Below are 115,343 nucleotides of genomic sequence, written 5' to 3'. Positions count from 1 at the left end.
CCGGCGCGCTCCAGTTCGTACCGCCGGGAGGGGAAGATCCCGAAGACCCGGGTGCGCTCCGTCCGCAGATAGCCCTCGGATGCCAGCTGGTCGCGCACCCTGTCCATGGAGTAGCGGGACTTGTGGGTGATCCAGCCGTTCCATTTGCGGGGCCGGGACTCCTCGATGAGTTCGAGGAGCCCGTCGAGTGCCGGGTCTCCGGTGCGTGCGCCGAAGACCGGTGTGACGATGCCGTCCACGTCCGAGACGAGTCCGCGCTGGGCCAGCTCCGCGAGCGCGCAGGCCCGCACCGCGTAGTGCAGCTCCGGTGCGCCGGCGATCCTGTTCCGACCGGTGTCCCAGGCCAGCAGGAAGATCCGGGTCGGCAGCGAGAGCGAGCCGTAAGGCATGAGGCCTCCTTGTCCGCGGTCACGATAAATCGTTGACAGTCGCCGGGGCGCACCCTACGGTGTATAGCGGTTCTGTTGTCGCCGATAGGAGTAGGACGTTGCTCGTCTGAGGTCTGGAGTCACCGCGTCACACGGCTCGTCCGTGTGCGTAGCGTGCGACCTCGGCGCATGAGCCGTCCCCCTGACGCAGGGCCCGTTTTTCTGCCCTCGCCTCCTGTGACGACGCTGCTCCCGTCCTGCTGTCGCGCCCCGCGGTGTCCCGAAACGCGTTGCCCCTGACCGCGCTTCATCTCACGCAACCGCGAGGACCACATGTCTACTTACCCCACTTCCATCACGTGCACGTCGCTCGACTTCACCTGGCCGGACGGCACCGGTGTCTTCGACGGGCTCCAGGTGGCCTTCGGCCCCGGCAGGACCGGCCTCATCGGCGTCAACGGGTCAGGAAAGTCAACCCTGTTGAAACTCGTCGCCGGTGAACTCACGCCGAGCGATGGCGCCGTCCACGTCGCGGGTGACATCGGCTATCTGCCGCAGAACGTCGCCCTCGACACCGGTCTGCGCGTCGACGAGGTGCTCGGCATCGCGGCAACTCGCGCCGCCCTGCACGCCATTGAGGCGGGCGACGTGGCCGAGGAGCACTTCGCGGCGGTCGGTGACGACTGGGACGTCGAGGAGCGCGCCGTGGCGACCCTCGATCAGCTCGGCCTCGGCCACATCGGCCTCGACCGCACCACCGGCGAGGTGTCGGGCGGCGAGTCCGTGCTGCTGCGCCTGGCCGCGCTGCTGCTGCGCCGGCCCGACGTGCTGCTGCTCGACGAACCCACCAACAACCTCGACCTGTACGCCCGTCGGCGCCTGTACGCGGCCGTCGATGCCTGGTCGGGGGTCCTGGTGGTGGTCAGCCACGACCGTGAACTCCTCGATCTGGTCGACCAGATCGCCGACCTGCGGGACGGAGAGCTCAAGTGGTACGGAGGCAACTTCTCCGCGTACGAGGAGGCGCTCGCCGCCGAACAGGAAGCGGCGGAGCGCATGGTGCGCGTCGCCGAGTCCGACCTGAAGAAGCAGAAACGCGAACTGGCCGACGCCCAGGTCAAGTTGGCCCGTCGCAAAAGGTACGGCCAGAAGATGTGGGACACCAAGCGCGAGCCGAAGGTCGTCATGGGCGAGCGCAAGCGCCAGGCCCAGGTGTCCGCGGGCAAGCACCGCATCATGCACGAGGAGAAGCTCAGCGAGGCGAAGGAGCGCCTGGACGACGCCGTCGAGGCGGTGCGGGACGACGACGAGATCCGCGTCGACCTGCCGTTCACCGCGGTCCCGCCAGGCCGCACCGTGCTCACCCTGCGCGAGCTGTCCCTGCGCTACGGAGCGCGCGTACAGGGCGAGTTCGAGCTGCGCGGCCCCGAGCGGGTCGCTCTGATCGGCCGCAACGGCGCAGGCAAGACCACGCTCCTGCGGACGATCGCCGGACAGCTGGAGGCCGTGGAGGGTGAGGCATGGGCGCACGTCCCCCTGCGTTTCCTGCCCCAGCGGCTCGACGTGCTCGACGAGGAGCGGACCGTCGCCGAGAACGTGGCACGCTACGCCCCCGACGCCACCAACAACAGGATCCGGGCCCGCCTGGCCCGCTTCCTGTTCAAGGGGGCGCGAGCCGATCAGCGTGCGGCGACCCTGTCGGGCGGCGAGCGGTTCCGTGCGGCGCTCGCCGCGCTGCTGCTCGCGGAGCCCGCGCCGCAGCTCCTGATGCTCGACGAGCCGACGAACAACCTCGACATGGCGAGCGTGAAGCAGCTCGCCACGGCCCTGGAGTCGTACGAGGGGGCGCTGATCGTGGCCAGTCACGACGTGCCGTTCCTGGAGTCGATCGGCATCACACGCTGGCTGCTCCTGGACGGAGAAATCAAGGAAATCAGGACAGAAGCTGTCGGGTATTTTGGCTAGCTTCGCGTGTATGCACCAATACATCACCATCACAGGAGCCCGTGAGAACAACCTCAAGGAGGTGAGCCTGCGCGTTCCCAAGGACCAGCTCACCGTCTTCACCGGCGTATCGGGGTCGGGGAAGTCGTCGGTCGTGTTCGACACGATCGCGGTCGAGTCGCAGCGTCAGCTGAACGAGACCTTCACGTGGTTCGTCCGCAACCGGCTGCCGAAGTACGAGCGGCCGCACGCGGAGACCATCGAGGACCTCTCGCCCGCGATCGTCGTCGACCAACGGCCGATCGGCGGCCACTCCCGGTCGACGGTGGGCACGATGACGGACATCTACTCGGTGATGCGCGTGCTGTTCTCGCGGCACGGCACACCGAGTGCCGGTCCGGCCACCGCGTACTCGTTCAACGACCCGTCGGGCATGTGTCCCCGGTGCCACGGCCTCGGCAAGACCGTGCGGCCCGACTACGACCGCATCCTCGACCCCGCCAAGTCCCTGGCGGACGGCGCGATCCTCTTCCCGCCGTTCGCCGCGGGAACCTGGCAGGGCCAGACGTACACCAACACCCCCGACCTGGACACGCACAAGCCGGTGGGCCGGTTCACCGCGCGGGAGCGGGAGTTCCTCATGCGCGGCGGAAAGCACGGCGGCAAGGTCAACGTCGACAACACCGGCGGCGCGCGCGACATCGACTACGAAGGGCTCGCCGACCGCTTCGAGCGGCTCTACCTCAACCGCGATCTGTCGACGCTCTCCCAGAAGACCCGCGACCTCGTGCAGCGCTTCCTCGTCGAGGGCGAGTGCGACGCCTGCGACGGGGCGCGGCTCAACCAGGCGGCGCTCGCCACCCGTATCGGCGGCATGAACATCGCCGACTGCTCGCGCATGGAGGTCACCGACCTCATCGCGGCCCTGGAGCCGATCGACGACCCGGTGGCGGGACCGATCGCGTCGGCGGCGGTGGCGGCGCTCGAACGGATCGAGGCCATCGGGCTCGGCTACCTCAGCCTCGGCCGCGAGACGTCCACGCTGTCCGGCGGCGAGGGGCAGCGCCTGAAGACCGTGCGGCACCTCGGCTCGAGCCTGACCGGCATGACGTACATCTTCGACGAGCCGAGCGTCGGCCTGCACCCGCGTGACGTGGGGCGGCTCAACGACCTGCTGCTGCGCCTGCGCGACAAGGGGAACACTGTCCTGGTCGTCGAGCACGACCCGGACGTGATCGCCGTCGCCGACCACATCGTCGACATGGGCCCGGCGGCGGGCACGGACGGCGGTCTGGTCGTCTTCGAGGGAACACCGGACGAGCTTCGGCGCGCCGACACCCTCACCGGCCGGCACCTGCGGCGCTCCACCGGCATCAAGGAGAGCCCGCGCGAGGCCATCGGCGGGCGGTGGGTCAAGGGCGCCGATCTGCACAACCTCAAGGACGTCAGCGTGCGCGTGCCGACGGGGGTGCTCACAGCGGTGACGGGCGTCGCGGGCTCGGGCAAGAGCACGCTGGTGTCGGGGGCGTTCGTGGCCGAGCATCCGGACGCCGTGGTCGTGGACCAGTCGAGCATCGGCATCTCGGGCCGCTCGACCCCGGCGACGTACCTCGGGATCATGGATTCGCTGCGCAAGCTGTTCGCGCGCGAGACCGGCAAGGAGGCCGGGCTCTTCAGCTTCAACTCCCATGGCGCGTGCGAGAGTTGCCAGGGGCGCGGGATCATCTACAGCGACCTCGCGTTCATGGATCCGGTGACGACGACCTGCGAGGCGTGCGAGGGGCGCCGCTTCAAGGAAGAGGTGCTCCGGCTGACCGTCGGCGGCAGCTCCATCGCCGATGTGCTCGACATGACGGCCGACGGCGCCCTCGACTTCCTCACCGCGGTCGACGACACGGCCATGCGGCGCAGGCTGCGGGCCCTGCACGACGTGGGGCTCACCTACCTGACGCTCGGACAGCCGCTGAGCACCCTGTCGGGCGGCGAGCGGCAGCGCATCAAGCTCGCCACGCAACTGCACCGCACCGGCACGACGTACGTCCTGGACGAGCCGACGACCGGTCTGCACATGGCGGACGTGGACGGCCTGCTCGCCCTCCTGGACCGCCTCGTCGACGCGGGGAACACCGTGATCGTCGTCGAGCACAACCTCCAGGTCGTCAAGCACGCGGACTGGGTGATCGACCTCGGCCCCGACGGCGGCAAGCACGGCGGCCGGATCGTCTTCGAGGGCACTCCGGAGCAGCTGATCGACGCGGAAGGATCGTTCACCGCCGCGCATCTGCGACGAGACCTGGGCCTGGAGCCCTCGCACGCTGCATGATGGCGGCAGCGCCTTGATCCGGTCCCCGCCGGACCGGGCGCCCCACCACTCCCGCACCTACGGAGACCCAGCCGTGCCCAGCAGGAAAGCGCTGATCCGCCGTCCGAGCCCGCGTCTCGCCGAAGGCCTGGTCACGCACGTCGAGCGCACCCCGGTGGACGCCGGGCTCGCCATCGAACAGTGGGAGGCGTACGCCGACGCGCTGCGGGCGCACGGCTGGGAGACGGTCGAGGTGGAGCCGGCCGACGACTGCCCGGACTCGGTCTTCGTCGAGGACACGGTCGTCGTCTTCCGCAACGTGGCGCTGATCGCCCGGCCCGGCGCCGAGTCCCGGCGGGCGGAGACGGCCGCCGTGGAGGAGGCGGTGGCCCGGCTCGGCGCCTCCGTGAACTGGGTGTGGGAGCCGGGCACGCTGGACGGCGGCGACATCCTCAAAATCGACGACACGATCTACGTAGGGCGTGGCGGGCGCACGAACGCCGCCGGCGTCCGGCAGCTGCGGGCCGTCTTCGAGCCGCTGGGGGCGCGGGTCGTGGCCGTCCCCGTCAGCAAGGTCCTGCATCTGAAGTCGGCGGTGACGGCGCTGTCGGACGGCACGGTCATCGGCCACCCGCCGCTCGTGGACTCCCCTTCGCTCTTCCCGCGCTTCCTGCCCGTACCCGAGGAGTCCGGGGCCCACGTGGTGCTGCTCGGCGGCGCGAAGCTGCTGATGGCAGCGAGCGCGCCGAAGAGCGCGGAGCTGCTCGCGGATCTCGGTTTCGATCCCGTCGTGGTGGATATTCGGGAGTTCGAGAAGCTCGAAGGCTGTGTGACATGCCTCTCAGTGCGTCTCAGGGGGTTGTACGTCTGACCAGTCCTGGGGCGACTGAGGCGAGAGGGGCACATGGGCCCCGCTGTCGCAAGCACTTTACGGAGCGCTTAACCTACGGCAACGTAACCTACGAGACCGTAGGTAGATAGCACCCGCTCGTGCTATCGCGTAACCCCTACGCACGTAATCCGTAAAAAAACTCCCGTCCCCCTGGAGCCCCCGTGACGATCACCTCTCCTCATCTCGGCAGCACGGACGACTGGACCGATGCCCGGTTGCTGTTCGCCCTGGAAGAAGTGGTCGAGAAGGAGCTCAACCGCCACCTGAAGGTGGCGAAGGACTGGATGCCGCACGAGTACGTGCCGTTCTCCGACGCCCGGAACTTCCCCGGCTACTTCGAGGACGGCGAGGCCTGGGAGCCCGAGCAGTCCAAGGTCACCGACATCGGCAAGATCGCCCTCGTCGTCAACCTCCTGACCGAGGACAACCTCCCCAGCTACCACCACGAGATCGCATCCCTCTTCGGCCGCGACGGCGCCTGGGGCACCTGGGTGCACCGCTGGACCGCCGAGGAGGGCCGCCACGGCATCGTGATGCGTGACTACCTCCTGGCTTCGCGTGCCGTGGACCCGGACAAGCTCGAGCAGTTCCGCATGGCGCACATGGCCGAGGGCTTCGAGTCCGACAACCGCCACTCGATGCTGCACTCGGTCGCGTACGTGGCCTTCCAGGAGCTCGCGACCCGCGTCTCGCACCGCAACACCGGCCACCAGTCGGGCGACCCGGTCTGCGACCGCATGCTGGCGCGCATCGCCACCGACGAGAACCTGCACATGGTCTTCTACCGCAACCTCCTGGGCGCGGCCTTCGAGCTCGCCCCCGACCTGACCATGCAGTCCGTGCGCGACGTCGTGGTCAACTTCCGGATGCCCGGACACGGCATGCCCGGCTTCGAGCGGGCCGCCGCGCAGATGGCGATCGGCGAGATCTACAACATGCGCATCCACCACGACGACGTGATCCAGCCCGTCCTGCGCTACCTCAAGGTCTTGGAAATCGACGGGCTCGGCCCCGAGGGTCTCAAGGCGCAGGAGGAGCTCGGTCTGTACATGAACGGGCTCGACACCGAGGCCGCCAAGTTCGACGAGAAGCTTGCTGCTCGCAAGGCGCGGATGGCTGCTCGGGGGAAGTAGGGCACCCTGCCCCTGCGGGGTGATCGGGTGGGTGGGTGGGATAAAACCCACCCACCGGACAGAACGTCACTCGTACGACGTGCAGACAGCCAGCGCCGCGTCCCGTACGTCCGGGACGCCGTGACCCCGCAGGGACACGAGTACATCCCGCCACCGGCCCGCCCAGTCCGTCCGCTCGCCCAGGGCTTCCACCGCCGCCACGGCGAAGAGACCCGACGCGTGGCCGCCGTCCTCGGTGAGGATGCGGGCGACGGGCAGCAGCGGGGCCGTCTCCCCCGCTCGCTCCGAGTCGCCGAGGTACTCCCCCAGCGTGGCGGCGGTCCGCACCGCCAGCGCGGGACGCCCCTCGTGCAGCCGGGCGAGCCGAAACAGGGCCCGAGCCACCTCAGCGGGCTCCGCGTCCAGCGCGACCGCACCGGCCAGCAGCTCAGCGGCCTGCGGCACGAAATCCCCGTACCCGGCAAGAAGCTCGCCCGCGCGGAGTGCAACAGCCCGGTACGCCTCGTCGGCGTCTGCCAGCGTCTGCGCCACGTACTCGATCCGCCGCCGCGCGGGAAGATCCCGGTCCTGCGGCACAGGCGCATCGGAATCCGCCAGCGCCGCCAGCGCCCCGCACAACGCCTCTGCGCCCCGCGGCGCGGTCGCCGCCGCCGCCACGAGCCCCCGCGCGGCCACCTGCCACGTGGACCGCCGGTCGAGATCCGCGACCGCATCCGCGAGGACCGAAGCCGCGTCCGGCGACCACGGGGCCCATCGGGCGAGCGCGGCGAGCGCGAGGGCGGCCGCCTCGTCGTCGTCCGTTCCCACCACCTCGCGCACGAGGCACGCGTACCGCTCCCGGTGTCCCTCCGCCAGGTCGAGGGGCCGCACCCGCAGCACCGCCGTCCGCAGCACCGCCTCGCCCCCTGCGGCGTCCCTCAGCAGCCCCCACACCCGTTCCTCACCGAGCAGCCCGCCCGCGAAGGCGACACACGCCGCCCGTACGTCACGGTGGGCGTCCGGCGCCTCGTAGGCATCGCCGAGCAACGACGCCGCCTCGGGCGCGGGCAGCCGTACGGCGGCGAGACGCGCGGCCTCCTTGCGGCTCGTCACCTTCTTGCCGGGCCCGCACAGGACCTCCCGCAACTGTGCCGCGAGCCGGGACGGTGCGACATGACGTGACGCCTGCGTCGCCGCGTACACCGCGACCCGGGCCCGCTCACCCCCCGCGTGCGCGAGCAGCTCGGGCAGCGTGTCCCCGGGCCGCGAGGTGTGCGCGAGGGCGCCGATGGCCGCCTCCGCGAGCACGATGTCGGGTGATCCGGCCCAGCGGCGGACTAGCTCCTCCCCCGCGCCGGGAACGGCCGCGCCGCGTGCGATCGCCGCGGCGCGATCCCACTGCGGAAGACCCGCGTCACCGGCGGCCCGTTCCAACTGCCGTGCCAGCGCCTCCTGTTGACGTGGCAGCCAGCGGCGGATCTGCTGGGCGTAGGCGGGCACGGTCCAGGCCGCGCCCTTGGTCAGGAACCGCCCGTACGGCGGCGTGCCGGTCAGGAGTTGGTCGAGCAGGTCCGTGCGGCGGGCGCACAGCACGGAGCGGACCGGGGTGAGCACGCCCGTCGACGGATCCTGTGCCAGGACGCGGGCGACGCGTTCATCGCGGGTCGCGGGCGGTTCGAGCCACAGGTCGATCGCCCTCGACACCGTCGCGTTGCTGCCGAACCGGATGGCCTGCCACAGGAGTTCCTGCAGCTCCCTCATCCCAGCGGCGCGTCGGCCGACCGCCCGGGCCAGCGCGAAGGCGAGGCTGTAGTCGGCCTTCTCCGCGCCCGCCTCGATCCAGGGTCGCAGCGCATCGAAGACGTCGTGCTCCTGGCCGCGGCGCAGGGTGCGGTCGAGGCGTCCGAGGTCGGCGCCGCCGGTGTTGCCGGAGATACGGACGAGGGTGCGCAGTGCCCAGTTCACCAACTCCCGCTGCCCGCCCGCCGCGTGTTCGCGCAGTACGGCGACGGCCAGGCGGCTGAGGCCGCCGCGGGTGGCGTGCGAGGAGTCGCGGGCCGCGACGGCGTCGGCGGAGATCCGGTCGAGGAGCGGTTCGGCGTCGACTCCGAAGAGGGCGGGCCGGGTCTCGGCGAGCGCGGTCAGGGCGGCGGACCGCACCGGGTCCTGCTCGTTCGCGAGCCGGGTCATCTCCGCGAGTACGGCGGTGACTTGGGCCCTCTCGCCGGACCGTGCCGCATTGCGGACGAGCAGCGGCCACGCCTCGGCGCGGTCATCGGCGGCGGGGCGCCGGGTCGCTGCCACCAGGCGGTCGCGCACCTCGGCGCAGGGCAGGAAGGACTCGGCGAGCAGCACGGAACTCCAGTGCGCGCCCTGCTCCTTGGCCCGCCCGGCCATCCGCCGCGCCTCTTCGGCGACGGCACTGCGGGGCAGCGCGCCGAGGATGACTCCGTCGACGGTGGCGGACCCCGCGCCGCGCCCTTCTACGGCACGCGCGTGGACGGCGGCGCGCTCCGCGGGCGCGTGGGCGCGCATCAGCCGGGCGAGGTCGTCGGAGTCGTCGGCGATGGTGCGGGCGTAGGTGAGGAGTTCGGGAGCGCCCGAGCGGGCGAGCTTGTGCAGCACGGAGGACGTGAGCGCGCCACTGCGGCGCAGCGGCCACCCCCAGGTCCCGGACAGGATCGTGAGGACGCGCCCCGGTGCCGCGTCAGCCAATACACCCAGATGCGGGCGCAGTTGGACCGGGAAAGCGCTGGGAGAGAACCGTTCCAGCAGGTCGAGCACCCGCACCGGCTCCGCGTCCGTAACGGCGGCGATCCCTGCCGCGTACCGCTGCCACCACGTGTCCCGCAGCGCGTCGGGCAGCGCTGCGAGCTCGCGTACCGCGACATCGAGCAGCACACCCGCGTGCCTCTTCGCCAAGGGCCGCCACCCCCGTACGGCATGGAAGAGCCCCGGCAGCAGCCGCTGCACCACAGGGCCCGAGCAGCCGGGCAGCAGCCTGGCCGCCTCGACGTCACCCCACTGTTGCCGCAGCGGGCCGATGACGCGATCGGCAAGCGCGGTGCGGCCCTCGGCGACGATCGCCCGCAGCAACTGCCGTCGCACCGCTTCGGAAGCGTCGTCGAGCGCTGCCTCGAACGCCGTGTCCGGAACGCCATGGCTCTCCGCGGCCCGCAGCGCGTGCCCCCGCACGAAGGGGTCGGGGTCGGCGAGCCGCGCCCCGGTCCACTCGGCGTCCCTCCCGGCGCAGGCCAGCAGGATGGCGACCCCGCGCTCGTACGGGCCGCCGCTCTCCAGCTCTTCTAGGACGGACCGCAGCGCGCCGCGCCCCGCGAAGTCCCGGGCACTCTCGGCGATCTCCCGCAGCCGTCGCGGGTACGGCAGGGGGTCGAGGTCGGAGAGCAGGTAGCGGGCGGCGGTCTTGTCGGGCTGTGCCATGCGCGGATTCTGCCTGGCGGGACCGGTCGGGGGACAGCGAATTGCCGAGGCCGCGGGATTGCCGACTGCTGAGGGGCGGGGCGGCTGGATTCGAACCAGCGTGTTCCGGTTTTGGAGACCGCCGCGACTGCCTCTGCGCTACGACCCCGCCCTTGGGCAGATCATAGCCGCCGGCTACGTGAAGTTCGGGGCGGGGCACAGCGCCCCGCAAGGGGCGCGGGGAACTGCGCGACCAACCCCCACCGGCCCGCAGGTCAACGCACCGCCCAGCAAGGTCCACCAACTCGGGCGCCCCGCCAGAACCTTCACCACTCCGCCTCCCCGTAGTCCTTGAGGAACACCCCCGAGACCGGCGCACCCGCCTCGCCCCGCACGATGGGGTCGTAGATCCGGGCCGCGCCGTCCACCACGTCGAGGGGCGTGCGGAAGCCCGCGTCGGCGATGCGGTCCTTCTTCGGGGCGGGGTTCTCGTCGGTGATCCAGCCGGTGTCGACGGCGCACATGTGCACGCCCCGCTCGGCGAGTTCGGCCGCGCTGGTGCGCGTGAGCATGTTCAGGGCGGCCTTGGCCATGTTCGTGTGCGGATGCCCGGCCGTCTTGTTGCGGACCGCGAAGCGCCCCTCGACCGCCGTGACGTTGACGATGTACGTGCGGGGGCGCGGCGATGCGAGCAGCAGCGGCAGCAACCGGTCGCAGAGCAGCGCCGGGGCGAGCGCGTTGACCAGCTGGGTCTCCAGGACCTCGGCGGGGTCGAGGTCGCCGAGCCTGGCGGACCAGGAGTTCTCCGGCGATGGATCGCGCAGCAGGCCCGCCTCGTCGGCCGCGTGCAGGGCAGCGGCCTCGGGCAGGACGGCCTCGCCCAGGACGGCCTTGCGCAGGACGAGACCGAGCGCGCCCCGCGTCGCGATGGTGCCCGCGGCCGCCCCCATCGGCCGGAACCCGGGCGCGCCACGGGCCCCGGCGGGCAGCCGCGCCGACTCCCCCGCCGCCAGGGCCGCGTACGACTCGGGCGGCCGGCGGACCGTCTGCGCCGCGTTGTTGACCAGGATGTCCAGCGGCTCACCCTCTCGGCGCAACTCATCGCACAGGCCGATGACTTGGCGTGGGTCCCGCAGGTCGACGGCGAGCACGGTGAGCCGGTCGAGCCACTTCTCGCTGCCGGGCACAGCGCGGAAGCGCCGCTCCGTGTCATGCGGGAAGCGGCTGGTGACCAGGAGTTCGGCGCCGTCGCGCAGCATCATCAGGGCCAGCTGGAAGCCGATCTTCACGCGACCCCCGGTGAGCAGCGCACGGCGCCCGCTCAGATCCGTGGCCAGCGCGCGCCGCGCACGGTTGTCGCCCGCGCAGTCGGGACAGAGCCGGTGGTAGAAGGAGTCGACCTGTCGATACGACGCCTTGCAGACATAGCAGGGCCGGGGCCGCCGGAAGACCCCGGCGGGGCCCGTCGAGGCCTCGCCGACCAGCGGCGCGTCCTCACGGCGGTCGTCGGCCCCGGTGGCGGTGGCGGCCATCACCGCCGCGTCGGCGGCGGAGAGTTCGGCCCCGCGCGCCTTGCGCCTGCGCAGCCGTCCGTCGCGGGCGAAGGACGCGGCGACCTGCTCGGCCCGCAGCCGCACCGGGTCGTCGACCGGAAGCTCGCGGAGCCTGCCGACCACGTCGTGGAAGACCGCGAGGTCCGCCTCGCCGATCACCTCGCTGATCACCTCGCTGATCCCGCCGCTCTCACTCATCCGTCCCGCCCCGCCCGTTCCGCCGGATCGTGGTCCCGGCCGGATCCGGACCAGCGTATCCGCGTAACCACACAAGGCCCGCCGTGCTGAACGGATTTACGGCCGCCCGCCCCGGTGCAACGGTGGGCAGCGGGGGTGGAACCCATGCCACAGATGGCACAGACCCATGAGTGGATGTTCTACGAGGTCATGTGGCGCGGCTGGGCGGGACGGGCCGAGGTGCCCTATCCCGTTCCGTGGTGGGCGCAGGCGGCCTTCCGGCGCTGGAACGACGACTTCGACTCAGGAACGTACGAAACCAAGGAGGCCGCCTTCGCCTCCAATGCCCTGTACCGCTACTGGCACATGGTGGGCGTCAAGGACCACCGTCAGGAGTCCCTGATCGGACAGGCGGGCGAGATCGAGCCGGTCTACGACAAGTACTGCCTGTCCTTCTTCCTCTACTCGCCGTCGACCGGCGCCGTCCACCTGCCGCAGCTGACGGACGCGGGGACCCTCGGCCAGCGCATGGAGGCACCCCATCTGCCAGTGGTCCTGACGACGTTCCGCACCGCTGACGGCACCGAGTTCGTGCAGCGGACCTTCGGGACGGCCGTCGGAGCCCGGCAGCGGGACCTCGTCGTGACCCGCCTGACCGTGGGCAGCGCGACCGGGCAGCCGCGCGACGGCTGGCTGTGCGCGGCCGTCATGCCCGCGGGGCCGAGCGGCTTCCAGCGGCACGACCGCAACGGCCGCCAGATCACCGACCGGCGCCTGACGTTCCTGCGCCATCTGTCCGACGAGGGGCGGGTGGAGACCAACACCGGCTGGGGTCCGGTGTTCGACACGGCTCCCGAGCAGTACGGCGCGTACGGCAACCCGGACTTCACGAACGACCCGGACTCCTATCTGACCCGCAACCCGTTCCACGACCTCGTCACGGGCGGCAAGCTGAACGGCGCCCTCCAGGCGCAGGACCAGATCGCGGGTCTGTGCAGCGCGGCGTTCGCCTGGCCCTACCGGGTAGCGGACGACGAGCTGTTCGAGCTCGACGTACGGCTTCCTGTCGACCTCTACAGCGGGGCGGCCGACCTGGCGGAGATCAAGGCCACTCCTGCCGCGGAACTTGAGGAGGCCAACCGTGTGTTCTGGACGGGCAAGCTGATCGAGCAGGGCGTGCAGCCCCAACTGCCGCAGCCTGTCGCGCATTTGGCCGACCAGTTCCGTCAGTGCCGTTCGCAGCTCCTGATCCTCTCCGACCACGGCGAGATCCATCCGGGCCCGACGGTGTACGACTCCTTCTGGATCCGTGACTCCTCCGTCGAGGCCACGGCGTGCTCACTGGTCGGCGACGCGGCCCTGGCCGAGCGCCAGTTGGGCACGCACTACCCGCTGAAGTTCAACCGCGGCTCGGGCCGCGTCGGGCCGTGCGCCGAGTACGGCTTCTACGGCGGGCCGCACGAGAAGGACGACCGCGAGTGGGACAGCAACGGCCAGGCGCTGTGGGCGATCGGCCGCTTCGACCGGACCCACGGCCGGTCCACCGCGTTCGGCGCGAAGCTCTACACGCCGTACGTCATCGACGCCGCCCGGTGGCTGCGGGACAACCGCGACCAGTACGGCCTGCTGCACAGCGGCTGGAGCGCCGAGCATCTCGGAGAGCGCGACAAGCCGCACTACTGGGACGACCTGTGGGGCATCGCCGGTCTCTACGAGGCCGCGCGGCTCGCGGAGCGGCTCGGCTCCCCCGACGTACCCGAACTCTGGGGTGCCTTCGACGACTTGAAGCGGGCCACGGCGGCCTCGGTGCGCTGGGTCCTGGAGGAGCAGCGCAGGCGCGGCGCCTGGGAGACGTACATCCCGACCGGCCCCGCCGACGTCGGCAGGCTCGACTCGACGATGATCGGCACGGCGGCTTTCTTCCACCCGCTGCGGCTGCACATGGGCAGCAAGCTGGGCGAGGACATCGACCGGGCGGCCCGCTGGACGCTCGACACGATGTACGAGCACTTCGTGACCGGCGGCTACCGGCACGAGGCGGCCTGGAACACCTACGGCCCCTACCTCACGACCCAGTTGGCGCACGCCTATCTGCTGGTCGGCGACACCGAGCGGATGGACGCGCTGCTCGGCTGGATCGTGGGCGCGTCGCTGCCGCGGACCGAGGAGCGGGCGGTGGCGCTCGGCGCGTGGAACGAGCAGCACGCCTTCCCGATCGCCTCCGACTACCGCGAAGTCCCCTCCCGCCCTTGGTACATGGGGGACATCCCGCACGGCTGGGCGGCTGCGGAGTATCTGCTCCTGATCCGCGACATCCTCTTCTTCGAGGCGGACGAGGACCGCGACCCGCACCTCTACATCGCTCCGGGCATTCGCCCCCACTGGGTGCCGGACGGCGCGACGGTGGCCGTCGACGACGCCCCGAACCTGTTCGGCACGCCTTTCGGCTACCGGCTCACCCATGACGCGGGCGGGCGGAAGGTGACCGTGGACATCACGCGGGCGCCGGAGCGGGTGCGGTACGTCTATCCGTGCCGGTTCGGCCCGGTGCGGGCGGCGACGGCGGACGGCCGCGACCTGACGGTGACGGGGGACGACGTGCACATTCCGGCGGGGACGAGGAGGTTCACGGTCACCTACGCCTGAGGAGAGCGCGAGGGTTCACGTGCGTCTGAGGCTGAGCCGCTCCTTCTCCGAGAGGCCGCCCCAGACGCCGAACCGCTCGTCGTGGGCCAGGGCGTACTCGAGACACGCGGGGCGCATCTCGCAGAGCTGGCAGATGTACTTCGCCTCGCGCACCGAGCTGCCCGGTTCGGGGAAGAAGAACTCGGATCCTGTCTGGGCGCACAGGGCCTGCTCCTGCCAGGCGAGTTCAGGCTCGGCTGTCATGTCGATCTGCATGCCGTCGATGCTGGCAGGGCGCCCGAAACAAGGGATCAACGAACGATCAACGCCGTGACGTGCCTTGTTTCAGGCTTCTTCTGCTTACCCGTGAGGAACGTGGCGAAACGTCCGCGGACAACTCTCAGCTCTCAGCTGGTGGCTGTCAGCTCTCAGCCCGTGCTCGGCGCCTCCGGCTGCATCAGCGCGAACCGTGCTCCGGAGGGGTCGGCGAGCTTGGCGAAGCTGCCGACGCCCGCGAGGTCCATGCGCCCCACGCGCACCGTGCCCCCGGACGGCTCGACCTTGGCGAGGACGGCGTCGATGTCGGTCACCTGGAAGTACGGAGTCCAGTACGGCCCGGCCTCGGCTTCCTCCGGGGCGTCGGACAGCGGCCACAGGCCGGCGAACATGTCGTTCTCGGTGCCGCCCGCGGGGTGCACCATCGTGTACGAACCGCCCTCGAAGGCCTGGGTCGTGGAGCCCCAGCCGAACACGGAGCCGTAGAACTCCTGGGCCGCCTTGATGTCCGGGGTGTAGAGCTCCATCCAGCACATGCTGTTCGGTGCGTCGACCAGGTCGAGGCCCTTGTTCGTGCCCGGCTGCCATACGGCGAAGCCCACGCCCTGGGCGTCGCTCAGGACCGCCATGCGGCCGAGGTCGCCGACGTCCATGGCCTCGTACACCGTGCTGCCGCCGGCCTGCTCGACCGCCTTGACCGTCGCGTCGGCGTCCGTCGTCTTGAAGTAGACCGTCCAGGCCGGAGGTGCCTGGTCGGCGGGGACGGTCATGGCACCGGCCACGGTTTTGCCGTCCGCCTGATACATGCCGTATCCACCGAATTCCGCGCCGCCCGACTGGAACTCCCATCCGAAGAGGGCGCGGTAGAAGGCACGGGCGCCTTCCAGATCCGGGGTGCCGAGGTCGACCCACGTCGGGGCGCCCGTGACATAACGGGTATTGAGCATGATCGACTCCTTTGTCGTATCTCTCTTCCGTCCCCCTGAGTCTGACACCCGGCACTGACAGTGCGCGTGTGCTGCCATCTTGTGAAGGAAACAAGATTCTGAGAGCGCTCTCAGTCACAACTCTTGACGGCCGAATTGGCCGACGCGACAGTGGTCGCACCACACGGCCGCCACCCCCCACGGCCGCATGACATCCCCCCACACACATCCCGGGAGACCTTCCGTGATTTCGCGTCGAGTGTTCCTGTCCACTGCCGCCGGTGCTGCCGGAGCCCTCACCTATCCCGTCTGGGGAAGCGCCCTCAGCCCCGGCGCCAAGGCGGCGCCCGCGACCTGTGAACTCGCCCTCCAGAACAAGTCGTTGCCCGGCGAAGTGCGGGCCTACGTCACCGGACACGAGCAGGGCACCGACCGCTGGGTCCTGCTGAAGCCGGACGGGGGTGTCTACCGCCCCGATTCGCCGTCGGCCCCGCAGACGCCGCTGCCGGTCGACTGCGCGATCCCGCTCGGCGCCGCGGGATCGGCGCCCAAGGTCCTGACGCTGCCTCAAATGTTCGGCGCCCGCGTCTACTTCGTACGGGACGACAAGCTGGACTTCTTCCTCAACCCAGGTCCTTCGCTGGTCGAGCCCGCCTTCGCGACCAAGGAGGACCCCAACTACGGGCGCACCTGGTCGTTCTGCGAATTCACCTTCAACAGCACGCAGTTGTACGCCAACATCAGCTACGTGGACCTCGTCACGGCCCTGCCCATCGGCCTGACCCTGGAGGGGGACGCCACGCACACGGTGGCCCCGCTGCCGGACGGCGCCGTCGACAAGATAGCCGCCGACCTCGTCGCCCAGGAGGAGAAGGACGGTCAGCCCTGGGGCGATCTGGTGATCCGCGGGGACGGCGGTGACGTACTCCGGGTCATCTCGCCGCAGAATCTCATGGCCCCGTACTTCGACCGCCCCGATGAGATGCCGTTCCGGGACGTGTGGAACAGCTACATCGACGAGACGTGGGAGAAGTACCGCGGCACCGACCTCAAGATCGATCTACAGGGCGGCCGGGGCGTGTTCACGGGGCGGGTGAGCGGCGACACGCTGACGTTCAACGGCGGGCACACGTTCCCGAAGCCGACGTCGAAGGACATCTTCACCTGCAACCACGGTCCCTTCACCAACAACCCCGGGGACTCCGACGACAAGAAGGGCCTGCTCGCGCGGCTCGCGGCCGGTTTCAACCGGAGCATCATGCTGACGCACGCGGAACAGCCGAACGGTGCGGGCGCCGGGGACTACTACAAGGGTGACGTGACCAACCACTGGGCCCGTGTGGTGCACGCGAACTCGCCCATCGGTTACGCGTTTCCGTACGACGACGTCCGGCCTGACGGAGAGCCTGACGTGTCCGGTGCGGCACACGACGGAAACCCGCGCCGTTTCACGGTGAGCGTCGGCTCCTGACGCCGACGGCCCCGAGCGGGCCCCCGCACACGTACGCCGCCCCGTCGCGCGCTGGTCGCGACGGGGCGGCGTGCCGTACGGCAGGCCTCGCCCGCCGGTCCGGAGGCTTACTTGCAGTTGTTGTTGGCGGCCGGGTTGAGGAGGCCGACGACGTTCAGGGAGTTGCCGCACGCGTTGATCGGGACGTCGAGGGGGACCTGGAGGACGTTGCCGCTGATGATGCCCGGCGAGTTCTGAGCCGCGCCCACGGCGGAGGCGCCGGGGCCGTCGTCGGCGGCGACGGCGGAACCGGCCCCGCCGATGACGGTGACCGCGGCGAACGCCGCTGCTGCCAGGATCGCGCACTTGCGCATGGTGTTACCTCCGGATGAGTGGAAGTGCTGGGACGAGCCTCACCCGGCGGCAGTACGACAAAAACGCGAGTGGACCGTGCGGGGGAACGAGGACACCCGTTCGTGGGACGAGGGAGGCCCTGGGCCCCGGGCGGCGCGGCGGGGCGGGGTCCGGGAGCGGGCCCCTGGGACGGCGGGGACCTCGGCCCACGGGAAAGAGGAAGGGGCCGGAGCGGGAGCACCGGGACGGCGGGACGGCACGCCGGAGCCGTCCTGAGGACGCGACGCGCTGCCTGCCACAGCCGCCCGCAGCTAGCTGAGCCCGCCCGCCCCGGCCCTGCCCAGCAGGATGCCCCCCCAGCGGTCCGGGCCGACAGCCCAGCGCGACCGACGGGCCACCGAGCCGACGAGCCGACGGGCCGCCGAGGGTTGAGTCGCCCGCAGCACGACACCCCGCCCGCAGCGCACAACACACCCGCCCGCCACAACCACCCGCAAGGCACGCCGCCAGTCGCCAGCTGGGTTCGCCCACCCCGGCCCTGCCCAGCAAGGCGGCCCCCAGCGGTCCGGGCCGACAGCCCGGCGCGACCGACGGGCCGCCGAACCGCCGAGGGTTGAGTCGCCTACGCCGACCCCCTCCGCACCAGCTCCGTCGGCAGGACCACGCTCTCCGTCGGCAGCTCGCCGCGTGCCAGGAGCATCCGGGCCATCAGGCGGCCCATCTCCTCGATGTCCTGGCGCACCGTCGTCAGCGGTGGGTCCACCTGTTCGGCCACCGCCAGCATGTCGTCGAAGCCCACCACCGCGACGTCCTCCGGCACCCGCTTCCCCCGCTCCCGGAGCACCCGGAGCGCACCCGACGCCGTCAGGTCGTTGGCGGCGAAGACCGCGTCCACGTCAGGGACGCGGTCCAGGAGTTCGCGCATCGCCCGCTCGCCGCCCGCCGGGGTGAAGTCTCCCTGCGCGACGAACCTGTCCCCCGCCTCCGGCAGGACGTCGCGGAAGCCGTCGAGGCGGTCCACCGCCGACGTCTGGTCGAGCGCGCCGGTGATGTGTGCGATGCGGGTGCGGCCCAGCGAGAGGAGGTGACGGACGGCGTCCCTCGCGCCGCCGCGGTTGTCGCAGTCGACGTACGGAGACGTCACCGTCCCCTCCGGCCACCCCGGGCGGCCGCCGAACACCGTCGGCACCCCCGCGCCCTGGATGATGCCGGGCAGCGGATCGTCCAGGTGCAGGGAGAAGACGAGGGCGCCGTCCACATGGCCGCCCGCCAGATAGCGGCCGACCCGCTCATGGTCGTCCCTTCCCTCCGTGAGCAGCAGCACCAACTGGACGTCCCGTGACGTCAACTCCTTGCTGATTCCCCGTAGTTGCAGGGCGAAGAACGGGTCGGCGAAGACCCGTGTCTCCGGCTCGGCGATCACCACGGCGACCGCGTCGTGGCGGCGGGTCACCAGACTGCGGGCGGCGCGGTTCGGCACGTAGCCGAGCTCTTCGACCGCCTGCCTGACCTTCTCGGCGAGCACCTCGCGTACGCCCGCGTCGCCGTTGACGACGCGGGACACCGTGGCCCGTGAGACTCCGGCCCGTGCGGCCACGGCCTCCAGGGTGGGGCGCGGGGCGGCGCTCGGCGGCTCGGTCACGTGGGCTCCTCGGGGGCAGCTGGCTGGTGTGCGCCGGTCAGGATACGACCGGCGGGCGGGAGCGGGAGATACCCCCCACCCGCGTCACCTCCGCGCGTCCGCCCTGATCAGCTCGGCAGCCTTCTCCGCGAGCGCCACCGTGGGGGCGTGCGTGTGGCCGCGCGTGATCCGCGGCATGACCGAGGCGTCCACCACCCGCAGCGCCGTCACTCCCCGCACCCGCAGCGCCGGATCGGTGACGGAGGCCTCGTCGCTGCCCATCCGGCAGGTGCCGACCGGGTGGTAGAGCGTCTCGGACGCCCCGCGGATCGTCCGGGCGAGCGTCGCGTCGTCGACCGTGCCCGGATGCGGCGCCAGGGGCCCCGATGTGTACGGGGCGAGGGCGCGCCCCGCGAGGAGTTCCTCCGCGCGACGCACTCCGGCGACAAGCGTGCGGATGTCGGCCTCCGCCGTCAGATAACCGGGGTCGATGAGGGGTGCGGAGCCGACTCCCGGGCCCCTCGGCTTGATCCGGCCCTCGCTCTCCGGCTGGAGCAGCACCACGCCGATCGTGATGCCGTGTTCGACCGGCGGGGTCAGCCCGTGATTGATGAAGGGAACGGGGGCGAAGACCAACTCGATGTCGGGCGCCGCCAGTTCGGGCCTCGTCTTGATGAAGGCCACGGCCTCGCCGACGTTCGACGTGAGCGGGCCGCGCCCGCCGAGCAGGAAGCGGCCGACGTTGGCGAGTGAGTCCGCGCCGGTCAGCGTGACGGGCTCCGGGCAGCGCATGGTGACCGCGTAGGCGAGATGGTCCTGGAGGTGGCGGCCCACGCCCGGGGACTCGATACGTGGTTCGATGCCCACCTTCGCGAGGTCGGCCGGATCGCCGACGCCGGAGGCCTGAAGGAGCTGCGGCGAGCCGATGGAGCCCGCGCTGAGGAGCACCTCGCGGCGCGCGATCAGCTTCCCGGGGACCCCGTCGGCGATGACGCCGGCCACGCGCGTCCCGTCGAACTCCAGCCTGCGGACCCGCGCGTCGGTCAGGACGTCCAGATTGCGGCGCCGCCTGGCCGGTTTCAGATAGCCGTCGGCGGCGCTCCACCGGCGCCCGCGGCGCTGGTTGACCGGAGTGAGCGCGAAGCCGCTGTGGTCGGGCTCGTTCAGTTCCGTCAGCTCGCGCAGGCCCGCCTCGCGGCAGGCGTCGAGGAACGCGCCGGTGGTCGGGTTGAGGGCACGCGGCGGAGATATCCAGAGCGGCCCTTCACTTCCGTACACGCTGCCCGCGCCCGCACCGCCGGGCCGCCCGCCGGCCCCGCCCGTCCACCGCTCCGCGCGCCGGAAGTACGGTTCGAGCGCGTCGTAGGACCACTCGGGCCCCGCGGCCTCGCCCCAGGCGTCGTAGTCGTCGCGGTGGCCTCGCACCCACATCATGGCGTTCATCGAGGACGACCCGCCCAGCATGTGGCCGCGCGGCCAGTACAGCTCGCGGCCGTCGAGCGCGGACTGCTTCGCGGTGGAGTAGTCCCAGTCGTAGGGGGTCTTGAACAGCTTCGGGAAGGCCGCCGGGATACGGATCTCAGTCTTGCGGTCGCGTGGCCCCGACTCGACGAGCGCCACCCGCACCTTGGGGTCCTCGGAGAGCCGTGCGGCGAGAACACATCCCGCGGATCCGGCACCGACGATGACGTAGTCGTACACGCTGTCCTTGCTCAACTCGACTCCCTTGAATGGCAGTACACGAGGTAGGGGCACAGGGGACGTTCGGGTGTGGCGCATGGATGAGGCGTACAAGGAGTACACCCATCGTGGACCTCTGGGTAAAGGGATGGCGCGCGGATCGGCCTGTCCTACACGATCTCCACATGACGACCAGAAAGGGCGACCCCGAGCACAGCACCCGGCCGGCCTCGCAGCGCGCTCGAACGGGCCCTCGGCCCGGCCCGCAGGAGACGCCGCTCACCCCGTACGCACGGCTGCCCCGCCGCTTTCACGACCGCCACATCGCGCACAGCACCGTCGACGCCTTCGGGCAGGCCCACTGGCTGCTCACCGCGCGCGAACCGGGCCCCGGGCGTGGCGCGATGAAGCCGTACGACGCGGTGGTCGTCACCGTCGACGCCGACGGCCGCGACCACACCACGGAACTCAGCGCGGTGCGAGCACGCTTCCCGCAGGTCGATGCGCTGCCCGACGGTGGTTTCGTCGTGGCGGACGCGCGCAGCCGCAAGTCCGAGCAGCACGTGCAGATCTTCGACGCGCTCGGGCGTGAGTCATGGGCCTTCCGCGCCGGGGACGCCGTCGAGCATCTCCTGGCCGACCGGGCGGGCCGGTTGTGGGTCGGCTACTTCGACGAAGGGGTGTTCGGCGACGACGAGCTCAGCCATCCGGGCCTCCGGTGCTGGAACGCGAACGGCGAACCGCTGTGGGTGTACGAGGCGTCGAAGGGCACGAGCGAGATCTACGACTGCTACGCCCTCAACGTGACCGACGAAGCCGTCTGGGTCTGCGCCTACGGTGACTTCTCCCTCCTGGAGGTCCGCCCGGGTCGCGCGGTCCGGCAGCGCGCGAACGACCTGGCCGGGGCCCGTGCGCTGGCCGTGCACAAGGGTCGGGCGACCTTCTTCGGCGGATACGGCGACGAGCACGACCGGCTCGTGGACGCCGAGCTCCGGCACGAGGAGGTCCGGCCGTACGCCTCCGGACGGCTCGTCGGACCCGGCGGAGAGCGCCTCGGACCGCGCAGGGCCGTCAGCCGTGGCCCGCGGATCTACGTACAGGAGGATCCGCGCACGGCGTGGACCGTCCTCGACATCAGCACGTGCGGCGCGTGACGCGCCCTCGCCGGATGTCGCCGGTCAGCCGGCCCCGTACGCAAGGCGCTCATCGACCGCCGCCGAACGGGCCGAGCTGCTCCCGACCTCATCGAAGCCATGCGCGACCTCTAGCCGTGATCGTGCCCGGACGCCCCTGACTTGGGCTCACCGGACTTCTTCGCGCTCCCGGCGGCATGATGCGGCTCGTAGTCCGGGATCGTTCCGTCCGCCTTCTTCACCAGGAAGAGGCCCGCCATCCCCATGTCGGAGTGGCTCTGCACATGGCAGTGGTACATCCAGGCGCCCGCCCCCACCCCCTCCCCCGCGATGACCTGGAAGCCGAACGAGTCCCCCGGCCCGGTGATCTTGTCGTCGAGGACCTGGCTCGGGTCGTCGGGGCCGGTGAGCAGGCCGGTGCGGTTGTCCGCCCAGCGGTGACCGTGGACGTGGAACGTGTGGTAGTACTCGCCGTGCGTGATCGAGACGAACTCGACCCGATCACCCACCGTGGCCTCGAAGTTGGGGCTGTCGTGACCCGCCTTGTTGTTGATCGTCATGTCGTTGAAAACGATCGTGAACGTCTTGTCCGGCAGCAGGTCGCCCTTGCGGCGCACGATCAGCGCGCCGTAGAGCCCTTTGCGTACGCCGCCCGTCCCGTGGTCGGTGCCGACGACGTGGTCGTGGTAGTGCCAGTAGCCCGCGGTGCCGGGGCGCCAGGTGCCGTCCTTGCGGCGGCCCGGCGCGTGCGTGCGCCAGGTGTACGTCCGTTTGCCGCCCGGCTCGACGTGGCTCGTGGTGTGTCTGGTGCCGTCGCTGGATATCTCGTAGTCCATGCCGTGGACGTGCAGGCTGGCGTCGACGTCCATGGTGTTCTCGAACTCGATGTGCAGGGTGTCGCCCTCGTTCAGCTCGATGAGGGGGCCGGGGATGGACGCCTTGCCCTTCTCCAGGCCGTAGCCCATCTGCCCGTCCGGCAGCTTCTCGGCGTACATCTTGATGCGGCGCACCTCGCCGCCCGCGGGAGCGGTTTTCGGCCCTTCGGCCGTGCTCGCCTCGGGCGCGGCGGCGAGCGACAACGATGTCACCCCGGCCGTCGCGGCCACGCCGCCCACGAGCATCCGCCGGTTGAAGCTCCGTCGGTCCATGCCGAACTCCCCACTGCGGTACGGAGACTGACGGGGCGCAGGTGGCCCCCGAGACGGCCACACGGTATCGGGGGGATCTTCGTTTATCCACATGCAGGACAAAGTTCGCGGGATTCCGGTCGTATCTCTTGGCGAGTGGCAAAAAGAGGTCTAGCTTCATCCGCGCCTGTTGCTGTGACCGACGAGGGGTGGGTGTACTCATGCGGCTCACACCGCATCAAGAGCCCTTGGCTGTACGAGGGTTGAGCAGAGTCAGACGCAGACCGAACCGCCGGCACAAGAACCACGACCGGAACCGGGTCGGCTCGCGCCGCGCCTGGGCCGCCGCCCTGCTCTCCGGGGCCATGGTCGCCGGCGCGCTCTCCACGCAGGCCGCCACCGCGCGGCCCTATCCCGAACCACCGTTGACAACGATGTCCCTGCCGTCGCCGCCCGGTCAGGCGAACGTGCGCGTCCTCGTCTTCCACGGCTCGGCGGCGGGCGGCGACGAGTCACCGGTCGTGAACGCCGGCATCGAGGCCATCGAGAAGATCGGCCAATCCGGCCCGGCCGCCCAGCGGTTCAGGATCGAGGCGACCGACGACCCTGCGGTCCTCACGAACGAGGCCAAGCTCGGCAAGTTCAACGCGATCGCCTTCCTGACCGGCGGCGGCGACGTCCTCGACCCCGAGCAGGAGGCGGGCCTCGAGGCCTACATGGAGGCGGGCGGCGGTTTCCTCGGCATCCATGACGCGGCCCGCGCCGAGCCGTACTCGTCCTGGTTCACCGGTCTGATCGGCGCGCGCCCTGCCGACTCCAGCCCGACGAACGTGCAGCGCGCCACCGTCGAGGTCGGCGACCGGGAGAATCCGGCCACCAAGGACCTGCCCCTCCAGTGGAAGCGCCCCGACCAGTGGCTGAACTGGACCAAGAACCCGACCGGCGAGGTCCACACCGTGGCCCGCGTGCGCGAGTCGACGTACCAGCCGGGCGAGAGCAAGAACGGCGCCGACCACCCGGTCTCCTGGTGCCGTGACTACGACGGCGGACGTTCCTTCTACACCGGCATGGGCGGCACGGCGGCCTCGTACGACGAGACGGACTTCCGCCAGCACCTGCGCGGCGCACTGCTGTGGGCGACCCGCATCGCGCGCGCCGACTGCAAGGCGACCATCAACGCCAACTACAAGGCGCAGCGCCTGACCCAGGCCAACCAGCCGGGCCAGAACGACCAGATCGGCGAGCCGCACGGCCTGGTCACCGCGCCCGACGGGCGCGTCTTCTACATCGGCCGCGGCGGCGCGGACTCCTCGCAGCCGGTCGTCACCGACTGGAACAACCCGGACATCGGCAAGGGCAAGGGCGAGATCCACGTCTACGACCCCAAGACCAAGAAAGTGACTCTCGCGGGAGCACTCACCGTCTTCGGCAACAAGGGCGGCGGCGATGAGCTGATCAAGGTCGAAGAGGGCCTGCTCGGCATCGAGTTGGACCCCAAGTTCGAGCAGAACGGCTGGGTGTATCTGCATTACACGCCCCACTCGAAGATCAACCGTGAGACGCACATGGCAGAGCGCTACGTCTCGCGCTTCACGCTCGACCAGGCCACGAACAAGCTGGACCTGGCGAGCGAGAAGGTCCTGCTCAAGTGGCCGGTGCAGATCCACAGTTGCTGCCACTCGGGCGGCGGGATGGCCTGGGACTCCAAGGGCAATCTCTACATCGCGACCGGTGACAACAACTCATCGGGCTTCAGCTCCGGTTACTCGGGCAACAACCCGCAGCCCAGCTTCAAGGGCGTCTCCTTCGCCGACGCGCGCCGCACGGCGGGCAACACCAACAACCTCAACGGCAAGATCCTGCGCATCCACCCGGAGGCCGACGGGACGTACACGCTCCCCGACGGCAACCTCTTCACCGGCAAGGAGCCGGACGAGGGCGGCGGCAAGACGCGCGGCGAGATCTATGTGATGGGCGTCAGGAACCCGGCGCGCATCTCCGTCGACAAGAAGACCGACACCCTCTACGCGGGCTGGGTCGGTCCGGACGCCGGTCAGCCGTCGACGACGTGGGGCCCGGCCAAGTACGACACGTTCGCCGCGATCACGCACGCCTCCAACCGCGGCTGGCCGTACTGCATGGGCAACAACCAGCCCTACCGCGACCGGAATCTGCCGGACCCGACGAAGCCGCTCGGCTGGTACGACTGCAAGAACCTCAAGAACGAGTCGCCCAACAACGAGGGCCTGGTGAACATCCCGCCGGCCGAGCCGAACAACATCTGGTACTCGCCGCAGGGCGGCGGCGTCGACTACCCGCGCGACGCGAACGGCGTCCCGAGCTACAAGACGGAGGAGCAGAAGATTCTCCTGCCGTGGCTCAAGGGCGGCGGCCAGGCCACGATGAACGGCCCGGTCTACCGCTTCGACGCGGCCAACTCCAGTGCGGACAAATGGCCTTCGTACTGGGACGGCAAGTGGTTCGTCGGCGACTTCTACGACGGCGACCAGCCCCGGCACGCGGTCCTGACCGACCCGAAGACGGTCGGCAGCGGCGGCCTTCCGGTGCACGCCGAATCCCTGAAGAAGATCATCCCGATCGGCAACGACGGCATCAAGAACCTCATGGACTGGAAGTTCGCCGCCGACGGTTCGCTCTACGTCCTCGACTACGGCCGCGGCTTCTTCACCTCGGACTCCAAGTCGGCGCTGTGGCGCGTCACTTACTCGGGCGGCGAGGCCACACCGGCCGCCAAGGACCTGGCAAGGAGGGCGGGATGACATTGCCCGCGGTACGCAAGCGAAGACTCTGGACGGCGCTTCTCGCGTCGCTCCTGATGGTGCTCGGCCTGACGTCCACGGCGGCGAGCCAGCCCGACAACCCGGGCCGGGCCGCGGCCCAGACCCTGACCTGGACCGCGGGCAACGACATCGACAAATACACCTCCGCTCCCGCCACGGCGGTCGCGGGCGCGACGACGATCGTCTTCGAGAACAGTGAGGCGACCGGCAACAACACCGGCATGCCGCACACGCTGACGTTCGACGTCTCGGACCCCGAGTACAACAACGACGTACCGCTGAACATCCTGGCCAACCCGAACGACGACCAGGGCGGCAAGCACACGGCGGAGGTCACCCTCACACCCGGACGCTACCGCTACCACTGCACCATCCCCGGCCACGGGGCGATGCAGGGCATCCTGGTGGTGACCGAGGGCGGCGGCGAGGACACCACGGCCCCCGAGACCGCCGCGAAGGTCGAGGGGCAGACCAACTCCGATGGTGCGTACGTCGGTTCGGCCACCGTCTCGGTGACGGCGACCGACGCGGGTTCGGGCGTCGACAAGACCGAGTTCGCGGTCGGGGCGGACGGCGCCTGGCAGCCGTACACGGCGCCCGTGGTCGTCGACCAGGTAGGCACCCACAAGATCCGCTATCGCGCGAGCGACAAGGCGGGCAACGTGGCGGCGGAGAAGGCCGTCGACTTCACGGTGGTCCCGCCGCCGACCGACGACAAGACGCCACCGGAGACCTCGGCCACGGTGAGCGGCGAGAAGAACGACAAGGGCGAGTACGTCGGGATGGCGACGGTCACCGTGACGGCGTCCGATACCGGATCCGGCGTCAACAAGATCGAGTACGCGGTCGGTGACGGCGGCGCGTGGACGGCGTACACCGCGCCGGTCATGGTCCACGCGGCGGGCGCGCACAAGATCCGCTACCGCGCGGCCGACAAGGCGGGGAACCAGGCGGCGGAGAAGGCCGTCGAGTTCACCGTGGTCACGCCGCCGGTCGAGGACAAGACGCCGCCGGAGACCACCGCGAAGGTCGAGGGCGACAAGAACTCGGACGGCGCGTACGTCGGCAAGGCGAAGGTGAGCGTCAACGCGACCGACGCCGGCTCCGGGGTCGACAAGGTCGAGTACTCCCTGGACGGAGGCCCGTATCTCGCGTACGCCGCCCCGGTCGTCGTCGACCGCGTGGGCCGGCACACGGTGGCGTACCGCGCGAGCGACAAGGCGGGCAACACCTCGGCGGCCAAGGACGTCTCCTTCACCGTCGCGGAGGGCGGCGGGGTCCCGGCCCCCAACTGCCCCGAGTTCGACGAGCGGTTGACGGTCTTCGTGGGCACGGTCGACACGGGCATCCCGAACCGCGTCACCAACAACCGCTGCCGCATCAACGAGATGATCGAGGACGAGAAGGAGTGGACGTCCCACGCGCTCTTCCTGAAGCACGTCAAGAGCGTCACGGACAAGCTCCTGAGGACCGGTGAGATCGACCAGCGCGAGTACAGCAAGATCAACCGCGCCGCCAAGCAGTCCGGCATCGGTAAGCCGGGCCAGACCGAGGGCTACCGCAAGATCTTCGACGGCACCCAGGACTCCCTGAACAAGTGGGAGCAGGTCGGCGGCGGCAAGTTCGGTCTGAACCCCGACGGTTCGATCACCAGCAGCACCACCGTCCAGGGCATGGGCATGCTGTGGTTCCCGCAGCGCAAGTACGGCGACTTCTCGCTGAAGCTCCAGTGGCGGGACGACGCGCCGGGCAACGGCAACGCCAACGGCGGGGTCTTCGTGCGCTTCCCGCAGGTCCACGACCACCCGGAGGAGTCGCGTCCGGAGTGGGTCGCCATCAAGTACGGGCACGAGGTGCAGGTGCTCGACCGTCCTGACGGCGACATGTACAAGACGGGGTCGATCTACGGCTTCGACCGGGTGGGTCTCGGCGGCGCCGGGGTGACCCCGAAGGGCACGTGGAACGACTACGAGATCAAGGTGGTGGACCAGCATTACTCGATCTACCGCAACGGCGTCCTGATCAACGAGTTCGACAACACAGGCGGCCAGGACTTCACGCCGCCGCGTGGCGACGACCCGGGCACGGACGGACGGCGGTACTCGTCCGGCTATGTGGGGCTTCAGGTCCACGGGGTCACGGATGTGATCTCGTACCGGGACATCAGGATCAAGGAGTTGTAGTCACCGGCTGACCGGTCTGTCTCCGGCCCCCGCACCCCGGCTCGGGATGCGGGGGCCGTCGGCCTTCCCTCGGTGTCAGCCCTCGTGTCAGTCCTCGTGTCGGTCCTCGTGCCTGGCCCGGCTCGGCTGCACCCGCTTCGGCTCGCCCGGCATCTTCGGGTACTCGGGCGGATAGGGCAGGTCGCCGAGGCCGTGGTCCCGCTCGTCGCGGGCGGCGAGTTCGAGGAGAGATTCCAGGGAGAAGGCATGCTCCTCCATGTCCGCGTGCACATCGCCGACCTGCGCGAACCGCTCCGGCATGGTGCCGATGTCGAAGTCCTCCGGCACCGCGTCGTCGACCTCGTCCCAGCGCAGCGGCGCCGACACGGGGGCGTTCGGCCGGGGCCGCACGGAGTAGGCGGAGGCGATGGTGCGGTCACGGGCGGTCTGGTTGTAATCGACGAAGATCTTCGCCCCCCGCTCCTCCTTCCACCACGCGGTCGTGACGGCGTCCGGCATGCGGCGCTCCAGCTCGCGCCCGCAGGCGATCGCGGCCCGCCGCACCCCGGTGAAGTCCCACCGCGGTTCGATCGGCACGAAGACGTGCAGGCCGCGCCCGCCGGACGTCTTGGGCCAGCCCTTCAGCCCGAACTCGTCCAGCAGAGCGCGCAGTTCATGTGCCGCACGCACCGCGTCCGCGTAGTCCGTGCCGGGCTGCGGGTCCAGGTCGATGCGGAGTTCGTCGGGATGGTCGAGGTCGTCGCGCCGTACCGGCCAGGGGTGGAAGGTGAGCGTGTTGAACTGGGCGGCCCAGATGACCGCGGCGACCTCCATGGGGCACATCTCCTCGGCCGTGCGGCCGCTGGGGAAGGCGATGGTGGCCGTGGGGATCCAGTCGGGGTGGTTCTTGGGGACGCGCTTCTGGTAGAAGAACTCGCCGGTGACCCCGTCCGGGAAGCGCTGGAGCGTAGTGGGGCGCTCCCGCAGGGCGCGGACGATCCCGTCGCCGACCGCGAGGAAGTACTGAGCGACGTCCAGCTTGGTGAAGCCCCGCTCCGGAAAGACGACCTTGTCCGCACTGGACAGCCGCACCGTCCGCCCGCCCGCGTCGAGCTCGACCGCTTTACCACCCATGCGGCCACGCTAGGCGCAACGGACGAGAGTCGCATACCGGGCGCAAAGCGGCGTATGGGCACAGAATCGAGCCATGGATCTGAGACGCTAGAGGAACGCCCAGGTCAGGCCCCTTACGGGCACTGGATTAGCAGTCCTGGAGGAGAGACGACGGTCCACCGGACTTGCCTCCGGTGGAGCTCGGCGCTCTTGCGCTGGTTCAGCTCTGGGGTGGCGTGATGGAGGGGCGTCCGCTTGCGCGCCATGCGGGTGCATCCGCGTCCTCGTGGAACTTCAGCAAGTGCTGAACCGCGTAGCGCCCACCAAAACCACCACCTCGCGCAGCAGCAGTTTGAAGAGTATCGACGCCAGTTCGCCGACCAGCTTCAGGCAGTCATGTGAACAGGCTTGTTCAGGGCTGGAGTTGAGGCCAGGCGGAGTGGCCCTGCATGAGTTTGAGAATCAGCCAACTCACCCCGCGACTTCTGTCGCGTTGTGAACATCGAGGTTGAGAATGACTAAGTCCCGAATTTTTAAAGCGACTTGCTCGGCAGCCATGACTGGTGCACTACTGGTTGCAGTTGCACCCGCAGCGTCTGCATCAACTGCCGCGCCGCGCGATGTAAAGCCTGCCGCCGTCGCCGGAATTGACGATGATGGCGCTTACGTGGATCTGGCTTCGCAGGGGTACACCTACGAAGAAGCCGTCGAGGCCTTCAAGGATTCCCCCGTTGTGACCGTGGTACGGGGCGAAATTCCGGAGGGAAAGCCTTCCGAGGTCAGGCCGCGTGGCGTCAGCCTCGGCTGGTACGTCTACGTGAAGCTGAACAAGTCGCAGGCCAGGGCTGTCAACGCTGGGTCTGCAGCCACTGCGGCTGGTCTCATCGGTGCCATCACCGGGGGGATCGGTGGGGCCGTCGCCGCAGGCGTCTATGCCTCAGTGGTATCCATGGGCGCTGATAAGATCAACAAGTGCAAGAAGGGCGTCGAATTCAAGTTCACCTACCTTGCGAAGTTCAAGGGCGCCAAGTGCTACTGAAGGCATAGGAGTTGAGCATGCGCACACCAGCTTCAAAAGGTATGCTCGTTACTGCATTCGCCTTTTTCTTTGTTCTGCTGATCAGTAGCGAATTCATGGCTGATGACGGAAGTGTCGCTCAGTCAGCTCTGCTCTACGCAGCCATCGCAGTGCCAGGCGGCCTGTTGGCCTACTGGGTTGCGACGAGAGGAAGACGCTGACCCTTATCCCGAGGTGGAAATTTCGCTCCGCCTCGGGATGCGGCGTCATTTCGATGTGCTGGTCTTCGTGCACGCTGACTGAACAGGCGGACCCCACGGACCCCACCTAGATTTGAATCATGGATCTGCCGGTGATGCCCCCCGTCAAGCCCATGCTCGCCAAACCCGTGGCGAGGATCCCGCCGGGCATGCAGTACGAGGCCAAGTGGGACGGCTTTCGCGCGATCGTCTTTCGGGACGGCTCCGACCTGGAGATCGGCAGCCGTACGGGCAAGCCGCTGACCCGTTATTTCCCGGAGCTGGCCGCGGCCCTGCTCGACCGGCTGCCCGCCCGGTGCGTCCTGGACGGCGAGATCGTGATCGCCAGGGACGGGCGGCTCGACTTCGACGCCCTCACGGAGCGCATCCACCCGGCAGCCTCCCGGGTGCGCACGCTCGCCGAGCGGACCCCGGCTTCCTTCGTGGTCTTCGACCTCCTCGCCCTGGACGACGAGGCCCTCATCGACACGCCCCTCACGGACCGCCGCACACGGTTGACCGAGGCCCTGGACGGTGTGACGGCCCCGGTCCATCTCGCGCCCGCCACCACGGATCCCGAGCTGGCCCAGGAGTGGTTCGAGCAGTACGAGGGCGCGGGCCTCGACGGTGTCATCGCCAAGCCGCTCGACCTGCGCTACCGGCAGAACGAACGCCTCATGTTCAAGGTCAAGCATGAGCGCACGGCGGACTGCGTGGTCGCGGGCTACCGCTTCCACAAGAGCGGCCCCATCGTCGGATCCCTCCTCCTTGGCCTGTACGACGACTCGGGCACCCTGCAGCACGTCGGCGTCTGCGCGGCGTTCTCCATGGGGCGGCGCGCAGCGCTGGTGGACGAGCTCGAACCGCTGCGGATGGAGTCGGCCGAAGGCCACCCCTGGGCCGCCTGGGCGAACGAGGCCGCGCACGAGGCGTCCCGGATGCCGGGCGCGCCGAGCCGCTGGTCGGGCAAGAAGGATCTGTCCTGGGTGCCATTGAGTCCCGAGCGCGTCTGCGAGGTGGCGTACGACCACATGGAGAACGGGCAGCGCTTCCGGCACACCGCGCGGTTCCGCACCTGGCGACCGGACCGCACCCCTGACAGCTGTACGTTCGCCCAGCTGGAGGAGCCGGTCCGCTACGACCTGGCGGATGTGCTGCGCTGACCGTCGATGCCCCGGTTCCGCGGACCGCCGGGAACACATTCACGCCAATGTTCGCGCCCGCGGCCTCGCGCCGCTTCCACGTCACGGACACCGACCGTAAGCTCCTGCGCCTGATGCAGGTGTTACTTACGGTAAGGGGGTCAGGGCGTGGGGTATTCGGGAGCTACGGGCAGCACGAGACGGACGTTCGTCGCGGGGGCGGCCGCGGCGGGCGGCGTGGCGGCACTGGGGGCGGGAGCGCTTCCGGCGGCTGCCGACGAGCGTGCCCCGCGGGCGGATGCGGCGAAGACTTCCGTGGCCGTGCTCGGCGGCGGCGTCGCGGGCCTGACCGCGGCCCATGAGCTGGCCGAGCGCGGCTTCGCCGTCACGGTCTACGAGCGCAGGGAGCTCGGCGGCAAGGCCCGCAGCATGGACGTACCGAACAGCGCGAAGGGCAACCGGAAGCCGCTGCCCGGCGAGCACGGGTTCCGCTTCATCCCGGGGATCTACCACAACCTCCCGGACACGATGCGCCGCATCCCCTTCCCCGGGAACGCGAACGGCGTCTGGGACAACCTCGCGGCACCGCGCGAGATGTCGTTCGCGCGCACCGGGCGCGAGGACATCCGGATGCCGATCCCGTGGCCGGGCAGCGAGCCGGAGAAGCTCACCCTGGACGACATCGCGCGGGCGCTCACCGCGCTCCTCGACACCGCCTTCAACCTGCCCGCGCACGAGGTCGCGTACTTCGTGAACCGCGCCCTTGTCTTCCTCACCAGCTGCGACGAACGCCGCGACGACACCTGGGAGTCGACGCCCTGGTGGGAGTTCGTGCGCGCCGCGAAGATGTCCAAGGACTACCAGCGCATCCTCGCGATCGGCGTCACCCGCAACATCGTCGCCACCAAGGCCGAGGAGGCGAGCACCCGCACCGTCGGCACGCTCGGCGAGGCCTTCGTCTTCAACGCGCTCGGCCAGGGCGCGGACGGCCCGCCCGACCGCGTCCTGGACGCGCCGACGAACGAGGCGTGGATCGACCCCTGGGTGACCCATCTGAAGTCTCTGGGCGTGGAGTTCAGGATCGGCTGGAACGTGCGCCAACTCGGATTCGCGGGCGGCCGCATCACGAAGGCCGTCATCGAGGACCCCGACGGTGTACGCCGTGACATCACCGCCGACCAGTACGTCCAGGCCATGCCGGTGGAGCACGCGCGCAGGACGTGGAGCGCCGAACTGAAGGCCGCCGACCCGCAGTTGGCGCGCTGCGACCAGCTGGAGACGGACTGGATGACGGGCATCCAGTTCTACCTGACGGAGCGTCCGCCCGTGGTGAAGGGCCACTTCAACCTCATCGACTCGCCGTGGTCGCTCACTGGCATCGCCCAGGCGGGCCACTGGCCGGACCGCGATTTCCCCGCGGACTACGGAGACGGTGTGGCGGTCGAGTGCCTCTCCGTGGACATCTCCGAGTGGGACAAGCCCGGGATCCTCTACGGCAAGACCGCCAAGCAGTGCACGCGCGAGGAGGTCGCCAAGGAAGTGTGGGCGCAGCTCAAGGCCGCGCTCAACGACACCGGCAAGGTGGTCCTGAGCGACAGCAAGCTGCACTCGTGGTTCCTGGACCCGGGCGTCGACGGCCTCGGGACGCCGAACCCGACCAACGAGGACGAGCTGCTCATCCATCCGGTCGGCACCCTCCACAACCGCCCGTCGGCCGCCACGAAGATCCCCAACCTCTGCCTGGCGGGGGACTATGTGGCCGTGCCGATCGATCTCGCGACGATGGAAGGCGCCAACACCTCGGCGCGCCAGGCGGTGAACGCCATCCTGGAGAGGGTCGGCTCGGACGCCGCACGGTGCACGGTGACCTCCCTGTTCCGGGCCCCGGCGATCGAGCTCCTCAAGCGCCACGACCGCACCCGCTACCGGCTCGGTCTGCGCAACGCCCTCGATCTGGGCTGAGGAAGGGAGAGCGGGGGCGGACGGGGTAGGAAGTCCGTATGAGAACGCGGGCAGGGACACGACGCATGACGGTGGCGGCGGTGGCGGCCGTCGCCGCCCTTGCCCTGGCACCTGGCTGCACCCTGAGCAACACGGACGGGAAGGGCCCCGCCACCGGCGACGGAGGGCGCGTACTCGCCGTGAAGATCGACAACGTACGCCCCGCGCGCCCGCAGACGGGCCTGGAAGCGGCGGACGTCGTGTACGCGGAGCAGGTCGAGGCGGGTCTCAGCCGCCTGATGGCGGTGTACGCCGGCCGGTTGCCGCCGGTCATCGGCCCGGTGCGCAGCGCGCGGGAGACGGATCTTGAGCTGCTCCGGCAGTTCGACGATCCGGCTCTCGTGTTCTCCGGGGCGCAGTCGAAGCTCCTCCCGCTGATCTCGGCGGCTCCCCTGCGGCAGCTGTCACCCGGCAAGGCGCCGGGTGACGCCTACTTCCGGGGCGGCGACAAGGTGGCCCCGCACAACCTCTTCGTACGCCCGAAAGCACTGAACGCCGACCTGGGCGAGGGAGGCCTGGAGAGCACGGGCTTCCGCTTCGGCCCGCGCCCGAAGGGCGGCACCCCGGAACGTGAGCAGACGGTCCGCTTCCCTGCGGCGCGGTTCACCTTCACCTGGTCCGCCGGGCAGGAGCGCTGGCTGGTCTCCATGGACGGTGAGCAGGCCCGCACGGCCAACGGCAAGAGGCTGGGCGCCTCGACGGTCGTCGTGCAGTACGTGAAGGTGCGCGAGTCGCGCTTCCACGACCGCTCGGGCAACAACACGCCGTTCACCGAGACCGTCGGCTCGGGGAAGGCGCGGGTCCTGCGGGACGGCCGCGCCTACGAGGCGCGCTGGGAGCGGACCTCCCCGCAGGACGGCACGGAGTTCACGACGGCGGACGGAGGCGGTCAACTGGCGTTCGCGAAGGGCCAGGTGTGGGTGGTGTACGCGAAGGCGTGACTCAGGTCCGGCCGGCGGCGAGGGTGTCCGCGGGATGGCGCAGGCCTTCCGCCGCGTCCGAGACCCGCTGGAGCAGGTCGAAGAACACGCTCTGCTCGTCCGCGGAGAGCGGCCCGAGGAAGACCTGGTTCATCCGCGCCGTCCGCACCGTCAGCTTGCCGTGCGTGCGCTTGCCCTCGTCGGTGAGGTGCAGCAGGTACCGGCGGCCGTCCTGCGGGTCGCGCACCTTGTCGAGCAGCTCACGGCGCATCAGGCGGCTGATGACCTCCGCGATGGTGGAGCGGTCCAGGCCGACCCGCTCGCCGACGGTGCGCTGGTCGAGGCCGGGCTCGGCGACGAGCGCGTTCAGGACGGCGAACTGCGGCGAGGTGATCTCCTCGGACACCATCGTGTTCCACAGCAGGTAGTGCGCCTGCTGCAGACGCCGGGCCAGGTGCCCGGGGTGGGTGGTCAGGTCCACCGCGGCCATGAGTTCCTCCACTGGCTTGTGCCTGCTCGTGCCTGAATTTTTCGTAGGTGCACTGAACACTACTCGCCCTTGACGGCCCAGGGAACGAGTGGCAGCGTAAGTTCAACCTCGTGGAAATAGTCAGTGCCCTGATTAATGGACGGGGCATGCACGGGGCATCGAAGGCCTGGAAGAGATGAGGCTCGACGGATGGACAAGGTGGTGGCCTCGGCCGCCGGCGCGGTGGCCGATGTGGGGGACGGTTCGTCCCTTGCGGTGGGCGGGTTCGGGCTGAGCGGTGTGCCCGGCGTGCTGATCGCGGCGCTGTACGACGCCGGGGTGTCGGGCCTGCGGGTGGTGTCCAACAACTGCGGGGCGATGGAGTCGGGCCTTGCCGTACTGCTCTCGGCGGGCCGGATCGCGCGGGTGACCGGTTCGTACATCGGCGCCAACAAGGAGTTCGCCCGCCAGTATCTGGGTGGTGAGCTGGAGGTGGAGATGATCCCGCAGGGCACACTCGCCGAGCGGCTGCGCGCGGGAGGGTGCGGGATTCCCGCGTTCTACACGCCGGCCGGGGTGGGCACGCAGGTCGCCGACGGCGGACTGCCGTGGCGCTACGACGGCTCGGGCGGGGTCGCGCTCGCCTCGCCGGCCAAGGAGGTGCGGGAGTTCGACGGGCAGGAGTACGTCCTGGAGCGCGGCATCCGGACCGACTTCGCGCTGGTGCGGGCGGCCAAGGGCGACCGGCACGGGAACCTCGTGTTCAACAAGTCGACCCGCAACTTCAACCCCCTGGCCGCGATGGCCGGACGGGTCACGATCGCCGAGGTGGAGGAGCTGGTGGAGCCGGGCGAGATCGACCCCGACGCGGTGCATCTGCCGGGGATCTACGTCCAGCGGGTCGTCGCCCTCACCCCCGAGCAGGCCGCGGACAAGCAGATAGAGCGGCGTACGGTTTCCGCGCCTCCGGCACGAGGGACGGTGAGCGGCTGATGGCATGGACGCGAGAGCAGATGGCCGCCCGTGCCGCGCGCGAGCTGCGCGACGGCCAGTACGTGAACCTGGGCATCGGCCTTCCCACGCTGATCCCCAACTACCTCCCCGAGGGCGTCGAGGTGGTCCTGGAGTCCGAGAACGGCATCCTCGGCGTGGGCCGTTACCCCACGGACGCCGAGGTGGACCCGGATCTGATCAACGCGGGCAAGGAGACGGTCACCGTGCTCCCCGGCGCCTCCTACTTCGACTCCGCGCTGTCCTTCGGGATGATCCGCGGCGGTCACATCGATGTCGCGGTGCTCGGCGCCATGCAGGTCTCCGAGCGCGGGGACCTGGCCAACTGGGCGATCCCCGGCAAGATGATCACGGGGATCGGCGGGGCGATGGACCTGGTGCACGGGGCGCGCACGGTGATCGTGGCGATGACCCACACCGCCAAGGACGGCTCCCCCAAGGTCCTTGAGGAGTGTGCGCTGCCGCTGACCGGCCGGGCGTGCGTGAACCGGATCATCACTGACCTCTGCGTCCTGGAGGTCGTGGAAACCGGCCTGGAACTGGTCGAGTTGGCGCCCGGCGTCACCACGGACGAGGTCGTCACCAAGACCGCCGCCAAGGTCCTCATTCCTGAAGGAACCCCGTCATGAGCCTGCGTGACGTCTACATCGTCGACGCCGTACGCACCCCCGTCGGCAAGTACAAGGGCGCGCTTGCCGGCGTCCGCCCGGACGACCTCGGCGCCCACGCCATCCGCGAACTCCTCGCCCGTACGCCGGACTTGGACCCCGCCCGGATCGGCGACGTCTACTTCGGCAACGCGAACGGCGCGGGCGAGGAGAACCGCAACGTCGGCCGCATGGCCGCCCTGCTCGCCGGACTCCCCGTGACGGTGCCGGGCGTGACCGTCAACCGGCTCTGCGCATCCGGGCTCGAAGCCGTCATCCAGGCCGCGCGCGCCATCGCGCTCGGCGACGTCTCCATCGCCCTGGCCGGCGGGGTCGAGTCGATGACCCGCGCCCCCTACGTGCTGCCGAAGAGCGAGAGCCCGTTCCCCGCCGGGCACACCGAGCTGTACTCCACCACTCTGGGCTGGCGCATGGTCAACCCGAAGATGGAGCCGCAGTGGACGGTCCCGCTCGGCGAGAGCGCCGAACTCATCGCTGACAAGCACGGGATCACGCGCGAGCAGCAGGACGCGTACGCCCTGAACAGCCATCAGAAGGCTGCCGCCGCACAGCAGAAGGGCCTGTTCGACGCGGAGATCACGCCGGTCGCGATCCCTCGGCGCAAGGGTGATCCCGTCCTCTTCGAGCGCGACGAGTGCGTACGCGCCGACGCCTCTCTGGAGGCGATGGCCAAGCTCAAGCCGTCCTTCCGCACCCCGGCCGGCACGGTCACCCCCGGCAATGCGTCGCCGCTCAACGACGGCGCGGCCGCGCTGCTCCTGGTCGACGAGGAGGGTCTGAGGGCGACGGGCCGCGAGCCGCTGGCCCGTGTATCGGCGTCCGCCGTCTCCGCGATCGAGCCGCACTACTTCGGTCTCGCGCCGGTCGAGGCAGTCAACCGCGCCCTCACGAAGGCGGGCAGGTCCTTCGGTGATCTGAGCACGCTTGAGCTGAACGAGGCTTTCGCGGCGCAGGTGTTGGGGTGCGTGGCCGAATGGCCGGGCCTCGACACGGCCGTCCTGAACCCGCAGGGCGGCGCCATCGCGCTCGGCCATCCGCTCGGCGCGTCCGGCGCGCGGCTCGCCGGAACCGTCGCCCACCAGCTCGCCCGGCGCGGCTCGGGCACGGGCGTCGCCACCCTCTGCATCGGCGTCGGCCAGGGTTTGGCCCTGGTCCTCGAACGCTGACCCGCCGTCCCCGCCGTCCCCGGCGTCCCTGGCGCCCCCGCCGTCCCCACACCCTTCCGCAGCACGCCGTACTCACGGAGCCGAGAGACATGCCCCTCACCAAACCCCTGCCCGACGGGCTGAGCCAGCAGGAGATAGACACGGAGGTCGCCAAGGCGCAGGCCGCGGCAGCCGCGCCCGCCGATCACCCGCCCCGCGACTATCCCCCGTACCGCAGCAGTCACTTCCGCCACCCCAAGCAGCCGCTGATCCCGCTGCGTGACCCGGAGGCCGTGGAGCGATACGGTCCCGCGTTCGGCGTCACCGACATCACGGCGCTCGACCGCGACCTGACGCGCCAGCACCTGGGCGAGCCGCTCGGCGAGCGGATCACCGTGTCCGGCCGTGTCCTGGACCGCGAAGGGCGGCCCGTGCGCGGCCAGTTGGTCGAGCTGTGGCAGGCCAACGCGTCCGGCAGGTACGCCCACCAGCTGGACCAGCATCCGGCCCCGCTCGACCCGAACTTCACGGGCTTCGGCCGCTGCCTGACCGACGACGAGGGAACGTACTCCTTCACGACCATCAAGCCGGGTGCGTACCCGTGGCGCAACCACGTCAACGCGTGGCGCCCCGCACACATCCACTTCTCGGTCTTCGGCACGGCGTTCACGCAGCGCCTGGTGACGCAGATGTACTTCCCGGGCGACCCGCTGTTCCCCTACGACCCGGTCCTGCGCTCGGTCACCGACGAGTCGGCGCGCCGACGTCTGGTCTCCGCCTACGACCATGATCTCTCCGCCCCCGAGTGGTCGCTCGGCTACCGCTGGGACATCGTGCTCGACGGCCCCGCCGCGACGCTCTTCGAGGAAGGCGACCACCACTGATGTCGTACGCTCCGACTCCCTCCCAGACGGTCGGCCCCTTCTACGGCTACGCGCTGCCCTTCCCGAGGGGCGGCGAGGTCGCGCCGGCCGGCCATCCGGACACGATCACCGTGCACGGGTACGTGTACGACGGCGCGGGAAACCCCGTACCCGACGCCCTCATCGAGACCTGGCAGCCCGCGCCCGACGGCTCCCGCACGGGCGCGCCGGGATCCCTGCGGCACGACCCGGTCACGGGCGAGGTCATCGGCCGTGACGGCGTCGCGTTCACCGGGTTCGGGCGCGTCCCGACCGACGCGGACGGGCACTGGACGGTCCGTACGCTCCCGCCGGGCGGCGTCTCGTACATCGCTGTCGCGGTCTTCGCGCGCGGTCTGCTCCATCACCTGTATACCCGCGCCTACCTGGTCGACGAGCCCGGCGACCCGCTCCTCAACTCCCTCGACCCGGCGCGGCGTACGACGTTGGTCGCCCACCCCGAGGCGAGCCGCACGTACCGTTTCGACATCCGCCTTCAGGGCGAGGGCGAAACGGCGTTCCTGGAGTTCCAGTGAGTCTTGTTCCAGCGGGTCTTGAAGGTGCCGACGTCGGCCTGCTCGCCCCCGGGCGAGCGGGCTCACCGGCCGAGGCCGCGACGGGCGACACCGCGTTTCTGCAGGCGATGCTGGATGCGGAGGCGGCGCTGACACGGGCCCAGGCCGAGGTGGGTCTGGCCCCGGCGGAGGCGGCGACGGCGGTCACGGCCGCGGCCGATGCCGACCGCTTCGACGTACGAGAGCTGGCTCTCCGCGCTCGTTCCGGCGGCAATCCGGTGATCCCGCTGGTCGCGGACCTGACGGCGGCGGTGCCTGCGGAGGCCGCGCCGTATGTCCACCGGGGAGCGACCAGCCAGGACATCATGGACACGGCGATGATGCTGGTCGCGCGGCGCACGCTGGACCTGATCCTGGCGGATCTGGCCCGCGTGGAGGCGGCGCTGTCCCGCCTCGCGACGGAACACCGGGACACGGTGATGCCGGGCCGCACCCTGACACAGCACGCGGTCCCGACGACGTTCGGCCTCAAGGCCGCGGGCTGGCGGACGCTGGCCCTCGACGCGCGGGACAGAGTGAGGACGGTGCGAGACGCGCTTCCGGCTCAACTGGGGGGTGCTGCGGGGACGTTGGCCGCCTTCGGGGCGTACGCGTCGAACTGCTCGCCGGCGGCTTCGGCGGCAGCGGAGGCGGCGGCCTCGGCGCCGGAGGCGACTTCGCCGGGAGCCGAGGTGGTTTCGGGAGCGGGCAGGGTCGGGGCAGGACTCCTCGGCGCCTATGCCCGCTGCCTGGGGCTGGCCGAACCCGCCCTCCCCTGGCACACCCTCCGCACCCCGGTCGCCGACCTCGCCGGAGTCCTCGCCTTCAGCGCCGGGGCCCTGGGCAAGGCCGCCGTGGACATCCTCACCCTCGGCCGGACGGAGTTGGCCGAAGTCACCGAAGGTGCCGGTGGCGGGTCATCCGCCATGCCCCACAAGGCGAACCCCGTGCGCTCCACCCTCGTCGCGGCCGCAGCCCGCCGCGCCCCCGCCCTGGCGGCGACGCTCCACGCCTCGATGGCCGCCGAGGACGAACGCCCGGCAGGCGCCTGGCACGCGGAGTGGGAGCCCCTGCGCGACCTCCTGCGCACGGTCGGCGGCGCGAGCCACCACGCGGCGGAACTCGCCGAGAACCTCCAGGTCCACCCGGAGGCGATGCGCGAACACCTCGGTCTCACCCACGGGTTGATCGTCTCCGAGCGCCTCACCGCTGAGCTGACGCCCCTCCTGGGCCGGGCCCGCGCGAAGGAACTCCTCACGTCGGCGGCCCGCCGCACCCGCGACGAGGGCAGGACCCTCGCGGAGATCCTCGCCGAAGAGCCCGGTCTGGCGGACGTCGACCTCGCCGAACTCACTGACCCCGCCCACTACACCGGCTCCGCCGGAACCCTCACGGACCGAGCCCTGGAGCGACGATGACCCCCGCGAAGCTGCCGCACCACACCACCGAGGGTGCCCCGACCGCGCCCCCGCTCCTCCTCGGCTCGTCCGTCGGCACCTCCACCGCCCTGTGGGACGCCGTGGCGCCCGAACTCTCCACCACCCACCGGGTCGTACGCTGGGACCTGCCCGGTCACGGCAAGTCCCCCGCCGAGCTGATCGGCCCGGGAGCGACCGTCGCCGACCTGGCCGCCCTCGTCCTCGCGCTCGCCGACTCCCTCGGCATCGACCGCTTCGCGTACGCGGGCGTCTCCCTCGGCGGCGCCGTCGGCCTGCACCTGGCCGCGCACCACCCGGAGCGAGTGGAGAGCCTCGCCGTGATCTGCTCGTCGGCGCACTTCGGCGGCAGTGCACGCTGGGAGGAGCGCGCGGCACTCGTACGCCGCGAGGGCCTCGCCACGCTCGCGGAGAGCGCGCCGGACCGCTGGTTCACCCCCGGGTTCACGGCCCCCGGCCTGGTCGACGACCACCGGACCACCGACCCCGACGCGTACGCCGCGTGCTGCGACGCGCTGGCGGCGTACGACATCAGGGAGACGCTGGCGACGATCACCGCTCCCACGCTCGTCGTCGCGGGCCGCGAGGACCCGGCGACGCCGCCCGCCCACGCACGTGAGATCGCTGACGCGGTGCCGGGCGCCTGGCTCACGGAACTGGCGGGCGCCTCGCACCTCGCGCCGGCCGAGCGCCCGGAGGCCGTCGTCGCCGCACTGCGCACGCACTTCACGGGTACGGCCACGAGCGGGATGGCTGCCCGGCGTTCGGTCCTTGGCGACGCTCACGTGGACCGCGCGCAGGGAAACACCACGCCCTTCACGGCCCGCTTCCAGGACTTCATCTCCCGCTACGCCTGGAGTGAGATCTGGACCGACCCCACCCTCGCGCGCCGCGAACGCAGCATGATCACCATGACCGCCCTGGTCGCGCACGGGCACTACGACGAGCTGGCCATGCACGTCCGGGCGGCCCGCCGCATCGGGCTCACACCCGAGGAGATCGGCGCGGTGCTGCTCCAGACGGCGGTCTACTGCGGTGTGCCCGCCGCCAATTCGGCGTTCGCGGTGGCGCAGCGGGTCCTCGCCGAGGAGTAGCGGCCAACGGGGACCCTTTAGGCTGCTCAGACTGCTGTTGATCAGGGGGATCAGGGGTGCAGGGGAGAGCAGGGGGGCAAGTGGCGATGAACGATGCGTCTGAGGTGTTCCAGCCGTTGCGGGCGGAGGATCCACCGGTGGTGGCCGGATACCGTCTCGCAGCCCGTCTTGGCGCGGGAGGCATGGGCCGCGTCTATCTGTCGCACACGCAGGGCGGCCGGCCGGTGGCGATCAAGGTGGTGCGGCCGGAGCTGGCCGACGACCCGGCCTTCCGGCGGCGGTTCGGGCGGGAGATAAAGGCGGCCCAGCGGGTCCGGGGCGCCTACACGGCCGAGCTGATCGACGCCGACGCGGACGGCGTGCCGCCCTGGCTCGCCACCCTGTACGTGCCAGGCCCCTCCCTGACGGAGGCCGTCGCCCGGCACGGACCGCTGCCGGTGCCCGCTGTGCTGTGGCTGATGGCGGGGGTCGCCGAGGCGCTGCAGGCCATCCACGCCGCCGGAATCGTGCACCGGGACCTGAAGCCGTCGAACGTGCTGCTTGCCGCCGACGGGCCGCGCGTGATCGACTTCGGTATCTCGCTGACCTCCAGCGCCACCTCCGCGTACACAGCCACGGGTGCCACCGTCGGCACACCCCACTTCATGGCCCCGGAGCAGGCGTCCGCGGGTGAGGTCACCCCGGCCACCGACGTCTTCGCGCTCGGCCAGACCGCGGCGTTCGCGGCACTGGGCGAGCCGCTGTACGGGGACGGGCCCTCGGTCGGCGTGCTGTACCGGATCGTGCACTCGGAGCCCGACCTGTCCCTTCTCCCCGCGCAGCTCCGTCCGCTGTTCGCCAAGTGTCTGGCCGCCGATCCGGCGGAGCGGGCCACCCCCGCGGAGATCGTCGAGTGGTGCCGGCAGCGTCTTGGCCGGGAGACCGACGCGGGCGCGGGGTTGGCCGTCTGGCGGGACGTCACGGGGCCGGAGGTCATGGTTCCGGCGCCGGTCCCCCACCCCACCCCGCTGCACACGCTGCCGTTGTTCGCGCCGCCGCGGCAGGGGCCGCCTCAGCCGTCGGGGCCGGACGAGCGGCGGGCCCGCCGAAGACGCAACGCGCTCATCACGGCCATCGTGACGGGGAGTTCGCTGCTGGTGATGGGCCTGACGTGGACGGTCATGGACGCGACGGACCTGCTCCGCCGCGGGGGCACGTCCTCGCAGTCCGGTTCGGAGACGTCCGCACGGGGGTCGGGATCCACGCCGGGGTCCGAGTCGGGGTCCACGTCAGGGTCCACATCGGGATCCGAGGCCGGTGAGAGATCAGCCGCCGGTACGGACTCCGGGACTGGTGAGAAGAACGACGGGTCGTCAGACGGGACGCGCCCCTCCTCGAAGTCCTCCTCGAACGCGTCCACCCCGCCACGAGCCATCGCGTACCCCCAGGAGTGGTTCGACGAGAAGAACTCCGTGAGCCTCAGGGAGCCGGTACGCCGCAAGGACCGCAAGGGCGACATCCGCTTCGTCTGCGGGCAGGACAGGTGTTCGCTGGAGAGCGACAAGAGCGTGATCACCATGTTGTACAGCAAGCCGGGTGCCACCCTCGATTCGTGCCGTCTCGCCCTCAAGGGCGCCGACAGCCACGACCTCCCGCTGGCCGCGGTGGCGGCAGGCAGCGAGATCTGCGTGAAGCACCCCTCCGGAGACATCGCCCTGCTCGTGGTCCAGGTGAAGTCGACCGCGCTGCCGAATGACGGGTTCAGCTTCCTGACCGCGGACATGACGGTCTGGCGGGCGTGACAGACGCCTTGAGACCCTAGGTCGCGCTGCGCTCGCTCGCCTCGCGGTACCGCCGCTCCATCGCGTCGACGTACGCCTCGTCGCCCGGCCGCCCCGCCCGCAGCAGACGCCACCACTGCTCGATGCTCCAACTGGCCGGTTCCGTCGACCCGATGAAGTCCTCGACGAGCGAGAGGAAGCGCACGGGATCGGCGTGAAAGGGGAAGTGCCCGGCCCCCGGGAAGATCTCCAGGCGGCTGCCGGGCATCGCCTCGTGCGCGGTGTACGCGTGGTCGACCGGCAGGACGCCGTCCCGGTCGCCCCAGACCAGGAGCGTGGGCATGCCCTGGGCGAGGTAGCAGCGGTCCAGCATCGTGACCACTTGGCCGCGCCAGTCGACGACGGACCGCAGCGTGCGGATGAACGCGGCCCGCGCCCACACGTCGGGCAGCGCGTCGACCAGGCCCATCAGCTCCGGCGCGTCCTGCCCGAGGCCGGTGTCGAGCAACCGCAGCAGCGCGACGGCCGCCCGCACCGGCAGATCGGCGCCGGGCAGCCCGAGCAGGGAGAGCAGCAGTGCGGCCCCGGGCAGCGAGACACCTCGTAGGACGGGGGTGACCTGCGGGCCTACGCCTCCCGTGCTCACCAGGACGAGCCGGTCGACGCGCTCGGGGAACTGGTAGGCGAACTGCATCGCGACCCCGCCGCCGAACGAGTGCCCGACGAGGGTGACCCGTTCGACGCCGAGCACGCCGAGCAGGTCCCGGACTCCGTTGGCGTACGCGGCCACCGAGTAGTCGGCCCGTGGCTTCTCGGACGCGCCGTGGCCGAGCAGGTCGGGGGCGATGACCATGTGGGTGCGGGCCAGTTGAGGGATCAGTGGGGACCACGTCGCCGACGAGTCGCCGATGCCGTGGATCAGCAGAATCGCCGGTCCCTCACCCGCGACGCGGTACGCGCGCCGGTAGCCGTGCACGGTGCGGAACCGCAGGGCGGCCCCGCTCTCGTCGCCGGTGGGAAGCCGCCTGGGCTGGAAGGGCAGGATCCGCGCCATGGGCCGGAGTGTAGGTGGGCGGCGCGCCGGGGTGGTTTCGCGGGGGTTTCGGGTGGCGCAATACGGGCGACGCGGGCGCATCGCCACCGTGGCGCTATGTGGCCGCGTAGTACCCCAGGAACATGTCGACACCGGCGACGATGAGACGCTCCGTCAGGTCGTCGCTGATGTCGGTTCCGTACGAGCCGAAGACGAGGTGCGGGAAGACCAGCAGGGAGTAGAGCTGGATGACCGCCGTCTCCATGTCCGGGACGGTGAGCCGCCCCCGCTCGGCGAGCTCGCGCAACGCGCCCGCGATGGCGGGGTGATGGCCCTCGGGGCCGCGCTGTCCCCACGCCTCGCCGAGCGAAGGGAAGCGGTGGATCTCCCGGGCGACGAGGTGGCGCAGGGCGTTCATCTCCTGGTCGTTGCGGACGACGTCGACCCAGGCGCGGGCCACGTTCAGGAAAGCCTCGCGCAGGTCGTCCGCCTCGGTGAGGCCGTCGAGCGCGGCGACCGATGACGAGGCGTCGAGGGGTTCGTCCAGTGCTCCCGCGATCACCGCGACGAACAGGGCCTCCTTGTTGCCGAAGTGGTTGTAGACGGTCACCTTGGACACGCCCGCCTCGGCCGCGATGGCGTCCATGCCGACGCCGAACCCCTCGCGCAGGAACAGCGAGCGCGCCGCCCGGACGATGGCCTCGCGCTTACGCGCCGCGCGCGGGCCCGCGGGGCCGGTGGGGGTCGTGGGGCCCGTGGAGGTCATGGGGCCGGTGGGGCCCGTGGAGGTGGTGGGGCCCGCACTTTTGACCTCGCCGCTTTCCTCATTCCGCATGCGCCGCACTTTATCAGCGAACTGAACTGAACAGTTGAGTTCATATGAACTAGCCAGTACAGTTCAGATGCGTCAGGCCACGAGGCCGCGAGGCCACGCTCGCCACGCCTGCTTCCACCACCCCAGTCCCTCACCTCCAAGGACCTGCCATGACGCACCCCCACCCGACCCCGACCCCGACCGCGCCACCCCCCACCGGCTCACGCCCGTGGGCGGCGCTCACGCTGCTGTGCGTCGCCCAGTTCATGCTGGTGCTCGATGTGACGGTCGTGAACGTCGCACTGCCGAGCATGGCCGCCGAGCTCGACCTCGGCCGCACCGCACTGACCTGGGTCGTCACGACGTACACGCTCTGTTTCGGCGGTCTGATGCTGCTCGGCGGGCGGCTCGCCGACGTCCTCGGGGCGCGCCGTACCCTCCTCTTCGGCCTCGCCCTGTTCACCGCCGCCTCTCTCCTGACCGGCCTCGCCACGGGCCCGGCGACTCTCCTCGCGGGGCGTACCGCGCAGGGTGTCGGGGCCACGCTGCTCTCCCCCGCCGCCCTCGCGATCGTCACCACGACCTTCCACGGCCGCGACCGGCATCGCGCGCTCGGCGTGTGGTCGGCGATCGGCGGTGCGGGCGCCGCGATCGGCGTCCTGCTCGGCGGCGTCCTGAGCGACGGCCCCGGCTGGGAGTGGATCTTCTACGTCAACGTGCCCATCGGCGCGGCCCTGCTGCTCGCCCTGCCCGCCGTCGTCCCCGCCCGCGCGCCCCGGCCTGCCCGCCTCGACATCCCCGGCGCACTGCTCGTCACGGCCGGTACGGGCTCGCTCATCTACGGCCTCGTCGCGGCGGGCGACACGGGCTGGTCGGACCCTCGGACGCTGGTGCCGGTGGCCGCGGCGGCCGTGGCCTACGGAGCGTTCGTCGCCGTCGAGCGGGCGCAGCGTGCGCCGCTGATCGACCTGGCCGTCCTGCGGCGCCGTCCGGTGGTCGCGGGCTCCTACCTGATGCTGGTCGCGACGGCGTTGCTGATCTCGCTGTTCTTCCTGGGGTCGGTGTTCCTCCAGGAGGTACGCGGCTACAGCGCCCTGCGGGCCGGGGTGCTTTTCCTGCCCGTGGCCGTGGCCACCGGGGTCGGCGCACACCTGGGCGGGCGGTTCGTGGGCCAGTGGGGGGCGCGGCCCACGGCGGCCGCGGGGCTCGCGCTCGCGGGGCTCGGCACCGCTCTGCTCACCGGAGCGGGACCGAGCGGCAACCCGTGGACCAGTGTCGCCCTGGGCATGTCCGTCGCCGCGCTGGGGCTCGGTTCGGTGTTCGTGGCGGCCACCACCACCGCGCTGGGCTTCATCGCGCACGAGGAGGCGGGCGTCGCGTCCGGCGTGGTCAACACCTTCCACGAGGTGGGCGGCTCCATCGGCGTCGCCGTGGTCTCGACGGTCGCGGCGGCGGGGATCGACGGCGGAACCGCCGGCGGCTTCACGGACGCGTTCACGGTGTGCGCCGTGGCCGCGGCGGTCAGCGCGGCCGCCACGTTCGCGCTCGTACCGCGCGGAAAGCCGCAGCTGACCGGCGGGCCGCACGTGCACTGACCCGCGCCGGGCGGGGCTCCCGCGCCGCCCCGCCCGCGCAACGCGGCACGTACACCTGCCCGCACACAGGCGGCACGTACGCCTGATCGAAGGGTGGCTCGCGCGCCGTGCCACCATCCGATCACCCTGGTGACACTTCTGGCGGTTAAGTTACTTGGTGAGCATGTGAGTTACGCGGCCACGTGAGGACTTTGCCACTGTGACGGGAGCCGGAGTACACAGGCGGGTGCTGCCCGCGGCGCTGGTCGCCGTGCTCCTGGTGATCGTCCAGCTCTTCGCGCACGGGGTCAACGCATCGGTCTCCGCCGTGGAATCCCGCACGCCACCGGCCACGGCGCCGTACGCCCAGTGCGGCGACGACACGCACCCGGAGGAGTCCGAGCGCTTCCGGGCCCGCGGCCGCCCGCACTGCCGTGATCTCACCCCCGATCCGGCTCCGCAGCTCCACGCCCGTACGGACACGACCCCGGCCGACGGCACGCGCGCGTACCTTCCCGTTGCCGTCGCCCACCGCGAGACGAGACCAGCGGGCCGCGAACTACCGCCTCTCCTCCAGGTCTTCCGCTGCTGATCGGACCCTCCGGCACGGCCATGCCGTCAGACCCTCCCGCCTGACGCGCCGCCGACCGGACACGAACACCGGTCCACGTCACACCGATGCGCCCCCACAGCGCTCAGGAGTCAACGTCATGCAGCCTTCCCGTGCCTCCCTGCTCGACCGCGCCCGCGCGATGTTCACTGCGCCTGAGAGCGCGCGGCACGATGTCACTGCCTCCGTAGTCGTCTTTCTCGTCGCCCTGCCCCTCTGTGTGGGGGTAGCCGTCGCCTCCGGAGTACCCGCCGAACTCGGTCTGATCACGGGCATCGTCGGCGGTCTCGTCACCGGCCTGCTGCCCGGCAGCAGCCTCCAGGTCAGCGGTCCCGCCGCCGGACTCACCGTCCTCGTCCACGAAGCCGTGCAGGAGTACGGTCTCGCCGCGCTCGGAGCCCTCGTGCTCGCCGCCGGGCTCCTCCAACTGGCCATGGGCTTTCTCCGCCTCGGCCGCTTCTTCCGTGCCATCTCCGTCGCCGTCGTCGAGGGCATGCTCGCCGGGATCGGACTCGTCCTGGTCGCCGGGCAGTTGTACGCCATGACGGGCAGCGAAGCCCCCGCGAGCGGCCTCGGCAAGATCGTCGGGCTGCCGGGGGCGCTCATCGGGGTGATCGGCTCGGAGCGTGCTCTCGCCGCCTTCGGGCTCGGGGTGGGCACCATCGCCGTACTCGTGTTCTGGAACAGGCTCCCCGCGAAGCTCCGCGTGGTGCCCGCGCAGCTCGCCGCCGTGGCGCTCGCCACGGGTGCCTCGCTGTCCCTCTCCCTGCCGGTGGCCACGGTCGAGGTGCAGGGGCTCATCGAGGCGGTGCGGATGCCGGACGCCGCCGACTTCGGGGGCCTGATGACTGTCGGCGCCATCGGCACCGTCCTCGCGTTCGCGCTGATCGCGTCGGCGGAGAGCCTGTTCAGCGCGGCCGCGGTGGACCGGCTGCACGACGGTCCGCGCACGTCGTACGACAAGGAACTGATCGCGCAGGGAGCGGGCAACACCGTGTGCGGGCTGCTCGGTGCCCTGCCGATGACCGCCGTCATCGTCCGCAGCGCGGCCAACGTGCGGGCGGGCGCGCGGACGAAGGCGTCGCGGGTCCTGCACGGCGTCTGGCTGCTCCTCTTCGCGGCGCTGCTGCCCGCCGCGCTCGGCCTCATCCCGGTCGCCGCGCTGGCGGGCGTCCTCGTGCACGCGGGCTGCAAGCTGATTCCCGTGCGGCAGTTGGTGAAGCTGTGGCGCGAACACCGCGGTGAAGCCGTCGTGCTGGTGGTGACGGCCGTGGCGATCGTTTCGGTGAACATGTTCGAGGGGGTCCTGATCGGCCTGGCCCTCGCCGTCATAAAGATCGCCTGGGAGACGCCGCGCGTGCACGTGGATGTCGTCGACAAGGGCGCGGGCCCGGTCCACGTCCACCTGTCCGGGCACGCCACGTTCCTGTGCCTCCCCAAGCTCCTCGACGCGCTGGAGGCACTGCCCCAGGACCGCCCCATCGAGCTCGACCTCACGGGGCTGCGGCACTTGGACCACGCGTGCCGTACGTCGCTGGAGAACTGGGCGGCGCGGCACAGTGCGGAGGGCACGGATCCGGTGCGGGTGGCCTCCGGGGGCTGATGGTCACCTCGTGCGCCGAACGGGCCCTGGACGCGGGCCCGTCCGGCGGCATCGTGCCTCTACCGCGCCCCGTACACCGGCTGAGGCACCTCGGCCTCGGCGAGCAGTTCGAGCGCCGCGTCGCCCGCCTCGGCCGGGGTCCAGCGGGTCCCCTTGTCGGCCGTCGGTCCGGGCCGCCAGCCCTCCATGACGGTGATGCGCCCCGCTTCGGCTTCGAAGACACGGCCCGTGACACCGGCCGATGCCTCGGAGCCGAGCCACACCACGACCGGCGACACGTTCTCCGGAGCCATCGCGTCGAAGCCGCCTCCTTCGGGCGCGGCCATGGTTTCCGCGAAGGTGTGCTCCGTCATGCGCGTGCGCGCGGCGGGCGCGATGGCGTTGACCCGCACTCCGTAGGAGGCGAATTCCGCGGAGGCGACCAGGGTGAGCCCGAGAATCCCGGCCTTGGCCGCGCTGTAGTTCCCCTGCCCCACGCTTCCCGACAGCCCCGCCCCGGAGCTCGTGTTGACCACGCACGCGTGCCGCCCGCGCCCCGCCTTCGCCTCGCCGCGCCAGTACGCGGCCGCGTGCTTCAGCGGCAGGAAGTGCCCCTTCAGATGTACGCGCATCACCGCGTCCCAGTCGTCCTCCTCAAGATTGACCAGCATCCGGTCCCGCAGGAACCCCGCGTTGTTGACGAGGGTGTCGAGACATCCGTACGTGTCGAGTGCGGCCCGCACCAAGGATGCGGCGCCCTCGGACGAGGCGATGTCACCGCCGTGCGCGACGGCCTCGCCCCCCGCCGCGCGGATCTCCTCCACGACGTCGTGCGCGGGCCCGCCGGACGCTCCGGAGCCGTCGGGCCCCACCCCGAGGTCGTTGACGACTACCTTGGCTCCCTCGGCTGCGTACGCGCGCGCGTGCGCCCGGCCGAGGCCGCGGCCCGCGCCCGTGACGATCACGACGCGGCCCGCGCAGATTCCCGTGCCCGGCTTGTCGGCTGAGGTCATGCGGAACTCCTCGGTCATGCGGAACTGTCCGGATTCATTGGGTGGTTGACGGACGCTGCGTCCAGGAACGCAGGGCGTTCGCCGCCCCCGTGCAGCTGCAGTGCGGCCCCGCTGATGTAGCGCGCGCTGTCGGAGGCGAGGAACACGCACGCGTCCCCGACGTCCGACGGATCGGCGAGGCGGCCGAGCGGGACGGTGCGGGCGACCGCCGCGATGCCGTCCTCGTCGCCGTAGTGCAAGTGGGCGCTCTCGGTGCGGGCGAAGCCGAGCACGACGGTGTTCACCCGCACCTTCGGGGCCCATTCGACGGCCATCGTGCGCGCGAGGTTCTCCAGGCCCGCCTTGGCCGCCCCATAGGCGCCGGTGCCGGGTGAGGGGCGGGAGCCGCTCACGCTCCCGATCATGGTGATGCTGCCCCCGCCGTCCTCCTGGCCTCGCATCACCTCGTACGCCGCCGAAGACGCGTACAGCGGGGCCAGCAGGTTGAGTTCGACGATCTTCGCCTGGCGAGCCGGTGCGGAGTCGGCGAGCAGCCCGAAGGGCGTGCCGCCCGCGTTGTTCACCAGGGCGTCGAGGCGGCCGTGATCGGCGGCCACTTCGGCGAAGAACACGTGTGCCGCCTCCGCGTCGCGCAGATCGAGGGGCCGGAACTCGGCGGCGGCACCGGCCACTTCGACCGGGCGCTCCGGCGGTCTGCGGGCGCAGACGACGACCCGCGCACCGGCGGCGAGGAAGCTGCGGGCGATACCGGCGCCGACGCCTCGGGTGCCGCCGGTGACGACGACCACCTGTCGGGTGTCAGTCATCGCTGCTACCTTTCTAACTAACAAATGTTTGGTTGAAGGGCCTGGTTGAAAGGTAGCGGATCCTCTGATGTCTGTCTCCACCTCCACCCCGGACAAGGGCGTGGCGGCCGTCACCGTCGACTTCCCGCCCGTCAACGCCCTGCCCGTACAGGGGTGGTTCGACCTGGCCGCCGCGGTGCGCGCGGCGGGCCGCGACCCCGGGACGCGCTGTGTCGTCCTCGCCGCCGAGGGCCGCGGTTTCAACGCGGGCGTGGACATCAAGGAGATGCAGCGGGACAGCGGCCACAGCACCCTGATAGGCGCCAACCGCGGGTGTTATGAGGCGTTTTCGGCGGTGTACGAATGCGAGGTGCCGGTCGTGGCCGCGGTGCACGGCTTCTGCCTGGGCGGAGGCATCGGCCTGGTCGGCAACGCCGACGCGATCGTGGCGAGCGAGGACGCGACGTTCGGCCTGCCCGAGCTGGACCGGGGCGCGCTCGGCGCGGCGACGCATCTCGCCCGCCTGGTGCCGCAGCACCTGATGCGCGCCCTGTACTACACCTCGCGCACGGCCACCGCGGCGGAGCTGCACGCGCACGGCTCCGTGTGGCGGGTCGTGCCGCGCGAGGAACTGCGCGACGCGGCACTGGAGTTGGCGCGCGAGATCGCACGGAAGGACGGGACGCTGCTGCGGTTCGCCAAGGCCGCGATCAACGGCATCGACCCCGTGGACGTGCACCGCAGCTACCGCTTCGAGCAGGGCTTCACCTTCGAGGCGAACTTGAGCGGCCTGGCCGACCGGATCCGCGAGGACTTCGGAACGGGTTCTGGAGCGGGTTCTGGAACGGACTCCGGGACAGGTCCCGGAAAGAAGGAGGAGGGCAGGGCATGACGGACAAGACCATGACGCCTGACGCGGTCGTGGGGCGGCTGCGGAGCGGGATGACGCTCGGCATCGGCGGCTGGGGGTCGCGCCGCAAGCCCATGGCGCTGGTGCGGGCCCTCCTGCGGTCGGGGATCACGGACCTCACCGTCGTCTCGTACGGCGGCCCGGACATCGGTCTGCTCGCCGCGGCTGGGAAGATCCGCAAGCTGGTCACGGCGTTCACGACCCTCGACTCGATCCCCCTGGAGCCGCACTTCCGCGCGGCACGCGAGCGTGGCGCGTTCCAACTGGTGGAGCTGGACGAGGCGATGTTCATGCAGGGCCTGACCGCTGGGGCCCAGCGGCTGCCGTTCCTGCCGATCCGCGCCGGCCTCGGCTCGGACGTCCTGCGGGTCAACCCCCAGCTGCGTACGGTCACTTCGCCGTACGAGGACGGGGAGGAGCTGGTCGCGGTGCCCGCCCTGCGGTTGGACGCGGCGCTGGTGCACCTGAACCGCGCCGACCGCCTGGGCAACGCCCAGTATCTGGGCCCTGACCCGTACTTCGACGACTTGTTCTGCGAGGCGGCCGACACGGCGTACGTGTCGTGCGAGCGGATCGTCGAGTCCAGCGAGCTCACCGAGCACGCGGCGCCGCAGACGATGCTGATCTCCCGGCATGCGGTGACGGGCGTGACCGAGACCCCCAAGGGCGCGCACTTCACGTCGTGCGTGCCGGACTACGGCCGCGACGAACCCTTCCAGAAGGCGTACGTCGCCGCCGCGGGTGACCCGGACGCCTGGAAGGAATTCGAGGACCGCTTCCTCACCGGCACCGAGCAGGACTATCAAACGGCCGTCCAGACCTGGCACAAGGAGCAGCGATGACGCGGACCGACCCGACGGCTGCGGCCGGTGCGTCCGAGGCGACGGCCGCCGTGACGGCCCCCGTCACCCGCGCCGAGTACTGCGTGATCGCCTGCGCCGAGGCCTGGCGGGACGCCGGCGAGATCCTCGCGTCGCCGATGGGCACGATCCCCTCGATCGCCGCCCGCCTGGCCAAGCTGACGTTCTCGCCGGACCTGCTGCTCACGGACGGGGAGGCGCTGCTGATCGGCGATGTGCCCGCCGTGGGGGCGCCGTCGGCGGTGACGGAGGGCTGGCTGCCGTACCGCAAACACCTGACGATGGTCATGGGCGGCAGGCGGCACGTGATGATGGGCGCGAGCCAGATCGACCGCTTCGGGAATCAGAACATCTCCTGCATCGGCGACTGGGAGCGGCCCAAGCGCCAGTTGCTCGGGGTGCGCGGCGCCCCGGTCAACACCCTCAACAACCCGGTGAGTTACTGGATCCCGCGGCACTCGAAGCGGGTCTTCGTCGAGAAGGTCGACATGATCAGCGGTGTCGGTTACGACAGCGCGGCGGCGGCAGGTCCTTCCGCGACCCGCTTCCACGATCTGCGCCGGGTCGTGTCGGACCTCGGCGTGTTCGACTTCGGGGCGGCGGATCACGCAATGCGCCTGGTGTCCGTGCATCCGGGCGTGACGGTCGAGCAGGTGCGTGAGTCGACCGGCTTCACACTCGCGACGCCGGACGACGTCCCGTACACCCGCGAGCCGACCGCGGAGGAACTGCGGCTGATCCGGGACGTGGTGGACCCGCGCGGACTGCGCGAGCGCGAGGTGCGCTCGTGACGCCGGCCCCGGCGGGCATGGAGACGGCGCTGACCAAGCTGGTCGGTGTCCGGTACCCGATCGTGCAGACCGGCATGGGCTGGGTGGCGGGGCCTCGCCTGGTCTCCGCGACGGCGAACGCGGGCGCCCTCGGCATCCTGGCCTCCGCGACGATGACCGTCGACGAGCTGCGCTCCGCCGTCCGCGAGGTCAAGTCCCGTACGGACGAGCCCTTCGGGGTCAACCTCCGCGCCGACGCGGGCGACGCGCGGGACCGGGTGCGGGTCATCGTCGACGAGGGTGTGCGGGTCGCGTCCTTCGCGCTCGCCCCCTCGAAGGAGCTGATCACGGAGCTGAAGGACGCCGGGGTGGTCGTCATCCCGTCCATCGGTGCGCGTCGGCATGCGGAGAAGGTCGCGGCGTGGGGTGCGGACGCGGTCGTCGTGCAGGGTGGTGAGGGCGGCGGGCACACGGGCGAGGTCGCCACAACCGTGCTGTTGCCGCAGGTCGTGGACGCGGTGGACATTCCGGTGATCGCGGCGGGCGGATTCTTCGACGGTCGGGGGCTCGTCGCCGCGCTCGCCTATGGCGCGGCGGGGGTCGCGATGGGCACGCGCTTCCTGCTGACGTCGGACTCGACGGTGCCGGACGCGGTCAAGGCCCGCTATCTGGCCGCCTCGGTCAAGGACATCACGGTGACGACACGGGTGGACGGCCTCCCCCATCGGATGCTGCGGACGGAGCTGGTCGCGTCGCTTGAGAAGTCGGGTCGGGCGGCGTCCCTCGCGCGGGCCGTGCGGCACGCGGCGGCGTTCCGGAAGATATCCGGCATGGGGTGGGGGGAGATGGTCAGGGACGGGCTTGCGATGCGGCACGGCAAGGGGATGACGTGGAGTCAGGTCCTGCTGGCCGCGAATACGCCGATGATGTTGAAGTCGGCGATGGTGGACGGTTTGCCGGAGGCGGGGGTCATGGCGTCCGGGCAGGTCGCGGGCATCATCGAGGACTTGCCGTCGTGCGAGGAACTGGTCTCGGGGGTGATGACGGAGGCGGCCGAGGTGGTGGACCGACTGCACCTGAACTAACCAAGCCTCCGACGCCCTTCCCCCGGCCCGCTCCCCTCGGCAACGCCCAGAACCCCGACGACCCACCGCCGAAGCTGACGCGCACGGCATCACGCCGGGCGAGGACGAGGACGCCGCGGTGCCGGGTACGCCGCAGCGACCGGCCGCACGCTGCTCGCGAGGGGAGCAAGCTGCGACGGGGCCTTGCGGGACGTCGATCACCGGCTTCGTCCCTTGGCTACGCCCAAAGGACGCCGCGGTGCCGGAGTACGCCACAGCTGCCAGCCGCACGTGCCCGCGAGGGGCGCCAGCTGCGGCGGGGCCTTGCGGGACGTCGATCGTCGGCTTCGCCGAGTTCGTTCTCGATCGCTGGGCGGGGTGAAGTTCTGCTGCCCGGCGTCCCCGTTCAGACCCCCGCCACCTCCAGGGAAGCCCGCGCCCGGGCGGCCAGTCCGCCTGCTCCGCAGGATTCGGCCAGCGCGAGGCCTCGCGACAACTCGCTCGCGGACCCCGCCGCGATCCCGTACTCGACCCGTGCGACCGCGTGTTCATAGGCGCACGGCGACGCCTCCAGGCAGGCGACGGCTCGTGCGTACAGCTCGACCGCCCGCTGGCCGCTCTCCAGGGACGCCGCACACCGCAGCGCCTCGCCGATCGCCGTCTCCGGTACCGAAGAGCTCCGCCTGGATCCGTGCGTCCGCGACCAGCTCGGCGGCCCGCCGCGGGTCCTCCACGGCCAGCACCCGGGCGAGTTCGTACGCCCAGGGGTTGACGACCGTGTTGTAGCGGCCGCGTTCGTTCGATGCCTTCGCCGCCATCTCCAATTCGGCGACGCCCTCCCGCCGTTGCCCCGTGGCGACCAGCAGGCGGCCACGCACGTAGTGGATGTCGGGCAGGAAGATCGTGGAGGGGTAGGGCGGCGCGATGCCGTACCGGTCGGCGATCTGCTGCGCCTCGTCGACCTTGCCGCGGGCGAGCAGCGTTTCGATGAGCTTGCACGCGGCGTCCCAGTGCATCGGCAGCCCGCTGCCGACCCGGTCGGCCAGGCGCAGGCTCTCCCGCAGCGATGCCTCCGCATCGACGAGACGTCCGCGCCTGCGGTGCACCAGACCGAGCCAGGCATGGGCGAGGGCCAGATGGCCGCCGCTCCAGCCCGCCGTCTCATAGCCGCGGACCCCCTCGACGAAGAGGCTCTCGGCGCGGTCGAGCCGGTCAGTGAAGATGTAGGCGCCGCCCAGCATCAACTTGAGCTCGAAGCCCCACTCCGTGTCGGTCCAGCCGAGCCCGGGAGCGAGGCGGCCGTGGACGAGGCCGCGGTCGCAGAGCTCGACGATCTCCTCCGCGTTCTCCCCGCGGGTCATGGCGTCGAAGGCGCGCAGGGTCAGCAGCGCGCGCTCGGAGTTGTCGCGTCCCGGCAGCGGTCCCGCGACCGCCGCGAGGCTGCGCGAACGGCCCGTCGCGTCATGCTCGCGCGCGTGGATGCCCTCCCACATGTAGTGGACCCCCTCCAGGCGCATCCGGTCGGGCCCGGGGTCAAGGCGCTCGGCCTCGGCGTCCACGACCCGCAGGGCCTCCTCCAACTGGTCGTTGTGCACCAGGGCTTGGGAGAGACGGCACACCGCGTCCACGCGCAGCTTGCGGTCGAGGCCCGGGGTGTGGAGCGCCTCGCGCAGGTGGCCGATGGTCTTGACGGGCGAGGTGAGAAGCGTGGCGCAGCCCAGTTCATAGAGCACGCGCGCGTGGACCTCGGGCAGCGGCGGTTCCCGCAGGGCGCGTTCGAGGCAGCGGCGGGCCGCGTCCGGCGCGCCGACCGCGAGATGCTCGGCTGCGGCTTCGCGCAGCTGCTTGACCAGGTCGGGATCGTCGTCCGGATGAACCTCGAGGAGGTGCCGGGATGCGGCTGCCGCCCCACGGCCCGACATGGTGACGGCCCAGGCGGCAATGCCGTGCATCGCGGTGCGGGTAGCCGGCGGGATCGAGCGGTAGACGGTGCTCGCGATCAGCGGATGGACGAATTCCATGTCCTCTTCGCCGCCGCGCAGGATGCGCGCGTTGCGCAGCCGCTCCGCGCACCGCTCGGCCGTCTCACGGGGCTCGATCCGGGCGAGCGAGGCGGCGAGGTCGAGCGAGATGCCGCTGCCGAGGATCGCGGCCGCCCACGCGAATCGCGTGACGTCCGAGCCGAGTCCCTCAAGACGTGCGACGAGTCCACGGCCGCGCGCCGAGCGGTTCAGGGCGCGCAGTTCGGCGGCGGAGCCCTCCACCGGTTCGAGCTCGCTGTCCTGCACCTTGGCGAGCAGTTCCACGGATTCGTACGGATTGCCGCCGGTGACCGCCCACACCTCGCGGCAGAACGGGGCGTCCGCGTGCTCGCCGAGGGTGGCCCGGGTGAGGCCGGCCGCCGCGTCCGGGGTGAGCGCGCGCAGCGGAGGCGAGGGGCGGGCCGCCGCGCCGACCGCCGCGAGATGGCGCGCGCTGTCGCCGACGGCTTCGTCGGGCCGGTGGGCGACCACCACGAGGACGGGCAGTTCGTCGAGGCGCTGGGAGAACGCGGCCAGCCAGTGCAGGGTCTCCTGGTCGGCCCAGTGCGCGTCGTCGATGAGCAGGACCAGCGGCCAGTGCAGCCCTGAAAGGCGTGCGACCGCCTCGACCAGGCCGTCGCACACACCCTGCGGGTCGGCCTGGAGGCCGGCCGGCTCGGCTATGCCGAGCGCGGGGCCCGCGATCTCGTACCAGTCACCGAGATACTCCCGTGCCAGTTCCGGGGAGAGACCGACGAGAGCCGGCTGAAGCAACTGACGTACGACGTTGAAGGGGACGGAGGTGACGGTCTCGCCGCCTCGCGCCGACCACACCGTGGCCCGCCCCTCCGCGATGCGGCCCACCTCGGCGAGCAGCGCCGTCTTGCCGATGCCCGCCTCACCCTGGAAGACGAGCAGCCCGCCCGCCGTCGTCGAGTCGGAGCACAGCTCGTCGACGGCCCGCTCGGCCGCGGCGAGTTCCACGTCGCGCTCCCACAGCGGGGCCCAGGTGCCACCTCCGGGCCGTCCCTGCGTCATCGCGCTACCTCCCGAGGTCGCTCAATCGACGTACAGACATCGAGACTAGCTGGGGAGAAGGCCTCGCGGTGCCGGGTCCGGACAGCAACTCCCGCAAGGGGTGAAGGCCGGCTCCGGAGCTGGACGCCGTCAGAGGCGCTCGATGATGGTCACGTTCGCCTGACCGCCGCCTTCGCACATGGTCTGGAGGCCGAACCGGCCGCCTGTGCGCTCCAGTTCGTGCAGGAGCGTCGTCATCAGTTTGACGCCGGTCGCGCCGAGGGGATGGCCGAGGGCTATCGCTCCGCCGTTCACGTTGACCTTCTCCGGGTCGGCGCCGGTCTCCTTCAGCCAGGCGAGGACGACCGGCGCGAAGGCTTCGTTGATCTCGACGAGGTCGATGTCGCCGATGCTCATGCCGGTCTTCTTGAGGGCGTACGCGGTGGCGGGGATCGGCGCGGACAGCATCCGGATCGGGTCCTCGCCGCGCACGGAGAGGTGGTGGATGCGGGCGCGGGGCGTCAACCCGTGGGCCCGCACGGCCCGTTCACCGGCGATGAGCATGGCGGCCGCGCCGTCCGAGACCTGTGAGGAGCAGGCGGCGGTGATGGTGCCGTCGTCCAGGACGGGCTTGAGGCCCGCCATCTTCTCCAGGGTGGTGTCGCGGCGCGGGCCTTCGTCGGTGGTCACGTCTCCATAGGCGGTGAGTTCGCGGTCGAAGCGGCCCTCGTCGATGGCGCGGACGGCCCGCTGGTGCGAGCGGAGGGCGAACTCCTCCATGTCGCTGCGGGATATGCCCCACTTCTCGGCGATCAGCTGGGCGCCGTGGAACTGGTTGACGGGCCGGTCGCCATAGCGGGCGCGCCAGCCCTCGCTGCCCGCGTACGGCCCCTCGGTGAGGCCGAGCGGTTCGGCGGCCTGCCGGGAGGCGAAGGCGATGGGGATCATCGACATGTTCTGGGTGCCGCCCGCGACGACGAGGTCCTGTGTGCCGGACAGGACGCCCTGCGCCGCGAAGTGCACGGCCTGCTGCGAGGATCCGCACTGCCGGTCGATCGTCACGCCGGGCACCTCTTCGGGCAGTCCTGCCGCGAGCCAGGAGGTGCGGGCGATGTCCCCGGCCTGCGGGCCGACCGTGTCCAGGCAGCCGAACACGACGTCCTCGACGGCGGCGGGGTCGATTCCGGTGCGCTCGACGAGTGCCTTCAGGACATGGGCTCCCAGGTCGGCGGGGTGGACGGCCGAGAGGCCGCCCTTGCGCCTGCCGACGGGGGTGCGGACCGCTTCGACGATGTAGGCCTCGGCCATGACTGCGTACTCCTCGTGCTCCTCGGTCGGTGCGGTCGCCGGGCGACGACGCGCTCTACGTGCGTACGGCGATGCCGTCCAGGACCATCGAGAGGTACTGGCGGGCGATCTCCTCGGGGCTGTGGCCGCCGCCGGGGCGATACCAGGACGCGGCGACCCAGACGGTGTCGCGCACGAAGCGGTAGGCGAGCCGGATGTCCAGGTCGTCGCGGAAGACGCCCTCCGCCGCTCCGCGCTCCAGCGTCGTCAGCCATGTCTTCTCGAAGCGCTGCTGCGAGTCGGTCAGGTACTGGAAGCGCGCCTGGGCGACCAGGTGCTTGGACTCCTTCTGGTAGATGGCGACGGCGGAGCGGTGCCGGTCGATCTCCCGGAAGGACTCGGTGACGAGTGCTTCGAGTGTCTCGCGGGGGCCGAGCCGCGACTGGAGCACGGTGTCGTACCCGTCCCACAGCTCGGTGAGGAAGGTGGAGAGGATCTCTTCGAGCATCGACTCCTTGGAGTCGAAGTGGTAATAGAGGCTGCCGGCGAGCATGCCGGCGGCGTCCGCGATCTTGCGGACCGTGGTCGCGTTGTACCCCTGCTCGGCGAAGACGTCGGCCGCGATGGCGAGGAGTTCGCCGCGGCGCTCGGGCGAGGGACTCACCGCGGCCTTCTTGGCCGGAGCCTTCTTGGCCGCTGTCTTCCTGGCCGGTGCTTTCTCGGTGCTGGTGCTTGTACTGGTGCTGCTCTGCTTCGGTTTCGACACACGGTCATTCTCCGCCTAGGCGTGCTGATTGCTGACCGACACCGTCTCCCCCGTCATGTACGAGGAGTACTCACTGGCCAGGAAGACGATGACGTTGGCTATCTCCCACGGCTCGGCATGGCGCCCGAACGCCTCGCGCGCGGTGAGCTCTTCGAGCAGCTCCGGCGAGGTGACCTTCGCGAGGTGCGGGTGCATGGCGAGGCTCGGCGAGACCGCGTTGATCCGTATGCCATGGGGCGCGGCCTCGACGGCGGCGCAGCGGGTCAGGGCCATGACGCCCGCCTTCGCCGCGGCATAGTGCGCCTGCCCGGCCTGGGCGCGCCAGCCGAGCACCGAGGCGTTGTTCACGATCACGCCGCCCCGGTCGGCGGCCCGCATGCGGCGCAGGGCGGCGCGGGTGGAGCGGAACGTGCCGTTCAGTGTCACGTCGATGACTCTGTCCCACTGCTCGTCGGTCATCTCGGTGAGCTCGGCGGTGCCGCCGAGTCCCGCGTTGTTCACGACGACGTCAAGGCCGCCGTGGCGCCGCTCGGCCAGGTCGTACAGAGCCTGCACCTGGGCTTCGTCCGTGACGTCGCACGGCGCCCCGTCGACCCGGTCGGCGCCGAACTCCCCGGCCAGCGCCTCCACCGTCTCCTGGGTGCGGCGCGCGTGGGCGTCGCCTATGACGATGCGGGCGCCCTCCTCCAGAAAGCGGCGGGCGGTGGCGCCGCCGATGCCCGCTCCGGCCGCGGCGGTGATGACGGCGGTGCGGCCCGCGAGCAGACCGTGCCCCGGCACGTACGTGGGCGCGTCCATGCTCGGCCCCCTTAGCTCTCGACTCGCTCTCGACGGCTGACTCGACTCAGGGTAATCTACCAAACACTTGTTAGGGAAGGCCGGGACCGGAAGACCGCTGGAGAAGAACCGCAACCGAAGAGGTGGGCCACTGATGGACCTCGACTTCACCGCCGGGGAAGGGGAGTTCAGGCAGCGGGCGCGTGACTGGCTCGCCGGGCATGTCCCCGCCGGGCCGCTGCCCTCGCTGGAGACGCGGGAGGGTTTCGCGGCCCACCGCGCCTGGGAGGGCGAGCTCGCGGCCGACCGCTGGTCGGTGGTCTCCTGGCCGGAGGAGTTCGGCGGGCAGGGCGTCGACATCGTCAAGTGGCTGGTGTTCGAGGAGGAGTACTTCACCGCGGGCGGCCCGGGGCGGGTCTCGCAGAACGGCATCAACCTCCTCGCACCGACCCTCTTCGACTTCGGCACCGACGAGCAGCGCGCCCGGGTCCTGCCCCCGATGGCGCGCGGCGAGGTGATCTGGGCGCAGGCCTGGTCCGAGCCGGAGTCGGGTTCGGACCTGGCGTCGCTGCGCTCCACCGCACGCCGCACGGACGGCGGTTGGCTGATCAGCGGGCAGAAGACCTGGTCGTCGCGGGCCGCGTTCGCCGACCGCGCGTTCGGCCTGTTCCGCAGCGACCCCGCCATCGACTCCGCCAAGCCTCACCGGGGCCTGACGTATCTGATGTTCCCGCTCGACGCGGACGGCGTGACCGTCCGCCCCATCGGACGCCTCGATGGCAAGCCCGCGTTCGCCGAGCTCTTCCTCGACGACGTCTTCGTACCGGACGAGGACGTGATCGGTGAGCCGGGCCAGGGCTGGCGGATCGCCATGTCGACGACGGGCAACGAACGCGGCCTGACGCTGCGCTCCCCCGGCCGCTTCGTCGCCACGGCCGACCGCCTGGTGCGGCAGTGGCGTGCGCACGGCGACCCCGCGGACACCGCGCTGCGCGACCGGGTCGCCGACGCCGTGATCGGGGCCCGCGCCTATCAGCTGTTCACCTGGGCCAACGCGTCGCGCTTCGCGGCGGGCGAGACGATCGGCGCGGAGTCGAGCCTGAACAAGGTCTTCTGGTCGGAGTACGACATCGCGTTGCACGAGACCGCGCTGGATCTCCTGGGCCCGGAGGGCGAGTTGACCGACGGGGAAGGCGACGGCCACGGTGAATGGGCCGAGGGGTACGTCTTCTCGCTCGCCGGGCCGATCTACGCGGGCACGAACGAGATCCAGCGCGACATCATCGCCGAGCGGCTGCTCGGACTGCCGAAGGGACGCCGCTGATGAGGTTCCTCCTCGACGACGAGCAGCGCGAGTTCGCACGCTCGCTCGACGCGATGCTGACGGCGGCGGACACCACCGCGGCCGCGAGGGCGTGGGCCGTGGGGGACCGCGCGCCGGGGCGTGCCGTGTGGGGACGTCTCGCGGACGCGGGAGTGTTCGCCCTTGCCGTCCCCGAGGAGTACGAGGGCGTGGGACTGCTCCCGGTCGACATGGTGGTCGCCTTGGTGGAGTTGGGGCGGCACGCGGTGCCCGGTCCGGTGGTCGAGACGGTCGCGGCGGGCGCGCTGCTGGCCCGCCTCGCCGAGCTCGGCGAGGCGGCCCCGGCCAAACGGCTCCTGCCGTCCTTGGCCTCCGGGGAGGGCCTCACGACGCTCGCGCTCCCCGAAGGGGGACCGTTCGCGCTGGACGCGGACGCGGCGACGCTGCGGCTGACCGCAGCGGACGGCGAGCTGCGCCTGGCCTCCGGGCACGCGCGCGTGGAGCGGTCGTTGGACCCGGTGCGGCGCCTCGCCCGGCTCAGGCCCGGTGAACTCCTCGCCTCGGGCCCAGCGGTGACGGAAGCTTCCCGGTACGCGGCCGACTGGGCCTCGCTCGCGACGGCCGCGCAGGCCTTGGGGGTCGGGCTCGCGTTGCTCGACAAGACGGTCGCGTACGTGAAGCAGCGCACCCAGTTCGGCACGCCGATCGGCGGCTTCCAGGCGGTCAAGCACCGGCTTGCGGACGTCCTGATCAGCCTTGAGTTCGCCAGGCCGCTGCTGTTCGGGGCGGCGTTGACGCTGGAGACGGCAGATGTGGCCGCGGCGAAGGCGGCGGCGGGCGAAGCCGCGTACGGCGCCGCGCGGGCAGCACTGCAACTCCACGGGGCCATCGGCTACACCGCGGAGTACGACCTGTCGCTGTGGCTGACGAAGGCGCGGGCGCTGCGCGGTGCTTGGGGCAGCCCCGGGGAGTGCCGCCGGCTGGTGCTGGCCGGGGGCCAGGGCAGTTGATCGCAATCCATCGGTACATACGATCGGCGGCATGGCACTGCGACTTGTGAACGTGAACTTCAAGGCTCGGGACGACCAGGCGCTCGGCCGGTTCTGGGCGGAGGCGCTCGGCTGGGGCATTTCCAGCGAGGGGCCCGGCGTGACCAACGTCGAACCCGAGGGCGTCGTCTGGCCGGACCCCTCCGCCATCTGCGTCGACGTCGTCACTGTCCCGGACCCCGAGACGGTGAAGTACCGCGTGCACCTCGATCTCGCCACCACCTCTCCGGCCCATCAGGCGGAGCTGGTCGCGCGCCTGAAGGATCTCGGCGCGACGCCCGCCGACGTGGGCCAGGGCGACGTCCCGTGGACGGTACTCGCCGACCCGGAGGGCAACGTCTTCTGCGTGTTGGAGCCCCGGGAGATGTACCGGGACACCGGGCCAATCGCCGCGCTCGTGGTCGACTGCGCCGACCCGCGGGCCATGGCCCGGTTCTGGGACGAGGCGATGGACTGGACCCTGCACGAGGTGAACGACGATCACGCGCGGCTGCGTTCGTCCAAGGGCGTCGGCCCGTATCTGGAGTTCCTCCGCACGTCCGGCGCGAAGACCGCGGCGAGCCGCGCGCATCTCGACGTGGCGCCGTACACCGGTGACGACAAAGCGGCGGAGGTGGCCCGGCTGCGGGCTCTGGGTGCCACCGTCGCCGACGTCGGCCAGGGCGATGTGCCGTGGACGTGCCTTGCCGACCCTGAGGGCAACGACTTCTGCGTCCTGTCCCTGCGCTGACGCGGAGCTTCACCACCTGCGGGTCGTGCGAGGGTTCCTCGGCATCAACGCCGTGTGTCAGGAGCAGGCGGTTCCAAGTGCCGTCGGTTCGGGTGAGGTTCGTGCGTCGCGTCCCCGGGCGCGGACCGGGCGATCCCATGCTGGACATGGCCAAGTCGCCCTGCCCTCCGTGTCGACGGCCTGAACTGGATCGTGCGTGCGAGTGCGCGCGCCCCTTTGTCGCTGCGATGATCAAACGCACTGGTGAGGAGAGCGAAAGGGGCAGCACGTGCGCGTAATCGGGCTGATGTCGGGGACTTCGTACGACGCCATCGACGCAGCGGCGGCCGACCTGACGATCGACGGCGACCGCCTGCTGCTCTCCCCGCTGGGCCTGATCACCCGCGGGTACGACGAGGAGCTGCGGACGGCGCTCGGCGCCGCGCTGCCGCCCGCCGCCACCACGCTCGCCGACATCTGCCGCCTCGACACCCGCATCGGCCAGGCCTTCGCCGCGGCGGCGGCCGAGGCGGACCGCGAACTGTGCGACCGGCGCGCCGAGTTGGTCGCGTCGCACGGGCAGACGGTCTACCACTGGGTGGAGGACGGCCAGGTCCACGGCACGCTGCAGATCGGACAGCCCGCGTGGATCGCCGAGGCGACGGGGCTTCCGGTGGTCGCCGACTTCCGCCCACGTGACATCGCCGCGGGCGGCCAGGGCGCGCCCCTGGTCAGCATCGTCGACCGGATGTGGCTGCGCGGCAGGCCCGGCGCCCCCGCCGCGCTGAACCTCGGCGGCATCGCCAACATCACCGCCCCGGACGGCACCGCCTTCGACACGGGCCCCGCGAACGCGCTCATCGACGCCGCCGTGCGCGAGTTGACGCGTGAGCGGCTCACGTACGACGTCGACGGCGGGATGGCAGCGCGCGGCAGAGTCGACGAAGGCCTGCTCGCGGTCCTGCTCGGCGAGCCGTACTACGCGCGTCCCGCCCCGAAGACCACCGGCAAGGAGCTCTTCCATCTGCCCTATCTACGGGCGGCGCTCACCGGGTACAAGCCGTACGAATCCCTCGCCCCGGAGGACGTCGTCGCCACGCTCACCCGCCTGACCGCCCGCACGGTCGCCGACGCCGTCAGGGCGGTAGGCGCCTCCGAGGTCATCGCCTCCGGCGGCGGCACGCGCAATCCGACGCTGATGGCGTTCCTGCGGGCCGAGTTGGGGGCCGGGTCGTCGGGGGGCAAGGTCCCGGTGCGCACCTCCGACGAGCTCGGACTGCCGTCCGCCGCGAAGGAGGCGTACGCCTTCGCGGTCCTCGGCTTCCTGACGGCGCACGGGCTGCCGGGGACGGTGCCGGAGAGCACGGGGGCCCGGCACGCGAGCGTGCTGGGGTCGATCACTCCGGGGCGGTCCGGGGTGCGGGTGCCCGCTCCTGAAGGCGGCGGGCCGGTGCGGTTGGTGGTGGACGGACAGAGCCAGTGAATCCCCCGCGCCCCCGGGCGAGTACAGCGGCCCAGCTGTGGCCTCGTACCGGCCCCCTCTCATCCCACTTTCACCGAATGCTCATACCCTGACGCCCATGACCCAGGTAACCCCTCCCGGCTGGTACCCCGACCCCGGCCAGACAACTGACGGCCCCCGTACCGAACGCTGGTGGGACGGGAGCGTATGGACGGACCAGGTCCGCGCGGTGGGATCCGCCGCCGGGTGGGGTGGTTCCGCCCCGACGGACGCCCCGGGCGCGTATCCGGCCTACCCCTCCTATCCGGGACAGCCCACCGCCCCTCGGCGCGGCCTTCGTACAGGCATAGCCGTGGGCGTGGCCCTCGTGGTGCTCGCCGGGATAGGCGGCGGCGTCTACTTCCTGACCGCCGACGACGACAGCGGGGACAGCGACAGCGCCGCCAACCCCCCTTCGTCCTCCGCCCCCTCCAAACCCGGCGCGCCCCAGGACCCGCAGGACCCCGGGCAGACCCAGCCCCCCGGCGAAAACCCCTCCGCGCCGCCGTCGGAGGAGGGCTACGCCACCGACATGGCCAGCGGCATCAGCCTCCCCGTGCCCGACGGCTGGACCGGCGCGACAGGCCAGACCGGCGGCGCCTCGGTGAGCGTGGACCCCTACCCGTGCCCCGGCGAGGCCTCCAAGACCTGCTCGCGCGGCGGCGCGTACTCCTCACCCGCCAAGGCGTTCAAGATCGACGCCAAGACCGCGGAGGCGGCCGCCAAGGCCGACATCTCCGTCAACGCCAAGGAGTCCTACGGCGGCAAGACCTACGGCAAGATCACCTCGCACAAGGAGCTGGAGTCCAAGGCGGTCACCGTGGCCGGCCAGAAGGGCTACCTCGTGCGCTGGAAGGCCGTCACGGAGAAGAGCGACGACGGCTACGTCCAGTCGCTGGCCTTCCCCTCCCCCGCCCAGAAGTCCAAGATCGTCATCGTCCGCTTCGGCATCGACGTCAACGACAAGTCCCCGAAGCTGTCCGTGATGGACGAGATCACCGAGGGGATCAAGGCCGCGTCGGGCGGCGGCAACGGCAAGGAAGTCTGACGGGGCCCGTGAACGTCGGGGCCGGGCGGGCGGAACCACGAGGATTCCGGCCGCCCGGCCAGGAGCGGCCACGCCACCCCCGTCCCCACGGTGCGGCGCGGCAGGCAGATCGGGGCCCGTCATCCACCGGGCCCCGGTCCACGATCAGGTGGGTTCGGTCAGCCCCTGTCCGGTCAGACCCTGTCCGGTCAGACCCGGTTCGGTCAGCCCCGGTTCGGTCAGACCCAGTGCGGGCAGCACGCACGCCTCCACGAAGTCGGAGAGGTACTCCTCGTCCGCGCTCTTGCCCTCCAGGACCGGCCTGGCCCGGACCACGCCCATGAGCTGAGCCGTGATGAACCGCGTGGCCGGGTGGTCCGCGGCGATCTCACCCCGGGCCACGCCCCGCTCGACCAGGTCGTCAAGCGCCCGCGTCTCCGGCTCCACCAGCGCTTCGCGCAGCGCGCTGCGCAGATCCTCGTCCTGAAGGACCGCGTGACTCAGCGCCTGGACCAGCATGCTGTCCCGGGTCGACCACTCCCCCGCCGCCCGCGCCGCCTCGCGCAGATCGCCGGCGAGCGTGCCGGTGTCGATGCCCGCGAACCGGACGCAGCGGTTGGCGCGCAGCGCGGCGGCGACGAACTGGGGCTTCGTCTTCCACTGGCGGTAGAGCGTGGACTTGCTGCACCGGGTAGTGGAGGCCACGCCCTCCATGGTCACGGCGTCGTACCCGCACTCGCGGAGCTGGTCGAGAACGGCGTCGTAGAACTCCTGCTCACGCTCAGGCGTGATCTTGGAACGGCGCGACGAGCCCACAGGGTCCACTGCGCTTGCGTCTGCTGCCCGGTCCGGCGACGTCATGGCTCTTCTCCTCGGTGCGGCGGCTTCGACCGACCCTATCGATACGCCAGTGTACCGGTACGCTCCCGTATCGGTACACTGGCGTATCGATGAGTGGGGCCTTCCTCACTCGCTACCCGCACCACCCAGTCATCACGTAAAGGGGCCGGGGGATGGAATCCCGAACCGAGCCTGCCGAAAGGGAACCGGACATAGCCGTCCGGGAGCCGGACACATCTGCCCGACCGCCCCTCGTCCGCGAGCTCCTCCTCGTCGTAGGACTCTTCCTCGTCTACAAATTCGGCAGGCAGCTGGCCAACGGCCACACCGGTGAGGCCTTCCGCAACGCCCACCACGTGTGGGACGCCGAGCGCACCCTGCGCCTGCCGGGCGAGGGCGCCGTACAGGACGCGCTGCTCAGCGGCGACACCCTGGTGCACATCGCGAACGCCTACTACGCGACCGTGCACTTCCCGGCCACCGCGCTGTTCCTGATCTGGCTCTACCTGCGCCGGCCCCGGCACTACGTGTGGAGCCGCCGGGTGCTCGCCGCGCTGACCGCGGCGGCCCTCGTGCTCCACCTGACCTTCCCGCTGGCGCCGCCCCGGATGCTGGCGGCCACCGGTCTCGTGGACACCGGGCAGGTGTACGGGCCGACCGTCTACGGCGCCACCCCGCAGACCGACTCGATGGCGAACCAGTTCGCCGCGATGCCGTCCCTGCACTTCGGGTGGGCACTGATGCTCGCCGTCGGACTCATCGTCGCCACTTCCTCGCGCTGGCGGTGGCTGTGGCTGCTGCATCCGCTGATCACCCTGCTCGTGGTCGTCGGGACCGCCAACCACTACTGGCTCGACGCCCTCGCGGTGACCGCGCTGCTCGGCATCGCGCTCGCCGTGATCAAGCTGCCGGATCCCGCACGCTCGCTCGTCGTACGGCGGCACGCACCCGCCCCCGAGCCGGCCGCCCCCGGGGTCCGGCGATGAACGCCACCCTCCTCGCCGTCGCGCTCTCGCTCGTATCGGCCGCCGCGTACGCCTGTGCCGCCGTGGCCCAGGAACGCCTCGCCGCCCGCATCACGGGCACCGGCGACGGCTTCCTGCGGCTGCTCGGCAGCGGCGTGTGGTGGTCGTCCGTCGGGCTCAACGCGTCGGCGGCGCTGCTCCACGTGGCGGCCCTGAAGTACGGTCCGCTCACCCTGGTCCAGCCGCTCGGCGCGCTCACCCTGGTCGCCGCCGTGCCGCTGGGCGCGCGGCTCGCGGGGCGGCGCGTCACCCCGCTGGAGTGGCGCGGCACGGGGCTCACGCTCATCGGCCTCGGCGCGCTGCTCCTCACCGCTTCCGGGCCCGCGCCCGACGACACGCTGACCCTGACGGAGGCGCTGGCCGTCGCGGGCGTCACCATGGCCGTGATCGGCGTCCTCTCCCGTCCTGGTACGCGGCCGGGGCTGCGTCACGCGACCGCTTCCGGATTCGCTTCGGGCGTCGCGTCCGCGCTCACCCAGACCGTGACGGTCGCCGCGACGGACCGCTCGGGCCCGCTGCTCGCCCCGCAGGTGATCGTCGTGGCGCTGCTCGTGGCCGCGTTCGCCGTGGGCGGCCTCTTCCTGTCCCAGACCGCTTACCGCGGGGGCCTCGGGGCACCCCTGGCAGTCGTCACCCTGGCCAACCCGGTGGCCGCCGCCGCCATAGGCCTGACCCTGCTCGGCGAACGGCTGCAGGGAGGCGTGGCCGGCCTGTTCCTGGCGGCAGGGGGTGCGGCGATCGCGGCGTACGGAGTGGTGGTGCTGACCCGGTCACCGCGGGACGAGGTGCACTCGCGGACGCCTGCCGAGGACTTCCTGCCGTCCATCCCCGACCAACCGGAACCCGCCGCCCTGCACCTCTCAAGCCCCTGAAAGGGGGCGCCCCGTAAGGGGCGGGGAAGAAACGGCATCGGCGCCCTGGATCCAGGGCGCCGATGCCGTCCGTTTCCGTGAGGAACAACCTCACCCGAAGCCGCGTGAGTCCTGCTTCAGCGCCGTGTCGACCGTCAGGGCCGTCGCCACGACGAGGCTCAGGAGCGGCTCGGGCAGCTGGTAGTGGATCTGCAGGACGTAGTTGTCCGCGGTCGTGAACATCGTCTTGGCGAGGCCTTCCCAGGTCTTCGTGATCCGGGCGACCTCGTTGTCCGCGTGGTCGACGATCGAGAAGTTCCAGGCGCGCCAGTTCTCGGCCTTGATCGCGCCGGCCTGCTGGCCGTTCACCATGATCGCGAAGTTGATCTTCCCGATCATGTTCTGCTGGACGATCTCACCGATCGGCTGGCCGTCCGCGCGCTCGACGATGACCCGCGACTTCATGAACTTGCGGGGGCGGGTCAGCTGGAGCACGGGCTGGCCGTACGCGTCGCGGATCTCCAGCTTGTGCGTCATGAACTGGTCGATGCTGGAGACGAAGCGCGCGACCTTCTTCAGCGTGCTCTGCCCGACCTGGACGACCGAGCCGAGCGTGTTGCCCGCCTGGTCCATGACGCTGTACTCGTTCGTCAGCTCGATGAGCTTGGCCTTCTGGTTCACCACGAGGACCGGCTCGGTGAAGAGCGAGCCGCCGCCCTGAGCCGTGGGCGTGACGCCCGCCTGCTGCTGAACCTGACGCTGCACCTTGGCCGGGTCGGCGGCCTGCGGGGCCGCCTGCTGCGGGTGACCGTACTGGGCCTGCTGCGGAGCCTGCTGCTGGGCGGGCTGGCCGAACTGCCCTTGCTGCTGGCCGTATTGAGCCTGCTGCTGGCCGTACGGGGCCTGCGCCTGCTGCTGAGCAGGCTGCGGCTGGGCCGGTTGGGCCTGCTGCGGGACCTGCTGCGGGACCTGCTGGGCCTGCGCGGGCTGACCGCCGGCCTGCTGGTCCGGGCTGGTGTGCTGGGTCCACTGGGAACCGTCCCACCAGCGCAGCAGCTGGGGCGCGCCCTGGGGGTCGGGATACCAGCCTGCAGGAGTGTTCGAATGCGTTGTCACCCGGGCACACTACCCCGCGGGCGGGGGCGGTCCGCCAGCCCTTCGCGGACCCTGTGACGTCGGACTCACCGGCGGGCTCACTGGCGGACTCACCGGCGGAGACAGGCATCTTGCGATGGTCGGCTGAGTCCACCGTATGAAGGCTGGTCCGCCCCAGTGATCATTTTCGAGCGGTGGAGTGCCGCGCCGTCTTCGCGGTCGGCGCCGCCGATTGACTGAGCGCACGTGGCGCGGCCGCAGGCGCCATCTCCCTTATGCCTGTGAGGAGTAGTGCATGTCGCAGCTCACCGATCCCGTCCCGGGTGCCGTGTTCCCACGTCTCGGGTGGGTCGACGACCTGCTTCTTCCGGCGCTCTCGGCGGCGGTGGCCGCCCTCCCTGAACCCGAGAGGAGAGTGGCCCGCTACCACCGCGGGTGGTGCGACGCCGAGGGGGCGCCCGTGCCGGCGGTGCCGAGTCGAAGCAAGGCGGTCCGGCCTGCGCTGACGCTCCTCTCCGCGGTGGCGGTCGGCGGCGACGCCCGGTGCGCTCTGCCGGGCGCGGTGGCCGTCGAGCTGGTGCACGACTTCACTCTCCTCCACGACGACGTCATCGACGGCGACGCCCTGCGCCGCCACCGGCGGGCCGCGTGGTCGGTGTTCGGCACTCCGTCGGCGGTCCTGACCGGTGACGCTCTCCTTGTCGCCGCGATGCGTGCCGTCACCGAGACGCCCGCCCCTGTCGCGGCCGCAGCGGTGCAAGAACTCGTCCGGGCCATGCTCGAACTGGTCGAGGGCCAGAGCCTCGACGTGGCTTTCGAAGAGGCGTCCGAGGTGTCCGTGGCGCAGTACCTGACCATGGCCGAGGGCAAGACCGGATCGCTGATGGGCTGCGCCTGCGCACTGGGCGGCGTCCTCGCAGGCGCCGACGGCGAACGGGTCCGCGGACTGCGGGAGTTCGGCCGCTGCCTTGGCGTCGCCTTCCAGTGCGCCGACGACCTGCTCGGCATCTGGGGCCGCACCGCGCGTAGCGGGAAGCCGGTGGGAGCGGACCTGGCGGCGCGCAAGAAGTCACTTCCCGTGGTGGCGGCCCTTGCCGGAACCGACTCGGCCGCGGACCAGCTGCGGGCCCTGTACGGCTCGCCGCACCCACTCGGGGAACAGGACATCGCCCTGATGCGCGAACTGGTGGAGAAGGCAGGCGGCCGGCAGGCAGCCGAGCGGGAGGCGCACCGCCAGATGTCCGCCGCGCTGAGGGCGTTGTCGTGTGCCCGGCCGACGGCGGACGCCTACCGGCAGTTGCAGGAGATCGCCTGGGCGATGATCCGCAGGGACTCCTGACCAGGGGCTGCCCACAGACCTGACCAGGGGCTGCCCCAAAGAGGAGCGGCGCGCGGGCGTGACTTTGGCCCGGGTGGGCCGTTGTCCGTGCGGTGGCCGTTTTGTGGCATCTGCCCTGCTGTGGCGTGGCGCGCGAAACGGAACGTGGTGAAGAAACGCGGGGATGTCGTGCAGCAGACCGAGCCAAGTCCAGACCTCCCGGGCGATCTTCCGGCCGTTTCCGCCTACGGGCTGCACGTGGCCCGTGGCAGCCAGACGATTCTGTCGAACGTCACCTTCACCATCCCCCGCGGTTGCGTCGTCGGCCTGCTCGGTCCCAGCGGTTGCGGGAAGACGACGCTGCTGCGTTCCGTGGTGGGCGTACAGCAGGCAACGGCGGGCCACGTCCAGGTGCTTGGGCACGCGGCCGGCGCCGGGCAGCTGAAGACCCGCGTCGGCTATGTCACTCAGGCCCCCTCGGTGTACGCGGACCTGACCGTCCTCGAGAATCTGCGGTACTTCGCCGCCGCCCTGGGGATGCGGGGCTGGCGTCGAGAGGACGCGGTGGTCCGCGTGGTCAAGGAGGTCGACCTCGCCGACTACGCCGACAAGCTCGTCACCCGCCTCTCGGGCGGCCAGTACTCACGGGTCTCGCTCGCCGTCGCGCTCCTGAACAAGCCCGCCCTGCTGGTGATGGACGAACCGACGGTCGGTCTCGACCCCATGGTGCGCCGGGAGCTGTGGGTGGTGTTCCAACGGCTGGCCGCGGAGGGCACGACGCTGCTGATCTCCAGTCATGCCATGGACGAGGCCGACCGCTGCGACCGGTTGCTGTTGATGCGCTCCGGTCGCCTCCTTGCCAGTGCGGACCGGGCCACGCTCCTGGGGCACACCAGATGTACGGATGTGGAAGAGGCGTTCATGCACTTGGTGCAGGCCTCCGCCACGGCCGACGCACGCGCCCGGCAACGGGCCGCCGCACAGAGCCTGTTGACCGACGTCCCCGGGCTGCTCGACCAGGCGTCGGCGCCCGAAGCCGAGCGGGCCTACTTCGCCACGGACGCCCGCTCGTGAACCACTCCCGTCTGGTCGACCGGCTGCCCTTCTCTCCCACCATCACCGGTGCGACAGCTCTGCGCGTCCTGCAGCAGATCTCGCGCGACAAGGGCAGCACCGCCTTGCTCCTGGGCATTCCCTGCATGCTGATGGTGCTGCTCAAGCTGATGTTCCACGACTCGGAGTCCACCTTCGAGCGAGTGGGCCCCCAGGTCTTCGGCATCTTCCCGGTCATCGTGATGTATCTGGTGGCGTCCGTCTCCACCCTGCGAGAACGCACCACCGGCACCGCCGAGCGACTGCTCACCATGCCGGTAAGGCGACTGGACATCGTGCTCGGCTACAGCCTCGCCTTCACCTTCCTGGCACTGGCCCAGGCGGTGCTCTCCACCCTCCTGTCCATCGGACCGCTGGGCCTTGACATCAAGGGCCCCGCCTACCTGTTGATGGTCATCGCCATGCTCGGCGCGTTGCTCGGTCTGGCCCTGGGGCTGCTGGTGAGCGCCTTCGCCCGCAACGAGTTCCAGGCGGTGCAGTTCCTGCCGGCGGGCGTCCTGCCGCAGTTCCTGGTGTGCGGGCTCTTCGTGCCGCGCGACCAGATGCAGGGAGCTCTGTCGGGCGCGGCGCAGCTGATGCCCATGACCTACGCCGTCCAAGCCGCGGGCGAGGCCGCCAGGCATTCCGGCGTCACCGGCCTGTTCATCAGGGACGCCTTGCTGATCCTGGCCTGCGTGATCGTCGTGCTCGTCGCGAGCGCCGCCACCCTCAAGCGGTGAGACCGGCCGGGCACAGACGAACGGCCTCCCCCCGGTCATCCGGGAGGAGGCCGCCGCGGCCCGGAACGCCCCTAGTCCTCGAGGTCCCACCGGAAACCGCCCGAGACGGCGCCCTCGCGCGGGACGTCGAACGGCCCGACGTGCAGGGGCTCTTCGTCGTGGTCGTGATCGTGGTCGTGGTCGCCGGGTACGGGGTAGCCGCCCGGGCCCGGGTAGGTCACGGCCTGGGGCGGCAGGGACGTGGCGGCGGCGGTTGCCGTGCCGCCGGCCGTCAGGGCGAGAGCGGCGAGCGACACAACAGCGAGACGACGAAGACGCAACGACATCAGAGTCCTCCTACGGAAAGAAAGGGAAATGCAGGGAGAGTGAACGATTTCAGCCTAGTAGTTTCGCGACTGGCACCGGGCCAGACGATGCCGACTTTCTCGAAGCTCACCGAAAAAGGGAAAGCGAAAAGGGAAGAAAGAAAAATGATGACCGGAAAGGCCGGACGGTGCGCCGCGTGATGTATGTCCTTGCGTTGCTGCTGCTCTGCGCGCCGTCGGCCCGGGCCGAACCCCGTGATCCCGGACCGCCGCCCTACCCCGTCGCCGCTGGCGACCCGCAGGACGACATGGCCGACGAGATCAACCAGCGCCGTACCGAAGCGGGATGTCCGCGAATCCGGCTGCGGCACTCGCTCAACCGGGCCGCCCAGGGACACAGCGCCGACATGGCCCGCCATGAGCGGCTCACCCACAGGGGGCACGACGGGAGCCGTCCGGCCGACCGGATGCGCGCGGCCGGCTACCGGCCCGCTTCCAGTGGCGAGGTCCTGGTCGTCGGACCGACCACCGCGGGTGCCGCCGTCGAGAGGTGGATGGACAGCCCCCCGCACCGGGCCATCATCCTCGCCTGCCGCTACACCCACGCGGGCGTCGGTGTGGCGGCAGGTGACAACGGCCCGTGGTGGGCGGTGGATCTGGCCGCACCCCAATGAGTCAGCCGAGGTCCCGGTCCCACCACCAGGCGACGCAGGGCGCGTTCTCCACCGGTCCCGGACGGTGGTCGGACGGTTCATCGGCCCACGTGATGTTCGCGTCCTCCGTCTTCTCCGGCCAGTGGCCGAGGCTGAGGTAGCGGGGGACGCGCATCCCCCACTCGTTGTTTCCGCGCACGCCGTACCGCAGACCCTGCAGGTACGTCGCGAGGTCCGCCCCGGCGGCCGGCCTGACGCGGTCGTGCAGCTGGAGGAAACGTCGCAGGATGCGATCGCGCAGCGCGTTGGCCTGGTGGACGGCCTCCTGAAGCGGGACTTCCCGCTCGGCCATGAGCACGGTGTAGATGTTCTGGTCGGCCTGGCTGTGGCTCATCTCCTTGTGCAGCGAGTGCCGGTCGTTGTCGAGGGAGGCCACCATGGCCGCCATCTCGGTCAGCGCCCGCACCGCCGGGTGATGGAGCTCCCGGTCGGGCACCTCGGCTCCGGTGGCCAGTTCCAGCAGCGCCATCGTGGGGAAACCGCCCGCCGACAACAGCCGCATCGCGAGGAATTCGTCGAGACCCGGCATGCGGCCAAGCGCCTGGTTGCCGATCTGCCAGGACACTCCCGACAGCCAGGCCCGGTGTGCCTGTACGAAGCGGTGCACCTGCGTGGGCGGGGCGAAGGAGCGGAAGCGACGCATGATGTCCTGCAGGGCTCCGATGAACCGGTCGTCGGCCGAAGCCGAGTCGGTCTCGCATGCCCGCTGCACCAACCCCGCCAGGGCGTTGAACTGAGCGGGGCGTCCGCTCAGCGGTCCGCTGTCACAGCGCGCGTCGTCGAACCCGAAGCCCCAGTAGACCCACAGGACGGCCGCCAGCAACCGGTCGTCGTCCGCCACGGGAGCGAAACGGGCGAAGAAGTCAGCGCTGTGGGTCGCCACGACCCACGCCTTCTCCTTTTCCGACGCGCACATACCGCTGGTCCCGATCCATTCCACGGCTCGCTTTTCGATGTCCCGGACATGGGGGTGCAGGGAGGATTCCAACGGGCAGTAGAGCGGCGGAAGTTCCACTTCGGACAATCGCAATTCCATGGCGACATGCACCTTCCGGCGAAAGGACGAGGGATGGGGGATGAGGGATGAGTCACGATCATCTGCGACCTCCTGCGGCGACGCGACGAGACGTGCCCGAGAGCCGACCGCATCCATCAAAGGAATGGCGGCAGATACGCCGTTGACTTCGCGCCCCGCGGCTACCCCTTAGATCACACTTTCGGCACGCCTGTGACCAGGGGCAACACCCGTCGTTGAGGCAAGCATGCGATCTCGTACCTTTCAGCGTGCCGTTGTCCTGCTCGTAGCTGTCGCCGCCCTGCAGAGCGGTGCGTCAGCCGTCGCCGCCGACCCAAAGCCCGGCGGTAAGTCAGCCTCGGTCGACCCTCTCAAGCCGCTCGCGCAGGGCGCGTCGGCGTTCGCCAGCATGGCCGCGCCCTTTGTGAACGCGGCCAGCGACGTCATGTTCCCGAGGTCATAGAAGCCGCCGAGGGAGAGCGGACCCCGGCGCGACACGATCAGCCGGGGTCGGCCGCCCGGACGCGGACCTCGGTCTCCAGCCGGGCCCCGCTCTCCCTCAGCTCAACCGCCCCGACGCGCCCCGCGGCACACACATCGGCCTCCGCGGCCCTGAAGCGCTCCAGGCTCACCCGCGGCCCCGTCACCACGAGGCCCGCGACCTCCGCCCGCATGGACAGCCGCGCCTCCGACTTCGCCCTGCGGATCGCCGCGATGACCTCCGAAGCCGTCGCGAGGACCTGCGCGTCCGCTCCGGCAGGGACCTCAGGAGTGGGCCACGCCGCGCGGTGGACGGAGCCCTGGGCGTACCAGGACCACACCTCCTCCGTCACGAACGGCAGGACCGGCGCGAACAGCCGGACCAGCGCGTCGAGCACGGCCCGCAGCGTCACGCGCGCCGACTCCGTTCCCGCGCCCGCCCCTTGGTCGCCGTACGCCCGCGCCTTCACCAGCTCCACGTAGTCGTCGCAGAAGCTCCAGAAGAACCGTTCCGTACGCTCCAGCGCCCGCGCGTAGTCGAAGTCGTCGAAGGCCGCGGTCGCCTCCTCGACGGTCGCGGCGAGTTCGGCGAGCACCGCCCGGTCGAGCGGGTCGGTGACCGGAGCCGCCGGTCCGTCCCCGGCCCCGAGGCCAAGGACGAACTTGCCGACGTTCAGGATCTTCGTCGCCAGGCGGCGGCCGACCTTCATCTGGCCGACGTCGAACGCCGTGTCCGTGCCGGGCCGCCCGCTCGCCGCCCAGTAGCGGACCGCGTCGGAGCCGTGCCGGGCGAGCAGGTCCCCGGGCGTGACCGCGTTCGACTTGGTCTTCGACATCTTCTTGCGATGCGGGTCGAGGATCCAGCCGGAGATCGCGGCATGACGCCAGGGCAGCTCCCCCTGCTCGGCGTGCGCGCGCACCACCGTCGCGAACAGCCAGGTACGGATGATCTCGTGGGCCTGCGGCCGGACGTCCATGGGGAAGACCCGCGCGAACAGATCCGGGTCCGAGCGCCAGCCGCCGGCGATCTGCGGGGTGAGCGAGGACGTGGCCCAGGTGTCCATGACGTCCGGGTCGCCGGTGAAGCCGTGCGGCACGCCACGCCGGTCGTCCTCGTATCCGGGCGGCGCCTCCGCGCTCGGATCGACGGGCAGGGCGGAGGCGTCCGGGACGATCGGGTGGGCGTAGTCCGGCTCGCCGTGGGCGTCCAGCGGATACCAGACGGGGATCGGCACGCCGAAGAAGCGCTGCCGGCTGACCAGCCAGTCGCCGTTGAGGCCGCCGACCCAGTTCTCGTAGCGCACCCGCATGTGCGGCGGATGCCACGCCAACTCACCGCCGCGTGCCAGGAGTTCGTCCCGCAGCCGCTCGTCGCGGCCGCCGTTGCGCAGGTACCACTGCCGGGTGGTGACGATCTCCAGGGGCCGGTCGCCCTTCTCGTAGAACTTCACGGCGTGCGTGACGGGCCGCGGCTCGCCCTCCAGTTCACCGCTCGCCCGCAGCAGCTCCACGACACGCTCCCGCGCGGTGTGCGCCGTGGCGCCCGCCAATTGCGCGTACGCGGCGACGGCTCGTGCCGATTCGACTCCGCTCGGCGGCTGGGCGAGGAAGCGGCCGTCCCAGCCGATCACCGCTCGTGTGGCGAGCCGCAGCTCACGCCACCAGGTGACGTCGGCCGTGTCGCCGAACGTGCAGATCATCGCGATCCCCGTGCCCTTGTCCGGAACAGCGGCGCGGTGCGCCACGACCGGCACACCGACGCCGAAGAGCGGGGTGCGGACCGTCGCGCCGATCAGGTCCTTGTGGCGCTCGTCATCAGGGTGGACGACCAGGGCGACGCAGGCCGGGAGCAGTTCGGGCCGGGTGGTGTCGATCGCGACCGGCCGGCCGTCCGGGCCGTGGAAGGTGAGCCGGTGGTAGGCGCCGGGCCGCTCCCTGTCCTCCAGTTCGGCCTGCGCGACGGCCGTGCGGTAGGTGATGTCCCACAGCGTGGGCGCCTCGGTGATGTACGCCTCGCCGCGCGCCAGGTTGTTGAGGAACGCGAGCTGCGCGGTGGCGCGCGCCTCGGTGCCGATCGTCCGGTACGTACGCGACCAGTCGACGGACAGGCCGAGCTGCCGCCACAGTTCTTCGAAGGCCTTCTCGTCCTCGATGGTGAGCTGCTGGCACAGTTCGATGAAGTTCCGCCGGGAGACGGGGAGTTGTTCCTTACCCGGCTTCTCGGGCGGCCGGAACGACGGGTCGTACGGCAGCGCGGGATCGCACCGCACCCCGAAGTGGATCTGGACGCGGCGTTCCGTCGGCAGGCCGTTGTCGTCCCAGCCCATCGGATAGAAGACTTCCTTGCCGCGCATGCGCTGATAGCGGGCGACGGTGTCGGTGTGCGTGTACGAGAAGACGTGTCCGACGTGCAAGGAGCCGCTGACCGTGGGCGGCGGGGTGTCGACGGAGAAGATCTCGTCCCGCGTCCTGGAGCGGTCGAAGGCGTATACGCCCGCCTCGTCCCATCGCCGCGACCATTTCTCTTCGAGCCCGTCGAGAACAGGCTTGTCGGGGACGCCGTCCGCGCATGTGCGATGGGGGGATGTCATGCCTCCGCATGCTATGCGCGGGCAGGATCTGACGGCCTCCTGTTTTCGACGGCAGGCGCGCGAAAGGGCCGCCGCCGGAGCTGTGGTCCGGCGGCGGCCCTTTGGGGGAGTCAGGCGGAGACGATCGCCGGGTCGCTGACCCCGGCCCGGCCGGTCTCCACGTGCCCGGCGTAGCGCCGCAGGAAGGTGGCGTCCGCGTCGGACTTCACCGTCACGTCGTACCAGCGCTTGCTCGCCCGCAGGTCGACGGTGTGCTCGACGGTGCTGCCCGCCTTCACCTTGAAGGTCTGTGCCGCGCCGCCGTAGCCGTTGGAGACGCTGAGGTTCACGTCGGCGCTTCCCGCGTTCTTCAGGGTCAGGTTGAGGTTGCCGGTCGCCTTGTCGTGGCGGGCGGTCACCTCCGGGCCCGCGGTCTTGCCGGGCCCCTTGAAGACGCGCAGGAAGCCGTTCGGGCCGAACACCGACAGGTCGTACGCACCCTTCGAGTACGCCGTGTTCCAGGTGTCGGAGATCTTCTTGCCTGCCTCCGTGGTGTACGTCCAGGGGCCGTCCGTACGGTTGTTGGAGCGGACGTGGAAGCAGGCACCGGCCGCGTCGCCGCCGCTGAAGGTGAGCGTGAACTTGCCGTCGGCGGGCGCACCGGCTCCGTCCACCAGCGGCGCGTACGGCAGCGGGCGCGCGGGCCGGGAGCCGGACTCCTGCTTGGGCAGGTTCCCCTTCGCGGGCGCCTTGGGCACGTAGTCGGGGTGGCGCTCGTTGTCCGGCGGCTCATAGGCGTCGGTGTCCGGCAGCTGCGCCGGGTCGGTGTCCTTGCCCGCGAAGTCGAAGGCTGACGTGAGATCACCGCAGATGGCGCGCCGCCACGGCGAGATGTTCGGCTCGCGCACGCCGAAGCGCTTCTCCATGAACCGGATGATCGACGTGTGGTCGAAGACCTCGGAGTTCACGAATCCGCCGGTGCTCCAGGGCGAGACGACGACCATCGGGACGCGCTGGCCGAGGCCGTAGTGTCCTGCGGCGTACTGCGCGTTGCCGGGGAAGTAGTCGAGGGCCGTGTCGACGGTGGACAGGCCCTGGTTGGCGTCCTTGGGGACGTACGGCGGGACGACGTGGTCGAAGTAGCCGTCGTTCTCGTCGTACGTGATGAAAAGGGCCGTCTTCGCCCACACCTCGGGGTTGGAGGTGAGCGCGTCCAGGACCTGCGCGATGTACCAGGCGCCGAAGTTCACCGGCCAGTTCGGGTGCTCGGTGAAGGCCTCGGGCGCGGCGATGTACGAGACCTGCGGCAGCTTGTCGGCCTTCACGTCGGCCTTCAGGAGGTCGAAGTAGCCGTCGCCCGCCTTCACGTTCGTGCCGGTGCGCGCCTTGTCGTAGAGGGGGTCGCCGGGCTTGGCGTTGCGGTACTTGTTGAAGTACAGCAGCGAGTTGTCGCCGTAGTTCCCGCGGTACGCATCGTCTATCCAGCCCCACTTTCCGGCCGCGTCCAGGCCGTCGCCGATGTCCTGGTACACCTTCCAGGAGACCCCGGCCTGCTCCAGGCGCTCGGCGTACGTCGTCCAGTCGTAGCCCGCCTCCTGGTTGCCGAGGATGGGGCCGCCGCCCTTGCCGTCGTTGCCGACGTGGCCCGTCAGCATGTAGTAGCGGTTGGGGTCGGTGGCCCCGATGAACGAACAGTGGTAGTCGTCGCAGACGGTGAACGCGTCGGCCAGGGCGTAGTGGAACGGAATGTCGTCGCGCGTCAGGTACGCCATCGTCCGCTCGGACTTGGCGGCGATCCAGTTGTCGTACTTGCCGTTGCCGACGGCGCTGTGGCCGCCCGCCCAGTCGTGGTCGAGGCCCGCGATGAACTGCATGCCGAGGTCCTCGGCGTCCGGGTGGAAGGGCAGCACTTCCTTGCCGCCGCCGGACTGGTTCCAGACGGGTTTACCGCTGGGCAGGGTCACCGGGCGCGGGTCGCCGAAGCCGCGTACGCCCTTCATGGTGCCGAAGTAGTGGTCGAAGGAACGGTTCTCCTGCATCAGGACGATGACGTGCTCGACGTCCTCGATGGAACCGGAGCGGCGCTGGGCGGGCAGAGCGACGGCGCGGGCGATGCTCTCGGTGAGCATCGCGGAAGCTGCGGTGCCGCCGGCGATCTGCATGAACCGGCGCCGATTGAGTTCTGGCATGAGTGGATTCGACCTCGTGATGTGGGGTGTGGGGGACGTGAGCGGGTGAAGTGTTTCAAGGGGAGCAAGGATCAGGGAAGGGGCTGTGACCTGGATGTGAAGAGAAGTCCAACCCTTGGTGGGCAGGACACAAGGCCTGACCTTATAAGGACCAAAGTCCCGTATTTGACATATGTGTACTGACATGCCTGACTTGGCCCTGCACCGCTCGATGGTGCGTTCTTCCGTGTTCCGCGATCGCAAGGAGGTGTTCGGGATGAGTCCCGAAGGAAGTCCTTGCGTCAGCGTCACGTCTCACTGAAGCGAATTCGCTTCGCGGCTGAGGCGTAACTCCGCCTCGCCCCTTTCCCTCTTTCTCCGTCACGCGGTCCCGCACCCGCGGTCGCGTACCGCGGCGATGCGCCGTGCCCGCTGACGGCGCCACCCATCACATACATCTACGTCCCTGTGCACGGGCGTGCTTCGCCATGCCCCCGCACGGAGGGAGGTCTGCCATGAACAAGCTGATTCCCCAGGTACGCCCGGCGACGCCGGGCGAGAACCCCGTGAACAACCGCGAGCGCAAGGCCGCCGAGCTGGACGCCCGGACCCGCGAAGTCGGCGTACGGCTCGTCGAGTTGAGCGCGAAGCCCGCCCGCGACGTCCTGCGGGAGCTCGGCACGGGCACCCGCGGACTGCGCCAGGACCAGGTCCTGGAACGCCTGGAGCGGCACGGCGAGAACGTCGTCGCCCAGGAGCGCCCACCGCACTGGACGGCGCAGCTCGCCAAGTCCTTCCGCAACCCCTTCATCGGCGTGCTGGTCGTGCTCGCGGCGGTCATGTACTGGCAGGACCCGGCCGACCCCGGCGTCTGGATCCTCACCTCGATGGTGCTGATCAGCGGCCTTCTGCGGTTCTGGCAGGAGTTCCGCTCGACCCGGTCGGCCCAGGCGCTGAAAGCGCTGGTCACCACCTCCTGCGCGGTCCAGCGCCGGTGGAGCGAGCAGCCCGGCACCGAAGAGATCCCGATGGAGCAGGTCGTCCCCGGCGACCTCGTGAAACTCGCGGCGGGCGACATGGTCCCGGCCGATCTGCGGCTGCTCTCCGCCAAGGACCTGATGGTCAGCCAGGCGGCCTTGTCGGGCGAGTCGCTGCCGGCGGCCAAGGCGGACACGTGCGCCCCCGACCTCGGCCAGCGCACGACCGCCGACCCGGTCGAGGCCGACAACCTCTGCCTGATGGGTACGTCGGTGACCTCGGGCACGGCGACCGGCGTGGCCGTCGCCACGGGCGCGGACACCTACTTCGGCTCGATGGCGGGTGTCCTGGCCGGCGACCGTCCGCAGACCGCCTTCGACCTCGGCGTGGGGCGGGTCAGCTTCCTGCTCATCCGCTTCATGCTGGTGATGGTCCCGATCGTCTTCGCGATCAACGGCTTCACCAAGGGCGACTGGGACCAGGCGCTGCTGTTCTCGATCTCGGTGGCGGTCGGGCTCACCCCCGAGATGCTGCCGATGGTCGTCTCGGCGAACCTGGCGCGCGGCGCGGTTGCGATGTCGAAGCACAAGGTCGTGGTCAAGCAGCTGGGCGCGATCCAGAACCTGGGCGCGATGGACGTGCTGTGCACCGACAAGACGGGGACGCTCACCGAGGACCGCATCGTCCTCGACCGCTACCTCGACGCCCGCGGTCGCGAGGACCGCGAAGTACTCGAATACGCCTACCTCAACGCGCACTTCCAGACGGGCCTTCGCAACCTCATGGATCAGGCGGTCGTCGACCGCATCGACGAGGCCGAGGAGGTTGTCGTCGACCGGCTCTTCACGATGGTCGACGAGATCCCCTTCGACTTCGCCCGACGGCGGATGTCCGTCGTGCTGCGCCGCGAGGAACTGTCGGGACCGGCCGCCGAGCACACGATCGTCACCAAAGGCGCGGCGGAGGAGGTCGTCGAGCGGTGCGCTCACGTCATGGACCGCGGCGAGCGCGTCGAACTCACCGCCCAACTGCGCGCCCACGTCACGCACATCAGCGAGCGCCACAACCGCGAGGGCCTGCGCATCCTCGCGGTAGCGACGCGCACGGTGCCCGCCGACCGCGACACCTACACGGTGGCGGACGAGTCGGACCTGACTCTCGTCGGGTTCCTGGCGTTCCTCGACCCTCCGAAGCAGGACGCCGCCGATGCCCTGCGCGCGCTCGCCGGCAACGGCGTCGCGGTCAAGGTCGTCACCGGCGACAACGAACTGGTCGCGGCGCGGGTCTGCGCCGATGTCGGCCTCGACGTCAGCGAGTTGATCACGGGCGCCACGGTGGACCTGGTCGACGACGCGGAGCTGCGCCGTCTCGCCCGTACGACCACGGTGTTCGCGCGGGTCAACCCGGTCCAGAAGGCACGGATCGTACGGGCCCTGAAGGCCGACGGGCACACGGTCGGGTTCCTCGGGGACGGCATCAACGACGCGGCGGCGCTGCGCGAGGCGGATGTGGGTGTCTCGGTCGACACGGCCGTCGACATCGCCAAGGAGTCCGCGGACATCATCCTCCTGGAGAAGGACCTGATGGTCCTGGAACAGGGCGTGTTGATGGGCCGTCAGACCTTCGGCAACACCATCAAGTACATCAAGATGACGGCGTCGTCGAACTTCGGGAACGTCTTCTCTGTCCTGGTCGCTTCGGCGTTCCTCCCCTTCCAGCCGATGCTCGCCATCCACCTCCTGGTGCAGAACCTCTGCTACGACATCAGCCAGCTGTCGATCCCCTGGGACCGGATGGACAAGGAGTACCTGCGCGAGCCGCGCGCGTGGGACGCGAAGGGCATCGGCCGGTTCATGATCCGGGTCGGTCCGATCAGCTCGGTCTTCGACATCACCACGTTCCTGGTGATGTGGTACGTCTTCCAGGCGAACTCGCCCGCGCAGCAGACCCTCTTCCAGACGGGCTGGTTCGTGGAGGGTCTGCTGTCGCAGACGCTGATCGTTCACATGATCCGCACGCGCAGGATCCCGTTCATCCAGTCCCGCGCGTCACTGCCGGTGCTGCTCATGACGGGCGCGGTGATGGCCTTCGGCCTCTGGCTGCCGTTCTCGCCGCTGGCTCCGGCCCTGTCGATGGAGCCGCTGCCGATGAGCTACTTCCCGTGGCTGATCGGGACGCTGCTCGCGTACTGCACGCTCACCCAGGTGGTGAAGGGCCGGTACATCCGGCGGTACGGCAGCTGGCTCTGACGCCGGGGGCCCAGGGGCGGCCCGGTCAGCTCGTGAGGACGACGAGCTGCTGGGTCGCCCGGGTCATGGCCACATAGCGGTCGACCGCTCCCTCGATCCCCTCGCCGAAGTTGTCCGGGTCGATGAGGACGACCAGGTCGAACTCGAGTCCCTTCGAAAGCTCCGGGGTCAGTGACCGGACACGGGACGTCGCCCTGAAGGCGGGATCGCCGATGACACAGGCGATCCCGTCGGCGTTGGCGGCCAGCCACTCGCCGAGGACCGAGTCGAGTTCCGTCACGGAGCCGTGCACGACGGGTACCCCGCTGCTGCGGATGGAGGTCGGCACGTTGGCGTCCGGGAGCGCGGCCCGGATGACCGGCTCGGCCTCCGTCATGACCTCTTCCGGCGTCCGGTAGTTGACGCTCAGGGAGGCCACCTCGATCCGGTCGAGCCCGATCCGCTCAAGGCGTTCCTGCCACGACTCGGTGAACCCGTGCCTGGCCTGCGCGCGGTCGCCGACGATGGTGAAGCTGCGCGACGGGCAGCGCAGCAGCAGCATCTGCCACTCCGCGTCGGTCAGCTCCTGCGCCTCGTCCACGACGACGTGCGCGAACGGTCCCGCGAGCCGGTCCGGGTCGGCAGGGGGCAGTTCGGACTCGTCGACCAGGCTGACCTGGGCGTCCTGGCCGCGCAACATCGTCACCAGGCCTTCGCCGTCGTCACCGTCGGCGCCTGAGGCGGCTGCGGCGTCGATGAGGTTGTCGACGACCTGCGCCATCTGCTCGCGCTGGGCGGCGAGGATGGCCTCGTGCCGGCGCTTTTGCCGGGCCGCCTCCGGGTCGCCGAGCCGCTGGCGTGCCGCGTCCAGGAGCGGCAGGTCGGACAGCGTCCAGGCCTGGGGCGCCTCCTTGCGGAGCAGGGTGCGCACCTCGTCCCGGTCGAGCCAGGGCGCGCACATCCGCAGATAGGCGGAGTTCGACCACAGGTCTCCGACGAGGTCCGCCGCTTCGAGCAGCGGCCACGCCTGGTGCAGGGTGGTGACCAGCTCCTCGTCGTGCCGCAGCGACTTCTCGAAGAGCTCGCCGGGGACGTCGCCGTCGAGCTTGTCGAGGAGGATCGCGACGAGCTCCTCCCAGACCTGCTCGCGCGCCTCGTTGTGCGGAGTGCCGCGTCCCGCCGCGTCGAACGCCTCGGCCCAGTCGTCGGCGCTCACCCAGACATCGGCCCAGTCGGTCGAGACCGACATGCCCTTGGTGGGCGGCTCCTCGTAGAACCTGACGGCCTTCTCGATCGCCTTCACCATGTCGGCGGACGACTTCAGGCGGGCCACCTCCGGATCGGTCTCGGCCCGCGCCGTGGCCCCTTCGGTGACGAGGTCCTGCACGATGCAGGTCTGCACGCCCTCCTCGCCGAGGCTGGGCAGGACGTCGGAGACGTAGTTCAGGTAGGGCCGGTGCGGGCCGACGAACAGCACGCCGCCCCGGCTGTGCCCGAGACGGGGGTCGGAGTAGAGGAGATAGGCCGAGCGGTGCAGGGCGACGACCGTCTTGCCCGTGCCCGGGCCGCCGTCGACGACGAGAGCACCGCGGGAGCCCGCCCGGATGATGGCGTCCTGGTCGGACTGGATAGTGGCGAGCACGTCGCGCATCCGGGACGAGCGGTTGCCGCCCAGGCTGGCGATGAAAGCGGACTGGTCGTCGAGCGCCGCGTGCCCTTCGAGCCCGTCGGCGGTGAACACCTCGTCCCAGTAGTCGCTGATCCGGCCGTCGGTCCAGCGGTATCTGCGGCGGCTCGCCAGGCCCATCGGGTCGGCGTGGGTCGCCGCGAAGAAGGGCTCGGCCGCGGGGGCGCGCCAGTCGAGCAGCAGCCGGCGCCCCTCGCTGTCGGTGAGGCCGAGCCTGCCGATGTATACGGGCTCGGGGTCGTCCGCGGTGACGATGTGCCCGAGGCACAGGTCGAGGCCGAAGCGGTTCAGGGCACGCAGGCGACCGGTCAGGCGGTGGATCTCCAGGTCCCGGTCCATCGCCTCACGGCCGATGCCGCCGGGCGCCTTGCGCTGGGCGTCGAGGCGGTCGGACACCTCGGCGATGGTCTGCTCAAGGCTCTGTGCGACGGCCGCGAAATGCTTCTCGTCCCGGGCGATCAGCGTCGGGTCGGACTTGGGGGCGAGGCGGGCAGGAAGGTCGAACGCAGACAGCAACGCAGGCACTTAGAGAATCTCCCGTTTTCGCAGGTCCTGGGCTTAGGCCTGCGATTGTGGGGCATGACGGGGGCCTTGCCGCAAGCCCCCCACTGCGCTATAAATTAAGAGTGGCAAGGAGTGGGAACACCTCCTTGCCTTCTCTTTTGGAGATTCATGACCGCACACATCCATGGCAGCTGCGCCCCCGGATTCGAGGGCGTACGCGAGGAGTTCGAGCGGAACTTCACCGAACGCGGCGACCTCGGCGCGGCCGTCGCGGTCACCGTGGACGGCGAGTTCGTCGTCGACCTGTGGGGCGGCGACGCGGACAGGACGGGCACGCGCGCGTGGGAGCGCGACGCGCTGGTGAACGTGTACTCCACGACCAAGGGGATGACCGCGCTGTGCGCGCATCTCCTTGCCGACCGGGGTGAGCTCGATCTGGACGCGCCGGTCGCCCGCTACTGGCCGGAGTTCGCCCAGGAGGGCAAGGCGGACATCCCGGTGCGCTGGCTCCTGAGCCATCGCTCCGGGGTGATCGCGCCGCGCGAGCCCATGACCTCGGACGACCTCTACGACTGGGAGAAGGTGTGCGGGGCGCTCGCCGCGACGCCGCCGTGGTGGAAGCCGGGCTCGGCCCAGGGGTACCACGCGCTGAGCTACGGCTATCTGGTCGGCGAGGTCGTCCGGCGGATCACTGGGGTCTCGCTCGGCACGTTCCTGCGGAGCGAGGTCACGGAGCCGCTGGGTGCGGATGTGTACGTGGGCACTCCGGAGAGCGAGCACGGCCGGTGCGCGAGCATGGCCAGGGCACTGGCTTCGGACGGCCCGCGCAGCGCGCTCGGCTCCTCTCCTCCGCCCGCGCCGCCGGTGACGTCGATCGACGACCACCCGATGGCCGTCGTCACGCTCGCCCTGCAGTACCTGCCCGTCGGCAACGTGAACAGCGCGGCCTACCGGTCCGCCGAGATCCCCGCGGCCAACGGGCACGCGTCCGCCCGGGGGCTCGCGACGGTGTACGCGGCGCTGGGCGGCGGGGAGCTGGTCAGTCCCGCCGCGCTGGAGCGGCTGCGGACGCGGCAGGGCGAGCCCGACGAGCCGGACCTGGTGCTCGCGGCGGGCACGGCGTGGGGTGAGAAGTGGGACTGGGGGCTCGGCTACATGCTGAACCTGTACGGGCAGGCCGGGCCCAATCCGCGGGCCTTCGGGCACGGGGGCGCAGGCGGGTCGTACGCGTTCGCCGATCCCGAGAACAAGGTCTCGTACGCGTACGTGATGAATCAGATGGGCGGCGGGACCTCGGGAGAGGATCTGCGGAGTGTGCATCTGGTGGGGGCGCTGTACCGAGCCCTGAGGTAGGGGGTTGGAGGTCGGGGGGGTAGAGGTCAGGGGTGGAGGTCAGGGGAAACGTAATCTGCCCCCATGGAGCAGCACACCCCCCGCCACCGCCCGACCGGGCAGTACGCCGCCGCCGACACTCGCCGAGCGGCCATCATCGACGCCGCTCTCGCGCTCTTCGCCAAGGCGGGCTATCTGAACTCCTCCCTGGCGAAGATCGCCGAGGAAGCGGGCACATCCGCCACCGTGATCACCCACCACTTCGGGTCGAAGCGGCGGCTCCTGATGGCGGTGCTCGAAGCCCGCGAGGAGCGCACGGTCCGTACCTTCGGACGGCTCGGCCCCGACTCCGGCGGTGACGACGTGCGCGCGCTGTTCCAGGAGGTGCTCGCGCTGGCCGCGTACAACCTCACCCAGCCCGGGCTCATCCAGCTCCACACCAAGCTGTCGGCGGAGGCCGGGGACCCCTCGCACCCGGCACACGCCTACTTCGCCGAGCGGTACGAACGTGTCGCGCGATCCTTGGCCTCCGTGCTGCAACGCTCGGTCGACGCGGGCCAGTTGAAACCCGGTACCGACCCGGAGAGCGTCGCCCGCGAGGTCCTCGCCGTGTCCGACGGGCTCCAGGTCCAGTGGGCCATCGCCGAAGGGCGCCTGGACTTCGTCGGGTTGTACCGAGCCCACCTGGACCGGCTCACCCAAGCCCTCACCTTGGACGGGAAGGGCTTGGGCGAGCCGGCCGAGGCGCCCGAGGCGCCCTAGCGCGCCACCCCCCTCAGCCGGATGTCGCGCGACGACGACCCGACGTACACCGCGCGCCGCCCCTCGGGACGCACCCAGCGGCCGCGGTCCGTGTCCCAGTACGACAGCTGCCGCTCGGCGACCCGCACCCTGACCCGGCGCGACTCCCCCGGGCGCAGCTCGACGCGGTCGAAGGCGGCCAGGGTCTTCACGGCCATCTCGACATCGGCGCCGCGCGGTGCGCCCATGTAGACCTGCGGGACTTCCGCGCCCGTGCGCCGCCCCCGGTTGGTCACCGTGAACGACACCTCGTAGCCCTCGCCCGCCCTGCGCACGGACAGGTTGCGGTAGCCGAACTCCGTGTAGGACAGGCCGTGTCCGAAGGGGAAGAGGGGCTCGATGTCCGCCTTGTCGAAGCCGCGGTAGCCGGTGAAGATGCCCTCGCTGTACGTGACCACTCCGTCGACGCCGTAGTAGCGCTCGGGGTGGGCCGGGTCCAGGGTCGGGTGATCCGTGTCCTTCTTCGGCCAGGTCACGGTGGCCTTGCCGCCCGGGTTGGCGCGGCCGGTGAGGAGGTCGGCGGTGGACCAGCCGCCCTCCTGGCCGACGTAACCGGTGTGCAGGATCGTGCCGACCTCGCGGCGCCAGGGCATCGTCGACGGGCAGCCGGTGGTGAGGACGACGACCGTACGCGGGTTGGCCCTGGCGACGGCCGTGATCAGCTCGTCCTGGTGGGCGGGGAGCGTCAGGGTGGTGAAGTCGCCGCTGCCGCCCACAGAGCCGCCCGAGCCGTTGAAGGCGAAGACGACCGGGGTGTGGACGCGCCGGGCCAGCTGCGCCGCGGCGGCGATGGAAGCGGTGCGCCGCTCGGGGGTCACCCAGGCGAACCGCACCTGGACCGGGCCGCGTTCGGCGATGGCCGTGGCCCAGCCGGTTGCCTTGACGACGACTTGGTAGGACTTGCCGCCGGTGAGCTGGATGGGGTCGGCCTGGCCGTTGTCGAGGCCGTCCGTGGTCGGGACGATCGAGGACCACTTGCGCGCGAAGCTGTCACGGGCGCCCGCCGCGGTCGTCAGCTCCTTGCCGTCGAGGCTCAGCGAGACGGCCGCGCCCCAGCCCTGGATCTTGAGCGCGTACTCGCCGGTGGTGGGCGGCACGAAGGTGCCGGTCCACTCGGCGGTCGTGCCGACGGGAAGGGCCTTGTCTCCTACGAAATCGACCGTCCTGTCCGTCGTGTTCTTCTTGTTCGTGCCGCCAGTCGTGCGCGTCAGGCCCTTGGGGAACGCTGATGCGGGGACGGCCGTGCCGGTGAGGTCGACGCCGACCTCGTACGCGATCTTCCGCTTGGTGCTGCGGCGCAGCGCGTCGAGCGGGCTGACCAGGCGTTCCTCGAAGCCGTAGGCGCGCTCGCCCGAGACCGATGTGGCGACCTGGCCCGCGGTCGGGCCGATAAGTGCGAGGTCGTGGAGGGCGGCGCGCGACAGCGGCAGGCCGCCGTCGTTGGCGAGCAACACCGCGCCCTGGGTGGCGACTTCGCGGGCGACTCGGGCGCCGGCCCTGACGTCGATGTTCCTGCGGGCGGGGACGCGGCTGCCGTCGAGCATGCCGAAGGCGTCGTACTGGCCAAGGATGCGGGAGACGGCGGTGTCCAGGGCGGCCTCGGGAACGGACCCGTCCTTGATGGCCCCCTTCAAGGGCTCCCCGTAGAACGAGCCGTCCCACATCTGCATGTCCTGGCCCGCTTCGAGCGCGGCCGTGGAGTGGGTGGCGCCCCAGTCCGAGGTGACGAAGCCCTTGAAGCCGAGTTCGCCGCGGAGGATGTCGGTGAGGGTGGTGCGCTGCTCGGAGTTCCACTTGCCGTTGAGGTGGTTGTACGCCGACATGACCGAGGCGACACCGGCGCGGACGACGGCCTCGAAGGCCGGCAGGTACAGCTCGTGCAGGGTGCGGTCGTCGACGATGAAGTCGTAGGAGTTCTCCGGCTTCTCGCGGTCGAACTCGTGCAGGCGCTGGTTGTTGGCGATGAAGTGCTTGGCCTGGGCGAGCATGCCCTGCGCCTGCACGCCCTCGACCTGGGCGGCGCCGATGAGGCCGTTGAGGTAGGGATCCTCGCCGGACTGGTCCTTGTTGCGGCTGAAGAAGGGGGTGCGGGAGAGCTCTATCTGGGGGGCGAGCAGCACGTCCATGTCGAGGGTGCGGCCCTCACGGCCCATCACCTCGCCGTATTCACGGGCGAGTTGGAGGTTGAAGGAGCAGCCGAGCGTGGCGACCGGCGGGAGGCCGGTCGCGGACTTCGTGACGTTCACGCCCGCGGGGCCGTCGCTCAGGCGCAGCTCCGGTATGCCGAGGCGTTCGACGCCCGGCAGATATCCGGCCTGACCCAGTCTTCGCGGGTCGGTCGCGCCGTGGACGAGGCTGATCTTCTCGTCGAGGGTGAGGCGGGCGATGAGCCCCCGGACGCGGCGCGTGGCGGCGGCCGCGGCCGGGGAGGCGGTGGGGTTGGCTGCCGCCGCGGCGGGCGTAGCGGCCGCGATCGGGCCGGCGGCGGCCATGAAGGCGAAGGCGGCTGCGGTGCCGCCCAGTTGCTTCATAAGTTCACGGCGTGTGGTGGCAGGCATGGCGAAATGGCCTCCGAACGTGGCTCTGAACGCGGCTCTGTACGCAGCTCTGTACGCAGCTCTGGGCATGCCGAACTGGTCGACGACGCCAAGAACTGAATGCGTCATCCGCGCCAGTGCGGTGTTACGGGGCCTGAGTCTTGATTGGTTGAACGCTTAAGGTCAAGGCTCGTGCCAGCAAAACTTTGCGGGTTGTTCAGTTTTGTGGCAGGTGGGCCGTGAATGGCGCTCATTGCGACCTCATGAACGCTGCGGCGCACGGGGAATAGCGAGGCGATCATGGCGGTCGTCCAAGGTGACACCCACGTCGGTTCACGGTTCACGATTCACGGCTCGAAGCGAGGGAGCACATGTCCAAGGCGTACGTATTCACGCGGTTCGGCGGCCCTGAAGTGGAGGCCTTCGTCGACCAGGAGCTTCCGGAGCCCGGCCCGGGGCAGCTCCTGGTGGCGGTGCGGGCCGCCGGGGTCAACCCCGTCGACTGGAAGCTGCGGGCCGGCAAGCGGAGGCCGGGGGCGCCGCCGGTTCAGTTCCCAGAGGTGCTGGGCAGCGAGGTCGCCGGCGTGGTCGAAGCGGTGGGCGCGGGCGTCGAAGGCTTCGCGGTCGGCGACGCGGTGTTCGGCAACCCGGACACCGGCGGCTACGCCGAGCGCACCCTGCTCCCCGCCTCGCTCGCCGCGCACAAGCCGGAGGGCCTGACCTTCGCTGAAGCCGCCGCGCTGCCGGTCGCCGTGGCGACGGCGTACGACGGGGTGCGTCAGCTGGATCTGCCCGCCGGGGCGACGCTGCTGATCACCGGGGTCGGCGGCGGTGTGGGCGTGGCCGCGGCGCAGTTGGCGCGACACCTCGGCATCCATGTCGTGGGCACGGCGAGCGCGGGCAAGAAGGGCTTCGTCGAGTCCCTGGGCGTGGTGCACGTACCGCCGGGGCCCGATCTGGCGGACCGGGTGCGGGCGGCTGCGCCGGGCGGGCGCGTCGACGCGATCTTCGATCTGGTGGGCGGCGAGGATCTCGTGGCGGTGGCGTCTTTGCTCCCCGAGCGCCGGGGGAAGCTGATCACGGCCGCGGCCAAGGAGACGGTCGGTGAGCTGGGCGGGGCGGCGGTGGCGCGGGCGCGGACGAGTGAGGTCCTGGACGCGGTGGCGCAGCTTGCCGTCGACGGGGTACTGCGTCCTGAGGTGACGGTGACGTATCCGCTGGAGCGGGCCGGGGAGGCGCTGCGGGCGGTCGAGGGCGGGCACGCGCGGGGCAAGGTTGTGATTGAGGTGGGGGCGTGAAGGGGGCTGGCCTTGCGGCCTCGGCGCGTCTCGCTGTGGCCCCGCAGGGGGCGCACCCCTTGGACAACCCCGCCTACGCCGCGTTGAACGGGCCCCATGCGCGGTTCGCCGAGCGGCGGGGGCGCGTGGTGCGGTATCCGCTGGACGTGTCGCCGTGGCTGGGGCTGCCCGATGCCCCGGATGCTGACGACTGGGCGGATCTCGCCGCGCTCGCGGGGCCTGGCGCGGACGTTCCACTGGCCGGGGTGCGGGTGGCTCTGCCGGAGGGGTGGGAGGTGACGTTCGACATGGCGGGCGTGCAGTTGGTGGATGACGGGGTGGCCGCCGCGCCCGACGCGGAGGCTGTGCGGCTCGGGGCGGATGACGTGCCGGAGATGCTGGATCTGGTCGAGCGCACCCGGCCCGGTCCCTTCCTGCCGCGCACCGTCGAACTCGGCACGTACCTCGGCATACGCCGCGGGGGCGTGCTGGTCGCGATGGCCGGGGAGCGGTTGCGTCCGCCGGGGTGGACGGAGATCAGCGCGGTCTGCACGGATGCGGCTTACCGGGGGGAGGGGCTTGCGACGCGGCTGATCCTGGCGGTGGCGCACGGGATCCGCGCCCGCGGGGAGACTCCGTTCCTGCATACGTCGGCGCAGAACACGAATGCCATCCGGCTGTACGAGTCGCTGGGGTTCAGCCTGCGCTGCGGGACTCGGTTTCTGTCGGCTCGGGTGCCGGTGGGGGGTGGGGGCGGGGGTGGCTGAGGGGTCCCTGCGGGGCTGGGGCGGGGCGCCGGGGCTGGTGCGTGTGTGGTGCGGGGCCGCGCCGGTATGTCCGTCCTCGCTATCGTCCCGTGGCCGCCGGGCTACTTCGGCACCGGAGCCTCCGGGAGCCGTGCTCCGGGCAGACATACCGGCACGTCCCCTCGCGCGCGTCGCCGACTGCAGCCGATCGATGGTCGCTGCGGGGCAATCGGGTGGGTGGGCGGGAAAGCTTGTTCGTTCAGGGTCGGATGCGGGGTGAACGGGCAGGTGGGTGGGGGAGCAAAAAAGGGGAGGACGGGGCAGCGGCCCGGTTGGTAAATTCCGGATCATGGAACCTATCGGCGAGAAAGAGATCCGCGCGTCCTTCGTCAACTGCTCCAAGGGCGAAGCCCGCAGACTCACTCTCCCTGCGGGCTTCCCGGACACCCCCTGGTCAGACCTGGACTTCCTCGGCTGGCGGGACCCCAAGGCCCCGGACCGCGGCTACATCGTGACGGAGCGGAACGGCGAGTACGTAGGCATCGCACTGCGCGCCTCGACCGGCGCACGCAAGAGCCTGCTCAAGTCCAGCATCTGCTCCGTCTGCGTGACCCCGCAGTCCGGTTCGGGCATCACGCTGCTCGTGGCACCCCTCTCCGGCCCCGCGGGCCGGCAGGGCAACTCGGTCGGCATCTACATCTGCGCGGACCTCGCCTGCTCCCTCTACGTACGCGGCAAGAAGACCACCGCGCTGGCCCGCCGCTTCGAGGAAAGCCTCACCCTGGAGGAGCAGAACGCGCGCACCGCGGCGAACCTGCACGGCTTCGTCGACAAGGTCCTCCAAGGCTCGAAGGCGGCGGCCTGACCCTCAGGTCTTCCGCGGATCGACCACCTGCAGCGTGAGTGCCGCCGACGGCGCGGCGATGCCCGGCCCGCCCGCCCCGGCCCACGCGAGTATCTCGTCGATCGAGTCGTCGTCCATGGCGAAGCCGATCCAGACGGCTCGGCCACCTCGCCTGCGTCCTTCTCGGGAGGGCTGTACGACGATGATGTTCGCCTGCCCGCAGGGCCCGAGGCACTCACTCGTACGCACCGCGAACCGCCCCGCCGATTGCGCGGCGGCGGCCCGCATCCGCTCGAGCTGCCAGGCGTGGTCGGTACCGGGGTGCTTCCGCGAGTTGCCGCAGCAGCAGCCCCGGCACACGACCAGTGTGCAGGGGCGGGCGGCGGCGGATCCTATGGAGATGACGGGACTCATCCGGTGATCATCTCAGCCTTGTTGTCAGACCCATATGGCCCCCGGCAGCCCCACGTGACCGAACAAGCCCTTCCGCCCACCCACCCGATCACCCCGCATCCGCCCCTGGACGAACAAGCTTTCCCGCCCAAGCCCCGCAGGGAACCCTCAGCGCAAGTACCCCAACCCCGCATGCGCCGCCCGGTATCCCTCCACCAATCGCCGCGCCACCGTCACGGAATCCACCAGCGGATGCAGCGCGAACGCCTTCACCGCCGTGGTGCGTGAGCCGCTCTCCGCCGCGGAGAGGATCTCTCGCTCCACCGCCTTCACCGCGCACACAAGCCCCGTCGCGTGACCGGGCAGCGGATCCACGGCCATGGGATGCGCGCCGTTGGCGTCGACGGAGCACGGGACCTCGATCACCGCTTCGGCGTCCAGCGCCGAAAGGGTCGTGCGATTGCGGACGTTGAGGATCAGCGTCGTCCGCTCGTCCCGCGCGATCGCCCGCATCAGGGCGAGGGCGACCTTCTCGTACCCCCCGGATTCAAGGTCCTCGGCCGCACGCTCCCCCACGCCCGCGGCCTCGCGGTTCTCGGCCATGTACGTGGCCTCACGCTCCGCACGCGTCGCGTCCCACGCCTTCAGCGCCGACGACGGAGCCCCGTCAGCCGCCCGTGCCAACTCCTCGTAGAAGCGCGCCTGTTGGTCACGTAGGAAAGCCCCGCGTGTCTGTTCCGCCTCCTGGTAGGCGCGGACCGCCTCGCGGTTGAAGTAGTAGTAGTGCAAGTACTCGTTCGGGATGGCCCCCAGCGACTGGAGCCACTCCGCGCCGAACAGCCGCCCCTCCTCGAACGAGCCAAGGAGCTCCGCATCGCCGAGCAGCCGCGGCAGTTCGTCGCGTCCCGCGATCCGCAGGCCCCGTAGCCAGCCCAGGTGGTTGAGTCCGACGTAGTCGATGAACGCCTCGTCGGGGTTGCCGCCCAGCGTGCGTGCCACACGGCGGCCCAGGCCCACCGGCGAGTCGCAGATGCCGATGACGCGGTCGCCGATGTGCCGGGACATCGCCTCGGTGACGAGGCCCGCGGGGTTGGTGAAGTTGATGACCCAGGCGTCGGGGGCCAGCTGCCGCACCCGCCGCGCGATGTCGACGGCGACGGGAACGGTCCGCAGGCCGTACGCGATGCCGCCCGCGCCGACCGTCTCCTGACCCAGGACGCCCTCCGCGAGGGCGACCCGCTCGTCGGCAGCTCGCCCCTCCAGACCTCCCACCCGGATCGCGGAGAAGACGAAGTCCGCGCCCCGCAGCGCCTCGTCGAGGTCGGTGGTGGCCGAGACGGCGGGGGCGTCCGGCACCCCGGCCGCCTGCTCGGCCAGTACGCGGGCGACCGCACCGAGCCGGCCCGTGTCCAGGTCGTGCAGCACGACCTCCGTGACCCGGCCTTCGGCACGGTCGCCGAGCAGCGCCCCGTACACGAGCGGAACGCGGAATCCGCCGCCACCGAGAATGACCAGCTTCACGTCTCAACCACCTTCTGTCGGAACCGGCGCGACCGGCGCACACATACCTGTCGACCTGTCAGAACTCAACCGTCGACAGAGGTCACGTTACGTACGATTGCCCGGCAGCGATCGACCCCCCACGGAGGCAGCGCACCATGACATCCCTCAAGACGACAGCGAAGGCATCCGCCGCCCTGCTCGGCGCCCTCGCCCTGACGGTGGCGACCGGCACCGGCGCCTCGGCCGACACCGCCCCGAGATCCCCCGGCGGCTGGCAGGAGTCCGGCGTCTCGTCCGTCAACTCCCTCACCGGCAGCCAGGGCCTGGCGAGCCGCGCCGACGGCAGCCTGCTCTACCGTGGCCTCGCCTCGATACCGCTCGACCTGCGGGTCAAGGGCTGGAGTCACGTCGGCGACCCGGACATAGCCGCCGGTCACACCGTCGACGCCTATCAGGGCGGCGACGACGCGAAGTCGAAGATGTTCGCCGTCACGACGCCGGGCGGGAAGCGCTACCTCTACGAGCACCAACTCGACGCGGGCGAGAAGCTCAACAACTCCTTCGCGGCCCTCTCGCCCGACAACCAGTGGCTCGTGTCGGGTGAGTGGGGCGACCAGAACCGCCTCCAGGTCTTCCCCGCCCCGCTCCTCAACTCCTCGACCCCGCCCACCGGTGGGGCACTCCCCCAGGCCGGCCAGATCTCGCTCGACAAGCCGGTCCGTGACATCCAGGGCTGCGACTTCGTCTCCGAGACCCGCCTCGTGTGCGCGTCCAACGACGCGTCGAAGGAGCTGTGGCCCGAGGACCGGCCCGTCCTCCAGGTGGACCTGGAGCACGCGCTCGACGGGAAGCCCGTCACGGGCAAGGTCACGAGCCTGTTCGCCGTCCCTCAACGGAGCATCTGCCGCGGCACGTTCGAGACGGAGGGTGTCGACTACGACTCCCAGCGCCGTACGCTGCGCGCCGAGGTCGTGCCTCCGGTGCCGTGTCTGGTGACGACGTCGGTGTACTCGTACAGGCCGACGACCGGCTGACCCGCGCGCGCCCGCTCCGAACACACCCCGCACACGCCGGACGTGTGCGGAGGGTCCTGCCGGGGGATGGTCGCGATCATGACACAGCAACACCGGCACGAACCCGTGCCCGACACACTCCCCGCCGGCGCCCGCCGCCCCATACGGCAGCTGCTCGCCGCTTCGGTGGGCAACGCCGTGGAGTGGTACGACTGGTACGCGTACACGTTCCTCGCCACGTACATCGCCGACCAGGTCTTTCCCAAGGGCTCGGGCAACTCCCTCGTACCGCTGCTCTCCACATTCGCCGTCTTCGCGGTCGGCTTCTTCATGCGTCCGGTCGGCGGCCTGCTCATGGGTGCGGTCGCCGACCGGCGCGGCAGGCGCGCCGCGCTGACCGTCACGATCCTGCTGATGGGCGGCAGCAGCCTGCTGGTCGGCCTGACGCCGACCTACGCGTCGGTCGGCGTGCTGGCTCCGGTCGTCCTGGTCCTGGCCAGGCTGCTCCAAGGCCTGTCCGTGGGCGGTGAGTTCGCGGCGTCGACGACCTTCCTCGTCGAGTCCGCGGGGCCCGGGCGGCGCGGTCTCTTCTCCAGCTTCCAGTACGTGTCGACGAGTGCGGGCCAGCTCGCCGCTTCCGGGATCGCGGCTCTGCTCGTCGGCACGCTCTCGGACGGGCAGATGGACGGCTGGGGCTGGCGGCTGCCGTTCGTCATCGGCGCGGTGCTCAGCCTGGTCGGCTTCTGGATCAGGCAGGGCGCGCACGAGACCCATCAGGCGCCCCAGGAGAAATCCGAACGGCCCGGCCTGTTCGACGCCCTGCGCACCTATCCGCGCCAGTCCCTGCTGATCTGCGGCATCACGGCCGGCGGCACGATCGCGTACTACACGTGGACGTCGTACCTTCCGACGTACGCCGAGCTGAACACCGACATCAGCAAGAGCCAGGCGCTGCTTTCCGGCACCCTCTCGCTCGCGTTCTTCGCGCTGCTGCAGCCGGTCGGCGGACTGCTCTCCGACCGCTTCGGCCGCAGACCGCTCCTTCTCTTCTTCGGACTCGGCTTCGCCGTCCTGAGCGTGCCGCTGCTGCGCTCCCTGAACGGCTCGTTCGGCTCGCTCCTGCTGGTGCAGTGCGCGGGCATGGTGCTGCTCACCGGCTTCACATCGATCTCAGCGGCCGTGAACGCGGAGATCTTCCCCGCCCACGTCCGAGCCGCGGGAATCGGCTTCCCGTACTCCCTCACCGTCGCCCTGTTCGGCGGCACAGCCCCGTACATGGGCACCCTGTTCAAGGAAATGGGCAACCCGGGCCTCTTCCCTTGGTACGTGGCCGTGCTCTGCCTCGCGTCGTCAGCGGTCTATCTCAAGCTCCCGGAAACCGCGCACAAAGAACTGGACCGCTAGCCCCAGCAAGCGGGGTGATGGCCCTCTTGGGTCACGGATCCATCACCTCTCACACAAATTACCTTCACATCTCACATTCCAGGACTAGCGTCGTGCCTCTTTCCCGCGCCAAGGGGGGGCACCATGACCAATCCGTATCCCGCGCCACCGTCAGCACCGAGACAGGCACCGAAGTGGGCACGCAAGCGCTTCGTGCTCCCCGCCCTCGCCCTCACCTTCTTCATCGGCCTCGGGGCCGGTCTCGGTGACGACGGCAGCACCTCGACGAAGGCTGCCGCGAAGGAGGCAGGCCCGACGCCGACCGTCACGGCGACAGCGACGGCGACTGCGACTGCGACCGAGACGGCGAAGGCCAAGCCCGCTCCGACGGTCACCAAGACCGTCGAGGCCACGAAGACGGTGAAGGCGACCGTCACCGCCCAGCCCGAGGCGGCCGACCCCGGCTCGGGTGACAGCGGCTCCGGCACCGGTGGGGGTGGCAGCGTCTCCTATGGCAACTGCACCGAAGCCCGTGCCGCGGGAGCCGCGCCCGTGCACCGTGGCGAGCCCGGCTATGGGCCTCACCTCGACCGTGACGGTGACGGCGTCGGCTGCGACAGCTGAGGGGCTGCGCGGCTGGGCGGTCAGGGCTTGCGGGGTACCTCCGTGATGGAGCGGCCCGCCCACTCAGGGGCCGGTTCCGCCAGGGCCGTCAGGTGGTCGCGGATCGTGTCCGGGAAGGGGGTCGCGCGGCCCGCGTTCTGGTCGACGTGGATGGCGAGGAGTTCGGTGGTTGCCACGGGGGTGGCCTCCGGGGCGATCTCCGCTTCGGGCTCCTCGACGACGTACAGCTCGTGGGTGAAGCGCGCCTTCTTGGCGTCCGCGCCCAGGATGCGGGTGCGGACCGCGAGGTGGACGCCGTCCGCGACGTCGTCGAGATAGCGGATGTGCGCCTCGACCGTGTAGAGCGAGCAGCCGGTGGACTCGCGGTATCCCGCGTGCAGGCCGGTCTCGATCATCATGGCGTCGGTGGCGTAGCCGAAGACGAGGACGTAGAACGCCTCGCTCATGTGGCCGTTGTAGTCGATCCACTCGGGCCGTACGGTCCGGTGCAGAACGGGCAGGGGCGCGGTCACTTGGTGTCCTCCTTCGTGCGCTGCTGCGGCAGGCGTCCCGTCGCCCGCAGCACGTCGATGACTCCCTGGTCACGCTCGGCGACCAGGTCGGCGATGGTCCGGCCGTCCGCCGCGTCATCGCATCCGGCGACCACGGCGTCATACAACTCCTTGTCCAGCTCGGGTGCTTCGAGCCGCGTCCACGGCGACTTCAGGGACGGGCCGAAGTGGTCGAGCATGTGGGCCATGCCGCCCTCGCCGCCCGCGAGCGCGAAGGTGAGCATGGGGCCCATGAACGCCCAGCGCAGGCCGGGGCCTTCGGTGATCGAGTCGTCGATCTCCTTCACCGTGGCCTCGCCGTTGGCGACCATGTGCAGGGCCTCGCGCCAGAGCGCTTCCTGGAGGCGGTTGGCTATGAAGCCGGGCACCTCGCTCGCCATGGTGATCACGGACTTGCCCGCGACCTCGTAGAAGCGGGACGCCCAAGTGACCGCGTGGGGGGCCGTCTTGTCGCCGCCGACGACCTCCACGAGCGGGATGAGGTAGGGCGGGTTGAAGGGGTGGCCGACGACGAGGCGCCCGGGGTCGGTGGCCTCGGTCTGCATGTCGGTCATCGGGTAGCCGGAGGTGGAGGAGGCGATGACGACTCCGGCGGGCGCGGCGGCGTCCAGCTTGGCCAGCAGATCGCGCTTCAGCTCCAGCTCCTCCGGGGCGCTCTCCTGCACGAACTGGGCGTCGGCCACGGCCTCTTCGAGGGTGGGGGTGACCGTGAGGCGCTCCGGCGACGCGCCTTCGGCGAGGCCGAGCTGCGTCAGCGCGGGCCAGGCCGCGTCGACCAGGCGGCGCAGCTTCTGCTCGGCGTCGGGGGCGGGGTCCCAGGCGGTGACGTCGTAGCCGCGGGCGAGGTAGTGGGCGACCCAGCCGCCGCCGATGACACCGGCGCCGACGCAGGCGACGCGGCGTACTTCTTCAGGGGTGGTAGTGGTCATGATGGGGGGTCCTCTCCATGCTGCGGGGGGCGTGCGTGCCCCGTAGGGGCGCGGGGAACTGCGCGACCAGCCACGACCGGCCCGCAGCCAAGTGCCGCACAATCCAGCGAAGCGCTATCGCTTGAGGCCGAGCTTCTGGCGGGCCTCGTCCGGCGTGGCGACGCGCGAGCCGAGGTTCTCGGTGATCTGCACGGCACGCTCGACGAGTTGGGCGTTGGAGACCTTGTTGCCCTTGCCGAGGTAGAGGTTGTCCTCGAGGCCGACGCGGACCTGGCCGCCGAGCAGGATGGACTGGGCGACCCACGGCATCTGCATGCGGCCGAGCGCGAAGCTGGCCCACTGGGCGCCCTCGGGGAGCATGTTGACCATGGACTGGAGGACGCCCGGGTCTGCGGGGGCGCCCCACGGGATGCCCATGCAGAGCTGGAAGACGGTGGGGTTGTCGAGCAGCCCTTCCGCGAGGAGCTGCTTGGCGAACCAGAGCTGTCCGGTGTCGAAGATCTCCAACTCGGGCCGTACGCCAAGCTCCTGGATGCGCTTGGCGCCCTGGCGGAGCATGTCGGGGGTGGAGATGTAGAGGTTGTCGCCGAAGTTGAGGGAGCCGCAGTCCAGGGTGCAGATGTCCGGGAGCAGGTCCTCGACGTGCGGAAGCCGGTCCAGGCCGCCGACGAGGTCGGTGCCGGGCAGCTCGCCGAGCTCCTTCAGCGGCTCGACCGGGTCGATGACGAGGTCGCCGCCCATGCCCGCGGTGAGGTTGATGACGACGTCGGTGCCGGTCTCCTTGATGCGCTCGACGACCTCCCGGTACAGGCGGGGGTCGCGCGACGGGTCGCCGGTCTCCGGGTCGCGTACGTGGATGTGCACGACGGCGGCGCCTGCCTCGGCGGCCTCCGCGGCGGAGGTGGCTATCTGCTCGGGGGTGACGGGGACGTGGGGACTCTTGCGTACGGTGTCGCCCGCGCCGGTGAGGGCGGCGGTGATGATGACGTCTTGATTCACGGGCATGGTGAACTCTCCCTCAGGGGTGGGGTGTTGGTGTTCTTGCGGAGAGGCGTCGCGGGGCGTCTACCCGCTGCGCGGCGCGGCGAGCGTCGCGTCCACGTACACGAGCAGCGCCTCGTGCATGTCGTCGGCGGTCGTGCCGTCGGTGCCGGGGGTGGAGGCGAGCACCTGGGTGGCGAGGCCGTCGATCAGCGCGGTGAGCCGGAGTGCGGCGGACTGCGGATCGACGAGGCGGAACACGCCCTGGTCGACGCCGCGCCGGATGACGTCGGCGACGGTCGCGCGCCACTGCCGGTAGTACTCGGCGTGCAGCCTCCCCACGGCGGTGGAGCGGGCGGCCTCCGCCCACAGGTCGAGCCAGACGCTCCACTGCCAGCGCTGCTGCGGGGTGCGGGGGGTCTGGAGCTCGATCAGCTGGCGCAGCTCGTCGGCGGCGTCGGCCGCTTCGGCGATGCGGGCCGCGCGGCGGGCGGTGTCCTCGTCCATGCACCAGCGGACCGCGGCCTCCAGGAGGTCGTCGCGGCCGGGGAAGTGGTAGTGGATGGCGGCGGTGCTCGTGGCGCAGGCTTCCGCGATGTCCGCGACGCGGACGGCGTGGAACCCGCGCTCGGCGACGAGCCGTACGGTTTCGCGGACGATCTGGAGGGGGCGGCCGCCTTCCGGGGCTGCGGCGGTGCGTTCGCGGCGGGCCGCGGGTGCCACGTGCTGGGTGCCCGGCAGGCTTTGGGTGCCCAGGAGCCAGCCCGCGTCCACGCCGCCGGTGTCGGCGATGCGGGCGAGCTCCGCGGCGGTGAAGCGGCGGGTGCCGCCGAGGGAGCGGGAGAGCTTGGAGGGGTCCATGACGATGCGCCGGGCGAACTCGCGCTGGGTCGCTCCGGCGTCGGAGATGACCTTGCGGACTCTGTCCGCGACCTCGGGGTCTTGCTGCATGGGCGGTGACGCTACCTTGGCGTTGCGCTGATCGCAATCCGCGAATCCACGGGGCGAGCCTTTGCGCAGCTACCCGCCGGGGTTGCGATCCTGACTGACGTCTCAGTTATCGCAACGCATTGCAGCACCGCCCCCCGCAGCGCAGGCGTTGTGCCCACCCGTTCCGCCGTGCGGAACGCCTGCCCACAACGGGGACGACGGGACGACCGGCCCACCGGCACCGGGACCACGCACGCCCACCCACCCCCTCACCCCTGCACTGCGGGGTAAACGGGTGGGTGGGTGGGAGAGATCCGCCGCGAAGCGGCGGGCTAGGTCTGGGCTAGACCCTGTCCTGGACCCCCTTGACGAACTGATCCAGGTACGGGTCGGCGATCTTCACCGGCCCCAGCTGATGGTGCTCAGCCGGGTCAACCGTGATCGCGCGGGCCCGCTTCACGAGCGACTCCATCGAGGCCCGCTCCCGCGCCGCCGAGCCGGAGTCCCCATCCTGGGCGCAGGAGAGCGCCGAGAGCCCGTGTCGCAGGGCGCCGCCCCACAGCTCCGTCGCGTCCAGCCACTGCTTCGCGTCATGGAGGAACAGCGCATCCGGCACCCCGGCACGCAGCACCGCGGGGACCTTCTCGATCTCCCTGGCCGTGGGCCGCAGCGCCCGTACCGCCCCGGCGGGGTCACTCTCGTACCGCTTCCAGAACGCGTCCAGCTTCGGGCCGAGGACCGGGGACTGCGGCTGCCAGTTCGACTCACCGAAGGTGGGCGCCGCGTGGTTGAGGTCCACGAACGTCTGCACCGCGTCGGCGACCCGTCCATCGCCTCCGGCGAGGTACAGCGCCGCCTGGCGCCCCGACCGCGCCCGCTCGTACCCGCGGTCGTTCCAGGAGAAGTCGTTCATGGTGAAGACGGCGAGCTTGCTGGCGCCCTCCTGGTTCATCGGGTTGGACACGATGCCGCTCAGGTGACCGGACAGACCGGGCTCGCGCTTGTCGTAGGGCGCGAGCAGCAGCCGCCCCGCCGTGCGTGCGAAGTCGTTCACCGGGTAGTTGTCCCAGACGAACACCTTCCGCCCGAAGAGCTCCGCGGCCTTCTCCGCCTGGGAGTTGGTGATCTCCGGCGGGACCACGTCCGTGCCCGTCCACATCACCTCCACGGCGCCGTCGAGCTCGGCGCGCATCGTCTGTTTGTACGCGGTGTCGGTGAGGTCCCCATACTCCGTGGGCACCATCTGCAGCGGGTTGGCGTCCTCGTGCCGCGCGATGAAGTCCCGCTGGATGGTGTTGAGGAGCCCTACCTGCGCCTTCGCCGCCGGTCCACGGCCGGGCTCGCCGAACTTGGCCTTGTCGCCCTCGCAGTTCCACTTGGTGTAGCTGATGTCGTCCAGCGGGACGGAGAAGGACCGCACCCCGAGGTCGTACATCGCCTGGAGCTTCGCCGTCAGCGCCTTGACGTCAGCCGGGTCCGAATAGCAGATGGAGCCGCCCGGCGAGACCGCGAACGTGAAGCGCACGTGGTTGGCGCTCGCGCGGTCGATCAGCTTGCCGAGCTCGGTGAGCTTGTCCGCCGGGTACGGCTCGCGCCACTTCTCCCGGTGGTAGGGGTCGTCCTTGGGTGCGTAGACGTAGGTGTTGGCCTTGGTGTCGCCCAGGAAGTCCATCTGGTCGAGGCGTTCGGCCTCGGTCCAGGGCGGTCCGTAGAACCCTTCGATGCTTCCGCGCAGCGGCATGGACGGGAAGTCGGAGACCTCGGCACCGGCTATCCGGCCCTTGGAGATGAGCTGGCCGAGGGTCTGCGCCGCGTAGAACTGTCCGGTCGCGTCCTTGCCGCCCAGCGCAACGGTGCGGTGCTCCGCCCGCAGGGCGTAGCCCTCCGCCTGCGCGGGCACCTTCGTGCCGCCGAGCGCCTTCGCTATGTCGGGCCGGGTCGCCGGGCCGAGCAGCACGGTCAGCGGGGCACGGCCCGACGCATTGGCGCGTACGTCGATGTCGCGCACCCCGTGGGCGCGCAGCGTCTCGGTGACGCGGCGCTGGGCCACCTCGTCGGTTTCCCCGGCGGCGTCGCCGACGACGAGTTCGGCACGGCGTGCGAGCGGCACGTCGTCGCCCGCACGGGCCATGTGCTGCGGGGTGGGCGACACGACGGGGAGCCGGCCGGTCACGGCTTCCTCCTGGGCAGCGGAAGGCGCGGCGGCCGCGGATGGTGCGAGGGGGATCGCCAGGACGGCGAGCGCGAGAAGCGCCGTCCGGGGTCTGAGATTGCGTGTGGTGCGGGGCATAGGGCCTCCGAACTTCGGGATGGGGGTGCGGGTGGGGTCAGGGGGCGCGCCCGTAGGGGCGCGGGGAACTGCGCGATCAGCCCCCACCGGCCCGCGGTGAATGAACCGCGTATCCGGCGGAGCGCTCAGTCACGCGTGTGCGCGCGGTACAGGTCGAGTTCGCCGTCGAGTTCCAGGGCGATGACCGTGCACAGCGGATCGAGCTGGTCGTCGGTGAGATGGACGTACTCCCAGCCGGGTACGTCGCCGAGGCCGCCGACCCGCTCGTGCCGGACGGCGGTGTCCGTGCCGAGCACCCGGGCGGACGTCACTCCGTTCCGCACGCCCCGGAGCACCACGTACTCGTTGGGCCGGTCGAAGAGGAACACGTACAGGGTGCGGCGGTCGGCGGAGAGGGTCGAAGGGCCGTAGAAGTGGCCGTGCGGAAGACCCCGCACCGTCCCGTAGACCGCGTCGGCGTGTCGGCGCGTCCACTCCCCCAGCGCTTCGAGGCGCTCGGTCTGTTCGGGGAGCAGCGTGCCGTCCTCCTTCGGGCCGACGTCGAGGAGGAGATTGCCGCCGCCTCCGACGGCCTCGACGAAGATGCGGACGAGCTGACGCGGTGACTTGTGGCGGGTGTCCTGCGGCTGATAGCCCCAGGAGTCGTTGACGGTGAGGCACAACTCCCATGACTGGCCGGGCGGTTCGATCGGTACGCCCTGCTCGGGCGTTGCGTAGTCGCCGTGTCCGGTGAGGCGGCCGTTGACGACGGTGCCCGGGGACAGCGCCCGGATCTCGTCGGCGAGTTCCGCCATCCGCCACTGCTCGGGGCTGCGCTCCCACTCGCCGTCGAACCACAGCAGGTCCGGCTCGAAGCGCTCAAGCAGTTCGCGCACCTGTACGCGGTGGAAGGCGAGGAAGTCCGCCCACCTCTCCTCGGACTCCTCGCCGACGGGAGGCATCGAGTAGCGGTTGCCGCGCTCGGCCGGGTCCTGCCCGCCGGGGCGCACGGTGGCGTAGTCGGGGTGGGACCAGTCCAAGTGCGAGTAGTACAGGCCGACTTTGATGCCCCGGGCGCGCAGGGCGGCGACGTACGGGGTGATGAGGTCGCGGCCCGCGGGGGTGCGTTTGACGACGGACAGGTCGTTCGCCGCGGTGTCCCAGAGGGCGACCCCGTCGTGGTGCTTCGCGGTGAGCACGGCGTAGCGGGCGCCCGCGCGGACGAAGAGATCGGCCCAGGCATCGGGGTCGTAGGCGGAGGCGGTGAAGCCGTCGAGCTGCGCCATGTAGCGGTCGTAGGGCACCTGATCGTGGAAGAAGGACCAGGACTCGGCCACTCCGTCCACGCTGTAGATGCCCCAGTGGAGGAAGATGCCGAGCTTGGCGTCCGTGAACCACGGCTGAATCACTGGCAGTTCTCCTTCACTTGAAATTCTCCTCGTCATAGCTCCAGCAGTGGGCCCACTGCCCGTCATCGAAGTGCGTGCGCGGCGGAAAGGCCGTGGCGCACACCGGTCTGGCGATCGGGCAGCGCGGATGGAACCGGCAGCCGGCCGGTGGGTCGACGAGGCTCGGCGGCTCACCGAGCGTCTCCTCGTCGTCGAGGACCTCCGGTGCGTCGAGGAGTCCGCCCCGGTCCGGGTCGGGCGCGGACTCCAACAGGAGCCGGGTGTAGGGGTGTCGGGGGTTCTCGACGATCGCGTCGCCCGGACCCGACTCGACGAGCTGGCCCGCGTAGAGCACCTTGATCTCGTCGGCGAAGTAGCGTGCGCTCGCGATGTCGTGGGTGATGTAGAGGATCGCCAGGCCCTCGTCGTCGCGGAGCCTGCCGAGGAGGTTGAGGATGTCGAGGCGGATGGAGACGTCGAGCATCGACACGAGTTCGTCACCGAGCAGCACCTTGGGGCGGGCGGCGAGCGCGCGGGCGATGGCGACGCGCTGGCGCTGTCCGCCCGACAGTTCGTGCGGGAACTTGTCGATGAACTGGTCGGCGGGGGTGAGATTGACCCGCTCCAGGAGGTCGACGACGGCCTTCTCCACCTCCGCCCTGCCCCGGGCGTGGCCGTGCAGTCGCAGCGGACGGCCGAGGATGTAGCGCAGCCGGTGGACGGGGCTGAGCGAGGAGAAGGGATCCTGGAACACCATCTGCACCTGGCGGTAGTAGGCACGCTTGGCCTTGGCCGAGCGCGCCGCCGTCACGGGTGCGCCGTCGAGGCGGATCTCGCCCTCGCTGGGCGGATAGCCGAGGGCGAGGAGCCGGGCAAGGGTCGACTTTCCGCTGCCGCTCTCGCCGACGAGGGCGGTGATGCGGCCCGGGTGGAGTGCGAGGGTGGTGGGCTCGACGGCTCGTACGACCTTGCCGTGCTGCCCCGGGCCGTGCAGCGGGAAGCGTTTCGTGACCTCGCGGGCCTCAAGTACTGGTTCACCCAGGGACATTGGTGCTCCTCGGCTCGTGCCGCCGCTCGTGGCGCTCGTCGTGCAGATGGCAGGCGACCTCGCCGCCCTCCCCCGCGAGCAGCACGGGGACTTCCGCGTCACAGGGGTCGAACCGCTTGGGGCAGCGCGGGTGGAACGGGCAGCCCGACGGAGGATGCCGCAGGCCCGGCGGCGAGCCGGGGATGCCGGTGATCTCTCGGCGCGGTCCGTGCAGCGGCGGGAAGGCGCTGCGCAGGGCGGCCGTGTAGGGGTGCCGCGGGTCTGCGTACAGCTGCCGCGCCCGTCCGGTCTCGACGACGCGGCCCGCGTACATGACGGCGATCCGGTCGGCGATCTCGATGAGGAGAGACAGGTCGTGGGTGATGAAGATGACCGAGAAGCCCAGTTCGCGCTTCAGTCGCGCCACTTGGCGCAAGATCTGCCGCTGCATCACCACGTCCACGGCGGTCGTCGGCTCGTCCATCACCACGAGGTCCGGTTCGCAGGCGAGGGCGAGGGCGATCGTCGCGCGCTGCCGCATCCCGCCGGACAGCTCGTGCGGATAGGCGCGCACCCGGTCGGCGGGGATGCCGACCATGCCGAGCAGCTCCCCCGCCCGCCGCCACGCGTCCGCCCGCGACAGGCCGCGGTGCAGGCGCAGGACGTCGGCGAACTGCGCGCCGAGCCGGTGCACGGGGTTGAGGGCGTTCATGGCGCTCTGGAAGACGATCGCGATGCGTTCCCAGCGCAGGGCGCGCAGTTCGCGTTCGGTGAGCCGCAGCAGGTCGACCGTTCCTTCGGCGCCGTGGAAGTCGACCGTGCCGCCCGTCGTCACAGCCGGCGGACGCTCAAGGCGGGTCAGGGCCGTCACCAGGGTGGACTTGCCGCAGCCGCTCTCGCCCACGATCCCGAGGGTCTCCCCGTGGTAGAGGGTGAGGTCGACGTCGCGTACGGCGTGGACCGGCTCCGCCTGGTCGAAGTAGTCGACGCGCAGGCCGCGCGCGGACAGGAGCACGTCGTGGCTGCCGTTCATCGTGCCTCCTCGGGGGTGCGCAGCGCCGCGGCGGCTGCCCGGCGGCGTACGGCCCGACTCGGTTTGCGCAGGCGGGGGTTGGCGATCTCGTCGATGCCGAAGTTGATGAGTCCCGCGGCGATCCCGACGAGGGCGATGCAGGCGCCGGGCGGGATGAACCACCACCAGGCGCCGCGTGCGAGGGCCGACGCGTTCTGCGCCCAGTAGAGCATCGAGCCCCAGCTGGTGAGGTTGATGTTGCCGAGGCCGATGAAGGAGAGCCCGGCGTCGGCGAACATCGACAGGACCACGGCGGACAGGAAGCTCGCCGAGATCAGCGGAGCCATGCTGGGGATCAGCTCACGGGTGATGATCCACCAGCGGCTCTCGCCGGTCATCTCCGCGGCCGTCACGAAGTCCCGCCGTCGCAGCGAAAGGGTCTGCGCGCGTTTGCCTCGTGCGCCCCACGGCCAGGACGTCAGGCCGATGATGAGGGCCACGGTGAGCCAGCCACCGCGCCCCTTGACGTAACTCGCGACGATGATGAGCAGCGGCAGGCTGGGGATGACCAGGGCGACGTTCGTGCCCGCGGTGAGCAGCGCGTCCGCCGTTCCGCCCAGATAGCCGCCCGCGACGCCGACGAGCACCGACAGGGTGGTCGAGATGACGGCGGCGACCAGGCCCACGAGCAGCGAGACGCGGCTCCCCACGACGAGCTGGGCAAGGACGTCCTCGCCGGTCGCGGTCGTACCCAACAGGTGCTCACCGGAAGGGGGTTGCATGCCGTCGGCGGTGTGGATGGCGGTGGCGGAGAGCCCGAAGACGTCCTCCACGAGGAAGGGCCCGGCCAGCGCGAACAGCGCGAAGAGCACCAGGATCGCGATCCCGGCCCGCACCTTGCGGTTCTCCGGCAGCCGAGGTGCCACGTTCAGCCGAGGTGCCACCTTGAGCCTCATGCGCGGCCCTCCCTTGCGCGTGGGTCGATCAGGCCGTACACGGAGTCGGCGAGGAAGTTCGCGGCGAGCACCGACAGCGAGACCATCAGGAACAGGGCCTGCATCAGCGGATAGTCGACGCTGGCCACGGACTGGTAGAGCAGATAGCCGACGCCCGGGTACGCGAAGACGGCCTCCACCAGGAGCTGGCCGCCGACCACGTTGCCGATGTTGATGGCGAAGCCCGCGACGCTCGGCAGGATCGCGTTGCGGGCCGCGTACCGGAACATCACGCGGGTCCTGCCCAGGCCCTTGGCGCGGGCGAGGAGGACGTAGTCCTCGGAGACCGTCGTGATCATCATGTTCCGCATGCCGATGAACCACGTGGCCGACCAGCCCAGGGCGATGGTGAGCGCGGGCAGCGCGGCATGGCTGATGACACTGCCGATGAAAGCGGCCGAGAAGCCCGGGGTCAGATCCCCGTCGTACGCGCCGCCGGTCGGCAGCCACGCCAGCTGGAAGCCGAAGACGAGGACGAAGAGCAGGGCGATCCAGAAGGTGGGAAGGGCGTTGAGGAACATCGCCCCGGGCGTGGCCACCGAGTCGGTACGCGAGCCCGCGCGACCGCCCGCCATGATGCCGCCCGCGGTGCCGATCACGAATGACAGGACGGCGGTGATGCCGACGAGCCCTATCGTCCACGGCAGCCCGGCGCTGATGACCTCCCACACCGGTGTCGGGAAGAACGCCACGGAGAGGCCGAAGTCGAGGTGCGCCACCTGCCCGAGGTAGGTGACGTACTGGCTCCAGAGGGGCTCGCCCGGGTCGCCGAAGAGCCGGTAGATGCTGGCGATCTGTTCTCCGCTGAGCGCCGAGCGGCCCTGCATCTGCGCGATGAGCGCGGAGGCCGGGTCGCCTGGCATAAGGCGGGGCAGCAGGAAGTTGAGCGTGACGGCGATCCAGGCGGCGGCGAGGTAGAAGCCGAGCCGCTGCACGAAGTAGCGGGCTGCGCCGAGCCGGACGCGGCGGCCCGGCCGGTCCTTGACGCGTTCATCGGCCGCGATCACGGCTGCGGTGCCGGTCACCTAGCCCGCCTTCACCGGGCGCAGCGACAGGATCGTCTGCACCATGTCGGTGGGGCCCGCCCAGGGCGCGGGGATGGCGTAGGGGTTCTTCTCGTCCGGCCAGCCGGTCCAGTTCTTGCTGTTGTACTGGGTGGAGGCGCCGTTCGTGATGAGCGGGGCCGCGGGCACCTCGTCGATCATCAGCTTCTCCAGCTTCGCGGAGAGCTTCTTGATGGTGGCGTCGTCGCCGGCGCGCTCCATCTCCTTGAGGATGCCGTCGGCCTTGGCGCTCTTGTAGTGGCCGTAGTTGGTCCAGATGCCGCCGTTCTCGCTGTGCAGCATGTCCTTGTAGAAGTTGTACGGCGTGTTGTAGAAGACGGCGCCGCCGACCAGGACGTCGAACTTGGCCTCCTGGCGCGCCGTGTCCAGCTGGGCGCTGGCCATGGGCTCGACCTCGACCTTGATGCCGGCCTGCTTCAGCTGCTGGGCGAGGACCTTGTCCCGCTGGATGGCGTCGGCGAACTCGGTCACCTCAAGGATCTTGAAGCTGAGCTGCTTGCCGTCCTTGCCGACGAGCTTTCCGTCCTTCTTCTTGTATCCGGCCTTGGCGAACTCCGCCCCGGCCGCGGCGAGTTCGGGCTTGGGCTGCGCGGCGTCCTGATACTTTGCGTCGATCCACTTGCCCTGCGTCTTGGCGTCGAGCCCGGTGAGGTTGAGCGGCTCGAACATGCCCGGGTTGCCGACGTCGGCGAGCTCGGAGCGGTTGACGGCGAGCGAGATTCCCTTGCGGACGTGGACGTCCTTGAAGGGCGCCTTCTTGTGGTTGAAGAACATGTAGGTGCCGCCGTAGGTGGGGTACCAGGCGTGGTGGTTCTTCGGGTCCTTGTCGACGTACGACTTCTTGACGTCGGGGACGGCTCCGCCGCTCCACTCGACCTCACCGCTGAGGAGCTTGCCTATCTCGGACGACGAGGCGACCACCGGCGCCTTGAGGGTCTTCACCGGGACCTTCTGCTTCCAGTAGTCGTCCCTGGCCTCGAAGGTGAGCTGCTGGGCGGCGTACCGCTTCAGCGTGTAGGGGCCGCTGGCGACCGGTTCCGGGTTGGTGAAGGTCTTGCCGTTCTTGCCCTTCCAGACCTTCTCCGGCACGGGGCGGATGGAGCCGATGCTGCGCAGCCGGGCGTAGCCGGGGGTGTCGAAGGTGATCTCGACGGTGTGGTCGTCCGTCGCCTTGGCCTTCTCGTACTCGAACTTCCACTCCACGGGGAGGTCCTGCTTCGTGACGTACTCCAGGGCGAAGACGACGTCCTTGGCAGTCAGTTTCGTGCCGTCGCTCCAGTTGGCGCGCTTGTCGAGATCGATGGTGATCTTCTTGCCGCCGTCGGACCAGGCGTACTTGGTGGCGAGCCAGGGCACGAACTTGCCGCCCTGGAGGGTGTTGAAGGCGAACAGCGGCTCGTACTGGAAGCCGAAGGTGCCCTGACTCGCCTTGAGGGAGAAGGGGTTGAAGTTGCGGGGAATGGTGTTGCCGGAGAAGCCCATGTTCACGGTCAGGGAGTCCGAGCCGCTGCCGCCGGGGCCGGCGGGGGTCGCCGAACAGCCTGCCGCGGTGACGGCGAGCGCGAGAGCGGCCGCGCCCGTGACGCCCAGTCTGGTCCACTTCATGGCTTTGATACCTCCGGTTGGCAACGTTGTCGGGCGGGCGGGGACAGTACGGGTGCGCGGGGCGGGTCAGGGGGCGGCGCGGGCTGCGGTGCTGCCGCGCGCCTCCAGGTGCGGGAGTTCGTCCTTGACGCGGACGGCGGGGCCGCCGTCGAGGAGGGCGATCAGCTGCTCGGCGGCGTGCCCGCCGTAGACGGCGGTGTCGCGGACGAGGGCGGTGAGCGCGGGGTGGGTGGAGCGGGTGAGGACGGAGTCGTCCCAGGCGACGATGGCCAGGTCGGCCGGTACGGCCATGCCGCGCTCGGCGGCGACACCGAGGCCCGCGACGGCCAGGACGTCGTTGTCGTAGACGATCGCCGTGGGACGCGGGTCCCACGCCAGGACCTGCCGGGTGGCCTCGGCGCCCTGGGTGTCGGAGTAGTCCGTGGTGAGAGAGTCCACGTGCCGCAGCCCGCGGCGCCCGGCCTCCGCCCGCAGGGAGTCGATGCGCCGCCGGGTGTGGGTGAGGTCGGGCAGGCCCGCGATGTGCGCGATGCGGCGGTGGCCCAGGTCGTACAGGTGGTCGACGATGGAGGCCATGGCGAGGGCGTCGTCGGCCCAGAGGTTGGAGATGCCGGGGTGGTCGGTGTGCGGGTCCGGCAGCGTGCCCACTACGACGGCGGGGAGCCCGAGTTCGTCGAGGAGCGCGAGGCGTGGGTCCGACCCGCGCGGGTCGACGACGAGCATGCCGTCGACGCGGTGCTCGGCCCACCAGCGGCGGTAGACCGCGCACTCCGCGTCGATGTCCTCGACGACCTGGAAGAGCAGGCCGAGGTTGCGGCGCGAGAGCACCTCCTGGATGCCGGAGACCAGCTGGAGGAAGAACGACTCGACGCCCAGGGTCTTCGCGGGGCGCGCGAGGACGAGACCGACCGTGCCCGACCCCTCGCCGGAGAGGGCGCGAGCGGCGGCGCTCGGCTGCCAGCCGAGGTCTTCGGCGACCCGGCGGACGCGGCCGCGGGTGCTCTCGGAGACTCCGGGCCGGCCGTTGAGCGCGAAGGAGACCGCGCTCTCCGAGACACCGGCCCGCAGGGCGATGTCCTTGATGGTGGGGCGTCGGGCCGGGGTGCGGCGCATGCGTGACCTCCCCTCGCGTGGTTGCCGCTGAGCGCGGACGGCTGAGCGCCGACCGCCCGGTGCGACTGCCGAGCTAAAGCGCTTGAGGGCGAGCAGGCTAAAGCGCTAAAGGTGCCGGGGACAAGGGGGCGTGGGAATCCAAATTCCGGGGCTGTTACGGGTATTGACGGAGGCTTGTTTCTGCTTCACTCTCACCCGGATGAGCCCGACACCACTGGCCCCGCGGTGAGCCCGGCAGCGGGCCGCCCGCCCTTCGCACGGGGCCATCAGGCCTCCGCGCCCGGCCATCAGCCCTTCATGCACGGGTACGACGCCGAGGCGCTGAAGCACTGGAGTCCGCAGACCGACCGCTGGGCGAGGTACTTCCGCTCACGCGTGCCGCTCGCCGCGCGTATCGCACCGTTCCCCGCCACTCAGGCCCGCCCTCAACTCCCCATGGGCGCCCAGGTGATGAACCTCTGCAACGACTACGACGGCGCCTTCTTCACCGCCCGCAAGTACGACGACGCCTTCGCCCGCCGCCTGCTCCGCTTCTGGCAGTACTCGGACTTCTACGGCTCCTGGCACGGCCTGCCGGTCGACGGATCCCCCACCGCCGAACCCGACCGCATCGTGCACGGCCTGATCAATCCGCCCAACCCCGCCTACACGGACGCCGCCCACCGCAATGGCGTCAGAAGTCTCGGCTGCTGGTTCTGGCCGCGGCCGGGCGATTTCGCCCCGTATCTCGAACGGCATGCGGACGGTTCGTACCCGGTGGCGGACAAATTGATCGAGATGGCCGAATACTTTGGATTCGACGGCTACTTCATCAATCATGAGGCCGAGACCCCGCCCGACGAGGCGAAGCGGCTGCGCGAGCTGCTCACGTATCTCCGCTCCCGGGCTCCCGAGGGCTTCCATCTCCAGTGGTACGACACGATCAGGCCGGACGGCGGCCTCGACTACCTCAACCACCTGAACGACGAGAACGCCCCCTGGCTGGAGTCCGCCGCCGACAGCTTCTTCGCCAACTACTGGATGACCGAGGCGGGGGTGGAGACTTCCCGGGCCACGGCCCTGCGCCTTGGCCGCGATCCGTACGAGGCGGTCTTCCACGGCACGGAGAACGAGCAGTTCGGATTCGATCCGGAGTACGACCCACGGCTGATCTTCCCCGATTCGGCTCCCGCGAGGACCAGTTGGGCCCTCTTCGGCTCGCACTTCGTCTGGGAGCTGCATCCCGGGCACGAGGATCCTCAGGACCAGGGCCCCGCTTTCGAGCGCGAGCGGCAGTACTGGTCGGGTCCCGCGGGTGACCCCACGCGGACCGGCCGCACCCAGCTTCATGAGCCCGGCGCGCCGGACCCCGCCAACCCCCACAAGTGGGACGGCGTGGCCCACCACATCACCGAGCGTTCGGTGATCGGCGCTTTCCCCTTCGTCACCCGCTTCAACACCGGGCACGGTCGTGGCTTCTTCCTGGCGGGGCGCCGCGCGAGCGACGCGGACTGGTACAACGCGTCGATCCAGGACGTGCTGCCCACGTGGCAGTTCTGGTCGGAGGGGCCGGAGGGTTCCGCGGGCCGGGAGACGCCCGACTTCGACTACACACGGGCCTACGACGGCGGCTCCTGCCTGCGTGTTCCGGGCGGCACCACGGTCCGCCTCTACAAGACGGAGCTGGCGGTGCGCACGGGCGAGGAGACGCTCTCGGTCACCTTCTCGGGGAGCGCGCCGGAGGTGGGGCTGCTCTTCGCCGACGATCCGGGCACCTTCGCCTGGCGGCAGGTCGGCGCAACGGGTTCCGGAGCCGGATGGCACACCGCGGCCCGCTCGCTCGCCGAGTTCCGGGGGCGTACGATCGCGGCGCTCGCGGTGCGCGCCGCCTCTCCCCTGCGCCTCGGTGAACTCGCCCTGCGACAACGCCCATTGCCCCCGCCGGAGCGCCCCCGTGGCTTCCGGATCGACGCCGCGTACGTCGACGGCGGGACCGCCGAGGTGTTCCTCTCCTGGCATCTCGCGGACCCCGGGCAGGTCTGGTACTACGACGTGCACCGCGGGCAGGAGTGGCTGGGGCGGATCTACGACGAGGTGTACTACGTGAAGTCGCTGCGCCGGGGCGAGGGCGAGGCGACCACGGAACTGACCCTCACACCGGTGGCCCCGGACGGCACCCGGGGCGAGCCGGCCACCACGCGCATCGAGTGGCTCCGTTGAGGGTTTGAACTCCGTGGGTCACGCAATGGTGTGACCCTCCGGCGCTCGCCGCATCGGTCACGCCCCGCTGGGGTAGTGCTCCGCTGCCCGTAAGCCGCCGTCGCGAGGAGTACGCCGCATGTCGCAGCCCTTTGAACTGCCCAGCTTCTACATGGTGCATCCCGCCCGCCTCAACCCCCATGTGGAAGAGGCGAGGGAGCACTCGAGGAAGTGGGCACGTGGCATGGGGATGCTGGAGGGTTCGGGCGTCTGGGAGCAGCGCGACCTGGACGCCCACGACTACGCACTGCTGTGCGCGTACACCCATCCCGACTGTGACGGCCGCGCGTTGTCCCTGATCACCGACTGGTATGTGTGGGTGTTCTTCTTCGACGACCACTTCCTCGAACTGTTCAAGCGGACCCAGGACCGCGAGGGCGGCAAGGCCTATCTGGACCGGTTGCCCGCCTTCATGCCGATGGACCTGTCCACGCCCGTGCCGAAGCCGACGAATCCGGTCGAGGCGGGTCTCGCGGACCTGTGGGCGCGGACGGTGCCGTACATGTCGCGTGACTGGCGGGCACGGTTCGCCGAGAGCACGGAGAATCTGCTCAACGAATCCCTCTGGGAGCTCTCGAACATCAACGAGGGCCGGATCGCCAACCCCGTCGAGTACATCGAGATGCGCCGCAAGGTGGGCGGCGCGCCCTGGTCGGCGGGGCTCATCGAGTACGCGACGGGCGCGGAGGTTCCTCCGGCCGTCGCCGGTTCCAGGCCGCTGCGCGTCCTCAAGGAGACGTTCTCCGACGCCGTCCACCTGCGCAACGACCTCTTCTCGTACCAGCGGGAGATCGAGGACGAGGGTGAACTCTCCAACGGTGTGCTGGTACTTGAGAAGTTCCTCGGCTGCACCACGCAGGAGGCCGCGGACGCCGTGAACGACCTCCTGACCTCGCGGATGCAGCAGTTCGAGAACACGGCGCTGACCGAACTCGCCCCGCTGTTCGCGGAGACCGGGCTGCCCCCGAAGGAGTGCGCGGACGTCCTCGCGTACACCAAGGGACTCCAGGACTGGCAGTCCGGCGGGCAGGAGTGGCACATGGTGTCAAGCCGCTACATGAACAAGGGCGGCGCCACGCCCTCGCCGCTCGACGGCCCCACAGGGCCCGGCACATCGGCCGCCGGGATCAAGGCACTGATCGCCGCCACGGGTGCGGAGCGGCTGCGCGGCTACACCCACGTGCCCTTCCAGCGGGTGGGCCCCTCCCGGCTGCCCGACTTCAACCTGCCGTACGAGACCCGGCTCTCGCCCCATCTGGAGGCGGCGCGGCCCCGCGCCGTGGAGTGGGCGGACCGGATGGGCATGCTCGGG

92 protein-coding genes, 1 tRNA gene and 1 pseudogene (2 of these 94 cut by a window edge) are annotated in these 115,343 nt (G+C 70.7%); 52 read left to right on the top strand and 42 right to left on the bottom strand.

All coding sequences use genetic code 11. The features are described from left to right. Positions 1-389, bottom strand: partial view of a GOLPH3/VPS74 family protein gene (locus tag E5671_RS38020; RefSeq protein WP_160508648.1) — the 5' portion only. It extends 292 nt beyond the left edge of the window; only the first 389 of its 681 coding nucleotides appear in the window; it begins with the start codon at positions 387-389; its stop codon lies off the left edge, out of view. Between the two features lie 312 nt (positions 390-701). On the opposite strand from E5671_RS38020, the gene E5671_RS38015 reads away from it, so the two are divergent. The 4 genes from E5671_RS38015 (at position 702) to E5671_RS38000 (ending at position 6,639) form a co-directional block, all read left to right on the top strand. Beyond that, positions 702-2,333 carry an ABC-F family ATP-binding cassette domain-containing protein gene (locus E5671_RS38015; protein ID WP_160508647.1) on the top strand — a complete coding sequence of 544 codons (1,632 nt, stop codon included), beginning with the start codon at positions 702-704 and terminating at the stop codon, positions 2,331-2,333. A gap of 10 nt (positions 2,334-2,343) precedes the next feature. Next, positions 2,344-4,635: an ATP-binding cassette domain-containing protein gene (locus E5671_RS38010; RefSeq protein WP_160508645.1), complete on the top strand. Its 2,292-nt coding sequence runs from the start codon at positions 2,344-2,346 to the stop codon at positions 4,633-4,635. 73 nt (positions 4,636-4,708) lie between these two features. Further along, on the top strand, positions 4,709-5,485 hold the full coding sequence (ddaH, locus tag E5671_RS38005; protein WP_160508643.1) for a dimethylargininase: 777 nt from the start codon (positions 4,709-4,711) through the stop codon (positions 5,483-5,485). A 182-nt stretch (positions 5,486-5,667) separates the two neighbouring features. Then, entirely contained in the window at positions 5,668-6,639 is a 972-nt protein-coding gene (locus E5671_RS38000; protein ID WP_160508641.1) for an acyl-ACP desaturase, read from the top strand. A 66-nt stretch (positions 6,640-6,705) separates the two neighbouring features. Here the strand turns inward: E5671_RS38000 and E5671_RS37995 are convergent, their stop codons facing one another. The 3 genes from E5671_RS37995 to E5671_RS37985 all read right to left on the bottom strand — a co-directional run bounded on the left by E5671_RS37995 (position 6,706) and on the right by E5671_RS37985 (position 11,789). Then, positions 6,706-10,059 carry a hypothetical protein gene (locus tag E5671_RS37995; protein WP_160508639.1) on the bottom strand — a complete coding sequence of 1,118 codons (3,354 nt, stop codon included), beginning with the start codon at positions 10,057-10,059 and terminating at the stop codon, positions 6,706-6,708. Positions 10,060-10,133: 74 nt separating this feature from the next. Then, positions 10,134-10,209, bottom strand: a tRNA-Trp gene (locus E5671_RS37990). 155 nt (positions 10,210-10,364) lie between these two features. Beyond that, entirely contained in the window at positions 10,365-11,789 is a 1,425-nt protein-coding gene (locus tag E5671_RS37985; protein ID WP_160508637.1) for an SDR family NAD(P)-dependent oxidoreductase, read from the bottom strand. 144 nt (positions 11,790-11,933) lie between these two features. On the opposite strand from E5671_RS37985, the gene E5671_RS37980 reads away from it, so the two are divergent. Beyond that, positions 11,934-14,414, top strand: a complete 2,481-nt coding sequence (locus tag E5671_RS37980; RefSeq protein WP_160508636.1) for a hypothetical protein — start codon at positions 11,934-11,936, stop codon at positions 14,412-14,414. 15 nt (positions 14,415-14,429) lie between these two features. Here the strand turns inward: E5671_RS37980 and E5671_RS37975 are convergent, their stop codons facing one another. Beyond that, complete coding sequence (locus E5671_RS37975) at positions 14,430-14,669, bottom strand: WhiB family transcriptional regulator (RefSeq protein WP_160508634.1); 240 nt, start codon at positions 14,667-14,669, stop codon at positions 14,430-14,432. A gap of 152 nt (positions 14,670-14,821) precedes the next feature. After that, the gene (locus E5671_RS37970) at positions 14,822-15,616 is read right to left on the bottom strand and encodes a VOC family protein (protein ID WP_160508632.1); all 795 of its coding nucleotides are present in this window, start codon (positions 15,614-15,616) and stop codon (positions 14,822-14,824) included. A 223-nt stretch (positions 15,617-15,839) separates the two neighbouring features. On the opposite strand from E5671_RS37970, the gene E5671_RS37965 reads away from it, so the two are divergent. Continuing rightward, entirely contained in the window at positions 15,840-17,066 is a 1,227-nt protein-coding gene (locus E5671_RS37965) for a beta-1,3-glucanase family protein (RefSeq protein ID WP_160508631.1), read from the top strand. Between the two features lie 107 nt (positions 17,067-17,173). On the opposite strand, the gene E5671_RS37960 is transcribed toward E5671_RS37965, so the two are convergent. The 3 genes from E5671_RS37960 to E5671_RS37950 form a co-directional block, all read right to left on the bottom strand. Further along, positions 17,174-17,419 carry a chaplin gene (locus tag E5671_RS37960; RefSeq protein ID WP_160508629.1) on the bottom strand — a complete coding sequence of 82 codons (246 nt, stop codon included), beginning with the start codon at positions 17,417-17,419 and terminating at the stop codon, positions 17,174-17,176. Positions 17,420-18,021: 602 nt separating this feature from the next. Next, the gene (locus E5671_RS37955; RefSeq protein WP_160508627.1) at positions 18,022-19,041 is read right to left on the bottom strand and encodes a substrate-binding domain-containing protein; all 1,020 of its coding nucleotides are present in this window, start codon (positions 19,039-19,041) and stop codon (positions 18,022-18,024) included. An 84-nt stretch (positions 19,042-19,125) separates the two neighbouring features. Further along, on the bottom strand, positions 19,126-20,736 hold the full coding sequence (locus E5671_RS37950; protein ID WP_237330326.1) for a GMC family oxidoreductase: 1,611 nt from the start codon (positions 20,734-20,736) through the stop codon (positions 19,126-19,128). A 149-nt stretch (positions 20,737-20,885) separates the two neighbouring features. On the opposite strand from E5671_RS37950, the gene E5671_RS37945 reads away from it, so the two are divergent. Beyond that, complete coding sequence (locus E5671_RS37945) at positions 20,886-21,854, top strand: hypothetical protein (protein ID WP_237330325.1); 969 nt, start codon at positions 20,886-20,888, stop codon at positions 21,852-21,854. Between the two features lie 110 nt (positions 21,855-21,964). Here E5671_RS37945 and E5671_RS37940 read toward each other — a convergent pair whose 3' ends face one another. After that, positions 21,965-22,981, bottom strand: coding sequence for a multicopper oxidase domain-containing protein (locus E5671_RS37940; RefSeq protein WP_160508623.1), 1,017 nt, complete (start codon positions 22,979-22,981; stop codon positions 21,965-21,967). 344 nt (positions 22,982-23,325) lie between these two features. Here E5671_RS37940 and E5671_RS37935 point away from each other — a divergent pair, with 344 nt between their 5' ends. Both E5671_RS37935 and E5671_RS37930 read left to right on the top strand, forming a co-directional pair. After that, a complete protein-coding gene (locus E5671_RS37935) occupies positions 23,326-25,740 on the top strand; it encodes a ThuA domain-containing protein (protein WP_237330891.1) in 2,415 nt (804 codons plus the stop codon). Then, positions 25,737-27,944 carry an OmpL47-type beta-barrel domain-containing protein gene (locus E5671_RS37930; protein ID WP_160508620.1) on the top strand — a complete coding sequence of 736 codons (2,208 nt, stop codon included), beginning with the start codon at positions 25,737-25,739 and terminating at the stop codon, positions 27,942-27,944. The genes E5671_RS37935 and E5671_RS37930 overlap by 4 nt, the downstream gene beginning before the upstream one ends. Before the next feature lie 87 nt (positions 27,945-28,031). Here the strand turns inward: E5671_RS37930 and ligD are convergent, their stop codons facing one another. Continuing rightward, positions 28,032-29,057, bottom strand: coding sequence for a non-homologous end-joining DNA ligase (gene ligD / locus E5671_RS37925; RefSeq protein ID WP_160508618.1), 1,026 nt, complete (start codon positions 29,055-29,057; stop codon positions 28,032-28,034). Between the two features lie 646 nt (positions 29,058-29,703). Between ligD and E5671_RS37920 the strand changes: the two genes are divergently transcribed. The 5 genes from E5671_RS37920 (at position 29,704) to E5671_RS37900 (ending at position 34,377) form a co-directional block, all read left to right on the top strand. Then, positions 29,704-30,075 (top strand): hypothetical protein, encoded by a 372-nt coding sequence (locus tag E5671_RS37920; RefSeq protein ID WP_160508616.1) that lies wholly within the window; start codon positions 29,704-29,706, stop codon positions 30,073-30,075. Between the two features lie 17 nt (positions 30,076-30,092). Further along, positions 30,093-30,275 (top strand): hypothetical protein, encoded by a 183-nt coding sequence (locus E5671_RS37915; RefSeq protein ID WP_160508613.1) that lies wholly within the window; start codon positions 30,093-30,095, stop codon positions 30,273-30,275. Positions 30,276-30,394: 119 nt separating this feature from the next. Beyond that, entirely contained in the window at positions 30,395-31,456 is a 1,062-nt protein-coding gene (locus E5671_RS37910; protein WP_160508611.1) for an ATP-dependent DNA ligase, read from the top strand. A 147-nt stretch (positions 31,457-31,603) separates the two neighbouring features. Beyond that, positions 31,604-33,397: a hydroxysqualene dehydroxylase gene (locus E5671_RS37905; RefSeq protein WP_336605966.1), complete on the top strand. Its 1,794-nt coding sequence runs from the start codon at positions 31,604-31,606 to the stop codon at positions 33,395-33,397. 65 nt (positions 33,398-33,462) lie between these two features. Further along, positions 33,463-34,377, top strand: a complete 915-nt coding sequence (locus tag E5671_RS37900; protein ID WP_237330324.1) for a DUF3048 domain-containing protein — start codon at positions 33,463-33,465, stop codon at positions 34,375-34,377. A gap of 1 nt (position 34,378) precedes the next feature. On the opposite strand, the gene E5671_RS37895 is transcribed toward E5671_RS37900, so the two are convergent. After that, the gene (locus E5671_RS37895; RefSeq protein ID WP_160508607.1) at positions 34,379-34,846 is read right to left on the bottom strand and encodes a MarR family winged helix-turn-helix transcriptional regulator; all 468 of its coding nucleotides are present in this window, start codon (positions 34,844-34,846) and stop codon (positions 34,379-34,381) included. Between the two features lie 189 nt (positions 34,847-35,035). On the opposite strand from E5671_RS37895, the gene E5671_RS37890 reads away from it, so the two are divergent. The 8 genes from E5671_RS37890 to E5671_RS37855 all read left to right on the top strand — a co-directional run bounded on the left by E5671_RS37890 (position 35,036) and on the right by E5671_RS37855 (position 43,416). After that, entirely contained in the window at positions 35,036-35,818 is a 783-nt protein-coding gene (locus tag E5671_RS37890; protein WP_160508605.1) for a CoA transferase subunit A, read from the top strand. Further along, the gene (locus E5671_RS37885; protein WP_160508603.1) at positions 35,818-36,465 is read left to right on the top strand and encodes a CoA transferase subunit B; all 648 of its coding nucleotides are present in this window, start codon (positions 35,818-35,820) and stop codon (positions 36,463-36,465) included. Before E5671_RS37890 ends, E5671_RS37885 begins: the two co-directional genes overlap by 1 nt. Positions 36,466-36,467: 2 nt before the next feature. Continuing rightward, positions 36,468-37,670, top strand: coding sequence for a thiolase family protein (locus tag E5671_RS37880; RefSeq protein WP_160510670.1), 1,203 nt, complete (start codon positions 36,468-36,470; stop codon positions 37,668-37,670). A gap of 89 nt (positions 37,671-37,759) precedes the next feature. Continuing rightward, complete coding sequence (pcaH, locus tag E5671_RS37875) at positions 37,760-38,533, top strand: protocatechuate 3,4-dioxygenase subunit beta (protein WP_160508601.1); 774 nt, start codon at positions 37,760-37,762, stop codon at positions 38,531-38,533. Further along, positions 38,533-39,087 carry a protocatechuate 3,4-dioxygenase subunit alpha gene (gene pcaG / locus E5671_RS37870; protein ID WP_160508599.1) on the top strand — a complete coding sequence of 185 codons (555 nt, stop codon included), beginning with the start codon at positions 38,533-38,535 and terminating at the stop codon, positions 39,085-39,087. The genes pcaH and pcaG overlap by 1 nt, the downstream gene beginning before the upstream one ends. Further along, a complete protein-coding gene (gene pcaB / locus E5671_RS37865; RefSeq protein WP_336605965.1) occupies positions 39,084-40,523 on the top strand; it encodes a 3-carboxy-cis,cis-muconate cycloisomerase in 1,440 nt (479 codons plus the stop codon). Before pcaG ends, pcaB begins: the two co-directional genes overlap by 4 nt. Then, positions 40,520-41,635, top strand: a complete 1,116-nt coding sequence (gene pcaDC / locus E5671_RS37860) for a bifunctional 3-oxoadipate enol-lactonase/4-carboxymuconolactone decarboxylase PcaDC (protein WP_160508597.1) — start codon at positions 40,520-40,522, stop codon at positions 41,633-41,635. Before pcaB ends, pcaDC begins: the two co-directional genes overlap by 4 nt. An 86-nt stretch (positions 41,636-41,721) precedes the next feature. Further along, positions 41,722-43,416, top strand: a complete 1,695-nt coding sequence (locus E5671_RS37855) for a serine/threonine-protein kinase (RefSeq protein ID WP_160508595.1) — start codon at positions 41,722-41,724, stop codon at positions 43,414-43,416. Positions 43,417-43,432: 16 nt separating this feature from the next. Here the strand turns inward: E5671_RS37855 and E5671_RS37850 are convergent, their stop codons facing one another. Together E5671_RS37850 and E5671_RS37845 are read right to left on the bottom strand one after the other, a co-directional pair. Continuing rightward, positions 43,433-44,449 (bottom strand): alpha/beta fold hydrolase, encoded by a 1,017-nt coding sequence (locus E5671_RS37850; protein ID WP_160508594.1) that lies wholly within the window; start codon positions 44,447-44,449, stop codon positions 43,433-43,435. A 94-nt stretch (positions 44,450-44,543) separates the two neighbouring features. Beyond that, positions 44,544-45,263, bottom strand: coding sequence for a TetR/AcrR family transcriptional regulator (locus E5671_RS37845; protein WP_336605964.1), 720 nt, complete (start codon positions 45,261-45,263; stop codon positions 44,544-44,546). Between the two features lie 149 nt (positions 45,264-45,412). Between E5671_RS37845 and E5671_RS37840 the strand changes: the two genes are divergently transcribed. The 3 genes from E5671_RS37840 to E5671_RS37830 all read left to right on the top strand — a co-directional run bounded on the left by E5671_RS37840 (position 45,413) and on the right by E5671_RS37830 (position 49,029). Then, positions 45,413-46,837: a DHA2 family efflux MFS transporter permease subunit gene (locus tag E5671_RS37840; RefSeq protein WP_160508592.1), complete on the top strand. Its 1,425-nt coding sequence runs from the start codon at positions 45,413-45,415 to the stop codon at positions 46,835-46,837. Between the two features lie 199 nt (positions 46,838-47,036). Then, a complete protein-coding gene (locus E5671_RS37835; protein WP_160508590.1) occupies positions 47,037-47,408 on the top strand; it encodes a hypothetical protein in 372 nt (123 codons plus the stop codon). A 160-nt stretch (positions 47,409-47,568) separates the two neighbouring features. Further along, positions 47,569-49,029 carry a SulP family inorganic anion transporter gene (locus E5671_RS37830; RefSeq protein WP_160510668.1) on the top strand — a complete coding sequence of 487 codons (1,461 nt, stop codon included), beginning with the start codon at positions 47,569-47,571 and terminating at the stop codon, positions 49,027-49,029. Between the two features lie 59 nt (positions 49,030-49,088). On the opposite strand, the gene E5671_RS37825 is transcribed toward E5671_RS37830, so the two are convergent. Continuing rightward, positions 49,089-50,021: an SDR family oxidoreductase gene (locus E5671_RS37825; protein ID WP_160508588.1), complete on the bottom strand. Its 933-nt coding sequence runs from the start codon at positions 50,019-50,021 to the stop codon at positions 49,089-49,091. Positions 50,022-50,035: 14 nt separating this feature from the next. Beyond that, entirely contained in the window at positions 50,036-50,827 is a 792-nt protein-coding gene (locus E5671_RS37820) for an SDR family oxidoreductase (RefSeq protein WP_160508586.1), read from the bottom strand. Positions 50,828-50,894: 67 nt separating this feature from the next. On the opposite strand from E5671_RS37820, the gene E5671_RS37815 reads away from it, so the two are divergent. Genes E5671_RS37815 through E5671_RS37800 form a run of 4 tightly spaced genes read left to right on the top strand, consistent with a single transcriptional unit; the run spans position 50,895 to position 54,431 of the window. Next, complete coding sequence (locus tag E5671_RS37815; RefSeq protein WP_160508584.1) at positions 50,895-51,698, top strand: enoyl-CoA hydratase family protein; 804 nt, start codon at positions 50,895-50,897, stop codon at positions 51,696-51,698. Next, the gene (locus E5671_RS37810) at positions 51,695-52,558 is read left to right on the top strand and encodes a CoA transferase subunit A (protein ID WP_160508583.1); all 864 of its coding nucleotides are present in this window, start codon (positions 51,695-51,697) and stop codon (positions 52,556-52,558) included. Before E5671_RS37815 ends, E5671_RS37810 begins: the two co-directional genes overlap by 4 nt. Continuing rightward, positions 52,555-53,367: a CoA-transferase subunit beta gene (locus E5671_RS37805; protein ID WP_160508581.1), complete on the top strand. Its 813-nt coding sequence runs from the start codon at positions 52,555-52,557 to the stop codon at positions 53,365-53,367. Before E5671_RS37810 ends, E5671_RS37805 begins: the two co-directional genes overlap by 4 nt. 17 nt (positions 53,368-53,384) lie before the next feature. Next, positions 53,385-54,431, top strand: coding sequence for an NAD(P)H-dependent flavin oxidoreductase (locus tag E5671_RS37800; RefSeq protein ID WP_160510667.1), 1,047 nt, complete (start codon positions 53,385-53,387; stop codon positions 54,429-54,431). Positions 54,432-54,816: 385 nt separating this feature from the next. Here the strand turns inward: E5671_RS37800 and E5671_RS37795 are convergent. The 4 genes and pseudogenes from E5671_RS37795 to E5671_RS37780 form a co-directional block, all read right to left on the bottom strand. Beyond that, positions 54,817-57,469: pseudogene (locus tag E5671_RS37795) on the bottom strand (ATP-binding protein). Between the two features lie 129 nt (positions 57,470-57,598). Further along, positions 57,599-58,756, bottom strand: coding sequence for an acetyl-CoA C-acetyltransferase (locus E5671_RS37790; protein ID WP_160508579.1), 1,158 nt, complete (start codon positions 58,754-58,756; stop codon positions 57,599-57,601). A gap of 55 nt (positions 58,757-58,811) precedes the next feature. Then, positions 58,812-59,399 (bottom strand): TetR family transcriptional regulator, encoded by a 588-nt coding sequence (locus E5671_RS37785; protein WP_160510666.1) that lies wholly within the window; start codon positions 59,397-59,399, stop codon positions 58,812-58,814. Between the two features lie 117 nt (positions 59,400-59,516). Then, positions 59,517-60,299: an SDR family oxidoreductase gene (locus E5671_RS37780; protein WP_160508577.1), complete on the bottom strand. Its 783-nt coding sequence runs from the start codon at positions 60,297-60,299 to the stop codon at positions 59,517-59,519. Positions 60,300-60,432: 133 nt separating this feature from the next. On the opposite strand from E5671_RS37780, the gene E5671_RS37775 reads away from it, so the two are divergent. From E5671_RS37775 to E5671_RS37755, 5 genes are all read left to right on the top strand, one after another. After that, positions 60,433-61,602: an acyl-CoA dehydrogenase family protein gene (locus E5671_RS37775; protein ID WP_160508575.1), complete on the top strand. Its 1,170-nt coding sequence runs from the start codon at positions 60,433-60,435 to the stop codon at positions 61,600-61,602. Next, positions 61,602-62,591: an acyl-CoA dehydrogenase family protein gene (locus E5671_RS37770; protein ID WP_160508573.1), complete on the top strand. Its 990-nt coding sequence runs from the start codon at positions 61,602-61,604 to the stop codon at positions 62,589-62,591. Before E5671_RS37775 ends, E5671_RS37770 begins: the two co-directional genes overlap by 1 nt. A 31-nt stretch (positions 62,592-62,622) precedes the next feature. Next, a complete protein-coding gene (locus E5671_RS37765) occupies positions 62,623-63,360 on the top strand; it encodes a VOC family protein (RefSeq protein ID WP_160508571.1) in 738 nt (245 codons plus the stop codon). 268 nt (positions 63,361-63,628) lie between these two features. After that, complete coding sequence (locus E5671_RS37760) at positions 63,629-64,822, top strand: anhydro-N-acetylmuramic acid kinase (protein ID WP_160508569.1); 1,194 nt, start codon at positions 63,629-63,631, stop codon at positions 64,820-64,822. 97 nt (positions 64,823-64,919) lie between these two features. Beyond that, the gene (locus tag E5671_RS37755) at positions 64,920-65,888 is read left to right on the top strand and encodes a DUF2510 domain-containing protein (protein ID WP_160508567.1); all 969 of its coding nucleotides are present in this window, start codon (positions 64,920-64,922) and stop codon (positions 65,886-65,888) included. Positions 65,889-66,032: 144 nt separating this feature from the next. On the opposite strand, the gene E5671_RS37750 is transcribed toward E5671_RS37755, so the two are convergent. After that, a complete protein-coding gene (locus E5671_RS37750; RefSeq protein ID WP_160508565.1) occupies positions 66,033-66,728 on the bottom strand; it encodes a TetR/AcrR family transcriptional regulator C-terminal ligand-binding domain-containing protein in 696 nt (231 codons plus the stop codon). A 152-nt stretch (positions 66,729-66,880) separates the two neighbouring features. Here E5671_RS37750 and E5671_RS37745 point away from each other — a divergent pair, with 152 nt between their 5' ends. Next, complete coding sequence (locus E5671_RS37745; RefSeq protein WP_160508563.1) at positions 66,881-67,693, top strand: phosphatase PAP2 family protein; 813 nt, start codon at positions 66,881-66,883, stop codon at positions 67,691-67,693. After that, positions 67,690-68,604, top strand: coding sequence for a DMT family transporter (locus tag E5671_RS37740; protein ID WP_160508561.1), 915 nt, complete (start codon positions 67,690-67,692; stop codon positions 68,602-68,604). The genes E5671_RS37745 and E5671_RS37740 overlap by 4 nt, the downstream gene beginning before the upstream one ends. 90 nt (positions 68,605-68,694) lie before the next feature. On the opposite strand, the gene E5671_RS37735 is transcribed toward E5671_RS37740, so the two are convergent. Continuing rightward, a complete protein-coding gene (locus tag E5671_RS37735; RefSeq protein WP_160508560.1) occupies positions 68,695-69,699 on the bottom strand; it encodes a phospholipid scramblase-related protein in 1,005 nt (334 codons plus the stop codon). 274 nt (positions 69,700-69,973) lie between these two features. Here E5671_RS37735 and E5671_RS37730 point away from each other — a divergent pair, with 274 nt between their 5' ends. The 3 genes from E5671_RS37730 (at position 69,974) to E5671_RS37720 (ending at position 72,828) form a co-directional block, all read left to right on the top strand. Continuing rightward, on the top strand, positions 69,974-71,017 hold the full coding sequence (locus E5671_RS37730; protein ID WP_160508558.1) for a polyprenyl synthetase family protein: 1,044 nt from the start codon (positions 69,974-69,976) through the stop codon (positions 71,015-71,017). 168 nt (positions 71,018-71,185) lie between these two features. Further along, positions 71,186-72,070: an ABC transporter ATP-binding protein gene (locus tag E5671_RS37725; RefSeq protein ID WP_443032755.1), complete on the top strand. Its 885-nt coding sequence runs from the start codon at positions 71,186-71,188 to the stop codon at positions 72,068-72,070. Continuing rightward, complete coding sequence (locus tag E5671_RS37720; protein ID WP_336605962.1) at positions 72,067-72,828, top strand: ABC transporter permease; 762 nt, start codon at positions 72,067-72,069, stop codon at positions 72,826-72,828. Before E5671_RS37725 ends, E5671_RS37720 begins: the two co-directional genes overlap by 4 nt. A gap of 71 nt (positions 72,829-72,899) precedes the next feature. On the opposite strand, the gene E5671_RS37715 is transcribed toward E5671_RS37720, so the two are convergent. Continuing rightward, positions 72,900-73,154 carry a hypothetical protein gene (locus E5671_RS37715; protein WP_160508554.1) on the bottom strand — a complete coding sequence of 85 codons (255 nt, stop codon included), beginning with the start codon at positions 73,152-73,154 and terminating at the stop codon, positions 72,900-72,902. A gap of 179 nt (positions 73,155-73,333) precedes the next feature. Here E5671_RS37715 and E5671_RS37710 point away from each other — a divergent pair, with 179 nt between their 5' ends. Then, the gene (locus tag E5671_RS37710; protein WP_237330887.1) at positions 73,334-73,807 is read left to right on the top strand and encodes a CAP domain-containing protein; all 474 of its coding nucleotides are present in this window, start codon (positions 73,334-73,336) and stop codon (positions 73,805-73,807) included. A 1-nt stretch (position 73,808) separates the two neighbouring features. Here E5671_RS37710 and E5671_RS37705 read toward each other — a convergent pair whose 3' ends face one another. Next, positions 73,809-74,882, bottom strand: coding sequence for a terpene synthase family protein (locus E5671_RS37705; protein WP_202121420.1), 1,074 nt, complete (start codon positions 74,880-74,882; stop codon positions 73,809-73,811). A 226-nt stretch (positions 74,883-75,108) separates the two neighbouring features. Between E5671_RS37705 and E5671_RS37700 the strand changes: the two genes are divergently transcribed. Continuing rightward, on the top strand, positions 75,109-75,324 hold the full coding sequence (locus E5671_RS37700; RefSeq protein ID WP_160508550.1) for a hypothetical protein: 216 nt from the start codon (positions 75,109-75,111) through the stop codon (positions 75,322-75,324). 37 nt (positions 75,325-75,361) lie between these two features. On the opposite strand, the gene valS is transcribed toward E5671_RS37700, so the two are convergent. Further along, entirely contained in the window at positions 75,362-77,932 is a 2,571-nt protein-coding gene (valS, locus tag E5671_RS37695) for a valine--tRNA ligase (RefSeq protein WP_160508548.1), read from the bottom strand. Between the two features lie 110 nt (positions 77,933-78,042). Then, on the bottom strand, positions 78,043-80,100 hold the full coding sequence (locus tag E5671_RS37690) for a phosphocholine-specific phospholipase C (RefSeq protein WP_160508546.1): 2,058 nt from the start codon (positions 80,098-80,100) through the stop codon (positions 78,043-78,045). A gap of 494 nt (positions 80,101-80,594) precedes the next feature. Between E5671_RS37690 and mgtA the strand changes: the two genes are divergently transcribed. Beyond that, positions 80,595-83,306 carry a magnesium-translocating P-type ATPase gene (mgtA, locus tag E5671_RS37685; RefSeq protein ID WP_160508544.1) on the top strand — a complete coding sequence of 904 codons (2,712 nt, stop codon included), beginning with the start codon at positions 80,595-80,597 and terminating at the stop codon, positions 83,304-83,306. 25 nt (positions 83,307-83,331) lie between these two features. Here mgtA and helR read toward each other — a convergent pair whose 3' ends face one another. Continuing rightward, entirely contained in the window at positions 83,332-85,497 is a 2,166-nt protein-coding gene (gene helR, locus E5671_RS37680; protein WP_160508542.1) for an RNA polymerase recycling motor ATPase HelR, read from the bottom strand. 147 nt (positions 85,498-85,644) lie between these two features. On the opposite strand from helR, the gene E5671_RS37675 reads away from it, so the two are divergent. Beyond that, positions 85,645-86,829: a serine hydrolase domain-containing protein gene (locus E5671_RS37675; RefSeq protein ID WP_160508540.1), complete on the top strand. Its 1,185-nt coding sequence runs from the start codon at positions 85,645-85,647 to the stop codon at positions 86,827-86,829. Between the two features lie 63 nt (positions 86,830-86,892). Then, positions 86,893-87,570, top strand: coding sequence for a TetR/AcrR family transcriptional regulator (locus tag E5671_RS37670; RefSeq protein WP_160508538.1), 678 nt, complete (start codon positions 86,893-86,895; stop codon positions 87,568-87,570). On the opposite strand, the gene E5671_RS37665 is transcribed toward E5671_RS37670, so the two are convergent. Beyond that, positions 87,567-90,167, bottom strand: coding sequence for a beta-glucosidase family protein (locus E5671_RS37665; RefSeq protein ID WP_160508537.1), 2,601 nt, complete (start codon positions 90,165-90,167; stop codon positions 87,567-87,569). The genes E5671_RS37670 and E5671_RS37665 overlap by 4 nt on opposite strands. 350 nt (positions 90,168-90,517) lie before the next feature. Between E5671_RS37665 and E5671_RS37660 the strand changes: the two genes are divergently transcribed. From E5671_RS37660 to E5671_RS37650, 3 genes are all read left to right on the top strand, one after another. Beyond that, positions 90,518-91,444 carry an NADP-dependent oxidoreductase gene (locus E5671_RS37660; RefSeq protein ID WP_160508535.1) on the top strand — a complete coding sequence of 309 codons (927 nt, stop codon included), beginning with the start codon at positions 90,518-90,520 and terminating at the stop codon, positions 91,442-91,444. A gap of 35 nt (positions 91,445-91,479) precedes the next feature. Then, positions 91,480-92,190: a GNAT family N-acetyltransferase gene (locus E5671_RS37655; protein ID WP_160510664.1), complete on the top strand. Its 711-nt coding sequence runs from the start codon at positions 91,480-91,482 to the stop codon at positions 92,188-92,190. Positions 92,191-92,518: 328 nt separating this feature from the next. Further along, positions 92,519-93,034, top strand: coding sequence for an FBP domain-containing protein (locus E5671_RS37650; RefSeq protein WP_160508533.1), 516 nt, complete (start codon positions 92,519-92,521; stop codon positions 93,032-93,034). A gap of 3 nt (positions 93,035-93,037) precedes the next feature. On the opposite strand, the gene E5671_RS37645 is transcribed toward E5671_RS37650, so the two are convergent. Together E5671_RS37645 and E5671_RS37640 are read right to left on the bottom strand one after the other, a co-directional pair. After that, positions 93,038-93,427, bottom strand: a complete 390-nt coding sequence (locus E5671_RS37645) for a (2Fe-2S) ferredoxin domain-containing protein (RefSeq protein ID WP_160508532.1) — start codon at positions 93,425-93,427, stop codon at positions 93,038-93,040. A gap of 147 nt (positions 93,428-93,574) precedes the next feature. Continuing rightward, a complete protein-coding gene (locus E5671_RS37640; protein ID WP_160508530.1) occupies positions 93,575-94,927 on the bottom strand; it encodes a family 4 glycosyl hydrolase in 1,353 nt (450 codons plus the stop codon). Positions 94,928-95,064: 137 nt separating this feature from the next. Between E5671_RS37640 and E5671_RS37635 the strand changes: the two genes are divergently transcribed. From E5671_RS37635 to E5671_RS37625, 3 genes are all read left to right on the top strand, one after another. Next, a complete protein-coding gene (locus E5671_RS37635) occupies positions 95,065-95,943 on the top strand; it encodes a hypothetical protein (protein WP_160508528.1) in 879 nt (292 codons plus the stop codon). Between the two features lie 66 nt (positions 95,944-96,009). Next, on the top strand, positions 96,010-97,326 hold the full coding sequence (locus tag E5671_RS37630) for an MFS transporter (RefSeq protein WP_443032754.1): 1,317 nt from the start codon (positions 96,010-96,012) through the stop codon (positions 97,324-97,326). A gap of 123 nt (positions 97,327-97,449) precedes the next feature. Continuing rightward, on the top strand, positions 97,450-97,929 hold the full coding sequence (locus tag E5671_RS37625) for an excalibur calcium-binding domain-containing protein (RefSeq protein ID WP_160508524.1): 480 nt from the start codon (positions 97,450-97,452) through the stop codon (positions 97,927-97,929). 20 nt (positions 97,930-97,949) lie between these two features. Here the strand turns inward: E5671_RS37625 and E5671_RS37620 are convergent, their stop codons facing one another. From E5671_RS37620 to E5671_RS37565, 12 genes are all read right to left on the bottom strand, one after another. Beyond that, positions 97,950-98,441: a thioesterase family protein gene (locus tag E5671_RS37620; protein ID WP_160508523.1), complete on the bottom strand. Its 492-nt coding sequence runs from the start codon at positions 98,439-98,441 to the stop codon at positions 97,950-97,952. Then, positions 98,438-99,409 carry a 3-hydroxyacyl-CoA dehydrogenase NAD-binding domain-containing protein gene (locus E5671_RS37615; protein WP_160508522.1) on the bottom strand — a complete coding sequence of 324 codons (972 nt, stop codon included), beginning with the start codon at positions 99,407-99,409 and terminating at the stop codon, positions 98,438-98,440. The genes E5671_RS37620 and E5671_RS37615 overlap by 4 nt, the downstream gene beginning before the upstream one ends. Positions 99,410-99,523: 114 nt before the next feature. Beyond that, positions 99,524-100,414, bottom strand: coding sequence for a 3-keto-5-aminohexanoate cleavage protein (locus E5671_RS37610; protein WP_160508520.1), 891 nt, complete (start codon positions 100,412-100,414; stop codon positions 99,524-99,526). Positions 100,415-100,474: 60 nt separating this feature from the next. After that, positions 100,475-101,341 carry a TetR/AcrR family transcriptional regulator gene (locus E5671_RS37605; protein ID WP_160508518.1) on the bottom strand — a complete coding sequence of 289 codons (867 nt, stop codon included), beginning with the start codon at positions 101,339-101,341 and terminating at the stop codon, positions 100,475-100,477. A 322-nt stretch (positions 101,342-101,663) separates the two neighbouring features. Then, positions 101,664-103,610: a beta-N-acetylhexosaminidase family protein gene (locus E5671_RS37600; protein ID WP_160508517.1), complete on the bottom strand. Its 1,947-nt coding sequence runs from the start codon at positions 103,608-103,610 to the stop codon at positions 101,664-101,666. A gap of 125 nt (positions 103,611-103,735) precedes the next feature. Continuing rightward, the gene (locus E5671_RS37595) at positions 103,736-105,034 is read right to left on the bottom strand and encodes an alpha-L-fucosidase (RefSeq protein ID WP_160508515.1); all 1,299 of its coding nucleotides are present in this window, start codon (positions 105,032-105,034) and stop codon (positions 103,736-103,738) included. Continuing rightward, positions 105,012-106,025 (bottom strand): ABC transporter ATP-binding protein, encoded by a 1,014-nt coding sequence (locus E5671_RS37590; RefSeq protein WP_160508514.1) that lies wholly within the window; start codon positions 106,023-106,025, stop codon positions 105,012-105,014. Before E5671_RS37590 ends, E5671_RS37595 begins: the two co-directional genes overlap by 23 nt. Next, positions 106,012-107,037, bottom strand: a complete 1,026-nt coding sequence (locus E5671_RS37585; RefSeq protein WP_160508512.1) for an ABC transporter ATP-binding protein — start codon at positions 107,035-107,037, stop codon at positions 106,012-106,014. The genes E5671_RS37590 and E5671_RS37585 overlap by 14 nt, the downstream gene beginning before the upstream one ends. After that, positions 107,034-107,972 carry an ABC transporter permease gene (locus E5671_RS37580; RefSeq protein ID WP_160508510.1) on the bottom strand — a complete coding sequence of 313 codons (939 nt, stop codon included), beginning with the start codon at positions 107,970-107,972 and terminating at the stop codon, positions 107,034-107,036. The genes E5671_RS37585 and E5671_RS37580 overlap by 4 nt, the downstream gene beginning before the upstream one ends. Then, positions 107,969-109,015, bottom strand: a complete 1,047-nt coding sequence (locus tag E5671_RS37575) for an ABC transporter permease (protein WP_443032809.1) — start codon at positions 109,013-109,015, stop codon at positions 107,969-107,971. Before E5671_RS37575 ends, E5671_RS37580 begins: the two co-directional genes overlap by 4 nt. Before the next feature lie 21 nt (positions 109,016-109,036). After that, positions 109,037-110,680 (bottom strand): ABC transporter substrate-binding protein, encoded by a 1,644-nt coding sequence (locus E5671_RS37570; RefSeq protein ID WP_160508508.1) that lies wholly within the window; start codon positions 110,678-110,680, stop codon positions 109,037-109,039. 66 nt (positions 110,681-110,746) lie between these two features. Beyond that, positions 110,747-111,793, bottom strand: coding sequence for a LacI family DNA-binding transcriptional regulator (locus E5671_RS37565; protein ID WP_160508506.1), 1,047 nt, complete (start codon positions 111,791-111,793; stop codon positions 110,747-110,749). A gap of 297 nt (positions 111,794-112,090) precedes the next feature. Between E5671_RS37565 and E5671_RS37560 the strand changes: the two genes are divergently transcribed. Next, positions 112,091-113,992, top strand: coding sequence for an endo-beta-N-acetylglucosaminidase (locus E5671_RS37560; protein WP_160508504.1), 1,902 nt, complete (start codon positions 112,091-112,093; stop codon positions 113,990-113,992). A gap of 118 nt (positions 113,993-114,110) precedes the next feature. After that, positions 114,111-115,343 carry the 5' portion of a terpene synthase family protein gene (locus tag E5671_RS37555; RefSeq protein ID WP_160508502.1) on the top strand. 1,005 nt of this gene lie beyond the right edge of the window, so the window shows 1,233 of its 2,238 coding nt (coding positions 1-1,233); it begins with the start codon at positions 114,111-114,113; its stop codon lies beyond the right edge, outside the window.

This window comes from Streptomyces sp. BA2, assembly GCF_009769735.1.
GTDB lineage: Bacteria > Actinomycetota > Actinomycetes > Streptomycetales > Streptomycetaceae > Streptomyces.
Note: the sequence above shows the minus strand (reverse complement) of the source record. Positions and strands in the feature narration are given on the sequence as shown.

What these genes read in the sequence shown, in the direction of transcription:
- E5671_RS37830 (WP_160510668.1), top strand. Translation starts at nt 47,569, where the DNA reads ATGTTCACTGCGCCTGAGAGCGCGCGGCACGATGTCACTGCCTCCGTA.
- E5671_RS37750 (WP_160508565.1), bottom strand. Translation starts at nt 66,728, where the DNA reads ATGACGTCGCCGGACCGGGCAGCAGACGCAAGCGCAGTGGACCCTGTG.
- E5671_RS37895 (WP_160508607.1), bottom strand. Translation starts at nt 34,846, where the DNA reads ATGGCCGCGGTGGACCTGACCACCCACCCCGGGCACCTGGCCCGGCGT.
- E5671_RS37810 (WP_160508583.1), top strand. Translation starts at nt 51,695, where the DNA reads ATGACGGACAAGACCATGACGCCTGACGCGGTCGTGGGGCGGCTGCGG.
- pcaDC (WP_160508597.1), top strand. Translation starts at nt 40,520, where the DNA reads ATGACCCCCGCGAAGCTGCCGCACCACACCACCGAGGGTGCCCCGACC.
- E5671_RS37610 (WP_160508520.1), bottom strand. Translation starts at nt 100,414, where the DNA reads ATGCCCGTGAATCAAGACGTCATCATCACCGCCGCCCTCACCGGCGCG.
- E5671_RS37800 (WP_160510667.1), top strand. Translation starts at nt 53,385, where the DNA reads ATGGAGACGGCGCTGACCAAGCTGGTCGGTGTCCGGTACCCGATCGTG.
- E5671_RS37730 (WP_160508558.1), top strand. Translation starts at nt 69,974, where the DNA reads ATGTCGCAGCTCACCGATCCCGTCCCGGGTGCCGTGTTCCCACGTCTC.
- E5671_RS37770 (WP_160508573.1), top strand. Translation starts at nt 61,602, where the DNA reads ATGAGGTTCCTCCTCGACGACGAGCAGCGCGAGTTCGCACGCTCGCTC.
- E5671_RS37780 (WP_160508577.1), bottom strand. Translation starts at nt 60,299, where the DNA reads ATGGACGCGCCCACGTACGTGCCGGGGCACGGTCTGCTCGCGGGCCGC.
- E5671_RS37670 (WP_160508538.1), top strand. Translation starts at nt 86,893, where the DNA reads ATGGAGCAGCACACCCCCCGCCACCGCCCGACCGGGCAGTACGCCGCC.
- E5671_RS37650 (WP_160508533.1), top strand. Translation starts at nt 92,519, where the DNA reads ATGGAACCTATCGGCGAGAAAGAGATCCGCGCGTCCTTCGTCAACTGC.
- E5671_RS37985 (WP_160508637.1), bottom strand. Translation starts at nt 11,789, where the DNA reads ATGAGTGAGAGCGGCGGGATCAGCGAGGTGATCAGCGAGGTGATCGGC.
- E5671_RS37980 (WP_160508636.1), top strand. Translation starts at nt 11,934, where the DNA reads ATGCCACAGATGGCACAGACCCATGAGTGGATGTTCTACGAGGTCATG.
- E5671_RS37600 (WP_160508517.1), bottom strand. Translation starts at nt 103,610, where the DNA reads ATGCCCCGCACCACACGCAATCTCAGACCCCGGACGGCGCTTCTCGCG.
- E5671_RS37900 (WP_237330324.1), top strand. Translation starts at nt 33,463, where the DNA reads ATGACGGTGGCGGCGGTGGCGGCCGTCGCCGCCCTTGCCCTGGCACCT.
- E5671_RS37700 (WP_160508550.1), top strand. Translation starts at nt 75,109, where the DNA reads ATGCGATCTCGTACCTTTCAGCGTGCCGTTGTCCTGCTCGTAGCTGTC.
- E5671_RS37745 (WP_160508563.1), top strand. Translation starts at nt 66,881, where the DNA reads ATGGAATCCCGAACCGAGCCTGCCGAAAGGGAACCGGACATAGCCGTC.
- valS (WP_160508548.1), bottom strand. Translation starts at nt 77,932, where the DNA reads ATGACATCCCCCCATCGCACATGCGCGGACGGCGTCCCCGACAAGCCT.
- E5671_RS37625 (WP_160508524.1), top strand. Translation starts at nt 97,450, where the DNA reads ATGACCAATCCGTATCCCGCGCCACCGTCAGCACCGAGACAGGCACCG.
- E5671_RS37595 (WP_160508515.1), bottom strand. Translation starts at nt 105,034, where the DNA reads ATGACGAGGAGAATTTCAAGTGAAGGAGAACTGCCAGTGATTCAGCCG.
- E5671_RS37775 (WP_160508575.1), top strand. Translation starts at nt 60,433, where the DNA reads ATGGACCTCGACTTCACCGCCGGGGAAGGGGAGTTCAGGCAGCGGGCG.
- E5671_RS37765 (WP_160508571.1), top strand. Translation starts at nt 62,623, where the DNA reads ATGGCACTGCGACTTGTGAACGTGAACTTCAAGGCTCGGGACGACCAG.
- E5671_RS37615 (WP_160508522.1), bottom strand. Translation starts at nt 99,409, where the DNA reads ATGACCACTACCACCCCTGAAGAAGTACGCCGCGTCGCCTGCGTCGGC.
- E5671_RS37910 (WP_160508611.1), top strand. Translation starts at nt 30,395, where the DNA reads ATGGATCTGCCGGTGATGCCCCCCGTCAAGCCCATGCTCGCCAAACCC.
- E5671_RS37590 (WP_160508514.1), bottom strand. Translation starts at nt 106,025, where the DNA reads ATGTCCCTGGGTGAACCAGTACTTGAGGCCCGCGAGGTCACGAAACGC.
- E5671_RS37885 (WP_160508603.1), top strand. Translation starts at nt 35,818, where the DNA reads ATGGCATGGACGCGAGAGCAGATGGCCGCCCGTGCCGCGCGCGAGCTG.
- E5671_RS37645 (WP_160508532.1), bottom strand. Translation starts at nt 93,427, where the DNA reads ATGAGTCCCGTCATCTCCATAGGATCCGCCGCCGCCCGCCCCTGCACA.
- E5671_RS37805 (WP_160508581.1), top strand. Translation starts at nt 52,555, where the DNA reads ATGACGCGGACCGACCCGACGGCTGCGGCCGGTGCGTCCGAGGCGACG.
- E5671_RS37585 (WP_160508512.1), bottom strand. Translation starts at nt 107,037, where the DNA reads ATGAACGGCAGCCACGACGTGCTCCTGTCCGCGCGCGGCCTGCGCGTC.
- E5671_RS37915 (WP_160508613.1), top strand. Translation starts at nt 30,093, where the DNA reads ATGCGCACACCAGCTTCAAAAGGTATGCTCGTTACTGCATTCGCCTTT.
- E5671_RS37840 (WP_160508592.1), top strand. Translation starts at nt 45,413, where the DNA reads ATGACGCACCCCCACCCGACCCCGACCCCGACCGCGCCACCCCCCACC.
- E5671_RS37845 (WP_336605964.1), bottom strand. Translation starts at nt 45,263, where the DNA reads ATGCGGAATGAGGAAAGCGGCGAGGTCAAAAGTGCGGGCCCCACCACC.
- E5671_RS38015 (WP_160508647.1), top strand. Translation starts at nt 702, where the DNA reads ATGTCTACTTACCCCACTTCCATCACGTGCACGTCGCTCGACTTCACC.
- E5671_RS37940 (WP_160508623.1), bottom strand. Translation starts at nt 22,981, where the DNA reads ATGGACCGACGGAGCTTCAACCGGCGGATGCTCGTGGGCGGCGTGGCC.
- E5671_RS37665 (WP_160508537.1), bottom strand. Translation starts at nt 90,167, where the DNA reads ATGCCTGCCACCACACGCCGTGAACTTATGAAGCAACTGGGCGGCACC.
- E5671_RS37705 (WP_202121420.1), bottom strand. Translation starts at nt 74,882, where the DNA reads ATGGAATTGCGATTGTCCGAAGTGGAACTTCCGCCGCTCTACTGCCCG.
- E5671_RS37690 (WP_160508546.1), bottom strand. Translation starts at nt 80,100, where the DNA reads ATGCCAGAACTCAATCGGCGCCGGTTCATGCAGATCGCCGGCGGCACC.
- E5671_RS37635 (WP_160508528.1), top strand. Translation starts at nt 95,065, where the DNA reads ATGACATCCCTCAAGACGACAGCGAAGGCATCCGCCGCCCTGCTCGGC.
- E5671_RS37565 (WP_160508506.1), bottom strand. Translation starts at nt 111,793, where the DNA reads ATGCGCCGCACCCCGGCCCGACGCCCCACCATCAAGGACATCGCCCTG.
- E5671_RS37715 (WP_160508554.1), bottom strand. Translation starts at nt 73,154, where the DNA reads ATGTCGTTGCGTCTTCGTCGTCTCGCTGTTGTGTCGCTCGCCGCTCTC.
- E5671_RS37580 (WP_160508510.1), bottom strand. Translation starts at nt 107,972, where the DNA reads ATGAGGCTCAAGGTGGCACCTCGGCTGAACGTGGCACCTCGGCTGCCG.
- E5671_RS37755 (WP_160508567.1), top strand. Translation starts at nt 64,920, where the DNA reads ATGACCCAGGTAACCCCTCCCGGCTGGTACCCCGACCCCGGCCAGACA.
- E5671_RS37960 (WP_160508629.1), bottom strand. Translation starts at nt 17,419, where the DNA reads ATGCGCAAGTGCGCGATCCTGGCAGCAGCGGCGTTCGCCGCGGTCACC.
- E5671_RS37970 (WP_160508632.1), bottom strand. Translation starts at nt 15,616, where the DNA reads ATGCTCAATACCCGTTATGTCACGGGCGCCCCGACGTGGGTCGACCTC.
- E5671_RS37630 (WP_443032754.1), top strand. Translation starts at nt 96,010, where the DNA reads ATGGTCGCGATCATGACACAGCAACACCGGCACGAACCCGTGCCCGAC.
- E5671_RS37995 (WP_160508639.1), bottom strand. Translation starts at nt 10,059, where the DNA reads ATGGCACAGCCCGACAAGACCGCCGCCCGCTACCTGCTCTCCGACCTC.
- ligD (WP_160508618.1), bottom strand. Translation starts at nt 29,057, where the DNA reads ATGGGTGGTAAAGCGGTCGAGCTCGACGCGGGCGGGCGGACGGTGCGG.
- E5671_RS37930 (WP_160508620.1), top strand. Translation starts at nt 25,737, where the DNA reads ATGACATTGCCCGCGGTACGCAAGCGAAGACTCTGGACGGCGCTTCTC.
- pcaH (WP_160508601.1), top strand. Translation starts at nt 37,760, where the DNA reads ATGCCCCTCACCAAACCCCTGCCCGACGGGCTGAGCCAGCAGGAGATA.
- E5671_RS37855 (WP_160508595.1), top strand. Translation starts at nt 41,722, where the DNA reads ATGAACGATGCGTCTGAGGTGTTCCAGCCGTTGCGGGCGGAGGATCCA.
- pcaG (WP_160508599.1), top strand. Translation starts at nt 38,533, where the DNA reads ATGTCGTACGCTCCGACTCCCTCCCAGACGGTCGGCCCCTTCTACGGC.
- E5671_RS37935 (WP_237330891.1), top strand. Translation starts at nt 23,326, where the DNA reads ATGGTCGCCGGCGCGCTCTCCACGCAGGCCGCCACCGCGCGGCCCTAT.
- E5671_RS37825 (WP_160508588.1), bottom strand. Translation starts at nt 50,021, where the DNA reads ATGACCTCAGCCGACAAGCCGGGCACGGGAATCTGCGCGGGCCGCGTC.
- E5671_RS37560 (WP_160508504.1), top strand. Translation starts at nt 112,091, where the DNA reads ATGCACGGGTACGACGCCGAGGCGCTGAAGCACTGGAGTCCGCAGACC.
- E5671_RS37815 (WP_160508584.1), top strand. Translation starts at nt 50,895, where the DNA reads ATGTCTGTCTCCACCTCCACCCCGGACAAGGGCGTGGCGGCCGTCACC.
- E5671_RS37790 (WP_160508579.1), bottom strand. Translation starts at nt 58,756, where the DNA reads ATGGCCGAGGCCTACATCGTCGAAGCGGTCCGCACCCCCGTCGGCAGG.
- E5671_RS37675 (WP_160508540.1), top strand. Translation starts at nt 85,645, where the DNA reads ATGACCGCACACATCCATGGCAGCTGCGCCCCCGGATTCGAGGGCGTA.
- E5671_RS37975 (WP_160508634.1), bottom strand. Translation starts at nt 14,669, where the DNA reads ATGCAGATCGACATGACAGCCGAGCCTGAACTCGCCTGGCAGGAGCAG.
- E5671_RS37605 (WP_160508518.1), bottom strand. Translation starts at nt 101,341, where the DNA reads ATGCAGCAAGACCCCGAGGTCGCGGACAGAGTCCGCAAGGTCATCTCC.
- E5671_RS37945 (WP_237330325.1), top strand. Translation starts at nt 20,886, where the DNA reads ATGACGACCAGAAAGGGCGACCCCGAGCACAGCACCCGGCCGGCCTCG.
- E5671_RS37850 (WP_160508594.1), bottom strand. Translation starts at nt 44,449, where the DNA reads ATGGCGCGGATCCTGCCCTTCCAGCCCAGGCGGCTTCCCACCGGCGAC.
- E5671_RS37820 (WP_160508586.1), bottom strand. Translation starts at nt 50,827, where the DNA reads ATGACTGACACCCGACAGGTGGTCGTCGTCACCGGCGGCACCCGAGGC.
- E5671_RS37570 (WP_160508508.1), bottom strand. Translation starts at nt 110,680, where the DNA reads ATGAAGTGGACCAGACTGGGCGTCACGGGCGCGGCCGCTCTCGCGCTC.
- E5671_RS37890 (WP_160508605.1), top strand. Translation starts at nt 35,036, where the DNA reads ATGGACAAGGTGGTGGCCTCGGCCGCCGGCGCGGTGGCCGATGTGGGG.
- E5671_RS37660 (WP_160508535.1), top strand. Translation starts at nt 90,518, where the DNA reads ATGTCCAAGGCGTACGTATTCACGCGGTTCGGCGGCCCTGAAGTGGAG.
- E5671_RS38010 (WP_160508645.1), top strand. Translation starts at nt 2,344, where the DNA reads ATGCACCAATACATCACCATCACAGGAGCCCGTGAGAACAACCTCAAG.
- E5671_RS37740 (WP_160508561.1), top strand. Translation starts at nt 67,690, where the DNA reads ATGAACGCCACCCTCCTCGCCGTCGCGCTCTCGCTCGTATCGGCCGCC.
- mgtA (WP_160508544.1), top strand. Translation starts at nt 80,595, where the DNA reads ATGAACAAGCTGATTCCCCAGGTACGCCCGGCGACGCCGGGCGAGAAC.
- E5671_RS37710 (WP_237330887.1), top strand. Translation starts at nt 73,334, where the DNA reads ATGTATGTCCTTGCGTTGCTGCTGCTCTGCGCGCCGTCGGCCCGGGCC.